General features: G+C 58.8%; 107 protein-coding genes and 1 pseudogene (1 of these 108 cut by a window edge). 50 read left to right on the top strand and 58 right to left on the bottom strand.

Annotated elements, in window-relative coordinates; genetic code table 11:
- The 4 genes from HU767_RS05340 to HU767_RS28735 all read right to left on the bottom strand — a co-directional run.
- Positions 1–357, bottom strand: the start of a protein-coding gene (locus tag HU767_RS05340) for a macro domain-containing protein (protein WP_186728691.1). The gene continues 825 nt to the left of window position 1, outside the view; the window shows 357 of its 1,182 coding nt (coding positions 1–357); the start codon lies at positions 355–357; its stop codon lies off the left edge, out of view.
- The gene (locus HU767_RS05335) at positions 357–1,700 is read right to left on the bottom strand and encodes a DarT ssDNA thymidine ADP-ribosyltransferase family protein (RefSeq protein WP_186728692.1); all 1,344 of its coding nucleotides are present in this window, start codon (positions 1,698–1,700) and stop codon (positions 357–359) included. The genes HU767_RS05340 and HU767_RS05335 overlap by 1 nt, the downstream gene beginning before the upstream one ends.
- 41 nt (positions 1,701–1,741) lie before the next feature.
- Positions 1,742–1,921 carry a hypothetical protein gene (locus HU767_RS05330; RefSeq protein WP_186728693.1) on the bottom strand — a complete coding sequence of 60 codons (180 nt, stop codon included), beginning with the start codon at positions 1,919–1,921 and terminating at the stop codon, positions 1,742–1,744.
- A 430-nt stretch (positions 1,922–2,351) separates the two neighbouring features.
- The gene (locus HU767_RS28735; protein WP_250961510.1) at positions 2,352–2,642 is read right to left on the bottom strand and encodes a hypothetical protein; all 291 of its coding nucleotides are present in this window, start codon (positions 2,640–2,642) and stop codon (positions 2,352–2,354) included.
- Between the two features lie 102 nt (positions 2,643–2,744).
- Between HU767_RS28735 and HU767_RS05325 the strand changes: the two genes are divergently transcribed.
- Complete coding sequence (locus tag HU767_RS05325) at positions 2,745–2,987, top strand: hypothetical protein (RefSeq protein WP_010457973.1); 243 nt, start codon at positions 2,745–2,747, stop codon at positions 2,985–2,987.
- Complete coding sequence (yidD, locus tag HU767_RS05320; RefSeq protein ID WP_338130170.1) at positions 2,912–3,190, top strand: membrane protein insertion efficiency factor YidD; 279 nt, start codon at positions 2,912–2,914, stop codon at positions 3,188–3,190. The genes HU767_RS05325 and yidD (HU767_RS05320) overlap by 76 nt, the downstream gene beginning before the upstream one ends.
- A 154-nt stretch (positions 3,191–3,344) precedes the next feature.
- Here yidD (HU767_RS05320) and HU767_RS05315 read toward each other — a convergent pair whose 3' ends face one another.
- A complete protein-coding gene (locus tag HU767_RS05315) occupies positions 3,345–3,815 on the bottom strand; it encodes a hypothetical protein (protein ID WP_077508731.1) in 471 nt (156 codons plus the stop codon).
- A 131-nt stretch (positions 3,816–3,946) separates the two neighbouring features.
- Between HU767_RS05315 and HU767_RS05310 the strand changes: the two genes are divergently transcribed.
- Positions 3,947–4,333 carry an Imm41 family immunity protein gene (locus HU767_RS05310; protein ID WP_186728695.1) on the top strand — a complete coding sequence of 129 codons (387 nt, stop codon included), beginning with the start codon at positions 3,947–3,949 and terminating at the stop codon, positions 4,331–4,333.
- 543 nt (positions 4,334–4,876) lie between these two features.
- On the opposite strand, the gene HU767_RS05305 is transcribed toward HU767_RS05310, so the two are convergent.
- The 6 genes from HU767_RS05305 to HU767_RS05280 form a co-directional block, all read right to left on the bottom strand.
- Positions 4,877–5,218, bottom strand: coding sequence for a DUF6124 family protein (locus tag HU767_RS05305; protein ID WP_186728696.1), 342 nt, complete (start codon positions 5,216–5,218; stop codon positions 4,877–4,879).
- A gap of 450 nt (positions 5,219–5,668) precedes the next feature.
- Complete coding sequence (locus HU767_RS05300; protein ID WP_186728697.1) at positions 5,669–6,187, bottom strand: hypothetical protein; 519 nt, start codon at positions 6,185–6,187, stop codon at positions 5,669–5,671.
- 384 nt (positions 6,188–6,571) lie between these two features.
- The gene (locus HU767_RS05295; protein WP_186728699.1) at positions 6,572–7,015 is read right to left on the bottom strand and encodes an HIT family protein; all 444 of its coding nucleotides are present in this window, start codon (positions 7,013–7,015) and stop codon (positions 6,572–6,574) included.
- A 393-nt stretch (positions 7,016–7,408) separates the two neighbouring features.
- Entirely contained in the window at positions 7,409–7,810 is a 402-nt protein-coding gene (locus tag HU767_RS05290; protein WP_186728701.1) for a response regulator, read from the bottom strand.
- Positions 7,807–9,990: a PAS domain S-box protein gene (locus tag HU767_RS05285; protein WP_186728703.1), complete on the bottom strand. Its 2,184-nt coding sequence runs from the start codon at positions 9,988–9,990 to the stop codon at positions 7,807–7,809. The genes HU767_RS05290 and HU767_RS05285 overlap by 4 nt, the downstream gene beginning before the upstream one ends.
- Before the next feature lie 150 nt (positions 9,991–10,140).
- Positions 10,141–10,815: a phosphoribosyltransferase gene (locus tag HU767_RS05280; RefSeq protein WP_186728705.1), complete on the bottom strand. Its 675-nt coding sequence runs from the start codon at positions 10,813–10,815 to the stop codon at positions 10,141–10,143.
- Positions 10,816–11,201: 386 nt separating this feature from the next.
- Between HU767_RS05280 and HU767_RS05275 the strand changes: the two genes are divergently transcribed.
- Entirely contained in the window at positions 11,202–12,908 is a 1,707-nt protein-coding gene (locus HU767_RS05275) for an amidase (RefSeq protein ID WP_186704766.1), read from the top strand.
- Between the two features lie 147 nt (positions 12,909–13,055).
- On the opposite strand, the gene HU767_RS05270 is transcribed toward HU767_RS05275, so the two are convergent.
- The gene (locus HU767_RS05270) at positions 13,056–13,910 is read right to left on the bottom strand and encodes a LysR family transcriptional regulator (protein ID WP_186728708.1); all 855 of its coding nucleotides are present in this window, start codon (positions 13,908–13,910) and stop codon (positions 13,056–13,058) included.
- A gap of 74 nt (positions 13,911–13,984) precedes the next feature.
- Between HU767_RS05270 and HU767_RS05265 the strand changes: the two genes are divergently transcribed.
- The 3 genes from HU767_RS05265 to HU767_RS05255 all read left to right on the top strand — a co-directional run bounded on the left by HU767_RS05265 (position 13,985) and on the right by HU767_RS05255 (position 16,386).
- A complete protein-coding gene (locus HU767_RS05265; protein ID WP_186728710.1) occupies positions 13,985–14,929 on the top strand; it encodes a DMT family transporter in 945 nt (314 codons plus the stop codon).
- 63 nt (positions 14,930–14,992) lie between these two features.
- Positions 14,993–15,874, top strand: coding sequence for an AraC family transcriptional regulator (locus tag HU767_RS05260; protein ID WP_186728712.1), 882 nt, complete (start codon positions 14,993–14,995; stop codon positions 15,872–15,874).
- A gap of 278 nt (positions 15,875–16,152) precedes the next feature.
- Complete coding sequence (locus tag HU767_RS05255; RefSeq protein WP_186728714.1) at positions 16,153–16,386, top strand: hypothetical protein; 234 nt, start codon at positions 16,153–16,155, stop codon at positions 16,384–16,386.
- A 24-nt stretch (positions 16,387–16,410) separates the two neighbouring features.
- Here HU767_RS05255 and HU767_RS05250 read toward each other — a convergent pair whose 3' ends face one another.
- Together HU767_RS05250 and HU767_RS05245 are read right to left on the bottom strand one after the other, a co-directional pair.
- Entirely contained in the window at positions 16,411–17,463 is a 1,053-nt protein-coding gene (locus HU767_RS05250; RefSeq protein WP_186704762.1) for a M28 family peptidase, read from the bottom strand.
- Between the two features lie 97 nt (positions 17,464–17,560).
- Positions 17,561–19,561, bottom strand: coding sequence for a sigma 54-interacting transcriptional regulator (locus HU767_RS05245; protein WP_186728716.1), 2,001 nt, complete (start codon positions 19,559–19,561; stop codon positions 17,561–17,563).
- A 184-nt stretch (positions 19,562–19,745) separates the two neighbouring features.
- Between HU767_RS05245 and HU767_RS05240 the strand changes: the two genes are divergently transcribed.
- From HU767_RS05240 to HU767_RS05225, 4 genes are all read left to right on the top strand, one after another.
- Positions 19,746–20,768 (top strand): Gfo/Idh/MocA family oxidoreductase, encoded by a 1,023-nt coding sequence (locus HU767_RS05240; RefSeq protein ID WP_186728718.1) that lies wholly within the window; start codon positions 19,746–19,748, stop codon positions 20,766–20,768.
- Positions 20,765–21,556 (top strand): TIM barrel protein, encoded by a 792-nt coding sequence (locus HU767_RS05235; RefSeq protein ID WP_186728719.1) that lies wholly within the window; start codon positions 20,765–20,767, stop codon positions 21,554–21,556. Before HU767_RS05240 ends, HU767_RS05235 begins: the two co-directional genes overlap by 4 nt.
- Positions 21,557–21,637: 81 nt before the next feature.
- Positions 21,638–22,564, top strand: a complete 927-nt coding sequence (locus tag HU767_RS05230) for a sugar ABC transporter substrate-binding protein (RefSeq protein WP_186704758.1) — start codon at positions 21,638–21,640, stop codon at positions 22,562–22,564.
- Between the two features lie 398 nt (positions 22,565–22,962).
- Complete coding sequence (locus HU767_RS05225; protein WP_186728721.1) at positions 22,963–24,180, top strand: multidrug effflux MFS transporter; 1,218 nt, start codon at positions 22,963–22,965, stop codon at positions 24,178–24,180.
- 28 nt (positions 24,181–24,208) lie between these two features.
- On the opposite strand, the gene HU767_RS05220 is transcribed toward HU767_RS05225, so the two are convergent.
- A complete protein-coding gene (locus HU767_RS05220; protein ID WP_186728731.1) occupies positions 24,209–25,414 on the bottom strand; it encodes a DSD1 family PLP-dependent enzyme in 1,206 nt (401 codons plus the stop codon).
- Positions 25,415–25,813: 399 nt separating this feature from the next.
- On the opposite strand from HU767_RS05220, the gene HU767_RS05215 reads away from it, so the two are divergent.
- Positions 25,814–26,302, top strand: coding sequence for a hypothetical protein (locus tag HU767_RS05215; protein ID WP_186704756.1), 489 nt, complete (start codon positions 25,814–25,816; stop codon positions 26,300–26,302).
- A 317-nt stretch (positions 26,303–26,619) separates the two neighbouring features.
- Here the strand turns inward: HU767_RS05215 and HU767_RS05210 are convergent, their stop codons facing one another.
- Entirely contained in the window at positions 26,620–27,108 is a 489-nt protein-coding gene (locus tag HU767_RS05210) for a hypothetical protein (RefSeq protein ID WP_186704756.1), read from the bottom strand.
- A gap of 330 nt (positions 27,109–27,438) precedes the next feature.
- On the opposite strand from HU767_RS05210, the gene HU767_RS05205 reads away from it, so the two are divergent.
- Entirely contained in the window at positions 27,439–28,713 is a 1,275-nt protein-coding gene (locus HU767_RS05205; protein ID WP_186728723.1) for a DSD1 family PLP-dependent enzyme, read from the top strand.
- Positions 28,714–28,741: 28 nt separating this feature from the next.
- Here HU767_RS05205 and HU767_RS05200 read toward each other — a convergent pair whose 3' ends face one another.
- From HU767_RS05200 to HU767_RS05185, 4 genes are all read right to left on the bottom strand, one after another.
- On the bottom strand, positions 28,742–29,959 hold the full coding sequence (locus HU767_RS05200; protein WP_186728721.1) for a multidrug effflux MFS transporter: 1,218 nt from the start codon (positions 29,957–29,959) through the stop codon (positions 28,742–28,744).
- Between the two features lie 398 nt (positions 29,960–30,357).
- The gene (locus tag HU767_RS05195) at positions 30,358–31,284 is read right to left on the bottom strand and encodes a sugar ABC transporter substrate-binding protein (protein ID WP_186704758.1); all 927 of its coding nucleotides are present in this window, start codon (positions 31,282–31,284) and stop codon (positions 30,358–30,360) included.
- An 81-nt stretch (positions 31,285–31,365) separates the two neighbouring features.
- Positions 31,366–32,157, bottom strand: a complete 792-nt coding sequence (locus tag HU767_RS05190; RefSeq protein WP_186728719.1) for a TIM barrel protein — start codon at positions 32,155–32,157, stop codon at positions 31,366–31,368.
- Entirely contained in the window at positions 32,154–33,176 is a 1,023-nt protein-coding gene (locus tag HU767_RS05185; RefSeq protein ID WP_186728718.1) for a Gfo/Idh/MocA family oxidoreductase, read from the bottom strand. The genes HU767_RS05190 and HU767_RS05185 overlap by 4 nt, the downstream gene beginning before the upstream one ends.
- A gap of 184 nt (positions 33,177–33,360) precedes the next feature.
- On the opposite strand from HU767_RS05185, the gene HU767_RS05180 reads away from it, so the two are divergent.
- Entirely contained in the window at positions 33,361–35,361 is a 2,001-nt protein-coding gene (locus HU767_RS05180) for a sigma 54-interacting transcriptional regulator (protein ID WP_186728716.1), read from the top strand.
- Between the two features lie 97 nt (positions 35,362–35,458).
- Positions 35,459–36,511 (top strand): M28 family peptidase, encoded by a 1,053-nt coding sequence (locus HU767_RS05175; protein ID WP_186704762.1) that lies wholly within the window; start codon positions 35,459–35,461, stop codon positions 36,509–36,511.
- Positions 36,512–36,535: 24 nt separating this feature from the next.
- Here the strand turns inward: HU767_RS05175 and HU767_RS05170 are convergent, their stop codons facing one another.
- The 3 genes from HU767_RS05170 to HU767_RS05160 all read right to left on the bottom strand — a co-directional run bounded on the left by HU767_RS05170 (position 36,536) and on the right by HU767_RS05160 (position 38,937).
- On the bottom strand, positions 36,536–36,769 hold the full coding sequence (locus tag HU767_RS05170) for a hypothetical protein (RefSeq protein ID WP_186728714.1): 234 nt from the start codon (positions 36,767–36,769) through the stop codon (positions 36,536–36,538).
- Positions 36,770–37,047: 278 nt separating this feature from the next.
- Positions 37,048–37,929, bottom strand: a complete 882-nt coding sequence (locus HU767_RS05165) for an AraC family transcriptional regulator (RefSeq protein ID WP_186728712.1) — start codon at positions 37,927–37,929, stop codon at positions 37,048–37,050.
- 63 nt (positions 37,930–37,992) lie between these two features.
- Positions 37,993–38,937 (bottom strand): DMT family transporter, encoded by a 945-nt coding sequence (locus tag HU767_RS05160; RefSeq protein WP_186728710.1) that lies wholly within the window; start codon positions 38,935–38,937, stop codon positions 37,993–37,995.
- A gap of 74 nt (positions 38,938–39,011) precedes the next feature.
- On the opposite strand from HU767_RS05160, the gene HU767_RS05155 reads away from it, so the two are divergent.
- A complete protein-coding gene (locus HU767_RS05155) occupies positions 39,012–39,866 on the top strand; it encodes a LysR family transcriptional regulator (RefSeq protein ID WP_186728708.1) in 855 nt (284 codons plus the stop codon).
- Between the two features lie 147 nt (positions 39,867–40,013).
- Here the strand turns inward: HU767_RS05155 and HU767_RS05150 are convergent, their stop codons facing one another.
- On the bottom strand, positions 40,014–41,720 hold the full coding sequence (locus tag HU767_RS05150) for an amidase (RefSeq protein WP_186704766.1): 1,707 nt from the start codon (positions 41,718–41,720) through the stop codon (positions 40,014–40,016).
- 386 nt (positions 41,721–42,106) lie between these two features.
- On the opposite strand from HU767_RS05150, the gene HU767_RS05145 reads away from it, so the two are divergent.
- The 6 genes from HU767_RS05145 to HU767_RS05120 all read left to right on the top strand — a co-directional run bounded on the left by HU767_RS05145 (position 42,107) and on the right by HU767_RS05120 (position 48,045).
- Positions 42,107–42,781, top strand: coding sequence for a phosphoribosyltransferase (locus tag HU767_RS05145; RefSeq protein WP_186728705.1), 675 nt, complete (start codon positions 42,107–42,109; stop codon positions 42,779–42,781).
- A 150-nt stretch (positions 42,782–42,931) separates the two neighbouring features.
- A complete protein-coding gene (locus HU767_RS05140; protein WP_186728703.1) occupies positions 42,932–45,115 on the top strand; it encodes a PAS domain S-box protein in 2,184 nt (727 codons plus the stop codon).
- Positions 45,112–45,513 carry a response regulator gene (locus HU767_RS05135; protein WP_186728701.1) on the top strand — a complete coding sequence of 134 codons (402 nt, stop codon included), beginning with the start codon at positions 45,112–45,114 and terminating at the stop codon, positions 45,511–45,513. Before HU767_RS05140 ends, HU767_RS05135 begins: the two co-directional genes overlap by 4 nt.
- Before the next feature lie 393 nt (positions 45,514–45,906).
- Entirely contained in the window at positions 45,907–46,350 is a 444-nt protein-coding gene (locus HU767_RS05130) for an HIT family protein (RefSeq protein WP_186728699.1), read from the top strand.
- 384 nt (positions 46,351–46,734) lie between these two features.
- The gene (locus tag HU767_RS05125; protein ID WP_186728697.1) at positions 46,735–47,253 is read left to right on the top strand and encodes a hypothetical protein; all 519 of its coding nucleotides are present in this window, start codon (positions 46,735–46,737) and stop codon (positions 47,251–47,253) included.
- Positions 47,254–47,703: 450 nt separating this feature from the next.
- Positions 47,704–48,045 carry a DUF6124 family protein gene (locus HU767_RS05120; protein WP_186728696.1) on the top strand — a complete coding sequence of 114 codons (342 nt, stop codon included), beginning with the start codon at positions 47,704–47,706 and terminating at the stop codon, positions 48,043–48,045.
- Between the two features lie 543 nt (positions 48,046–48,588).
- Here the strand turns inward: HU767_RS05120 and HU767_RS05115 are convergent.
- Positions 48,589–48,975 (bottom strand): Imm41 family immunity protein, encoded by a 387-nt coding sequence (locus HU767_RS05115; protein WP_186728695.1) that lies wholly within the window; start codon positions 48,973–48,975, stop codon positions 48,589–48,591.
- Positions 48,976–49,106: 131 nt separating this feature from the next.
- Here HU767_RS05115 and HU767_RS05110 point away from each other — a divergent pair, with 131 nt between their 5' ends.
- Positions 49,107–49,577 carry a hypothetical protein gene (locus HU767_RS05110; RefSeq protein ID WP_077508731.1) on the top strand — a complete coding sequence of 157 codons (471 nt, stop codon included), beginning with the start codon at positions 49,107–49,109 and terminating at the stop codon, positions 49,575–49,577.
- Between the two features lie 154 nt (positions 49,578–49,731).
- Here the strand turns inward: HU767_RS05110 and yidD (HU767_RS05105) are convergent, their stop codons facing one another.
- Entirely contained in the window at positions 49,732–49,938 is a 207-nt protein-coding gene (yidD, locus tag HU767_RS05105) for a membrane protein insertion efficiency factor YidD (protein ID WP_186728694.1), read from the bottom strand.
- The gene (locus tag HU767_RS05100) at positions 49,935–50,177 is read right to left on the bottom strand and encodes a hypothetical protein (RefSeq protein ID WP_010457973.1); all 243 of its coding nucleotides are present in this window, start codon (positions 50,175–50,177) and stop codon (positions 49,935–49,937) included. Before HU767_RS05100 ends, yidD (HU767_RS05105) begins: the two co-directional genes overlap by 4 nt.
- A 102-nt stretch (positions 50,178–50,279) precedes the next feature.
- Here HU767_RS05100 and HU767_RS28730 point away from each other — a divergent pair, with 102 nt between their 5' ends.
- The 4 genes from HU767_RS28730 to HU767_RS05085 all read left to right on the top strand — a co-directional run bounded on the left by HU767_RS28730 (position 50,280) and on the right by HU767_RS05085 (position 53,746).
- The gene (locus tag HU767_RS28730) at positions 50,280–50,570 is read left to right on the top strand and encodes a hypothetical protein (RefSeq protein WP_250961510.1); all 291 of its coding nucleotides are present in this window, start codon (positions 50,280–50,282) and stop codon (positions 50,568–50,570) included.
- 430 nt (positions 50,571–51,000) lie between these two features.
- On the top strand, positions 51,001–51,180 hold the full coding sequence (locus HU767_RS05095) for a hypothetical protein (protein WP_186728693.1): 180 nt from the start codon (positions 51,001–51,003) through the stop codon (positions 51,178–51,180).
- A gap of 41 nt (positions 51,181–51,221) precedes the next feature.
- Positions 51,222–52,565 carry a DarT ssDNA thymidine ADP-ribosyltransferase family protein gene (locus tag HU767_RS05090; protein ID WP_186728692.1) on the top strand — a complete coding sequence of 448 codons (1,344 nt, stop codon included), beginning with the start codon at positions 51,222–51,224 and terminating at the stop codon, positions 52,563–52,565.
- Positions 52,565–53,746 (top strand): macro domain-containing protein, encoded by a 1,182-nt coding sequence (locus HU767_RS05085; RefSeq protein WP_186728691.1) that lies wholly within the window; start codon positions 52,565–52,567, stop codon positions 53,744–53,746. Before HU767_RS05090 ends, HU767_RS05085 begins: the two co-directional genes overlap by 1 nt.
- A 535-nt stretch (positions 53,747–54,281) precedes the next feature.
- On the opposite strand, the gene HU767_RS05080 is transcribed toward HU767_RS05085, so the two are convergent.
- The 6 genes from HU767_RS05080 to HU767_RS05055 all read right to left on the bottom strand — a co-directional run bounded on the left by HU767_RS05080 (position 54,282) and on the right by HU767_RS05055 (position 60,354).
- Positions 54,282–55,181 (bottom strand): hypothetical protein, encoded by a 900-nt coding sequence (locus tag HU767_RS05080; RefSeq protein WP_186728690.1) that lies wholly within the window; start codon positions 55,179–55,181, stop codon positions 54,282–54,284.
- Positions 55,178–56,674: an AAA family ATPase gene (locus tag HU767_RS05075; RefSeq protein WP_186728689.1), complete on the bottom strand. Its 1,497-nt coding sequence runs from the start codon at positions 56,672–56,674 to the stop codon at positions 55,178–55,180. Before HU767_RS05075 ends, HU767_RS05080 begins: the two co-directional genes overlap by 4 nt.
- 368 nt (positions 56,675–57,042) lie before the next feature.
- Entirely contained in the window at positions 57,043–57,609 is a 567-nt protein-coding gene (locus tag HU767_RS05070; RefSeq protein WP_186728688.1) for a hypothetical protein, read from the bottom strand.
- A gap of 24 nt (positions 57,610–57,633) precedes the next feature.
- Complete coding sequence (locus HU767_RS05065; RefSeq protein WP_186728687.1) at positions 57,634–58,014, bottom strand: hypothetical protein; 381 nt, start codon at positions 58,012–58,014, stop codon at positions 57,634–57,636.
- A 221-nt stretch (positions 58,015–58,235) separates the two neighbouring features.
- Entirely contained in the window at positions 58,236–59,234 is a 999-nt protein-coding gene (locus HU767_RS05060; RefSeq protein WP_186728686.1) for a DUF4238 domain-containing protein, read from the bottom strand.
- 211 nt (positions 59,235–59,445) lie between these two features.
- Positions 59,446–60,354, bottom strand: coding sequence for a hypothetical protein (locus tag HU767_RS05055; protein WP_186728685.1), 909 nt, complete (start codon positions 60,352–60,354; stop codon positions 59,446–59,448).
- Positions 60,355–60,772: 418 nt separating this feature from the next.
- Here HU767_RS05055 and HU767_RS05050 point away from each other — a divergent pair, with 418 nt between their 5' ends.
- Positions 60,773–61,693: a hypothetical protein gene (locus tag HU767_RS05050; protein WP_186728684.1), complete on the top strand. Its 921-nt coding sequence runs from the start codon at positions 60,773–60,775 to the stop codon at positions 61,691–61,693.
- A 241-nt stretch (positions 61,694–61,934) separates the two neighbouring features.
- Here HU767_RS05050 and HU767_RS05045 read toward each other — a convergent pair whose 3' ends face one another.
- Positions 61,935–62,519, bottom strand: a complete 585-nt coding sequence (locus HU767_RS05045) for a DUF805 domain-containing protein (protein ID WP_186728683.1) — start codon at positions 62,517–62,519, stop codon at positions 61,935–61,937.
- A 304-nt stretch (positions 62,520–62,823) separates the two neighbouring features.
- Positions 62,824–64,683, bottom strand: coding sequence for an ABC transporter ATP-binding protein (locus HU767_RS05040; RefSeq protein WP_186728682.1), 1,860 nt, complete (start codon positions 64,681–64,683; stop codon positions 62,824–62,826).
- 169 nt (positions 64,684–64,852) lie between these two features.
- Here HU767_RS05040 and HU767_RS05035 point away from each other — a divergent pair, with 169 nt between their 5' ends.
- The 3 genes from HU767_RS05035 (at position 64,853) to HU767_RS05025 (ending at position 66,561) form a co-directional block, all read left to right on the top strand.
- Positions 64,853–65,155: a metalloregulator ArsR/SmtB family transcription factor gene (locus tag HU767_RS05035; protein ID WP_122565734.1), complete on the top strand. Its 303-nt coding sequence runs from the start codon at positions 64,853–64,855 to the stop codon at positions 65,153–65,155.
- Positions 65,156–65,218: 63 nt separating this feature from the next.
- The gene (locus tag HU767_RS05030; protein WP_186728681.1) at positions 65,219–66,193 is read left to right on the top strand and encodes a zinc-dependent alcohol dehydrogenase family protein; all 975 of its coding nucleotides are present in this window, start codon (positions 65,219–65,221) and stop codon (positions 66,191–66,193) included.
- Positions 66,194–66,234: 41 nt separating this feature from the next.
- Positions 66,235–66,561: an antibiotic biosynthesis monooxygenase gene (locus HU767_RS05025; RefSeq protein ID WP_186728680.1), complete on the top strand. Its 327-nt coding sequence runs from the start codon at positions 66,235–66,237 to the stop codon at positions 66,559–66,561.
- Positions 66,562–66,567: 6 nt separating this feature from the next.
- On the opposite strand, the gene HU767_RS05020 is transcribed toward HU767_RS05025, so the two are convergent.
- The gene (locus HU767_RS05020; RefSeq protein ID WP_186728679.1) at positions 66,568–67,527 is read right to left on the bottom strand and encodes a hypothetical protein; all 960 of its coding nucleotides are present in this window, start codon (positions 67,525–67,527) and stop codon (positions 66,568–66,570) included.
- A gap of 124 nt (positions 67,528–67,651) precedes the next feature.
- Positions 67,652–68,443, bottom strand: coding sequence for a helix-turn-helix transcriptional regulator (locus tag HU767_RS05015; protein WP_186728678.1), 792 nt, complete (start codon positions 68,441–68,443; stop codon positions 67,652–67,654).
- Between the two features lie 137 nt (positions 68,444–68,580).
- Between HU767_RS05015 and HU767_RS05010 the strand changes: the two genes are divergently transcribed.
- Positions 68,581–69,684: a polyamine ABC transporter substrate-binding protein gene (locus HU767_RS05010; protein ID WP_186704787.1), complete on the top strand. Its 1,104-nt coding sequence runs from the start codon at positions 68,581–68,583 to the stop codon at positions 69,682–69,684.
- An 88-nt stretch (positions 69,685–69,772) separates the two neighbouring features.
- On the top strand, positions 69,773–71,083 hold the full coding sequence (gene tssI, locus HU767_RS05005) for a type VI secretion system tip protein TssI/VgrG (protein WP_186728677.1): 1,311 nt from the start codon (positions 69,773–69,775) through the stop codon (positions 71,081–71,083).
- Positions 71,084–71,176: 93 nt separating this feature from the next.
- Here tssI and HU767_RS05000 read toward each other — a convergent pair whose 3' ends face one another.
- Positions 71,177–71,974 (bottom strand): alpha/beta hydrolase, encoded by a 798-nt coding sequence (locus HU767_RS05000; RefSeq protein ID WP_186728676.1) that lies wholly within the window; start codon positions 71,972–71,974, stop codon positions 71,177–71,179.
- Positions 71,975–72,200: 226 nt separating this feature from the next.
- On the opposite strand from HU767_RS05000, the gene HU767_RS04995 reads away from it, so the two are divergent.
- The 7 genes and pseudogenes from HU767_RS04995 (at position 72,201) to HU767_RS04965 (ending at position 80,028) form a co-directional block, all read left to right on the top strand.
- Positions 72,201–73,235, top strand: a complete 1,035-nt coding sequence (locus tag HU767_RS04995) for an aldo/keto reductase (protein ID WP_186704790.1) — start codon at positions 72,201–72,203, stop codon at positions 73,233–73,235.
- A 35-nt stretch (positions 73,236–73,270) separates the two neighbouring features.
- Positions 73,271–73,600, top strand: a pseudogene (locus HU767_RS04990) (2,4-dienoyl-CoA reductase); the annotation flags it as partial.
- Positions 73,601–73,677: 77 nt separating this feature from the next.
- Entirely contained in the window at positions 73,678–74,193 is a 516-nt protein-coding gene (locus HU767_RS04985; RefSeq protein ID WP_186728729.1) for a sigma-70 family RNA polymerase sigma factor, read from the top strand.
- Positions 74,180–75,160: a FecR domain-containing protein gene (locus HU767_RS04980; protein ID WP_186728675.1), complete on the top strand. Its 981-nt coding sequence runs from the start codon at positions 74,180–74,182 to the stop codon at positions 75,158–75,160. The genes HU767_RS04985 and HU767_RS04980 overlap by 14 nt, the downstream gene beginning before the upstream one ends.
- 118 nt (positions 75,161–75,278) lie before the next feature.
- Positions 75,279–77,669, top strand: coding sequence for a TonB-dependent siderophore receptor (locus tag HU767_RS04975; protein ID WP_186728674.1), 2,391 nt, complete (start codon positions 75,279–75,281; stop codon positions 77,667–77,669).
- Between the two features lie 524 nt (positions 77,670–78,193).
- A complete protein-coding gene (locus tag HU767_RS04970) occupies positions 78,194–79,435 on the top strand; it encodes a DUF1835 domain-containing protein (protein ID WP_186728673.1) in 1,242 nt (413 codons plus the stop codon).
- A gap of 56 nt (positions 79,436–79,491) precedes the next feature.
- A complete protein-coding gene (locus HU767_RS04965; protein ID WP_186728672.1) occupies positions 79,492–80,028 on the top strand; it encodes a dihydrofolate reductase family protein in 537 nt (178 codons plus the stop codon).
- A 9-nt stretch (positions 80,029–80,037) separates the two neighbouring features.
- Here the strand turns inward: HU767_RS04965 and HU767_RS04960 are convergent, their stop codons facing one another.
- The 3 genes from HU767_RS04960 to HU767_RS04950 all read right to left on the bottom strand — a co-directional run bounded on the left by HU767_RS04960 (position 80,038) and on the right by HU767_RS04950 (position 82,805).
- The gene (locus HU767_RS04960) at positions 80,038–81,804 is read right to left on the bottom strand and encodes a S8/S53 family peptidase (RefSeq protein ID WP_186728671.1); all 1,767 of its coding nucleotides are present in this window, start codon (positions 81,802–81,804) and stop codon (positions 80,038–80,040) included.
- Positions 81,805–81,901: 97 nt separating this feature from the next.
- Complete coding sequence (locus HU767_RS04955; protein ID WP_186728670.1) at positions 81,902–82,468, bottom strand: hypothetical protein; 567 nt, start codon at positions 82,466–82,468, stop codon at positions 81,902–81,904.
- 43 nt (positions 82,469–82,511) lie between these two features.
- Entirely contained in the window at positions 82,512–82,805 is a 294-nt protein-coding gene (locus HU767_RS04950; protein ID WP_186704797.1) for a hypothetical protein, read from the bottom strand.
- 230 nt (positions 82,806–83,035) lie between these two features.
- Here HU767_RS04950 and HU767_RS04945 point away from each other — a divergent pair, with 230 nt between their 5' ends.
- Complete coding sequence (locus tag HU767_RS04945; RefSeq protein WP_186728669.1) at positions 83,036–83,683, top strand: DUF998 domain-containing protein; 648 nt, start codon at positions 83,036–83,038, stop codon at positions 83,681–83,683.
- Positions 83,684–83,701: 18 nt separating this feature from the next.
- On the opposite strand, the gene HU767_RS04940 is transcribed toward HU767_RS04945, so the two are convergent.
- The 6 genes from HU767_RS04940 to HU767_RS04915 all read right to left on the bottom strand — a co-directional run bounded on the left by HU767_RS04940 (position 83,702) and on the right by HU767_RS04915 (position 87,479).
- Complete coding sequence (locus HU767_RS04940; RefSeq protein WP_186704799.1) at positions 83,702–84,517, bottom strand: hypothetical protein; 816 nt, start codon at positions 84,515–84,517, stop codon at positions 83,702–83,704.
- 75 nt (positions 84,518–84,592) lie between these two features.
- Complete coding sequence (locus tag HU767_RS04935; protein WP_186704800.1) at positions 84,593–84,754, bottom strand: DUF2986 domain-containing protein; 162 nt, start codon at positions 84,752–84,754, stop codon at positions 84,593–84,595.
- A gap of 170 nt (positions 84,755–84,924) precedes the next feature.
- The gene (locus HU767_RS04930; RefSeq protein ID WP_186704801.1) at positions 84,925–85,560 is read right to left on the bottom strand and encodes a YopT-type cysteine protease domain-containing protein; all 636 of its coding nucleotides are present in this window, start codon (positions 85,558–85,560) and stop codon (positions 84,925–84,927) included.
- Between the two features lie 226 nt (positions 85,561–85,786).
- On the bottom strand, positions 85,787–85,954 hold the full coding sequence (locus HU767_RS04925) for a hypothetical protein (protein ID WP_225917589.1): 168 nt from the start codon (positions 85,952–85,954) through the stop codon (positions 85,787–85,789).
- 24 nt (positions 85,955–85,978) lie between these two features.
- On the bottom strand, positions 85,979–87,007 hold the full coding sequence (locus HU767_RS04920) for an alpha/beta hydrolase (protein WP_186728668.1): 1,029 nt from the start codon (positions 87,005–87,007) through the stop codon (positions 85,979–85,981).
- Positions 87,008–87,032: 25 nt separating this feature from the next.
- The gene (locus tag HU767_RS04915) at positions 87,033–87,479 is read right to left on the bottom strand and encodes a cyclophilin-like fold protein (protein ID WP_186728667.1); all 447 of its coding nucleotides are present in this window, start codon (positions 87,477–87,479) and stop codon (positions 87,033–87,035) included.
- Positions 87,480–87,604: 125 nt separating this feature from the next.
- On the opposite strand from HU767_RS04915, the gene HU767_RS04910 reads away from it, so the two are divergent.
- The 5 genes from HU767_RS04910 to HU767_RS04890 all read left to right on the top strand — a co-directional run bounded on the left by HU767_RS04910 (position 87,605) and on the right by HU767_RS04890 (position 93,933).
- Positions 87,605–88,498, top strand: a complete 894-nt coding sequence (locus HU767_RS04910; protein WP_186728666.1) for a LysR family transcriptional regulator — start codon at positions 87,605–87,607, stop codon at positions 88,496–88,498.
- A gap of 308 nt (positions 88,499–88,806) precedes the next feature.
- Positions 88,807–89,289, top strand: coding sequence for a formate dehydrogenase subunit gamma (locus tag HU767_RS04905; protein WP_186704805.1), 483 nt, complete (start codon positions 88,807–88,809; stop codon positions 89,287–89,289).
- The gene (locus tag HU767_RS04900) at positions 89,283–90,842 is read left to right on the top strand and encodes an NADH-quinone oxidoreductase subunit NuoF (protein WP_186728665.1); all 1,560 of its coding nucleotides are present in this window, start codon (positions 89,283–89,285) and stop codon (positions 90,840–90,842) included. Before HU767_RS04905 ends, HU767_RS04900 begins: the two co-directional genes overlap by 7 nt.
- Positions 90,839–93,715, top strand: coding sequence for a formate dehydrogenase subunit alpha (fdhF, locus tag HU767_RS04895; protein WP_186704807.1), 2,877 nt, complete (start codon positions 90,839–90,841; stop codon positions 93,713–93,715). The genes HU767_RS04900 and fdhF overlap by 4 nt, the downstream gene beginning before the upstream one ends.
- Positions 93,712–93,933, top strand: coding sequence for a formate dehydrogenase subunit delta (locus HU767_RS04890; protein ID WP_186704808.1), 222 nt, complete (start codon positions 93,712–93,714; stop codon positions 93,931–93,933). The genes fdhF and HU767_RS04890 overlap by 4 nt, the downstream gene beginning before the upstream one ends.
- Positions 93,934–94,031: 98 nt before the next feature.
- Here HU767_RS04890 and HU767_RS04885 read toward each other — a convergent pair whose 3' ends face one another.
- The 5 genes from HU767_RS04885 to HU767_RS04865 all read right to left on the bottom strand — a co-directional run bounded on the left by HU767_RS04885 (position 94,032) and on the right by HU767_RS04865 (position 99,292).
- On the bottom strand, positions 94,032–94,352 hold the full coding sequence (locus HU767_RS04885; RefSeq protein ID WP_186728664.1) for an isochorismate lyase: 321 nt from the start codon (positions 94,350–94,352) through the stop codon (positions 94,032–94,034).
- Positions 94,353–94,414: 62 nt separating this feature from the next.
- Complete coding sequence (locus HU767_RS04880) at positions 94,415–94,933, bottom strand: cysteine hydrolase family protein (RefSeq protein WP_186704810.1); 519 nt, start codon at positions 94,931–94,933, stop codon at positions 94,415–94,417.
- Positions 94,934–95,860: 927 nt separating this feature from the next.
- A complete protein-coding gene (locus HU767_RS04875; protein ID WP_186728727.1) occupies positions 95,861–96,574 on the bottom strand; it encodes a FadR/GntR family transcriptional regulator in 714 nt (237 codons plus the stop codon).
- Between the two features lie 163 nt (positions 96,575–96,737).
- A complete protein-coding gene (locus HU767_RS04870; RefSeq protein WP_186728663.1) occupies positions 96,738–98,264 on the bottom strand; it encodes an altronate dehydratase family protein in 1,527 nt (508 codons plus the stop codon).
- Between the two features lie 17 nt (positions 98,265–98,281).
- On the bottom strand, positions 98,282–99,292 hold the full coding sequence (locus HU767_RS04865) for a zinc-binding alcohol dehydrogenase family protein (RefSeq protein ID WP_186728662.1): 1,011 nt from the start codon (positions 99,290–99,292) through the stop codon (positions 98,282–98,284).
- Between the two features lie 300 nt (positions 99,293–99,592).
- Between HU767_RS04865 and treA the strand changes: the two genes are divergently transcribed.
- Together treA and HU767_RS04855 are read left to right on the top strand one after the other, a co-directional pair.
- Positions 99,593–101,221 (top strand): alpha,alpha-trehalase TreA, encoded by a 1,629-nt coding sequence (treA, locus tag HU767_RS04860; RefSeq protein WP_186728661.1) that lies wholly within the window; start codon positions 99,593–99,595, stop codon positions 101,219–101,221.
- A 344-nt stretch (positions 101,222–101,565) separates the two neighbouring features.
- On the top strand, positions 101,566–101,712 hold the full coding sequence (locus HU767_RS04855) for a trehalase family glycosidase (protein ID WP_186728660.1): 147 nt from the start codon (positions 101,566–101,568) through the stop codon (positions 101,710–101,712).
- Positions 101,713–102,097: 385 nt separating this feature from the next.
- On the opposite strand, the gene HU767_RS04850 is transcribed toward HU767_RS04855, so the two are convergent.
- Positions 102,098–103,051, bottom strand: coding sequence for a sensor domain-containing diguanylate cyclase (locus HU767_RS04850; RefSeq protein ID WP_186704814.1), 954 nt, complete (start codon positions 103,049–103,051; stop codon positions 102,098–102,100).
- Positions 103,052–103,054: 3 nt separating this feature from the next.
- The gene (locus HU767_RS04845; protein WP_186704815.1) at positions 103,055–104,065 is read right to left on the bottom strand and encodes a response regulator; all 1,011 of its coding nucleotides are present in this window, start codon (positions 104,063–104,065) and stop codon (positions 103,055–103,057) included.
- Between the two features lie 299 nt (positions 104,066–104,364).
- Between HU767_RS04845 and HU767_RS04840 the strand changes: the two genes are divergently transcribed.
- Complete coding sequence (locus HU767_RS04840; RefSeq protein WP_202894651.1) at positions 104,365–106,737, top strand: EAL domain-containing protein; 2,373 nt, start codon at positions 104,365–104,367, stop codon at positions 106,735–106,737.
- A gap of 182 nt (positions 106,738–106,919) precedes the next feature.
- Here HU767_RS04840 and HU767_RS04835 read toward each other — a convergent pair whose 3' ends face one another.
- The 4 genes from HU767_RS04835 to HU767_RS04820 all read right to left on the bottom strand — a co-directional run bounded on the left by HU767_RS04835 (position 106,920) and on the right by HU767_RS04820 (position 112,683).
- Complete coding sequence (locus HU767_RS04835) at positions 106,920–107,357, bottom strand: phosphate ABC transporter substrate-binding protein (RefSeq protein WP_186728659.1); 438 nt, start codon at positions 107,355–107,357, stop codon at positions 106,920–106,922.
- An 11-nt stretch (positions 107,358–107,368) separates the two neighbouring features.
- Positions 107,369–108,601 carry a porin gene (locus HU767_RS04830; protein ID WP_186728658.1) on the bottom strand — a complete coding sequence of 411 codons (1,233 nt, stop codon included), beginning with the start codon at positions 108,599–108,601 and terminating at the stop codon, positions 107,369–107,371.
- 91 nt (positions 108,602–108,692) lie between these two features.
- Positions 108,693–110,555, bottom strand: a complete 1,863-nt coding sequence (locus HU767_RS04825) for an ATP-binding protein (RefSeq protein ID WP_186704818.1) — start codon at positions 110,553–110,555, stop codon at positions 108,693–108,695.
- Between the two features lie 424 nt (positions 110,556–110,979).
- The gene (locus tag HU767_RS04820; RefSeq protein WP_186728657.1) at positions 110,980–112,683 is read right to left on the bottom strand and encodes an ABC transporter ATP-binding protein/permease; all 1,704 of its coding nucleotides are present in this window, start codon (positions 112,681–112,683) and stop codon (positions 110,980–110,982) included.
- A gap of 199 nt (positions 112,684–112,882) precedes the next feature.
- On the opposite strand from HU767_RS04820, the gene fhuF reads away from it, so the two are divergent.
- Positions 112,883–113,566, top strand: coding sequence for a siderophore-iron reductase FhuF (fhuF, locus tag HU767_RS04815; RefSeq protein WP_186728656.1), 684 nt, complete (start codon positions 112,883–112,885; stop codon positions 113,564–113,566).
- Positions 113,567–113,902: the final 336 nt, after the last annotated feature.

The raw sequence follows: 113,902 nt of genomic DNA, 5'->3' as shown, positions 1-113,902 counted from the left end.
ACAGCCTAGGGCCGGAAGAGTTACTACTTTTCCACTCTTATCTTCAAGATACTTAGAAAGCCATTCCAACCCATCATCAATATAATGATACTCAGATGGATTCTTCCAATGATTTTTAGTCGGAAAATTTATGATCTCGATGTCTTTCGAGATCATATCCTTTTGCAACCAAACGGAAGGCAGGCCGGGGCGAATAATGCCCGAACGACACTTCTCAGCATAGTCATCAAACATTTCAGGAAATCTTTTCTTAAATGCGAGCGCCACACCTGCCCCCATCACACCAACACAGTTAACTGTATTGATCATGATATCCGCATCAAAATCAAAAAAATCTCCGGAAACAAACTTTATCATTAAATATTACCTTGCAATTTTTTAAGAGCCTCAACTCTGAGGGCATCGATTCCAGCAGAGACCTGTATCAACCAAATTTGACTTAACGCACCAATATCAGCCTTACTCAAAGCCACCAACATAGTGATATCTTCAGAACAAGTAATTATATCGAACAACTGACTTTTGTCCCGACCTTTAGCAACGATCTCACCCAGTAGGTCATCATAAGTCACCAGCATTATAATTTTTCGGACTATATCTGGTGGCAGAATAGGCAAATCCTCAGTCAAAATTCTTTTCAACATAGGCAGGGATTTTTTGGGATGTTCACCATCAGCTTTATTCATAAAGCTATTGGGCCAGCGTGTTTTGGGCCCTTTGCCTATATCGTGGAGATAAGCTGCAAGCTCCAAGACTTCACGATGGATAGGGTCCAACTGAATATATTCGGGTGAGTTCAGCACCAGACCCGCAACACGTCGAGAATGAGCGCCAACATCTTCGCGATGTGGCCCGTAGTTCGCGCCGAGACCATCGATATCTTCTAGCTCTCTGATGGCCGCGAAGTTAGCGCGAATAGCACGCAAGGCATCACTTAAGGTCTGGAATTTCGGCATCACCTGACGCTGAAATGAGGCCACATGAGAAACAGCCTCATCTACAAAACGCTTGAGGAAAAAAGGCCCTGTAACCAAAGAAGCATTCCAATTACCAGGCTCTAGATAATAATGCTCCCCTCCCGCCTCAACAATGCTCGGCGGAACAACCCCTTTGTTCTGAAAAATTTGCCTAACGCAGTCAGATACGCTGCGATTAAATGTAACTATCTGATTAATTTCAGACAATGGGACATGATCTGGTAACAAAAGCTCCGCCATTTTGCGGTGCTTCTGAGCATCGTCGTCATATCCCCACCGACCGTTATCGATAGTTTGCCAATCTAGTTGGTCGAGCTGATCAGACTGATGATTTCCAGAAAAGAAAGCTGGGGGAACGTCCGTATTTGCAGACGCGCTTGTGTAATAGGCCCCAGCTCGTGTCTCCATCAGCAAAACCGAAACGGAAAGGTAAATGATGAACTGCTGATCTACGTTCTTCTTATAGAGCACCGCCTGCTGCATAGGCGTTTTCTTTGCGAAATAGAACGGTACATAATCATGAACACACCGCCCGTTGGCTCCAGGTACTTGCATAACAGCCCGACGCCTCTGTATTCCTTCCTCAGCGACGTTAACGTGCAGAATGCCGCGAGCAATTTTCTGATTGGTCGAAAAAATACCGTGATCAATTATTGATTCGAGATTCTGTATCGATGTGAAATGATATGCGTTGCGACCCCTATGGTGCACAGAAACTGCCATGTTTCCCCCTTGAATAAACTATTGATAAAGCGATACTAGAATCATTGCTCTTGATATTTTTCTGGAATTATTGGAGTCTGCCGACGCAGAATTTCAATCTCTCCTTGTTCGCCATCACGCAAAACGTCCTCAGCAAGTTTGATAGCGTATTCTGGATCAGAGTCAAACGCCTCCGCCATAACTTCATCGTGGCCTCGATCTTTCCTATGTTGTTTTTTCATTTAAGCCTCGACAATGCTTACCGATTCGCATTTTGGATCGTGCAATCCAGTCTATACCAAATCACATGATTTGCTTCTCGACCTCCATCACCAAGCGGTACAAGGCAACCATTCGTGCGCGCCTCCCGTGCTGGGGCTTCAACCACCACAAATCTTGCCCTGAAAGCCTCACGACTCACCTTAACCACAGCCGTCACCCGCCTCATCAGTTCCATCGCCGATGAATCGAGGTCGCAGCACTGCGTGCCTCGACATAGGGCGTGCTGCCAACCAATGCTTCCGTCGATGCATGCAACATGCTGCAGAACGAGCCTTCGATGCGTTGGCTAGCCACCTATCAATCTAACATCAGGCGCTCGATTGGCCGCATCGATACGGCATGACTGTGCGAAGATGAACTTTGCTTTGTGTCAGACGACACGTTCAGCAGTCATCTTACGACGCGTGACATGATGGAAAGCACCTCGCTCTGCAATTTACGAAAGTCATTCATCATCGCTTCCACATCCATTGGACTTGCGCCTTGTCCGCGCTTCTCCGCGAGCCAAAGTTTCAGTAGTCCGGCTACCCGGCCAAGGTCGCCATTGACCTTGGCCAAGTCAGCAACTGCTAGCAGGTCAACCACGGATCGAATAGGGCTGTTACGACCGCAAGCTGCCTTCCACGATTGGCAGCCGATGGCCGGAAGGCGCCCTGGTGAGAGCTTGCTTTTCTGGCCGATCTGGGAGCGTGCGATTCGGGTTGTTCATCCGGCTCGGAACCAGATATAAAGCGAATGCGCTTTGTATTCAGGGGAATACGAGCATTCATAAGGTGATCACGGATGTACATCTACAAAATGGTTCAAGTGCCGCCAAACATTGAAGTTCGTGCGAAGGAGCACCGGGGTAACGAGGCCGCTGTTTATCTACAAAATGTGGTCAACACTCATGCTGAGGATGGGTGGGAGTTCTATCGGATTGACACGATTGGCGTTTCAGTCAAACCGGGATGCTTCGACGCGTTAATGGGGAAGAAAAACGTGCTGAACCACTATTACGTGATTTCTTTGCGCAAGCCCCGATGATCAAGCTTTGCGCCGTCTCAGCAATTCGCTGCTATCAGCGAGTTGCTCCCTCTCGATTGCGAGATGCCTGCCGATTTGAGCCTTCCTGTTCAAACTATGCGATACAAGCCATCGAAAAGTATGGTGTTCTAAACGGCTGCCGCATGGCTGTGGGCCGCATCTGCAGGTGTCGGTACCCGAACGGCGGGAAAGATTTTCCCTGAATAAGTCGGACAGTGAGCCCCGACGCCTTAACTGTTCAGCAGTGCTTGCCATGATCCTGACGGGCTGCTTTTGGCCGAAAGCTGTCGTTCCCAACGGGTCGCGTTTTGCTCGAAGATGGCCCTGTAAACCATCTCTCATTCAATCGGGATCCATTCACATGCCTGTCTTGATGGCGCGAATGGCCGCCATGTAAGCGCTGGTTCCGATGCCGACTTGACCCCAGACTTCACGGCTTTCTCCTCCTTGGCGGTCATATTGCTCATCCGCATCCCATAGCGTCAGGATTTGGTTTGGAAACAGGTATTCATAGGATGAGAATTCGTGCTGGCCGGAATTGTCCGAAGCAGCCATCACTGAAAACACATGTGTGGCAGAGTGCGCAAAGACATCGACTCCCTTGAACATGAACGTGACGTTCGGGTTTCCGCAGACACCAATGAAGCTGACTTCATCGTTCGGCCCGTGGGAAACCTGCACGCAGGACTCGCAAAAATAATCGACGCGGTCATGGGAATGCTCGAGCGGGAATCCGATGGCAGCCATCTTTTGCCTCGCTGTAGCGCGTGCTGCGCCAAGACGAACAGGACCAATAGCCTCAAGCGGTAAAATTTCAAAAACCTGCATTTCCTGGGCTCCATGGGTGACAGGCTAGCCAACCGCTCCGCTATGTAGGGCGCGGAAGCTGTGCTGAAGATTGTCCGAGAGCGGGCACCTCGGTACGCTGTCGACCTTATCCGATATGGAAAATACTTAACATGGATCCGCACGCTCTGATCGCAAGAAATTTCGTTGGGGGCGAAGCATACGAAGACGCCTCGTTCATCGGACGATTACACGAAGCGGGACTCTGGGATCGTGAAGAATACTGGCTGCTGGAGTGGGCACTCTATCAAATCGCAACAGAGACAAGCTTCAGTCAGGCACTCTCACATAGGGTGTTCGAGATATTCAGCTACAGTTCTCTGCTATTCGGATGCCACTTTGATCGGAAGGATCGCTTCAAGATCCGAAACCTGAAAAGAAAGCAGATCTACGATTTCCGCGAGAGATTCCACATGGTGTTTGAGGGTTTCTTCGCTGGAAAAATGCCGACACCGGCTCGCTTTGACGAACCCAATCCGTGGCTCGTAGGTGGCCCGTAATCTGACCGGACGGGGTTAATGATCGCTGATGTCAATCAACCGCTCCTCGGCCAGCCTTGCGCATGCCGAGAAAGCAGGCAGGACCGACTAGCCCTTAGGGTTCTGCCTTCGGAGGTCGTGATGGTCGAGCGAATCGCGCCATTGCTGGATTGCTTTGGCTTATTCGAACTTAATCCTCGCGAAGGTTAGGCCACGGCAGCTGTCGGCCAAGACCGTACGTTTGGAAAGTGGGATTATGACGAACAGCAATAAGCCGGAATACTGCACGATCTGCAGACGCTTACTGGACAATCCAGCAGATCCGCTATCAGGCAATTGCGGCGAAGATTGCTGGGGATGCATAGGCGCTATCGAGGCGGAAATGGGATGCGCAGAGTCGCTCGCCTACGTACGCAAAGAATATGAGGCTGGACTTCGGCCTGGCTGGATCGACCCATTCAAGCCCTGATTTGGAGCTGCGTTACGACCGCTTCGGGTCGGAAGCAGCCCTTCGCTTCCGACCCGATCCATCTTGCTAAAAATGGAGTCTATTCCACCGGACGCTTACCTAGGGTCGATGACATCCAGTGCCCGGTTTGCCAATAGCTGACCTAGTTCAATCAACTGTTGCAGCCCTAGTGCAACATGCCGTCGAGAATCCTTCAGGTCAAACGCCAAATCGTTGGCCATGGCATTGGCGGAGGCTAACGTTTCGCTGAGGTTAGCCAACAGGCTTTCAACATCGACGCCCTCCACGACGGTGAATAACTGGTCCGGAGGTGGCTTCTTGTCAGGCTGGGCGGGTTTGGGGTTCAGATAGGAATCGATGACACGTTCGGCGTTGGCGTCGGCCGCGATGTCCAGGTGCAGCGGTGGAACGGGTGGGTCTGGGATGAGTTTGTCCATATGGACCTCCTAACGTCAGTCGGGTCCGCCACTGTTCGCGACTAAACGAAGTGGGGTGGCGGCTGTGCGCAGGTTAGTCGACCGGGACGTTAGGAAACCGGCGCACCCGAAAGTGCCCTGCGCACAGCCACCATAAAATCAGCGAGAAAAACGTAGCCTGACTTCAAGGAGACCTTGCGCCTAACGAGATACCGAGCGACTAAACCCGACCGCTGAATTGGCAGCGGTGGACAGAGACTAGGCACCAAAATCAGCAGGCGCAAGGGACTGGAATTTTCTAGGAAATGTCCTGCAAGTCAATGGGCAATATTCGCTCCGTCGCTTCCTACAAACTCGTTTAACCGTTCCACCACCGAAACAGGTTGCAACGTTTGTCCAGCGCTAACGCTCTTTCCAGAGAGATCACAACGCCTATCGCTATCGCATAAAAATCCGATCCGGCGTACCGCTTTACTTGATCTCAACCAATCGCACGGCCTGTGACCCGTCCAGGGACAGGTGAATCACGGCGGCTCGGCTTGGGAAATTCGGCGCATCCTCGTCGGTATTCTCCATCACGGGAATGTCGATCAGGGTCTGTTCACCCGTCGGGTCGCTGACCAACTTGGCATCGAGGTTGTCGATGGCCCGCCAGCTGTCGCCACCGATGCGCATCACGTCCAACAGGCTGTAGTGCGGCACGCCCTCTTCGTTCTCTTCGGGCGTGAAGGCGGCCAGGTATTGGCTGTAGTTGTTGCCCATGCCGAAACCCTCGATGGTGAAAACCGCAAGAGTGACCTGGCTGTCCTCGCCGGTGTCCAGGGTCTGCACCAGCGTCGCTTCGGGATAGCCGGTGGCGTAGCTGTCCTTGATCAGCGCGACCAGGCGGCCGATCTGTTCTTCCAGGGCTTTGGGAACGGGTTTCGATTCAGCGGCGTGAACCAGGGTACAAGTGAAAAACAAGGCAGCGGTCAGCAGGCGCAATTTCATGGAGGTGGAGTCCGGGGGTGTCGGGAGGTCAGCGTGCAATGGTAGCGGTTGGCAAGGGATTGAGTGGCGAATTGTTGGTGGGGTTTGTGCTGGGGTGCACAACCTTGTTCGCGAAAGCGGTGGGTCTGTGTGCATTGTTGTTGAATGTATTGCCCCCATCGCGAGCAGGCTCGCTCCCACACTGGGTCCCGGGACAGCGGGAATTCCCCCCATCAACCCGACATCCCCTGTGGGAGCGAGCCTGCTCGCGAAAGCGGTGGGCCTGCGTGCATCGATGCTGGATGTACCGCCGCACGCCTGCCCGAACTGCCACCGATTAGCGCTGCGCAGCCCCTAGATCAATCCTCCAACTCGGCAGCGCGTGCGAAGTGGTTTTGCCCGCTGTCAGGCCTCTGAGCGGATCCGCGCAACCAAGCGAGCCTGGAGTTTTTCCAGTTCCTCGGGATCGGCCTTGCCCCGGCCATGCGCACCCGCTTCCTCACCTTCCCAGCGAGGGATGATGTGCATGTGAATGTGGTAGACCGTCTGCCCGGCCACCGCGCCGTTGAACTGGGCGATCTGGACGCCGTCCGGCTGCAGCTCGTCCACGATGATCCGCGTCAGGCGCTGCACGGCCGACATCATTGCGCCGAGGACTGTGGGCTCGACTTCGAGGATGTTGCGCGCTTGGGAATTCTTGGGGATGACCAGGACATGGCCGCGCGATTGCGGAAAGAGATCCAGGAAGGCCAGCACATCAGCGTCTTCGTAAATCTTGTAGCACGGCGCATCGCCGCGAAGGATCAGCGCAAAGATGTTCTTTGGATCGTAATGGCCGTGGAGACTCATGTTCACTCCTTGAATGGGGTTAAGGCGGTGGGTTGCCGGTAAGAGATTTAGCACAGTCCAGCGGCGACGTCTCGTAGAGGTCTGCTTGAAAGCCGAGGGCTGGGCTTGCTGGCGATGGCGGTGGGTCAGTCAGCGATGAATTGCCTGTGCCAACGTCATCGCGAGCAGGCTCGCTCCCACAGTTTTTCGAGCGATTCGTAAAGGTCGTGTCTGGCCCAAATCTCTGTGGGAGCGGGCTTGCTCGCGAAGGTGGCGTACTTGTCGATATCGTGGTTGGCTGAACTACCGCTTTCGCGAGCAAGCCCGCTCCCACAGGGGAGTTCTGGTTTGATTCAGATCGTGGGCACACCCTAAATCCATTGTGGGAGCGAGCCTGCTCGCGATTGCGGTGGGTCAGTCAACATCGATGCTGGATGCCAGGCCACTTTCGCGGGCTTGCTTCAGCGTTACGGCCATTTTCTGCTGCAACTCGCTTTGCGAAAACGGTTTGTGCAGCACCGGGCACCCGGCGTATTCGGCCGGCAGCCCGCTCGCGCCGTATCCGGTGCTGAACAGAAAGGGAATGTGGCGACCACGAAGAATCTCGGCCACCGGGAACACGCGCTCGCCAGCCAGGTTGACGTCCAGGATCGCCAGGTCAACTTGCACCGCGCGAGCGATTTCACAGGCCTTAGCGAGCCGGGCGACCGACGCCACGACCTCGCATCCGAATTCCTCCAGCATCTCTTCGATCAATAGGGCAATGGCGCCTTCGTCCTCGACGACCAGCACCCTGTTTCCAGCCAATGGGGTCATGCCCCAGCCACCCCAATCAGGAACGAAAAGCGACAGCAAACGCCCTGTGAAGCAAAGGTGAGCTCAAAGGTGCCACCCAAGTCGCGCTCGATGCAACGCTTCATCAGGCGCGAACCCAGCCCTTCCCGCTCCGGCGGGGCGACCGCTGGCCCTCCTCGCTCTTGCCAGTCAAGGGTCAACAGCGTTCCGTCCCCTTGGGCTTGCAGCTGCCAGGTGACGGCGAGCGTGCCCGTCTCGACCGACATGGCCCCATATTTAAGCGCGTTGATCGCCAGTTCATTGAGGGTCATCGTCAGGTTGAGCGCCACGCGGGTGCCGACGTCCACGGCAGCCCCCTCGATCGCCACACGGCCAGGCTCATGCCCGAAGACCGGCATCAGCACTTCATGGGCCAGGGTGTCGAGCGGCGTCTGGCCCCAATGCCGTTTGGTCAAGAGATCGTGTGCTCGCGACAAGGCCAACAGCCTTGCCTCGAAACGCCGGTAGCCGTCCTTCGCATCCTCGGCATTGCGCGCGGTCTGGGCCGCCAGGGATTGCACCGTGGCCAGGGTGTTCTTGACCCGGTGATTGAGCTCATCGATCAATGTCTTCTGCCGGTTTTCCGCCTGCTTTCGCTCGGAAATGTCCACCAGCATGTTGATGGCGCCCACCAGGTTTCCATCGGCGTCATGCAAAGGCGTGGGAAACGGCGTGAACGGTACACGGCTGCCATCGGGCCGCTCCGCAATCGCCTCGACGCCGCGTATCGGCCGATTTTCCTTCAGCGCCACCGCCATCGGGCATTGATCGTGGGGCAGCGCGGTTCCGTCGGTATTGAACAGTTTCCAGGTCACACACCACATCTCACCCAACTGCGGCGTGCGCCCCGACAACTCGATAGCGGCGCGGTTGAAGAACGTGATCCGCCCCTCGGCGTCGGTGGTGTACACCGCGGCCGGCAACGCTTCAAGGAGATTGCGCATGTGCCGTTCGCTTTCGCGGACCTGGTTTTCCATGCGCCGCGCCAGCGTGACGTCCTGCAGCACCCGCACGCCATACCGAAACGTACCGTTGGCGTCCCTCACCGATGAGCTGTGGATGTCGAGGTAAACCACCTCGCCATCGGGCTTCACCGCGCGCTTGCGCAGCACGTAATTATCCAATTCACCGGCCACTTGGCGGGCGTACAACCCGGCATCCTGCGCAATGCAGTCGGGGTGGGTGTAATCCAGGAAGGTCATCGCCAGGAGCTCTTCCCGCGAGCGGCCCAGCATGTTGCACAGGGCATCGTTCACCCGGAGCAAGCGGCCGTCGATGCCGGCCTCGGCAATGCCGATGGTCGCCGCTTCGTAGGTCGCCGAAAGCCGGTCATCGCTGTCCTGGCGCGCCGCCTCGGCCGCATGGACGCTGCTCCTGTCGATGGTGAAGCAGCGGGTATTGAAGAGTTTTCCGTTCTCGAACCGGCCGTTCGAGGTGATCGTGACATGCTTGATCGAGCCGTCCTTGGCCCTCAGGCGCGCCGGATAGCTCTCCAGGCGATCGCCACTGCCCAGCTTGGTGAGAATGTCGCCAATAACCGGCTCGTCGACATGAAATTCGGTGATGTGGCGACCGATGTATTCTTGCGCCGAATAACCCAGCAGCGCCAGCTCCGCCTTGTTGGCGCGCAGGATGGTGCCATCGCCACTGACGATATGCAGGCCCACCGCGCTGTTTTCAAAAAAGTCTTCCAGGTCGGCACTTTTGCGCCGAAGCTCTTCGGCCATGGCGTGGTGCGCCGAAACGTCCTGGAAGCAATTGATCACCCCTTGAATGACGCCCCGCCGATCCCTGAGGGCGCGGATGTTCATAAGCGCCACGAACCGCGAGCCATCCGGACGTTGGATGATCACTTCCTGATTGCGCGGCGCAATGCCGGTATCGAGCGCCGAGGCCGTCGGACTGTGCTCGAATGCCAGCGGCGTTCCGTCGGCCAGGAACAATCGATGGGCGCCGCAGAAGCGGTCGCCGTTCTCTCCAAGCGTCGGCGCCCTTCCCCACAGCTCGGCCGCCTCGCTGTTATACCGCACGAGCCACCCCTGGCGATCGCAGAGGTACACCGCACCGGGAATGGCATCCAGCGCATTCGTCCCCATAGCGATCAGGCTTTCGTATTCGCTTGGCGTACAGGCTTCCAAGGGGAGCTCTTCAATGTTCGACATCAGTCATCCTCAAACCCCCTGGCTGCAACGCTCAGGGTCTCAATGGACTCTAGATCGCTATTGAGCGCGCGAGTTCAGGAAACTCTTCAAGGACAACGGCGCCTGTGCCGTACGTCAGCCATGGCATAAATCGACAGGCTCGCGCAGCGGTTATGAACGAGGCCTGCTCCAGGCCCTGTCCAGTAGCGCGACCACTGTTTCGTCCGGGGTCTGGCTGAAGTCTTCGTACCAATCGCCGACCGAGCGCATCCACTCGGGCATCAACGGACACACAAACTCATCGACCTCACTGCGCAAGGCTTCGGCGGTTTCGACCGGCGCCACTGGAACGGCAACCACGATGGCAAGAGGGTTTTGCAGGCGTACCGCATGGACCGCCGCCATCATTGACGCACCGGTGGCCAGGCCATCATCCACAAGCAGGACCACCTGCTGTTTCAGGTCGACAGGTGGGCGGCTGCCGCGATAAAGCGCTTCACGGCGCGCCAGTTCCTGCCTTTCCCGCTGGAGCACCGCATCGAAGGCAGCCTGGTCGACGTGATGGGCACGCAACGCATCGTCGTTGCGAATCTGGATGGCGCCGCTGGCAATCGCGCCCATCGCCACTTCCGGATGAGACGGAACACCGAGCTTGCGCACCAGTATCAGGTCGAGGGGCAGCCCCAGGGCGTCGGCCACCTCCCAGGCGACGGGCACGCCACCCCGGGGCAACGCCAGGACGATCGCATTGCTCCGCCCACGATACTGGGTCAAGGGTTCTATCAAGCGCTGGCCGGCCGCGGCTCGATCGGCATAAGGAGGCGATGCAAAAGACAGGGGATTCATAGTCGGGTCTCCTTGCAAAAACAGACACGTCGTCCGCACAGTCACCCTGTCAGGATACCCGGCACGGGGTGTCCAGCAACGGCTGAGTGATCCAAACTGCCTGCGTCGTCACGCCAATCGGCGGGCGTGACCGCATCGTCGGCGCCAGCGACTTGGGAATCGCGAGTCATTACGCCTGCCGAAGCCGTTTCTTAACGAGGTCTGACGGAGGAGAAATTTTGGCACGCCCGAGAAAAATCCCGTCAAACCTGGGCTGCCCTTGTTCGATCTTCCGTAGTACAGTAGTCAAAACCCGATAAATATCCACCTTGAGATGACCTGAAGTGCCAGGCCCCAACGTCAATGGACCGCACACCCCGTCATCCTTCTGCCGCGGCGGTAACTGCATGATCGACATCACCGAAGTTTCCATTGCCCAACTGCGCGCCGCGCTGGAATCGGGCCAGACCACGGCGGTAGCGCTTGTCCAGGCCTACCTCGCCAGGATCGATGCCTACGACGGCCCCGACACGCCCACCGCCCTCAACGCGGTGGTGGTGCGCAACCCGGATGCGCTGAAGGAAGCGCAGGCCTCCGATGCCCGCCGGGCCAACGGCCAGACCCTCGGTCCACTCGACGGCATTCCCTATACGGCCAAGGACAGTTATCTAGTCAAGGGCCTCACCGCCGCGTCCGGCAGCCCGGCGTTCAAGGACCTGGTGGCCTATCGCGATGCGTTCACCATCGAACGGCTGCGCGCCGCCGGGGCCATCTGCCTGGGCAAGACCAACATGCCGCCCATGGCCAACGGCGGGATGCAGCGCGGGGTGTATGGCCGGGCGGAAAGCCCATACAACGGCGACTACCTCACTGCCCCCTTTGCCTCCGGCTCCTCGAACGGTGCGGGCACGGCGACCGCCGCCAGTTTCGCGGCATTCGGCCTGGCTGAAGAAACCTGGTCGAGCGGGCGCGGCCCGGCGTCGAACAACGGCCTGTGCGCCTACACGCCGTCCCGTGGGGTGATTTCGGTGCGGGGCAACTGGCCGTTGACGCCGACCATGGACGTCGTGGTGCCCTTCGCCAGGACCATGGCCGACCTGCTCGAAGTGCTGGACGTGGTGGTGGCCGAGGACCCGGACACCCGTGGCGACCTGTGGCGCCTGCAGCCCTGGGTGCCGATTCCGAGCGTCGATTCGGTTCGTCCCGCTTCGTATCCGAGCCTTGCCAGCAAACCCGGAGCGCTGGCCGGCGTTCGGTTCGGCGTGCCACGGATGTACATCAATGCCGACCCTGAAGCCGGCACGGCCGAGGCCCCCGGCATCGGCGGCCCGACGGGGCAGCGCATCATCACTCGCGCCTCGGTGATCGACCTTTGGGAGCAAGCCCGCAAGGCCCTGGAGGCCTGTGGCGCCGAAGTGGTCGAGGTGGATTTCCCACTGGTGTCCAATTGCGAGGGCGATCGTCCCGGCACGCCGACGGTGTTCACCCGTGGCCTGGTTTCCAAGGAATTCCTGCACCATGAATTGTGGGACCTGTCGGCCTGGGCATTCGATGATTTCCTGCGGGCCAACGGTGATCCGCAGTTGAATCGCCTGGCCGACGTCGATGGACCGAAGATCTTCCCCCACGACCCGGGCACCCTGCCCAACCGCGAGGACGACCTGGCCGCCGGCATGGATGAGTACGTGAAGATGGCCCAACGCGGCATCACGCCTTGGGACCAGATCCCGACATTGCCCGACGGGTTGCGGGGGCTCGAAGAAACACGCCGGATCGACCTGGAAGACTGGATGGAACGGCTGGGCCTGGACGCGGTGATCTTCCCGACCGTCGCCGACGTCGGGCCGGCGGACGCGGATATCAATCCGGCCTCTGCCGATATCGCCTGGAGCAACGGGGTCTGGGTCGCCAACGGCAACCTCGCCATTCGTCACCTGGGCGTGCCCACGGTCACCGTGCCGATGGGCGTCATGGCGGACATCGGCATGCCCGTCGGGCTGACATTTGCCGGGCGCGCCTATGATGATTCGAAACTGTTGCGACTGGCATCGGCGTTCGAGTCGATCGGCTCCAAGCGCCTGGTCCCGCCTCGGACCCCGCCGCTGTCGGCTTGAGCCGGTCATTGGGGTTGCTGCGCAACCCAGCGGGAGCAAGCTCCCTCGCCACAAAAGCAGCGTACGACTTCACTTTTGAGTACGGGCGCAACCCCGTGGCGAGGGAGCTTGCTCCCGCTGGACTGCGCAGCAGTCCCCAGACCGGTTCTACAGCCGGAAACACTGTTGCATGGCACGAGCAAGCAGGCCCACGGCCTCATCACCCTGTGCCGCCTGCGATCGCATAAACACCACCTCATGCTCCTCGATCACCGGCAGGCCTTCAAGGATCCGCATCGCATCCGTCACCCGCCCACGGTCGATCAGGCTGATCGCCAATCCGGCCTCCACGCAGGCCTTGACGGCCTGGTTGGAGGGGCTTTCCAGGACAATGCGCGTCCTGCGCCCGCTTTGCCTGAGGGCTTCGATCATCGCTTGCCGATAAGGGCATTGCGCCGCATGCACCGCCAGCGGCAACGGCTCCAGCGAGGCCACCGTCCCGTGGATTGGCCCGACCCAGACCGGCGTGGTGGACACCAGCACTTGCGTTTCTGTGTCCGCTTGGCCCTTCGGCTGGGTAACCACCGCTGCCTGAAGCTTGCCGCGCTGCACCTGGTCACGCAGCGCGTAACTTGGCGCGGTCTTGAGTTCCAGCACAACATTGGGCCACGCGGTGGCGAAGGTCGGGAGGATGTCGCGGATGACATGGTCGGCATATTCATCCGGCACCCCCAGGGTGATACGTCCCGCCAGGCGGGTGCCGTGCAGGTCGGCCAGCACCCGGTCGTGGGTATTGAGCAGCTCCGTCGTCGCCACGAGCAAACGCTTGCCCAACGCGGTAAGGGATACCGATTGATTGTCCCGGTTGAGCAACCGCCCGCCCGCCACTGCTTCCAACCGCTGGATATGCACGCTGACCGCCGCCGGGCTTTTGTGCAGTTGTTCCGCCGCCCCACTGAATTTCCCGATCCGCGCCACCGCATGAAAAGTACGTATCAAATCGATATCAAGTATGGCCGTCATGATTCAATCTTCGTAAATGACTGATGCAATTCATTTTGATTTATTAGATTAGCCGGGTTCCGTAGCCTGTGGCCATGAACCCGAATAAAGCGTTGACCTGCACGTCCCGGTCCCGGCCCGCCTGGCATTGGCTGATCCCACTGCCCTTGCTCGAAGCGGCTTTGCTGGTGTCGTGGAGCTCCGGCTTTATTGGCGCGCGCTTTTCCATCGACTACGCGCCGGCATTGCTGGTGGTGTTCTGGCGGTGCGTCGTGGTCACGCTCGTCCTGCTGCCCTTCGTCGCCGGGCAACTACGCCGAACCTCGCCCGTCGCGCTGTTGAAAAACGCCGGCATCGGCCTCTTGGCGATGGCGGGCTACCTGGGCGGTATCACCCAAGGCATTGCCCTGGGTGTACCGGCGGGCCTGGCCGCGCTGGTCGCCGACCTGCTGCCGCTGGGCCTGGCGCTGCTGGCCGCCGGCGTACTCCGGCAACGGCTGGCCTGGCAGGTCTGGGCGGGGCTATTGATCGGCCTGGTCGGCGTCATGCTGGTGACCCAGGGCGCATTGGCGTGGGGCAACGCACCCTTGTGGGCCTATGGCCTGCCGCTGCTTGGCATGCTCTCGCTCGCCGTCGCGACCCTGTGGCAGAAATACCTGCCCGCCGAACAATCGCTGGGCCTGCTGCCCAACCTATGGCTGCAGTGTTGCGTGTCGGGCCTGGCCTTCGCCCTGGTGGAAGGCGTCCATGGCAGCCTGGCCCCGCTACCCAGCACCGGCTTTGCACTGAGCGTCTTGTGGACAGCGGGCATTTCGACAATGGGCGGCTACGGGCTCTACTGGCTGTGCCTGCGCCGCACGACCGCCACCCGCGTCGCCAGCGTCCTGTACCTCAGCCCGCCCATTACCATGCTCTGGGCCTGGGCGATGTTCAACGAACCACTTTCCTGGCAGATGGCGGTGGGGATGGCCGTGTCCGGGGTCGGCATCTGGCTGGTCGTGGGTACCGAAGCGCGGCAGGCGGTTGCAAATTCAAGATAGCAAGATCGGTCGAGCGCATCGGGCTGGCTGGCCTCATGCTGGTGTCCTCTATAGGAAAAGACCATGACCGACACACAAAAGCGCTACCAATCCCGGATGCAGAAGGTACTCGATTACATCGACCGGCATCTGGATGACTGCTTGGACCTGGATACATTGAGCGGCGTCGCGGTTTTTTCGAAATACCATTTCCACCGGCAGTTCATGGCGACGTTCAACCTGCCCTTGCACCGCTATGTCCAACTCGCTCGAATGAAACGCGCCTCCTACAAACTGGCGTTTCGCGAACATGAGACGATTACCGAAATTGCCATGGGTGCCGGTTACGGTGCGCCTGACGCCTTTGCCCGTGCCTTTCGACAGCGCGTGGGCCAACAACCCTCGAATTTCCGCAAATCGCCCGACTGGCAGCATTGGGGCATTACTTTCACGCCACTGCACAACGCGAGGAACCGTTTCATGCCCACGACTTATCAACCCAGCGATGTACGGATCCGGAGTGTTCTCGCGACACCCGTCGCCATCATGGAACACCGAGGCGATCCCGCGACGATCGGTGCGACGATCCAACGCTTCATTACCTGGCGACGCAGTGTCGGCCTGGTCCCGCCGATCAGCCCGACGTTCAATGTCTTCCACACCGACCCGCGCGCGACTGCACCGCAACACTATCGATTGGATCTATGCGCAGGGACGGACCAACCCATCACGCCAAACGGCGAAGCGATCAAGGCCGGCAGTATCCCTGCCGGGCGTTGTGCCGTGCTGCGGGTCGAAGGTGGCGCCGATAACCTTGAGCCTGCCGCGCTGTACCTCTACAGGGATTGGCTGCCGGCCAGCGGTGAGGAACCGGGAGATTTCCCGCTCTATTGCCAGCGCATTACGTTCTTTCCGGACGTTGCCGAGAACGAAGCCGTAACCGAACTCTTTCTGCCGCTCAGGTGATCATAGTCCCACGTCTACAACGAGACGAGCCTGGTGGTCATTCGCCAGCCCCACCCTTGATGTCGACACCCCCCCTTACTGAATACATCTGTGGCGAGGGAGCTTGCTCCCGCTGGGGTGCGAAGCGCCCCCCCCGCGCCAGTTGGCCCGAGTAATCTGGCACCCTCGATGGCCGCATCGGGGCTGCTACGCAGCCCAGCGGGAGCAAGCTCCCTCGCCACAATGACTCATCCACAATGGCTCGTACCTTAAGGCTCATGACTCATGACTCATGACTCATGACTCAAGCCTCAAGCCTCAAGCCTCAAGCCTCAAGCCTCAAGCCTCAAGCGAACAGCATTGCCTCCGCCGCCGAACATGGACCTTCACCCGCCCAAACCAGTGCCTTGTCCATCGGCCAACGCAGCGCCGTTGAGGTAATGATCGCCAAGCAGCCGACGCTGGGTCAGCAGGCCGGTTCGGGGCTGTCCGGCAAGGGCCGCGGCAGGCTGCGACCGGCCAGTTCGAAGTAGGCATGGCCGGCCAGGCGCGCGTCTTCACGCCATGGGATGGATCAGGTATTCGGTGAGTGTCGCCGCACACGCAACGATGCCTTCATGAAGCACCATTTCAAAGCCATGGGTATTTTCCGTTGGAATGGCGATGCACCCCGCTCGCGCGGCCACTCCCGCACTCATGATCGCACTCGCATCGGAGGCAAAATCGACCAGGAGCGCAACTTGTGGGTGATAGCCCGAGCGCTGTGCAGCCTTGACCAGGGCATCCACGACAGAGCGGGTGTAATAACCCTTCTGATCCCCCGTGTTGATAATCGGGTCTGCCGATAACACCGTTCCGTACTCCTCCAGGACCGGGCCTACCTCGACCGCGATGGTGGTGTCACCCGGCACGCGGGCAGCGGCATAAAGCGCACCGGCGTTGGACTCTTCCTCAAGTGTCGTGCAGACGAACCAGACGTCTTGCTTGAGCGCGTGCCTTTTGTTTTTCAGCTGCTGCGCGGTGGTGATCACTGCCGCCAAGGGCGCCCGGTCATCAAGGAAGTGGGCGGCGACCGTGTCTTTCACCTGGAACGGCCGGCGCCAGTGCCGACTGAGCACCACGCGCACGCCGGGCCGGATACCGGCGGCGGTCAGCTCCTCCTGGGAACAGCGGGTGATGACATGGACGTCGCTCCACTGCACCGCCCCTGACAGCACATCCCGCCCTTGGGCGGAGCCACCAGTGTTGTGCATGGAACCATAAGACAGTACGCCGGGCAGGCATTGGTTATCGCCGAGTATGTCGACCGGACAAACGCCAAAACAAATGGGCTGGGCACCGCCCAGCGCCACGACTTCCAAGTTACCGTCGGGCCTTGTCTTCTTCACGATCATGGCAATTTCATCGAGGTGCGCCATGACCCTGATGGGCTGTGCTTGCGAAGACTCATCCGACGCCTTGATCAGTCCCCGGATGTTGCCGGCCTCGTCGACAACGACCTCATCACAGTGCTTGCCCAGTTCCCTGAGACATATTTCCCGGACTTCATCTTCCTGCCCGCCGGGGCCGCGGGCCAGAAGCAATTCTTCGAGCAAAGGCTGAATACTCATTGAAGGCATCAGATAGGTTCCCGTCACGACCCTTGAACAGCGTAGACCCCACCTGTTTCCCGTCCGTTCAAATCGGTATTCGCTCGGTCATGACCGGTCAATCCAGCCCCGAACGGAACGTTTCGATCTTGAGTCCGAATCGATTCATCTTGTTGTACAAGCCACCGCGCGACACGTTCAACCGTTGGGCAGCCAGGCGGATGTTTCCGCGCGTCTCCTTGAGGGCGGCAATGATCGCGTTCATTTCATAGGTGCCCAGGTCCGGCGCCGTCCGCGGTTCTGGCACATTTGCCCAGATCGAGGGTCGCCCGCGCTGCCTGATTTCCAGCGCAAGGTCACTCGGCTGGATCAGTTCGGTCATTGCCAGGTTCGTCGCCCGTTCAATGACGTTTTCCAGCTCACGGACATTGCCCGGCCAGTGATAGGCGCCCAGCAAATCCAGCGCCGCTGGCGAAACGTCCTGCATCGTCTTGCGCAGCGACCGGGCACAACGGGCGAGAAAATGCCGCGCCAGCAACGGCACATCCTCGCGACGCATCCGCAATGGCGGCACCGTCAGGTTCAGCACGTTGAGCCGGTAGTAAAGGTCCTCGCGAAAAGCCCCCTCGGCCACCGCCTGGCTCAGGTTGCGGTGGGTGGCAGCGATGATGCGCACGTTGACCCGCAGCGATTTTTTCGCACCCACCCGTGTCACCTCACCTTCCTGCAAGACACGCAGCAGGCTGACCTGCGCATCGAAGGACATGTCACCGATTTCGTCGAGGAAGATTGTCCCACCATCGGCCAGTTCGAACTTGCCGGCCGACCCACCGCGAGCCGACCCGGTGAAAGCGCCTTCGACATGACCGAACAGCTCGCTTTGCACCAGGTCTCGCGGAATCGCGCCGCAATTGACCGCCACGAAAGGCCCGCCACGACGATCGCTGGCGTTATGGATAGCCTGGGCGAACAGCTCCTTGCCCGTGCCACTCTCGCCGAGGATCAGCGTGGTCGAATCACTGCGACTGGCAATCCGCGCCAAGTGCATTGCATCCTGGATCGCCTGCGAGCGGCCCAGGATGGTTTCAAAGGTGTAGCTGGCCTGGGTGCCGATGATCCGCCGGGTGATTTCCCGGATGCGTCGGTTCTCGCGCAACGAAACGATCCGCCCGCCTTGCGCCAGCGGACAGACCGACACCAGGCAAGCCAGATGGCTGCGATCGTGCAGTTCAAAGGTGCAGTCCAAGTCACGCACCCCGTCGCCGCCCCCGAGCAGGACCGCATCGGTCAATTCGCTCTGCCCCAGGCTCTGGAACGGACTCCCGAGCAGGTCATGGCCGACGCGAAACAACTGTCGGGCGTAATGGTTGAGGGCCTTGATGCAGCCGCGCTCATCCAATACCACCAAGCCCTCGTTGAGCACCTCAAGCACGGTCTGTTGTTCTTCCAGCAAGGCCTGCAGAGTCATCTGCCTGGAGACAGCCTCGGCCGCGGCCTGGACGGTGCCCAGCGTATGAAAGTGAAACCAGCCTGGCTCGGCCGTCAAGGTCAACATGCCCAGGGTCCGGCCCTGGGCATCGCGGATGGGCGCGGCGGCGCAATGCATGCGGCGCTGGCGCAGGCCAAGCCCGAAATTCTCCTCGGCCAACACATACACCAAGCGGTCTTCGACGATTGCCAACCCGGTGCAATTGGTGCCCTGCACCGACTCCAGCAGTCGACTGCCAATGGGAGTGAGGTCCAGGCCGCAGAAGTACAACGTGGTGCCTTCGGCATCGGTCAGGTTGATATGGCCCCTGGGGTTATAGGCGAGCAAACCGCGCATGACTTGCGCCGCCGCAGCGATCAGTTCCCGGTTGGCAGCCAGTGTCGCGGTCAGGTCGGCGGGCGCGACAAAACGGTACGCGCCGTCTTCCGGATCGAGGCCGGCACTGACGCTGCGCAACCAGGATTCCCAGATCACCCGGCGGATCCCGACTGGGCGCTCGGTCCGCCCTTGCCAGCACGCTCGCCAGGCATCCTCCAGCGCCGTGCCCGGCCCGTCGTTCAACGACGCTGGGCCAAGCGTGGTGAGGTAATCGCGGTCTTCGTCGCTCAACGCTATGGGTTGCTGATCCATGGTTCGGCCATATGTTCATATTTTCGACATGTCAGTATAGACATGTCATCGACATGAACATTGATTCAAATAAAAACCATTAAATATCAATAAGTTAACTATTGGCACAGCCCTTGCTCCCTGCATGAACAGACGAGGACATTCTTGCCGCCGAGTCGTAAAAACAATAAAGGGAGTCATATTCATGAGCACATCCAAGACCCTCCGCCTGGGCCTCATCGGTGCCGGCCGCATGGGCAGTTTTCACGGCCTGACCGCCGCCCGGCACATCCCTGGCGCGTGCCTCGCCGCCATCGCCGACCCTACCCCCGGCCAAGCCGCACGCCTGGCGGCAGAACTGGACGTGCAGAAGATCTATACCGCCCCACAGCAGTTGCTGGATGACCCGGACATCGACGCCGTGCTGATTGCCGCGCCGGCGCGCAGCCATGCCGAGCTGGTGATCAGTGCGGCCCGGGCCGGCAAAAGCGTGTTCTGTGAAAAACCGATGGCCATCACCCTGGATGAAGCGGACCGCGCCATCGCCGCCGCTGCCGATGCACGAGTGACGCTACAAGTCGGCTTCAACCGACGTTTTGCCAAAAGCTTTCGCACCGCTCATCTGGATGTGATGGCCGGCCGGATCGGTACGCCACAACTGCTACGCTCACTGACCCGGGATCCGGCGCTGAACAACCCGGCCGCGTCGCCGCAATGGGTGATCTTCCTGGAAACCCTGATCCATGATTTCGACACCCTGCGCTACCTGAACCCGGGCGCCGAGGCGGTTGAGGTCTTTGTGATGGCCGATGCCCTGATCGCCCCCGCCTACAAGGACAAAGGTTTTCTCGACACCGCGGTGGTCACGATCCGCTTCGACAATGGCGCCATCGCCACGGCCGAGGCCAATTTCCAGGCCGTGTATGGCTACGATGTCCGCGGCGAAGTGTTCGGCAGCGCCGGCATGCTGACCATGGGCAACGTCAACGATTCCGACTTGCTGCGGTACCTGGCCAATGGGGTCCAGGCCGACACCCAGCGCATGGACACCGACTTGCTGCGTGATGCCTACGTGGCCGAACTCAATCACTTCGCCAGTTGTGTGCGCAGCGGCGAAAAACCGCTGGCCAGCGGTGAAGATGCCCGGGCAGCACTGGCCATTGCCCGCGCCTGTATCGAGTCCTTCCAACAGGGCAAGACGGTGCGCGTGCAAGGAGCGCTGTCATGAGTTTCATCCCATTCAAACTGGCGATCAGCGCCGAGATGGTCTTCCTCGACCTGCCTTTTACCGAACGGGTCAGACGCATCCACGCGCTGGGCTTCAGCGTCGAGATATGGAACTGGGCGACCAAGGACATCCAGGCCCTCGTGGCGACGGGCGCGGACTTCACCTCCATGACCGGCTACCTGTCGGGCAACCTGACCGACCCCGACGATATCCGACAGTTGCTCGACAGCGCCCAGGAATCCTTGGCCGTCGCCGCTCAATTGGGTTGCCCAAGCCTGAACCTGCACGGCACCGGCCTGGGTGATCAGGGCTTGCCGGTCAAACCCGTGGCCCAGACCACCGGCCGCATGTGGTTGAGCGCCTGCAAGACGCTGGAAAAAATCGCTCGCCTGGGGGAAGACGCGGGCCGGGTGTTCCTGCTGGAAAACCTCAACACCGAGGTCGACCACCCGAGCACGCCTTTCGCCCGCGCTGACGATACCCTGGCGCTGATCGAGGCCGTGGGCAGCCCGCACTTGAAGATGAACCTGGACCTCTATCATGCCCAGATCGGCGAAGGAAACCTGATCGAACTGATCCAGCGCGCCGGCAGCGCCATCGGCGAAATCCAAGTGGCCGACGTCCCGGGGCGCAGGGAGCCCGGCACCGGCGAGATCCACTACCCCGCGATTGCCAAGGCCTTGTTCGGCATGGGATACAGCGGTGTCGTCGGCCTGGAAGGCTGGGCCAGCGGTGACAGCGAGGTCGCGCTCGAGCGTTTCAGGCAAGCCTTCACGCTTGATGGATAAAGCCCCGACGCACTCAACATGTGCGGCAGATTTTCAGTTCTTGGTGACGTTTCAACCCATAACAACAAAAGGATAATCATCATGCGTCGTTGCACACTGCTTTTCGCCACCCTGCTGTTGCTGTTCAGCCAATGGGCCGCCGCCGACTATCGCATCGGCGTCAGCATCGCCAGGGTCGACGACAACTTCATGACCTACGTACGTAACGGCCTGGACGAGGCCGCGAAAAAGGAAAACGTGCAGATCCAGTTCGAAGACGCCCAGGGCGATGTGGTGCGCCAACTCAACCAGGTCCAGGGTTTCATCAACCAGCAAGTGGACGCGGTCATTGTCCTGCCGGTGGACACCTCCGCCACCGCCAACATCACCCGCGCCGCGGTCGACGCGAAGATGCCGCTGGTCTACGTCAACCGTCACCCGGACGAGCGCACCTTGCCCAAAGGCGTCGTCACCGTGGCCTCCAATGACATCGAGGCCGGACAGCTGCAAATGCGCTACCTGGCCGAAAAACTCGGCGGCAAGGGCAACCTGGCGATAATCATGGGCGACCTGGCGCAAAACGCTACCCACGACCGCACCGAAGGCGTCAAGCAGGTGCTCAAGGATTATCCCGGGATCAAGATCGTCGAGCAGCAAAGTGCCGAGTGGCAGCGCAACAAAGGGATGGACCTGACCAGCAACTGGTTACTGGCCGGGAGTCGTTTCGATGCCATCGTCGCCAACAACGACGAGATGGCCATCGGTGCCGCCATGGCCTTGCAGCAGGCCGGCAAAGCCAAGGGCGAGGTTGCGATTGTCGGCATCGACGGGTTGCCGGACGGCCTGGCGGCGATCAAGCGCGGGATGTTGGTCGCCTCGGTATTCCAGGACCCCAAGGCCCAGGCGACCAGCGCGGTCCAGGCGGCGCTCAAGATGATCAAGGGCGAGCCAGTGGAAACGGACGTCTGGGTGCCCTTCCAGTTGATCAAGCCTGAGCAGTTGGCAGTGTTCGAGCAACATTACAAATAACCTGCGACTAGTGGCCTGTACGGTTAATTCGAGTACTCAAATTCGAGTGCCAGGGCTTGCCAGGCAAGGCGCCATGACGAGTCGTAGCCCGCTACGGCGAGGAATGGCAACGCAGACTGGCAAGTTCTGGCGCCGAAGTTGAGTGCACGAATTAGCCACACAGGCCACTAGATACATCGCCATGAAGCTGGCAAAGGGGGGCAACACACTGCCCCTCATCAGCCCCACCTGCGCATTCCCGATATTTAGCTTGACGATTGAGATGACGATCATCATATTTAGGCAAAATATTACGATCATCATGTGGATATCAACTCGACGGCGGCTTCGCGAACTGAAGTCGGCGCGTTGGGCATCAACGTTTTGTCCACGTCAATCACACGCGCAGGAAATGACGTATGCAAGCCCGAACTTCATTGGCGATTGCCGGCACGCAACACACCTCCAGCCAACCGTTGACCGGCAGAATCGTCGCGCTGCTCGCCGGCCTGGCGGCGATCAGCATGCTCTCCACCAACATCATCCTTCCGGCGTTCGCGGCGATCGGTGAAGACCTGGGCGTGACCGCTCGCGAACTCGGCCTGACGCTGTCCAGCTTCTTCATCACCTTCGCCTTGGGCCAACTGGTGGTCGGGCCACTGGCCGACCGCTACGGGCGCCAGAAGCTGGTGCTGGGCGGGCTGTCGGTGTTCGTTGTCGGCACCGTCATCGCCGGCTTTGCCAGCACGCTCGACGTCCTGATCGCCGGACGCGTCGTGCAAGCACTGGGCGTGTGCGCAGCCTCGGTACTGTCGCGGGCCATTGCCCGGGATCTGTTCGAAGGCGAGACGCTCGCCCGCGCCCTGTCGCTGACAATGATCGCCACGGCCGCGGCACCGGGCTTTTCGCCGCTGGCCGGCAGTGTCCTGGCCGTCACGCTCGGCTGGCGTGCCATCTTCCTTCTGGTGGGACTGGCCGCTGTTGCACTGGCGTTTTTCTACGTGCGCGACCTGGGGGAAACCCATCCCGCCGATCGCCGCGCCCCCCACTCAGCCAGGAGCGTGGTACTCGCCTATTGCCGACTGGCAGCGGATAAGCGCTTCATCCTCCCGGCCGTGTCCATGGGCCTGCTGCTGAGTGGCCTGTTCGCCTCGTTCGCGGCGGCGCCCGCCATCCTGATGCAAGGCTTCGGCCTGACATCGGTGCAGACCGGCTTGTACTTCGCCTCGACGGTCTTTGTGGTGTTCGCCGCCGGCATGGCGGCGCCGCGCCTGGCCCATCGTCTTGGCGGCCGGATTGTCACGTTGCTGGGCATTGCCTGCGCCATGATGGGAGGCGGCCTGCTTCTGGTCGGTCCGACTGAGCCCGGGCTGTGGTGGTATGCCCTTTCGATGGTCACGTTCCTTTGGGGCATGGGCCTGGCCAATCCACTGGGCACGGCCATTGCCATGGGCCCTTTCGGCAAGGAAGCCGGGATGGCCTCCGCCCTGCTGGGGTTTCTTTCCATGGGGGCGGCTGCGCTGGCCACCTGGCTGGCCTCGGCCTTGAGCTTCGCGCCGATGACCACGTTGGGTGGGATCCAGGCGACGGCCTGCCTGGTCGCGCTGGTGTTGTTCCTGCTGCGAGGCAAGATTTGATCACGGCCAAACACGTCACAGGCAACGATCAATACACGGGCCAGGTTTCGACAATCTTCCCCCCGCGCACGGCCAGCAAATCGCCAAATTGCAGCAGTACGGATTCGGTCTGGGTTGGCCTTAAAAATACCTGGTCTTCGACATTCAGCCCCACCGTCGGCGAGCCGTTGACCATTTCCTGATTGGAACTGCGACCGTAGAGCTCGTTACTTTGCAGCCCCGAGGGAGACTCGAACTCGGCCATCCAGTTGCCGCCGTAGATGAAGAATGTCCCGCGCTGATTCGGGTCCCACCAGGAGAACAATCGGGACTTGCCATTCAGGGCGGGGAAATTCACCGGGCCGGTGCTCTTCAACACGGGCGTTGCGATAAAGGCCGCCGGCACATGCTCGGCCAGGGATGGCAGGTCGTAGTGAGTCGGCTTGAGGAACGCCGTCCCCACCGAGACTTCGCTGCTCAAGCGTTCCTGTTCATGCATGCGGTAGCTGGGGCTGCCGGCGGTATTGAGCGTGAGCCCATCATGCCAAAGCGCCGGGAAGTGTTCCCGCACGTACTTCACATGACCGTTGTAAATGACCATCACCTGGTCGAACAAGGCCTGGGACGAACCGAGCACCCGAGGCACGCCCATGCCGACAAACGGGTCGTACCCCATGAAGCCTGCAAATTCGAGATGCTGCGCATGGGCACTGATCAGCGTCAGCATCTCGCCGAGCACTGCTTGATCAGACACTCCGCCGCGGTGCAGGCCGACATCCAGCTCGATATTGACCCGCAACCGAATGCCCAGGCCCTGGGCCAATGCCCGGTAATCCATCAGCCGCTGCGGCGTGTCGAGCAGCCATTGCAGTTGCCTGGCAGGGTCGAAGGTGCCTTTGTGGGTTTGATAGAACAACTCGGCCGAGCGTACCGGCAGGGGTTTGCCGAGCAAGATGTCAGATTCCGGGAAAGTCAGCGCATCGTGGTTGAGGAACGGCTGGTGAAACGACATCAGCCGCCGGGTATCGGTGCGTTTGGCGATATACGCCAGCAACCCCGGTGACGGCAGGGATTTTTCCACCAGGCGCAACTGCTTGCCGGCACGTTTGACCGATTGCATGACCACATTGATGTTGTGATCGAGCAGGTCGAGGTCAATCAGCATCACAGGCCGCATCGGCCCATGGGTCTTCAGTTCCTGATTCAACGCGCGGAAGTAATCGTTGTAGGGACCGCCCCGGTCGCCCGGCCGCAACAGCGCCCCCGCCCCTGCCATCAAGGCCCCCACTCCCGCGGTACCGAGCATAAAGGTTCTACGGTTCATCAGGACGCCCCTCCACATGCGCAATCAGGTGCACGTTACGGCAGCGCTGCGCCATCGTTGAGGTTATGCGGGGCCAGAAAGGGGGCTTTAGCGGCCACGCTTTGCCGATGCCCAAAAGCGGTGCCCTCCTTGGAGAGCGGCTACGACTGGCGCGACGCGTTCATGAGCCCCCCTGAGTTTTTCCAAAGACACCCCGATGGCTTATTCACCTGCGCAATGGCAAGCTTGCGACCGCAGCCCAGCCGCCCATGCCGCCGTTCATGGCTGATGCCCGTTGCCATTCACCTCGGGTACCCATCGACTTTTATTCAACTGAGCAAGGATGTCCTCATGAAAATTTCTCTTGGTCTCGTCGCCCTGGCCGGGTGCCTGTCCACCGCCCCTGTCTTGGCTGCCACCGCGAGCCACAGCGACCTGTTCAAGGCCTTGGCGCAGTGCCAGGCCAGTGTGCAGCAGGTCAGCGAATTCAACGGCCTCGTGGACGCCGAGCAAGTGTCACTCGCCAAGGATGAAGCCCACACCCCGTGGGGCGGTGGCGCCTGGCAGGCCACTGCGGCGCTGTCAGTGCACGGCGTGTCGTCGACCACCCTGGTGATGACCGACCGCTTCAGCTTCTTCCTCCAGGCCAAGAGCAGCAACCCGAAGGCCGATGCGGAAAAACTCGCCAGCGCCCTGAAACTGGAAAAGACCCTGGATACCGACGGCTACGTGGACTACCAGCGCAACCTCGACAACGGCGCGACCCTGCGGGTGGTCTCCACCGAAAACAAAGACAGCGACCTTTATGTGGGCTGCACCTATCAGCAGGACGCTTCCTGAGACCAAGCGGCCTCGGCAAAGCCTTCCCTGTCGTAACCCGGATCTAATGTGGGAGCGAGCCTGCTCGCGAGGTGTCAGCACATCAAACATCGCTGCAAACTGCCCCACCGCTTTCGCGAGCAAGCCCGCTCCCACAATGGTCCTGAGCTGCATGCAAAGCTCAGGAACACTCAATATCCCCTGTGGGAGCGGGCTTGCTCGCGAAAGCGGTGGGGCAGTTTGCAGCGATGTTTGATGTGCTGACACCTCGCGAGCAGGCTCGCTCCCACATTAGATCCGGGTTACGACAGGGAAGGCTTTGCCGAGGCCGCTTGGTCTCAGGAAGCGTCCTGCTGATAGGTGCAGCCCACATAAAGGTCGCTGTCTTTGTTTTCGGTGGAGACCACCCGCAGGGTCGCGCCGTTGTCGAGGTTGCGCTGGTAGTCCACGTAGCCGTCGGTATCCAGGGTCTTTTCCAGTTTCAGGGCGCTGGCGAGTTTTTCCGCATCGGCCTTCGGGTTGCTGCTCTTGGCCTGGAGGAAGAAGCTGAAGCGGTCGGTCATCACCAGGGTGGTCGACGACACGCCGTGCACTGACAGCGCCGCAGTGGCCTGCCAGGCGCCACCGCCCCACGGGGTGTGGGCTTCATCCTTGGCGAGTGACACTTGCTCGGCGTCCACGAGGCCGTTGAATTCGCTGACCTGCTGCACACTGGCCTGGCACTGCGCCAAGGCCTTGAACAGGTCGCTGTGGCTCGCGGTGGCAGCCAAGACAGGGGCGGTGGACAGGCACCCGGCCAGGGCGACGAGACCAAGAGAAATTTTCATGAGGACATCCTTGCTCAGTTGAATAAAAGTCGATGGGTACCCGAGGTGAATGGCAACGGGCATCAGCCATGAACGGCGGCATGGGCGGCTGGGCTGCGGTCGCAAGCTTGCCATTGCGCAGGTGAATAAGCCATCGGGGTGTCTTTGGAAAAACTCAGGGGGGCTCATGAACGCGTCGCGCCAGTCGTAGCCGCTCTCCAAGGAGGGCACCGCTTTTGGGCATCGGCAAAGCGTGGCCGCTAAAGCCCCCTTTCTGGCCCCGCATAACCTCAACGATGGCGCAGCGCTGCCGTAACGTGCACCTGATTGCGCATGTGGAGGGGCGTCCTGATGAACCGTAGAACCTTTATGCTCGGTACCGCGGGAGTGGGGGCCTTGATGGCAGGGGCGGGGGCGCTGTTGCGGCCGGGCGACCGGGGCGGTCCCTACAACGATTACTTCCGCGCGTTGAATCAGGAACTGAAGACCCATGGGCCGATGCGGCCTGTGATGCTGATTGACCTCGACCTGCTCGATCACAACATCAATGTGGTCATGCAATCGGTCAAACGTGCCGGCAAGCAGTTGCGCCTGGTGGAAAAATCCCTGCCGTCACCGGGGTTGCTGGCGTATATCGCCAAACGCACCGATACCCGGCGGCTGATGTCGTTTCACCAGCCGTTCCTCAACCACGATGCGCTGACTTTCCCGGAATCTGACATCTTGCTCGGCAAACCCCTGCCGGTACGCTCGGCCGAGTTGTTCTATCAAACCCACAAAGGCACCTTCGACCCTGCCAGGCAACTGCAATGGCTGCTCGACACGCCGCAGCGGCTGATGGATTACCGGGCATTGGCCCAGGGCCTGGGCATTCGGTTGCGGGTCAATATCGAGCTGGATGTCGGCCTGCACCGCGGCGGAGTGTCTGATCAAGCAGTGCTCGGCGAGATGCTGACGCTGATCAGTGCCCATGCGCAGCATCTCGAATTTGCAGGCTTCATGGGGTACGACCCGTTTGTCGGCATGGGCGTGCCTCGGGTGCTCGGTTCGTCCCAGGCCTTGTTCGACCAGGTGATGGTCATTTACAACGGTCATGTGAAGTACGTGCGGGAACACTTCCCGGCGCTTTGGCATGATGGGCTCACGCTCAATACCGCCGGCAGCCCCAGCTACCGCATGCATGAACAGGAACGCTTGAGCAGCGAAGTCTCGGTGGGGACGGCGTTCCTCAAGCCGACTCACTACGACCTGCCATCCCTGGCCGAGCATGTGCCGGCGGCCTTTATCGCAACGCCCGTGTTGAAGAGCACCGGCCCGGTGAATTTCCCCGCCCTGAATGGCAAGTCCCGATTGTTCTCCTGGTGGGACCCGAATCAGCGCGGGACATTCTTCATCTACGGCGGCAACTGGATGGCCGAGTTCGAGTCTCCCTCGGGGCTGCAAAGTAACGAGCTCTACGGTCGCAGTTCCAATCAGGAAATGGTCAACGGCTCGCCGACGGTGGGGCTGAATGTCGAAGACCAGGTATTTTTAAGGCCAACCCAGACCGAATCCGTACTGCTGCAATTTGGCGATTTGCTGGCCGTGCGCGGGGGGAAGATTGTCGAAACCTGGCCCGTGTATTGATCGTTGCCTGTGACGTGTTTGGCCGTGATCAAATCTTGCCTCGCAGCAGGAACAACACCAGCGCGACCAGGCAGGCCGTCGCCTGGATCCCACCCAACGTGGTCATCGGCGCGAAGCTCAAGGCCGAGGCCAGCCAGGTGGCCAGCGCAGCCGCCCCCATGGAAAGAAACCCCAGCAGGGCGGAGGCCATCCCGGCTTCCTTGCCGAAAGGGCCCATGGCAATGGCCGTGCCCAGTGGATTGGCCAGGCCCATGCCCCAAAGGAACGTGACCATCGAAAGGGCATACCACCACAGCCCGGGCTCAGTCGGACCGACCAGAAGCAGGCCGCCTCCCATCATGGCGCAGGCAATGCCCAGCAACGTGACAATCCGGCCGCCAAGACGATGGGCCAGGCGCGGCGCCGCCATGCCGGCGGCGAACACCACAAAGACCGTCGAGGCGAAGTACAAGCCGGTCTGCACCGATGTCAGGCCGAAGCCTTGCATCAGGATGGCGGGCGCCGCCGCGAACGAGGCGAACAGGCCACTCAGCAGCAGGCCCATGGACACGGCCGGGAGGATGAAGCGCTTATCCGCTGCCAGTCGGCAATAGGCGAGTACCACGCTCCTGGCTGAGTGGGGGGCGCGGCGATCGGCGGGATGGGTTTCCCCCAGGTCGCGCACGTAGAAAAACGCCAGTGCAACAGCGGCCAGTCCCACCAGAAGGAAGATGGCACGCCAGCCGAGCGTGACGGCCAGGACACTGCCGGCCAGCGGCGAAAAGCCCGGTGCCGCGGCCGTGGCGATCATTGTCAGCGACAGGGCGCGGGCGAGCGTCTCGCCTTCGAACAGATCCCGGGCAATGGCCCGCGACAGTACCGAGGCTGCGCACACGCCCAGTGCTTGCACGACGCGTCCGGCGATCAGGACGTCGAGCGTGCTGGCAAAGCCGGCGATGACGGTGCCGACAACGAACACCGACAGCCCGCCCAGCACCAGCTTCTGGCGCCCGTAGCGGTCGGCCAGTGGCCCGACCACCAGTTGGCCCAAGGCGAAGGTGATGAAGAAGCTGGACAGCGTCAGGCCGAGTTCGCGAGCGGTCACGCCCAGGTCTTCACCGATCGCCGCGAACGCCGGAAGGATGATGTTGGTGGAGAGCATGCTGATCGCCGCCAGGCCGGCGAGCAGCGCGACGATTCTGCCGGTCAACGGTTGGCTGGAGGTGTGTTGCGTGCCGGCAATCGCCAATGAAGTTCGGGCTTGCATACGTCATTTCCTGCGCGTGTGATTGACGTGGACAAAACGTTGATGCCCAACGCGCCGACTTCAGTTCGCGAAGCCGCCGTCGAGTTGATATCCACATGATGATCGTAATATTTTGCCTAAATATGATGATCGTCATCTCAATCGTCAAGCTAAATATCGGGAATGCGCAGGTGGGGCTGATGAGGGGCAGTGTGTTGCCCCCCTTTGCCAGCTTCATGGCGATGTATCTAGTGGCCTGTGTGGCTAATTCGTGCACTCAACTTCGGCGCCAGAACTTGCCAGTCTGCGTTGCCATTCCTCGCCGTAGCGGGCTACGACTCGTCATGGCGCCTTGCCTGGCAAGCCCTGGCACTCGAATTTGAGTACTCGAATTAACCGTACAGGCCACTAGTCGCAGGTTATTTGTAATGTTGCTCGAACACTGCCAACTGCTCAGGCTTGATCAACTGGAAGGGCACCCAGACGTCCGTTTCCACTGGCTCGCCCTTGATCATCTTGAGCGCCGCCTGGACCGCGCTGGTCGCCTGGGCCTTGGGGTCCTGGAATACCGAGGCGACCAACATCCCGCGCTTGATCGCCGCCAGGCCGTCCGGCAACCCGTCGATGCCGACAATCGCAACCTCGCCCTTGGCTTTGCCGGCCTGCTGCAAGGCCATGGCGGCACCGATGGCCATCTCGTCGTTGTTGGCGACGATGGCATCGAAACGACTCCCGGCCAGTAACCAGTTGCTGGTCAGGTCCATCCCTTTGTTGCGCTGCCACTCGGCACTTTGCTGCTCGACGATCTTGATCCCGGGATAATCCTTGAGCACCTGCTTGACGCCTTCGGTGCGGTCGTGGGTAGCGTTTTGCGCCAGGTCGCCCATGATTATCGCCAGGTTGCCCTTGCCGCCGAGTTTTTCGGCCAGGTAGCGCATTTGCAGCTGTCCGGCCTCGATGTCATTGGAGGCCACGGTGACGACGCCTTTGGGCAAGGTGCGCTCGTCCGGGTGACGGTTGACGTAGACCAGCGGCATCTTCGCGTCGACCGCGGCGCGGGTGATGTTGGCGGTGGCGGAGGTGTCCACCGGCAGGACAATGACCGCGTCCACTTGCTGGTTGATGAAACCCTGGACCTGGTTGAGTTGGCGCACCACATCGCCCTGGGCGTCTTCGAACTGGATCTGCACGTTTTCCTTTTTCGCGGCCTCGTCCAGGCCGTTACGTACGTAGGTCATGAAGTTGTCGTCGACCCTGGCGATGCTGACGCCGATGCGATAGTCGGCGGCGGCCCATTGGCTGAACAGCAACAGCAGGGTGGCGAAAAGCAGTGTGCAACGACGCATGATGATTATCCTTTTGTTGTTATGGGTTGAAACGTCACCAAGAACTGAAAATCTGCCGCACATGTTGAGTGCGTCGGGGCTTTATCCATCAAGCGTGAAGGCTTGCCTGAAACGCTCGAGCGCGACCTCGCTGTCACCGCTGGCCCAGCCTTCCAGGCCGACGACACCGCTGTATCCCATGCCGAACAAGGCCTTGGCAATCGCGGGGTAGTGGATCTCGCCGGTGCCGGGCTCCCTGCGCCCCGGGACGTCGGCCACTTGGATTTCGCCGATGGCGCTGCCGGCGCGCTGGATCAGTTCGATCAGGTTTCCTTCGCCGATCTGGGCATGATAGAGGTCCAGGTTCATCTTCAAGTGCGGGCTGCCCACGGCCTCGATCAGCGCCAGGGTATCGTCAGCGCGGGCGAAAGGCGTGCTCGGGTGGTCGACCTCGGTGTTGAGGTTTTCCAGCAGGAACACCCGGCCCGCGTCTTCCCCCAGGCGAGCGATTTTTTCCAGCGTCTTGCAGGCGCTCAACCACATGCGGCCGGTGGTCTGGGCCACGGGTTTGACCGGCAAGCCCTGATCACCCAGGCCGGTGCCGTGCAGGTTCAGGCTTGGGCAACCCAATTGAGCGGCGACGGCCAAGGATTCCTGGGCGCTGTCGAGCAACTGTCGGATATCGTCGGGGTCGGTCAGGTTGCCCGACAGGTAGCCGGTCATGGAGGTGAAGTCCGCGCCCGTCGCCACGAGGGCCTGGATGTCCTTGGTCGCCCAGTTCCATATCTCGACGCTGAAGCCCAGCGCGTGGATGCGTCTGACCCGTTCGGTAAAAGGCAGGTCGAGGAAGACCATCTCGGCGCTGATCGCCAGTTTGAATGGGATGAAACTCATGACAGCGCTCCTTGCACGCGCACCGTCTTGCCCTGTTGGAAGGACTCGATACAGGCGCGGGCAATGGCCAGTGCTGCCCGGGCATCTTCACCGCTGGCCAGCGGTTTTTCGCCGCTGCGCACACAACTGGCGAAGTGATTGAGTTCGGCCACGTAGGCATCACGCAGCAAGTCGGTGTCCATGCGCTGGGTGTCGGCCTGGACCCCATTGGCCAGGTACCGCAGCAAGTCGGAATCGTTGACGTTGCCCATGGTCAGCATGCCGGCGCTGCCGAACACTTCGCCGCGGACATCGTAGCCATACACGGCCTGGAAATTGGCCTCGGCCGTGGCGATGGCGCCATTGTCGAAGCGGATCGTGACCACCGCGGTGTCGAGAAAACCTTTGTCCTTGTAGGCGGGGGCGATCAGGGCATCGGCCATCACAAAGACCTCAACCGCCTCGGCGCCCGGGTTCAGGTAGCGCAGGGTGTCGAAATCATGGATCAGGGTTTCCAGGAAGATCACCCATTGCGGCGACGCGGCCGGGTTGTTCAGCGCCGGATCCCGGGTCAGTGAGCGTAGCAGTTGTGGCGTACCGATCCGGCCGGCCATCACATCCAGATGAGCGGTGCGAAAGCTTTTGGCAAAACGTCGGTTGAAGCCGACTTGTAGCGTCACTCGTGCATCGGCAGCGGCGGCGATGGCGCGGTCCGCTTCATCCAGGGTGATGGCCATCGGTTTTTCACAGAACACGCTTTTGCCGGCCCGGGCCGCACTGATCACCAGCTCGGCATGGCTGCGCGCCGGCGCGGCAATCAGCACGGCGTCGATGTCCGGGTCATCCAGCAACTGCTGTGGGGCGGTATAGATCTTCTGCACGTCCAGTTCTGCCGCCAGGCGTGCGGCTTGGCCGGGGGTAGGGTCGGCGATGGCGGCGAGGCACGCGCCAGGGATGTGCCGGGCGGCGGTCAGGCCGTGAAAACTGCCCATGCGGCCGGCACCGATGAGGCCCAGGCGGAGGGTCTTGGATGTGCTCATGAATATGACTCCCTTTATTGTTTTTACGACTCGGCGGCAAGAATGTCCTCGTCTGTTCATGCAGGGAGCAAGGGCTGTGCCAATAGTTAACTTATTGATATTTAATGGTTTTTATTTGAATCAATGTTCATGTCGATGACATGTCTATACTGACATGTCGAAAATATGAACATATGGCCGAACCATGGATCAGCAACCCATAGCGTTGAGCGACGAAGACCGCGATTACCTCACCACGCTTGGCCCAGCGTCGTTGAACGACGGGCCGGGCACGGCGCTGGAGGATGCCTGGCGAGCGTGCTGGCAAGGGCGGACCGAGCGCCCAGTCGGGATCCGCCGGGTGATCTGGGAATCCTGGTTGCGCAGCGTCAGTGCCGGCCTCGATCCGGAAGACGGCGCGTACCGTTTTGTCGCGCCCGCCGACCTGACCGCGACACTGGCTGCCAACCGGGAACTGATCGCTGCGGCGGCGCAAGTCATGCGCGGTTTGCTCGCCTATAACCCCAGGGGCCATATCAACCTGACCGATGCCGAAGGCACCACGTTGTACTTCTGCGGCCTGGACCTCACTCCCATTGGCAGTCGACTGCTGGAGTCGGTGCAGGGCACCAATTGCACCGGGTTGGCAATCGTCGAAGACCGCTTGGTGTATGTGTTGGCCGAGGAGAATTTCGGGCTTGGCCTGCGCCAGCGCCGCATGCATTGCGCCGCCGCGCCCATCCGCGATGCCCAGGGCCGGACCCTGGGCATGTTGACCTTGACGGCCGAGCCAGGCTGGTTTCACTTTCATACGCTGGGCACCGTCCAGGCCGCGGCCGAGGCTGTCTCCAGGCAGATGACTCTGCAGGCCTTGCTGGAAGAACAACAGACCGTGCTTGAGGTGCTCAACGAGGGCTTGGTGGTATTGGATGAGCGCGGCTGCATCAAGGCCCTCAACCATTACGCCCGACAGTTGTTTCGCGTCGGCCATGACCTGCTCGGGAGTCCGTTCCAGAGCCTGGGGCAGAGCGAATTGACCGATGCGGTCCTGCTCGGGGGCGGCGACGGGGTGCGTGACTTGGACTGCACCTTTGAACTGCACGATCGCAGCCATCTGGCTTGCCTGGTGTCGGTCTGTCCGCTGGCGCAAGGCGGGCGGATCGTTTCGTTGCGCGAGAACCGACGCATCCGGGAAATCACCCGGCGGATCATCGGCACCCAGGCCAGCTACACCTTTGAAACCATCCTGGGCCGCTCGCAGGCGATCCAGGATGCAATGCACTTGGCGCGGATTGCCAGTCGCAGTGATTCGACCACGCTGATCCTCGGCGAGAGTGGCACGGGCAAGGAGCTGTTCGCCCAGGCTATCCATAACGCCAGCGATCGTCGTGGCGGGCCTTTCGTGGCGGTCAATTGCGGCGCGATTCCGCGAGACCTGGTGCAAAGCGAGCTGTTCGGTCATGTCGAAGGCGCTTTCACCGGGTCGGCTCGCGGTGGGTCGGCCGGCAAGTTCGAACTGGCCGATGGTGGGACAATCTTCCTCGACGAAATCGGTGACATGTCCTTCGATGCGCAGGTCAGCCTGCTGCGTGTCTTGCAGGAAGGTGAGGTGACACGGGTGGGTGCGAAAAAATCGCTGCGGGTCAACGTGCGCATCATCGCTGCCACCCACCGCAACCTGAGCCAGGCGGTGGCCGAGGGGGCTTTTCGCGAGGACCTTTACTACCGGCTCAACGTGCTGAACCTGACGGTGCCGCCATTGCGGATGCGTCGCGAGGATGTGCCGTTGCTGGCGCGGCATTTTCTCGCCCGTTGTGCCCGGTCGCTGCGCAAGACGATGCAGGACGTTTCGCCAGCGGCGCTGGATTTGCTGGGCGCCTATCACTGGCCGGGCAATGTCCGTGAGCTGGAAAACGTCATTGAACGGGCGACGAACCTGGCAATGACCGAACTGATCCAGCCGAGTGACCTTGCGCTGGAAATCAGGCAGCGCGGGCGACCCTCGATCTGGGCAAATGTGCCAGAACCGCGGACGGCGCCGGACCTGGGCACCTATGAAATGAACGCGATCATTGCCGCCCTCAAGGAGACGCGCGGAAACATCCGCCTGGCTGCCCAACGGTTGAACGTGTCGCGCGGTGGCTTGTACAACAAGATGAATCGATTCGGACTCAAGATCGAAACGTTCCGTTCGGGGCTGGATTGACCGGTCATGACCGAGCGAATACCGATTTGAACGGACGGGAAACAGGTGGGGTCTACGCTGTTCAAGGGTCGTGACGGGAACCTATCTGATGCCTTCAATGAGTATTCAGCCTTTGCTCGAAGAATTGCTTCTGGCCCGCGGCCCCGGCGGGCAGGAAGATGAAGTCCGGGAAATATGTCTCAGGGAACTGGGCAAGCACTGTGATGAGGTCGTTGTCGACGAGGCCGGCAACATCCGGGGACTGATCAAGGCGTCGGATGAGTCTTCGCAAGCACAGCCCATCAGGGTCATGGCGCACCTCGATGAAATTGCCATGATCGTGAAGAAGACAAGGCCCGACGGTAACTTGGAAGTCGTGGCGCTGGGCGGTGCCCAGCCCATTTGTTTTGGCGTTTGTCCGGTCGACATACTCGGCGATAACCAATGCCTGCCCGGCGTACTGTCTTATGGTTCCATGCACAACACTGGTGGCTCCGCCCAAGGGCGGGATGTGCTGTCAGGGGCGGTGCAGTGGAGCGACGTCCATGTCATCACCCGCTGTTCCCAGGAGGAGCTGACCGCCGCCGGTATCCGGCCCGGCGTGCGCGTGGTGCTCAGTCGGCACTGGCGCCGGCCGTTCCAGGTGAAAGACACGGTCGCCGCCCACTTCCTTGATGACCGGGCGCCCTTGGCGGCAGTGATCACCACCGCGCAGCAGCTGAAAAACAAAAGGCACGCGCTCAAGCAAGACGTCTGGTTCGTCTGCACGACACTTGAGGAAGAGTCCAACGCCGGTGCGCTTTATGCCGCTGCCCGCGTGCCGGGTGACACCACCATCGCGGTCGAGGTAGGCCCGGTCCTGGAGGAGTACGGAACGGTGTTATCGGCAGACCCGATTATCAACACGGGGGATCAGAAGGGTTATTACACCCGCTCTGTCGTGGATGCCCTGGTCAAGGCTGCACAGCGCTCGGGCTATCACCCACAAGTTGCGCTCCTGGTCGATTTTGCCTCCGATGCGAGTGCGATCATGAGTGCGGGAGTGGCCGCGCGAGCGGGGTGCATCGCCATTCCAACGGAAAATACCCATGGCTTTGAAATGGTGCTTCATGAAGGCATCGTTGCGTGTGCGGCGACACTCACCGAATACCTGATCCATCCCATGGCGTGAAGACGCGCGCCTGGCCGGCCATGCCTACTTCGAACTGGCCGGTCGCAGCCTGCCGCGGCCCTTGCCGGACAGCCCCGAACCGGCCTGCTGACCCAGCGTCGGCTGCTTGGCGATCATTACCTCAACGGCGCTGCGTTGGCCGATGGACAAGGCACTGGTTTGGGCGGGTGAAGGTCCATGTTCGGCGGCGGAGGCAATGCTGTTCGCTTGAGGCTTGAGGCTTGAGGCTTGAGGCTTGAGGCTTGAGGCTTGAGTCATGAGTCATGAGTCATGAGTCATGAGCCTTAAGGTACGAGCCATTGTGGATGAGTCATTGTGGCGAGGGAGCTTGCTCCCGCTGGGCTGCGTAGCAGCCCCGATGCGGCCATCGAGGGTGCCAGATTACTCGGGCCAACTGGCGCGGGGGGGGCGCTTCGCACCCCAGCGGGAGCAAGCTCCCTCGCCACAGATGTATTCAGTAAGGGGGGGTGTCGACATCAAGGGTGGGGCTGGCGAATGACCACCAGGCTCGTCTCGTTGTAGACGTGGGACTATGATCACCTGAGCGGCAGAAAGAGTTCGGTTACGGCTTCGTTCTCGGCAACGTCCGGAAAGAACGTAATGCGCTGGCAATAGAGCGGGAAATCTCCCGGTTCCTCACCGCTGGCCGGCAGCCAATCCCTGTAGAGGTACAGCGCGGCAGGCTCAAGGTTATCGGCGCCACCTTCGACCCGCAGCACGGCACAACGCCCGGCAGGGATACTGCCGGCCTTGATCGCTTCGCCGTTTGGCGTGATGGGTTGGTCCGTCCCTGCGCATAGATCCAATCGATAGTGTTGCGGTGCAGTCGCGCGCGGGTCGGTGTGGAAGACATTGAACGTCGGGCTGATCGGCGGGACCAGGCCGACACTGCGTCGCCAGGTAATGAAGCGTTGGATCGTCGCACCGATCGTCGCGGGATCGCCTCGGTGTTCCATGATGGCGACGGGTGTCGCGAGAACACTCCGGATCCGTACATCGCTGGGTTGATAAGTCGTGGGCATGAAACGGTTCCTCGCGTTGTGCAGTGGCGTGAAAGTAATGCCCCAATGCTGCCAGTCGGGCGATTTGCGGAAATTCGAGGGTTGTTGGCCCACGCGCTGTCGAAAGGCACGGGCAAAGGCGTCAGGCGCACCGTAACCGGCACCCATGGCAATTTCGGTAATCGTCTCATGTTCGCGAAACGCCAGTTTGTAGGAGGCGCGTTTCATTCGAGCGAGTTGGACATAGCGGTGCAAGGGCAGGTTGAACGTCGCCATGAACTGCCGGTGGAAATGGTATTTCGAAAAAACCGCGACGCCGCTCAATGTATCCAGGTCCAAGCAGTCATCCAGATGCCGGTCGATGTAATCGAGTACCTTCTGCATCCGGGATTGGTAGCGCTTTTGTGTGTCGGTCATGGTCTTTTCCTATAGAGGACACCAGCATGAGGCCAGCCAGCCCGATGCGCTCGACCGATCTTGCTATCTTGAATTTGCAACCGCCTGCCGCGCTTCGGTACCCACGACCAGCCAGATGCCGACCCCGGACACGGCCATCCCCACCGCCATCTGCCAGGAAAGTGGTTCGTTGAACATCGCCCAGGCCCAGAGCATGGTAATGGGCGGGCTGAGGTACAGGACGCTGGCGACGCGGGTGGCGGTCGTGCGGCGCAGGCACAGCCAGTAGAGCCCGTAGCCGCCCATTGTCGAAATGCCCGCTGTCCACAAGACGCTCAGTGCAAAGCCGGTGCTGGGTAGCGGGGCCAGGCTGCCATGGACGCCTTCCACCAGGGCGAAGGCCAGGCCCGACACGCAACACTGCAGCCATAGGTTGGGCAGCAGGCCCAGCGATTGTTCGGCGGGCAGGTATTTCTGCCACAGGGTCGCGACGGCGAGCGAGAGCATGCCAAGCAGCGGCAGGCCATAGGCCCACAAGGGTGCGTTGCCCCACGCCAATGCGCCCTGGGTCACCAGCATGACGCCGACCAGGCCGATCAATAGCCCCGCCCAGACCTGCCAGGCCAGCCGTTGCCGGAGTACGCCGGCGGCCAGCAGCGCCAGGCCCAGCGGCAGCAGGTCGGCGACCAGCGCGGCCAGGCCCGCCGGTACACCCAGGGCAATGCCTTGGGTGATACCGCCCAGGTAGCCCGCCATCGCCAAGAGGCCGATGCCGGCGTTTTTCAACAGCGCGACGGGCGAGGTTCGGCGTAGTTGCCCGGCGACGAAGGGCAGCAGGACGAGCGTGACCACGACGCACCGCCAGAACACCACCAGCAATGCCGGCGCGTAGTCGATGGAAAAGCGCGCGCCAATAAAGCCGGAGCTCCACGACACCAGCAAAGCCGCTTCGAGCAAGGGCAGTGGGATCAGCCAATGCCAGGCGGGCCGGGACCGGGACGTGCAGGTCAACGCTTTATTCGGGTTCATGGCCACAGGCTACGGAACCCGGCTAATCTAATAAATCAAAATGAATTGCATCAGTCATTTACGAAGATTGAATCATGACGGCCATACTTGATATCGATTTGATACGTACTTTTCATGCGGTGGCGCGGATCGGGAAATTCAGTGGGGCGGCGGAACAACTGCACAAAAGCCCGGCGGCGGTCAGCGTGCATATCCAGCGGTTGGAAGCAGTGGCGGGCGGGCGGTTGCTCAACCGGGACAATCAATCGGTATCCCTTACCGCGTTGGGCAAGCGTTTGCTCGTGGCGACGACGGAGCTGCTCAATACCCACGACCGGGTGCTGGCCGACCTGCACGGCACCCGCCTGGCGGGACGTATCACCCTGGGGGTGCCGGATGAATATGCCGACCATGTCATCCGCGACATCCTCCCGACCTTCGCCACCGCGTGGCCCAATGTTGTGCTGGAACTCAAGACCGCGCCAAGTTACGCGCTGCGTGACCAGGTGCAGCGCGGCAAGCTTCAGGCAGCGGTGGTTACCCAGCCGAAGGGCCAAGCGGACACAGAAACGCAAGTGCTGGTGTCCACCACGCCGGTCTGGGTCGGGCCAATCCACGGGACGGTGGCCTCGCTGGAGCCGTTGCCGCTGGCGGTGCATGCGGCGCAATGCCCTTATCGGCAAGCGATGATCGAAGCCCTCAGGCAAAGCGGGCGCAGGACGCGCATTGTCCTGGAAAGCCCCTCCAACCAGGCCGTCAAGGCCTGCGTGGAGGCCGGATTGGCGATCAGCCTGATCGACCGTGGGCGGGTGACGGATGCGATGCGGATCCTTGAAGGCCTGCCGGTGATCGAGGAGCATGAGGTGGTGTTTATGCGATCGCAGGCGGCACAGGGTGATGAGGCCGTGGGCCTGCTTGCTCGTGCCATGCAACAGTGTTTCCGGCTGTAGAACCGGTCTGGGGACTGCTGCGCAGTCCAGCGGGAGCAAGCTCCCTCGCCACGGGGTTGCGCCCGTACTCAAAAGTGAAGTCGTACGCTGCTTTTGTGGCGAGGGAGCTTGCTCCCGCTGGGTTGCGCAGCAACCCCAATGACCGGCTCAAGCCGACAGCGGCGGGGTCCGAGGCGGGACCAGGCGCTTGGAGCCGATCGACTCGAACGCCGATGCCAGTCGCAACAGTTTCGAATCATCATAGGCGCGCCCGGCAAATGTCAGCCCGACGGGCATGCCGATGTCCGCCATGACGCCCATCGGCACGGTGACCGTGGGCACGCCCAGGTGACGAATGGCGAGGTTGCCGTTGGCGACCCAGACCCCGTTGCTCCAGGCGATATCGGCAGAGGCCGGATTGATATCCGCGTCCGCCGGCCCGACGTCGGCGACGGTCGGGAAGATCACCGCGTCCAGGCCCAGCCGTTCCATCCAGTCTTCCAGGTCGATCCGGCGTGTTTCTTCGAGCCCCCGCAACCCGTCGGGCAATGTCGGGATCTGGTCCCAAGGCGTGATGCCGCGTTGGGCCATCTTCACGTACTCATCCATGCCGGCGGCCAGGTCGTCCTCGCGGTTGGGCAGGGTGCCCGGGTCGTGGGGGAAGATCTTCGGTCCATCGACGTCGGCCAGGCGATTCAACTGCGGATCACCGTTGGCCCGCAGGAAATCATCGAATGCCCAGGCCGACAGGTCCCACAATTCATGGTGCAGGAATTCCTTGGAAACCAGGCCACGGGTGAACACCGTCGGCGTGCCGGGACGATCGCCCTCGCAATTGGACACCAGTGGGAAATCCACCTCGACCACTTCGGCGCCACAGGCCTCCAGGGCCTTGCGGGCTTGCTCCCAAAGGTCGATCACCGAGGCGCGAGTGATGATGCGCTGCCCCGTCGGGCCGCCGATGCCGGGGGCCTCGGCCGTGCCGGCTTCAGGGTCGGCATTGATGTACATCCGTGGCACGCCGAACCGAACGCCGGCCAGCGCTCCGGGTTTGCTGGCAAGGCTCGGATACGAAGCGGGACGAACCGAATCGACGCTCGGAATCGGCACCCAGGGCTGCAGGCGCCACAGGTCGCCACGGGTGTCCGGGTCCTCGGCCACCACCACGTCCAGCACTTCGAGCAGGTCGGCCATGGTCCTGGCGAAGGGCACCACGACGTCCATGGTCGGCGTCAACGGCCAGTTGCCCCGCACCGAAATCACCCCACGGGACGGCGTGTAGGCGCACAGGCCGTTGTTCGACGCCGGGCCGCGCCCGCTCGACCAGGTTTCTTCAGCCAGGCCGAATGCCGCGAAACTGGCGGCGGTCGCCGTGCCCGCACCGTTCGAGGAGCCGGAGGCAAAGGGGGCAGTGAGGTAGTCGCCGTTGTATGGGCTTTCCGCCCGGCCATACACCCCGCGCTGCATCCCGCCGTTGGCCATGGGCGGCATGTTGGTCTTGCCCAGGCAGATGGCCCCGGCGGCGCGCAGCCGTTCGATGGTGAACGCATCGCGATAGGCCACCAGGTCCTTGAACGCCGGGCTGCCGGACGCGGCGGTGAGGCCCTTGACTAGATAACTGTCCTTGGCCGTATAGGGAATGCCGTCGAGTGGACCGAGGGTCTGGCCGTTGGCCCGGCGGGCATCGGAGGCCTGCGCTTCCTTCAGCGCATCCGGGTTGCGCACCACCACCGCGTTGAGGGCGGTGGGCGTGTCGGGGCCGTCGTAGGCATCGATCCTGGCGAGGTAGGCCTGGACAAGCGCTACCGCCGTGGTCTGGCCCGATTCCAGCGCGGCGCGCAGTTGGGCAATGGAAACTTCGGTGATGTCGATCATGCAGTTACCGCCGCGGCAGAAGGATGACGGGGTGTGCGGTCCATTGACGTTGGGGCCTGGCACTTCAGGTCATCTCAAGGTGGATATTTATCGGGTTTTGACTACTGTACTACGGAAGATCGAACAAGGGCAGCCCAGGTTTGACGGGATTTTTCTCGGGCGTGCCAAAATTTCTCCTCCGTCAGACCTCGTTAAGAAACGGCTTCGGCAGGCGTAATGACTCGCGATTCCCAAGTCGCTGGCGCCGACGATGCGGTCACGCCCGCCGATTGGCGTGACGACGCAGGCAGTTTGGATCACTCAGCCGTTGCTGGACACCCCGTGCCGGGTATCCTGACAGGGTGACTGTGCGGACGACGTGTCTGTTTTTGCAAGGAGACCCGACTATGAATCCCCTGTCTTTTGCATCGCCTCCTTATGCCGATCGAGCCGCGGCCGGCCAGCGCTTGATAGAACCCTTGACCCAGTATCGTGGGCGGAGCAATGCGATCGTCCTGGCGTTGCCCCGGGGTGGCGTGCCCGTCGCCTGGGAGGTGGCCGACGCCCTGGGGCTGCCCCTCGACCTGATACTGGTGCGCAAGCTCGGTGTTCCGTCTCATCCGGAAGTGGCGATGGGCGCGATTGCCAGCGGCGCCATCCAGATTCGCAACGACGATGCGTTGCGTGCCCATCACGTCGACCAGGCTGCCTTCGATGCGGTGCTCCAGCGGGAAAGGCAGGAACTGGCGCGCCGTGAAGCGCTTTATCGCGGCAGCCGCCCACCTGTCGACCTGAAACAGCAGGTGGTCCTGCTTGTGGATGATGGCCTGGCCACCGGTGCGTCAATGATGGCGGCGGTCCATGCGGTACGCCTGCAAAACCCTCTTGCCATCGTGGTTGCCGTTCCAGTGGCGCCGGTCGAAACCGCCGAAGCCTTGCGCAGTGAGGTCGATGAGTTTGTGTGTCCGTTGATGCCCGAGTGGATGCGCTCGGTCGGCGATTGGTACGAAGACTTCAGCCAGACCCCGGACGAAACAGTGGTCGCGCTACTGGACAGGGCCTGGAGCAGGCCTCGTTCATAACCGCTGCGCGAGCCTGTCGATTTATGCCATGGCTGACGTACGGCACAGGCGCCGTTGTCCTTGAAGAGTTTCCTGAACTCGCGCGCTCAATAGCGATCTAGAGTCCATTGAGACCCTGAGCGTTGCAGCCAGGGGGTTTGAGGATGACTGATGTCGAACATTGAAGAGCTCCCCTTGGAAGCCTGTACGCCAAGCGAATACGAAAGCCTGATCGCTATGGGGACGAATGCGCTGGATGCCATTCCCGGTGCGGTGTACCTCTGCGATCGCCAGGGGTGGCTCGTGCGGTATAACAGCGAGGCGGCCGAGCTGTGGGGAAGGGCGCCGACGCTTGGAGAGAACGGCGACCGCTTCTGCGGCGCCCATCGATTGTTCCTGGCCGACGGAACGCCGCTGGCATTCGAGCACAGTCCGACGGCCTCGGCGCTCGATACCGGCATTGCGCCGCGCAATCAGGAAGTGATCATCCAACGTCCGGATGGCTCGCGGTTCGTGGCGCTTATGAACATCCGCGCCCTCAGGGATCGGCGGGGCGTCATTCAAGGGGTGATCAATTGCTTCCAGGACGTTTCGGCGCACCACGCCATGGCCGAAGAGCTTCGGCGCAAAAGTGCCGACCTGGAAGACTTTTTTGAAAACAGCGCGGTGGGCCTGCATATCGTCAGTGGCGATGGCACCATCCTGCGCGCCAACAAGGCGGAGCTGGCGCTGCTGGGTTATTCGGCGCAAGAATACATCGGTCGCCACATCACCGAATTTCATGTCGACGAGCCGGTTATTGGCGACATTCTCACCAAGCTGGGCAGTGGCGATCGCCTGGAGAGCTATCCGGCGCGCCTGAGGGCCAAGGACGGCTCGATCAAGCATGTCACGATCACCTCGAACGGCCGGTTCGAGAACGGAAAACTCTTCAATACCCGCTGCTTCACCATCGACAGGAGCAGCGTCCATGCGGCCGAGGCGGCGCGCCAGGACAGCGATGACCGGCTTTCGGCGACCTACGAAGCGGCGACCATCGGCATTGCCGAGGCCGGCATCGACGGCCGCTTGCTCCGGGTGAACGATGCCCTGTGCAACATGCTGGGCCGCTCGCGGGAAGAGCTCCTGGCGATGACCTTCCTGGATTACACCCACCCCGACTGCATTGCGCAGGATGCCGGGTTGTACGCCCGCCAAGTGGCCGGTGAATTGGATAATTACGTGCTGCGCAAGCGCGCGGTGAAGCCCGATGGCGAGGTGGTTTACCTCGACATCCACAGCTCATCGGTGAGGGACGCCAACGGTACGTTTCGGTATGGCGTGCGGGTGCTGCAGGACGTCACGCTGGCGCGGCGCATGGAAAACCAGGTCCGCGAAAGCGAACGGCACATGCGCAATCTCCTTGAAGCGTTGCCGGCCGCGGTGTACACCACCGACGCCGAGGGGCGGATCACGTTCTTCAACCGCGCCGCTATCGAGTTGTCGGGGCGCACGCCGCAGTTGGGTGAGATGTGGTGTGTGACCTGGAAACTGTTCAATACCGACGGAACCGCGCTGCCCCACGATCAATGCCCGATGGCGGTGGCGCTGAAGGAAAATCGGCCGATACGCGGCGTCGAGGCGATTGCGGAGCGGCCCGATGGCAGCCGTGTACCGTTCACGCCGTTTCCCACGCCTTTGCATGACGCCGATGGAAACCTGGTGGGCGCCATCAACATGCTGGTGGACATTTCCGAGCGAAAGCAGGCGGAAAACCGGCAGAAGACATTGATCGATGAGCTCAATCACCGGGTCAAGAACACCCTGGCCACGGTGCAATCCCTGGCGGCCCAGACCGCGCGCAATGCCGAGGATGCGAAGGACGGCTACCGGCGTTTCGAGGCAAGGCTGTTGGCCTTGTCGCGAGCACACGATCTCTTGACCAAACGGCATTGGGGCCAGACGCCGCTCGACACCCTGGCCCATGAAGTGCTGATGCCGGTCTTCGGGCATGAGCCTGGCCGTGTGGCGATCGAGGGGGCTGCCGTGGACGTCGGCACCCGCGTGGCGCTCAACCTGACGATGACCCTCAATGAACTGGCGATCAACGCGCTTAAATATGGGGCCATGTCGGTCGAGACGGGCACGCTCGCCGTCACCTGGCAGCTGCAAGCCCAAGGGGACGGAACGCTGTTGACCCTTGACTGGCAAGAGCGAGGAGGGCCAGCGGTCGCCCCGCCGGAGCGGGAAGGGCTGGGTTCGCGCCTGATGAAGCGTTGCATCGAGCGCGACTTGGGTGGCACCTTTGAGCTCACCTTTGCTTCACAGGGCGTTTGCTGTCGCTTTTCGTTCCTGATTGGGGTGGCTGGGGCATGACCCCATTGGCTGGAAACAGGGTGCTGGTCGTCGAGGACGAAGGCGCCATTGCCCTATTGATCGAAGAGATGCTGGAGGAATTCGGATGCGAGGTCGTGGCGTCGGTCGCCCGGCTCGCTAAGGCCTGTGAAATCGCTCGCGCGGTGCAAGTTGACCTGGCGATCCTGGACGTCAACCTGGCTGGCGAGCGCGTGTTCCCGGTGGCCGAGATTCTTCGTGGTCGCCACATTCCCTTTCTGTTCAGCACCGGATACGGCGCGAGCGGGCTGCCGGCCGAATACGCCGGGTGCCCGGTGCTGCACAAACCGTTTTCGCAAAGCGAGTTGCAGCAGAAAATGGCCGTAACGCTGAAGCAAGCCCGCGAAAGTGGCCTGGCATCCAGCATCGATGTTGACTGACCCACCGCAATCGCGAGCAGGCTCGCTCCCACAATGGATTTAGGGTGTGCCCACGATCTGAATCAAACCAGAACTCCCCTGTGGGAGCGGGCTTGCTCGCGAAAGCGGTAGTTCAGCCAACCACGATATCGACAAGTACGCCACCTTCGCGAGCAAGCCCGCTCCCACAGAGATTTGGGCCAGACACGACCTTTACGAATCGCTCGAAAAACTGTGGGAGCGAGCCTGCTCGCGATGACGTTGGCACAGGCAATTCATCGCTGACTGACCCACCGCCATCGCCAGCAAGCCCAGCCCTCGGCTTTCAAGCAGACCTCTACGAGACGTCGCCGCTGGACTGTGCTAAATCTCTTACCGGCAACCCACCGCCTTAACCCCATTCAAGGAGTGAACATGAGTCTCCACGGCCATTACGATCCAAAGAACATCTTTGCGCTGATCCTTCGCGGCGATGCGCCGTGCTACAAGATTTACGAAGACGCTGATGTGCTGGCCTTCCTGGATCTCTTTCCGCAATCGCGCGGCCATGTCCTGGTCATCCCCAAGAATTCCCAAGCGCGCAACATCCTCGAAGTCGAGCCCACAGTCCTCGGCGCAATGATGTCGGCCGTGCAGCGCCTGACGCGGATCATCGTGGACGAGCTGCAGCCGGACGGCGTCCAGATCGCCCAGTTCAACGGCGCGGTGGCCGGGCAGACGGTCTACCACATTCACATGCACATCATCCCTCGCTGGGAAGGTGAGGAAGCGGGTGCGCATGGCCGGGGCAAGGCCGATCCCGAGGAACTGGAAAAACTCCAGGCTCGCTTGGTTGCGCGGATCCGCTCAGAGGCCTGACAGCGGGCAAAACCACTTCGCACGCGCTGCCGAGTTGGAGGATTGATCTAGGGGCTGCGCAGCGCTAATCGGTGGCAGTTCGGGCAGGCGTGCGGCGGTACATCCAGCATCGATGCACGCAGGCCCACCGCTTTCGCGAGCAGGCTCGCTCCCACAGGGGATGTCGGGTTGATGGGGGGAATTCCCGCTGTCCCGGGACCCAGTGTGGGAGCGAGCCTGCTCGCGATGGGGGCAATACATTCAACAACAATGCACACAGACCCACCGCTTTCGCGAACAAGGTTGTGCACCCCAGCACAAACCCCACCAACAATTCGCCACTCAATCCCTTGCCAACCGCTACCATTGCACGCTGACCTCCCGACACCCCCGGACTCCACCTCCATGAAATTGCGCCTGCTGACCGCTGCCTTGTTTTTCACTTGTACCCTGGTTCACGCCGCTGAATCGAAACCCGTTCCCAAAGCCCTGGAAGAACAGATCGGCCGCCTGGTCGCGCTGATCAAGGACAGCTACGCCACCGGCTATCCCGAAGCGACGCTGGTGCAGACCCTGGACACCGGCGAGGACAGCCAGGTCACTCTTGCGGTTTTCACCATCGAGGGTTTCGGCATGGGCAACAACTACAGCCAATACCTGGCCGCCTTCACGCCCGAAGAGAACGAAGAGGGCGTGCCGCACTACAGCCTGTTGGACGTGATGCGCATCGGTGGCGACAGCTGGCGGGCCATCGACAACCTCGATGCCAAGTTGGTCAGCGACCCGACGGGTGAACAGACCCTGATCGACATTCCCGTGATGGAGAATACCGACGAGGATGCGCCGAATTTCCCAAGCCGAGCCGCCGTGATTCACCTGTCCCTGGACGGGTCACAGGCCGTGCGATTGGTTGAGATCAAGTAAAGCGGTACGCCGGATCGGATTTTTATGCGATAGCGATAGGCGTTGTGATCTCTCTGGAAAGAGCGTTAGCGCTGGACAAACGTTGCAACCTGTTTCGGTGGTGGAACGGTTAAACGAGTTTGTAGGAAGCGACGGAGCGAATATTGCCCATTGACTTGCAGGACATTTCCTAGAAAATTCCAGTCCCTTGCGCCTGCTGATTTTGGTGCCTAGTCTCTGTCCACCGCTGCCAATTCAGCGGTCGGGTTTAGTCGCTCGGTATCTCGTTAGGCGCAAGGTCTCCTTGAAGTCAGGCTACGTTTTTCTCGCTGATTTTATGGTGGCTGTGCGCAGGGCACTTTCGGGTGCGCCGGTTTCCTAACGTCCCGGTCGACTAACCTGCGCACAGCCGCCACCCCACTTCGTTTAGTCGCGAACAGTGGCGGACCCGACTGACGTTAGGAGGTCCATATGGACAAACTCATCCCAGACCCACCCGTTCCACCGCTGCACCTGGACATCGCGGCCGACGCCAACGCCGAACGTGTCATCGATTCCTATCTGAACCCCAAACCCGCCCAGCCTGACAAGAAGCCACCTCCGGACCAGTTATTCACCGTCGTGGAGGGCGTCGATGTTGAAAGCCTGTTGGCTAACCTCAGCGAAACGTTAGCCTCCGCCAATGCCATGGCCAACGATTTGGCGTTTGACCTGAAGGATTCTCGACGGCATGTTGCACTAGGGCTGCAACAGTTGATTGAACTAGGTCAGCTATTGGCAAACCGGGCACTGGATGTCATCGACCCTAGGTAAGCGTCCGGTGGAATAGACTCCATTTTTAGCAAGATGGATCGGGTCGGAAGCGAAGGGCTGCTTCCGACCCGAAGCGGTCGTAACGCAGCTCCAAATCAGGGCTTGAATGGGTCGATCCAGCCAGGCCGAAGTCCAGCCTCATATTCTTTGCGTACGTAGGCGAGCGACTCTGCGCATCCCATTTCCGCCTCGATAGCGCCTATGCATCCCCAGCAATCTTCGCCGCAATTGCCTGATAGCGGATCTGCTGGATTGTCCAGTAAGCGTCTGCAGATCGTGCAGTATTCCGGCTTATTGCTGTTCGTCATAATCCCACTTTCCAAACGTACGGTCTTGGCCGACAGCTGCCGTGGCCTAACCTTCGCGAGGATTAAGTTCGAATAAGCCAAAGCAATCCAGCAATGGCGCGATTCGCTCGACCATCACGACCTCCGAAGGCAGAACCCTAAGGGCTAGTCGGTCCTGCCTGCTTTCTCGGCATGCGCAAGGCTGGCCGAGGAGCGGTTGATTGACATCAGCGATCATTAACCCCGTCCGGTCAGATTACGGGCCACCTACGAGCCACGGATTGGGTTCGTCAAAGCGAGCCGGTGTCGGCATTTTTCCAGCGAAGAAACCCTCAAACACCATGTGGAATCTCTCGCGGAAATCGTAGATCTGCTTTCTTTTCAGGTTTCGGATCTTGAAGCGATCCTTCCGATCAAAGTGGCATCCGAATAGCAGAGAACTGTAGCTGAATATCTCGAACACCCTATGTGAGAGTGCCTGACTGAAGCTTGTCTCTGTTGCGATTTGATAGAGTGCCCACTCCAGCAGCCAGTATTCTTCACGATCCCAGAGTCCCGCTTCGTGTAATCGTCCGATGAACGAGGCGTCTTCGTATGCTTCGCCCCCAACGAAATTTCTTGCGATCAGAGCGTGCGGATCCATGTTAAGTATTTTCCATATCGGATAAGGTCGACAGCGTACCGAGGTGCCCGCTCTCGGACAATCTTCAGCACAGCTTCCGCGCCCTACATAGCGGAGCGGTTGGCTAGCCTGTCACCCATGGAGCCCAGGAAATGCAGGTTTTTGAAATTTTACCGCTTGAGGCTATTGGTCCTGTTCGTCTTGGCGCAGCACGCGCTACAGCGAGGCAAAAGATGGCTGCCATCGGATTCCCGCTCGAGCATTCCCATGACCGCGTCGATTATTTTTGCGAGTCCTGCGTGCAGGTTTCCCACGGGCCGAACGATGAAGTCAGCTTCATTGGTGTCTGCGGAAACCCGAACGTCACGTTCATGTTCAAGGGAGTCGATGTCTTTGCGCACTCTGCCACACATGTGTTTTCAGTGATGGCTGCTTCGGACAATTCCGGCCAGCACGAATTCTCATCCTATGAATACCTGTTTCCAAACCAAATCCTGACGCTATGGGATGCGGATGAGCAATATGACCGCCAAGGAGGAGAAAGCCGTGAAGTCTGGGGTCAAGTCGGCATCGGAACCAGCGCTTACATGGCGGCCATTCGCGCCATCAAGACAGGCATGTGAATGGATCCCGATTGAATGAGAGATGGTTTACAGGGCCATCTTCGAGCAAAACGCGACCCGTTGGGAACGACAGCTTTCGGCCAAAAGCAGCCCGTCAGGATCATGGCAAGCACTGCTGAACAGTTAAGGCGTCGGGGCTCACTGTCCGACTTATTCAGGGAAAATCTTTCCCGCCGTTCGGGTACCGACACCTGCAGATGCGGCCCACAGCCATGCGGCAGCCGTTTAGAACACCATACTTTTCGATGGCTTGTATCGCATAGTTTGAACAGGAAGGCTCAAATCGGCAGGCATCTCGCAATCGAGAGGGAGCAACTCGCTGATAGCAGCGAATTGCTGAGACGGCGCAAAGCTTGATCATCGGGGCTTGCGCAAAGAAATCACGTAATAGTGGTTCAGCACGTTTTTCTTCCCCATTAACGCGTCGAAGCATCCCGGTTTGACTGAAACGCCAATCGTGTCAATCCGATAGAACTCCCACCCATCCTCAGCATGAGTGTTGACCACATTTTGTAGATAAACAGCGGCCTCGTTACCCCGGTGCTCCTTCGCACGAACTTCAATGTTTGGCGGCACTTGAACCATTTTGTAGATGTACATCCGTGATCACCTTATGAATGCTCGTATTCCCCTGAATACAAAGCGCATTCGCTTTATATCTGGTTCCGAGCCGGATGAACAACCCGAATCGCACGCTCCCAGATCGGCCAGAAAAGCAAGCTCTCACCAGGGCGCCTTCCGGCCATCGGCTGCCAATCGTGGAAGGCAGCTTGCGGTCGTAACAGCCCTATTCGATCCGTGGTTGACCTGCTAGCAGTTGCTGACTTGGCCAAGGTCAATGGCGACCTTGGCCGGGTAGCCGGACTACTGAAACTTTGGCTCGCGGAGAAGCGCGGACAAGGCGCAAGTCCAATGGATGTGGAAGCGATGATGAATGACTTTCGTAAATTGCAGAGCGAGGTGCTTTCCATCATGTCACGCGTCGTAAGATGACTGCTGAACGTGTCGTCTGACACAAAGCAAAGTTCATCTTCGCACAGTCATGCCGTATCGATGCGGCCAATCGAGCGCCTGATGTTAGATTGATAGGTGGCTAGCCAACGCATCGAAGGCTCGTTCTGCAGCATGTTGCATGCATCGACGGAAGCATTGGTTGGCAGCACGCCCTATGTCGAGGCACGCAGTGCTGCGACCTCGATTCATCGGCGATGGAACTGATGAGGCGGGTGACGGCTGTGGTTAAGGTGAGTCGTGAGGCTTTCAGGGCAAGATTTGTGGTGGTTGAAGCCCCAGCACGGGAGGCGCGCACGAATGGTTGCCTTGTACCGCTTGGTGATGGAGGTCGAGAAGCAAATCATGTGATTTGGTATAGACTGGATTGCACGATCCAAAATGCGAATCGGTAAGCATTGTCGAGGCTTAAATGAAAAAACAACATAGGAAAGATCGAGGCCACGATGAAGTTATGGCGGAGGCGTTTGACTCTGATCCAGAATACGCTATCAAACTTGCTGAGGACGTTTTGCGTGATGGCGAACAAGGAGAGATTGAAATTCTGCGTCGGCAGACTCCAATAATTCCAGAAAAATATCAAGAGCAATGATTCTAGTATCGCTTTATCAATAGTTTATTCAAGGGGGAAACATGGCAGTTTCTGTGCACCATAGGGGTCGCAACGCATATCATTTCACATCGATACAGAATCTCGAATCAATAATTGATCACGGTATTTTTTCGACCAATCAGAAAATTGCTCGCGGCATTCTGCACGTTAACGTCGCTGAGGAAGGAATACAGAGGCGTCGGGCTGTTATGCAAGTACCTGGAGCCAACGGGCGGTGTGTTCATGATTATGTACCGTTCTATTTCGCAAAGAAAACGCCTATGCAGCAGGCGGTGCTCTATAAGAAGAACGTAGATCAGCAGTTCATCATTTACCTTTCCGTTTCGGTTTTGCTGATGGAGACACGAGCTGGGGCCTATTACACAAGCGCGTCTGCAAATACGGACGTTCCCCCAGCTTTCTTTTCTGGAAATCATCAGTCTGATCAGCTCGACCAACTAGATTGGCAAACTATCGATAACGGTCGGTGGGGATATGACGACGATGCTCAGAAGCACCGCAAAATGGCGGAGCTTTTGTTACCAGATCATGTCCCATTGTCTGAAATTAATCAGATAGTTACATTTAATCGCAGCGTATCTGACTGCGTTAGGCAAATTTTTCAGAACAAAGGGGTTGTTCCGCCGAGCATTGTTGAGGCGGGAGGGGAGCATTATTATCTAGAGCCTGGTAATTGGAATGCTTCTTTGGTTACAGGGCCTTTTTTCCTCAAGCGTTTTGTAGATGAGGCTGTTTCTCATGTGGCCTCATTTCAGCGTCAGGTGATGCCGAAATTCCAGACCTTAAGTGATGCCTTGCGTGCTATTCGCGCTAACTTCGCGGCCATCAGAGAGCTAGAAGATATCGATGGTCTCGGCGCGAACTACGGGCCACATCGCGAAGATGTTGGCGCTCATTCTCGACGTGTTGCGGGTCTGGTGCTGAACTCACCCGAATATATTCAGTTGGACCCTATCCATCGTGAAGTCTTGGAGCTTGCAGCTTATCTCCACGATATAGGCAAAGGGCCCAAAACACGCTGGCCCAATAGCTTTATGAATAAAGCTGATGGTGAACATCCCAAAAAATCCCTGCCTATGTTGAAAAGAATTTTGACTGAGGATTTGCCTATTCTGCCACCAGATATAGTCCGAAAAATTATAATGCTGGTGACTTATGATGACCTACTGGGTGAGATCGTTGCTAAAGGTCGGGACAAAAGTCAGTTGTTCGATATAATTACTTGTTCTGAAGATATCACTATGTTGGTGGCTTTGAGTAAGGCTGATATTGGTGCGTTAAGTCAAATTTGGTTGATACAGGTCTCTGCTGGAATCGATGCCCTCAGAGTTGAGGCTCTTAAAAAATTGCAAGGTAATATTTAATGATAAAGTTTGTTTCCGGAGATTTTTTTGATTTTGATGCGGATATCATGATCAATACAGTTAACTGTGTTGGTGTGATGGGGGCAGGTGTGGCGCTCGCATTTAAGAAAAGATTTCCTGAAATGTTTGATGACTATGCTGAGAAGTGTCGTTCGGGCATTATTCGCCCCGGCCTGCCTTCCGTTTGGTTGCAAAAGGATATGATCTCGAAAGACATCGAGATCATAAATTTTCCGACTAAAAATCATTGGAAGAATCCATCTGAGTATCATTATATTGATGATGGGTTGGAATGGCTTTCTAAGTATCTTGAAGATAAGAGTGGAAAAGTAGTAACTCTTCCGGCCCTAGGCTGTGGTCATGGTGGTTTGGACTGGGACAGGGTCCGATCCATGATTGCTGAGAAGCTAAAAAACTCTCCTGCGCATATATATGTTTTTGAGCCTTTCGATTCAGTGAAAGCGGGAAATGTCAAAGCTTCGGAGCCAGACTATGAGCAACTGCTTGGTTCGGTTGGGGCTGGGGTTGTTAAATATGCGTCGGACGCATACCCGGAAAAGTTGCGCATCTACACCAAGAAGGATGTGTATTACTATCCAAAACAGCAAAACAAATTTAGATACGATTTTTCAGTTGTGTGCAGCAGCAAGCCTGACTTAAGCGAGATAAATGCTATACGAAAGTTTGTTGATTTCTGCGTTCTCGAGAAGTGCAGTATTTTGTTGGGGGGGACAGCCTTTGAAAAAAAACTCGCGCTTGAACTTTCGACCCAAGGTCTAATTTGCGGCTGTGTTCTCCCATCCGGAATCTACGAGTCCATAAAAAAAGTATCGTCATCAACGCGAAAAGAAAAGCCTAATCTTCTCTCGATAGGTAATCCAGTAGTTGCCTTCGATAAGAAAGAATTTATGCCTTCTGTTTTTGCGAGGATGTATCTTTCTGAGAAGGTGGTGTTTTTCGCTAGCAAGCTTGCTTGGTTGGAAAAATATAAGAGTCAACTCAAACGGATATCTGTAGATGCGTATTACTGCGTTTCTGAAATCAGCTCACCAGAGGATATAAAGGCGGTATTAGACATTCGGGCAAAAGGATTTGACTTGGATATGCCCCTAACAAGCGTTTTCGCGGATGATATTCACAACTCTGATGCGGCTAAGGGGGGAGGGGCGAACTCTGCTTGATCTCAGCTTAGCCAAAGTCGAACATGGTTTCGGTCATGGTGCTTTATGGTCTCGCATCCATAAGGTTTTGATTTTTATCGGTTTTCTATAGATTAAAATAATTGAGTGAGAGTAAGATTTTTTCTTAATGTTTTGATTTTTAAAGATAAAATCTGATTCTAGGCTGATGTGCTCTGCATTGTTAATGGTCTTTCGCATGGCTCGAAAAAGCTAAGTCATAAGATGTATCTCGGTACCATGCTTGGTGGAGCGTTCTAGGCATGGTATTGGAGCAAGCTAAGTTCCAGGCAGGAGTTTGTGCCGGAGTTAGTGGCCGACTACTGCCTTTGGTATCCGGCAGCTAACGGCCATAAACGGACGTTCGCAAGCGGCCACATCCGACCAATTGCGGTCACTTACCGCCACTATCGTATGCAGTCCGCTATCGACATAAAAACGAACTACGGGTATATGCTCTCCAGCTACTTTTTTTAAAAAATGAATACGCTCATACGCCTACGATATCTGATTGCAAAACTCTATACTCCGACACGATTTAAGGAGGTGGAGGCGAGGACTGGCGAAAGCCATTAATACTGGGACCGCCTGCCTGTTTAATTTTGTCGTTAGCATACACAATGAATTCTGGACAGGCCGCTAAGCCGTGCCAAAGGCGGCTATCCCATGCGTTGCAGCCAAGCTTTCCTCTGGCGTCTGCGTACCGTCGCTCCAAAACAATGTCCAGCGCCCGCTGCGAAACCCCTCTAGGATAATATTGACGTAGTTCACCAATAAGCCCGCTTACTGTGCTGGATGCCTCGCCTTTAAACCTGTCAATTAGCCCAAGCCGCTCAAGATGTTGATGAGCAATTGCACCTGCTAGGCTTAGCTTGCCCTCACCTCCACCGTAATATTGGATAGAAAGCTTCCCATTGATGACAGTGACCTTGCAATGCAGCAAGGCGTCCTCATTATCTAAGGTGAAATAAGGGTGGCAGTAAATGAGCTTAGTCTTGTTGAAGTAATTTGACTTTCTCTGGTTGCAGCCATAGCAAATATATACTAAGTTTTCGTGATAAATTGAATACTCTGGAAAGTAATCTTTTGGCATGTAGTGATCCCATGTTTTGGGGTCGTTCAACATGCAATATGCACAACGCTGTACGTTAATTTCAGATTGTGATATTAGAGACTTCAGAATTCTATCCTTGTGAGCGGATAGAGCAGTAGTGCCGACCGAATAACAGGACTTAAGTACCTCCTTCGCTTCGATAGTCCAGACTTGTTCAGTGGGGGGCTTGAAGGCTTTTAAAGTTTTTGAGTAATTCTTGCACAAAGCAAGAACGCCAGCTTGCACCGCTTTCAGTTCTGCTCTTGTTTTCAAATGCTTATTGGCAATTATTGTCGGAAAATAATTTTCGACATCGAGACCATTTGCTGCCATCTGATATCTCATTCCGGCGCCGTCCTTACTTCCTGTAGCGATTCCAAGTAAATGTCTGCGCTCAAACTCAATTGATTACTGAAGATCGCGCGAACTGCTTCAATATCATGATTCGCCTCGGCATACATACGATCTAAAATCGACCTATAGTCGCGATCTGCCTCCGTGGAGGAGAAGACAAATTTGGTGAGTTCGGACAAGCTTTCTCCGAAAGTCTGAAAAGTCGGCTTCAGAACCATGGGTGTCATCCGATCCCGACGGAGTACATGAACACACTCCATAGGCAGCTGTTGAATCACCAAGGGAGAGTGCGTTGCAATAATTGCAAATGAATCTTGGCTTTCCAAAATTTCGCTGAGCGTATTGAGTAGGCCTGTTAATAATTGAGGGTGCAAATGCAACTCGGGCTCATCAAACAAGATCAATGTCCGACGATCGATTTTGGAAAGAATATGAAATACGCAGTTTAGAGCTAGACGCTGACCCGCGCTCAATCGCTCGTACATGCTTTCATTGTTTTCCGGTTCGTCAATGAAAGTCTCCAAATCATCAACCCGGACGAGATTTCCTAGAACCTTTTTAAGTAACTCTCTTTTTTCAATGGATAGACTGGCCAGGGTTGCCTTAATTTCCTCTAAGAGATCCTCTTTGTTTTTGAGCCGCCCTCTTGTACTTTGTAGGCCACAGTAACTATACTTAAATTTCTCTCCTTGCAACTGCGTAGGGCGTTCGAACTCATCAAATGCACTAAATGATACAGCTACCACGCTGTATATTGAGGGCACTGGATTAAGAATGTCATCACCTTGAAGCGCAGACCGCTTTTCTTTTATGGCTTGCTTTGAAAAACGACTCATCAACATAGCAAGCCTTGCCATTACTTGGGTTTTTCCGACACCATTCAGCCCAACAATAGACTGAATTCGTCTAGGGGCACCCAGCTTAGAGTAGAAGTCAAAGTAAAATTCATGAGGGGCGCTCGCTCCCTCCAGCAATATCTTGGCGGTAAATGCGCTTATTAGCTGCTGTTCCGCACCGAAGACAATGCCGGCCTCGTCGAGCAACTCGCGCGCCGTAAAGTCTCTAAGTAGGGATATCTGAAAACATGGTTGTTCTTGAAATCGAAGTTTTATATCAAGAAGAAATGACGCATCATTAAGCGTCTTTAATACATCATGCGCCAATTCCATGCCGAGTGTTGCGAGAGTATCGTAGTATTTTTTTTTGGAGCTAAGTGAACATATAGAATCCAAATGAATCTTGGAAATTAATGCACCGGGCGACAAATCTTGAAACGGCCTATTTTCAATACCTTCAGGCTGGCCATCCTTCATTATTTTCAGTTCATCAAGATGAACTTTATAGTCTTCGCTTACTCTTAACTCAACGTCAAACAACGTATAATAGGAATAATCATTCCAGCTGTCCCTTGCGAGTAATAAATGCGGATACGGAACGTCAGATGGCGCTCCAACAAAAAATCGACTGCAAATATAAATGTCCATCCTAAAGAAGCTAGCAGGATGAACGCATTAAGTCTAGATAGGATTCAGCTTGGCCGTCGATGCTTGGAAGCCACTTTCAATAGTCGCAGATGACCAGCTCAGTTCATAGCTCAATCCCCTTAAGCTGGTCTAGGCTGACAGTCACTACTCCCCGATTGCTGTCGCTCACGAAATGGCAGCTTCTAGCCGATTTCGGCCCTTCGCGACAGGCTGCGATCAGCCAAGAGCAGGCATTCAAGTGAGCATCGAAAATCAGTGGGTGGCTACACCAACACTGGTGCAGCGTGGCGAAATACCCCGCAGCGAAGCTGGGGCTTCAGATTGCCCTACCGATTAGGCTTGGCATTCTTACCAAGAGGGATGAGTTTCTAGGCCAGAGGCTTTTTCTTTCTGATAGAACTGTCGCCGTATTTAGTGATGGCTGACGCCAAGAAATTCAGGCCGGCATCGAGGCGCTCCTCTCGCGCGAGCTTATCCATACCAGGAAACGCTGAGCGCGATTTTTTGACCAGGACAGTTTCAGCGCCGATCTTGTCCGGATAGCTTGCCAGATACCATACCTGGAAAGCCTGCATAGCTGTGGTTAACGGACCACCCAGTTCACCGCATTCCAGCGTGGCGATGAAAATTATGTGATCGTTCTCTTCCTCGTCAAAGTTGAGATGCGCATTTGGATCACGGTCGGCGTGTTTCAGAAAATTCTGAACACTGTTTATTGCCGCCAAGGCTTCCTTCCTTGACAGGCCGGAGCTCTCAACCAAATGTGATCGCCAAGATCCATCTGGCTGCTTATGTTCAACAAGGTCTGCGAGCAAGCCATGAGAGGCAGCCACTAGTGTTCGCACTGCCAATGGATCATGGTCGGCAAAAAATAAGCTAATTGCTTCATTTAACTGCCGAGAAGCTGCTTCGAATTTAGTGCAGGTGACTTGCATAGAAACTAACCTGTGGATGAGTATTCAGCCTGCACCGATGGGTGCGTTGCAAACAGGGCAGTGGCGAAACCGGGTGTTTACTCGGGTGGTTGATGATTTCTTACGCTTCGAGTCCCAACATGCTGGACAGTAGAGGATGTTGTCTCCCTCAAATTGATAGCACCCCCATTTTCTTCCTACAGGCTTTTCGTCAGAGGGCTGGGACGTCTTCTTTAACAGAGCATTCTCTTCCTGTAGCGCTGCGATACGCTCCTTAAGAGCAGCGGCCTCTAGTTTGAGTTCGGCAAGCTCACCGGATAGGTCTGCAAGTAAATTTTTGAACTCGGCGTCGTCGATGTTCTTGGAGATCTCACGTAGCCGTTTTGCTAACGTTATTGATGTGCTTATGGTCGTAATGATATCCATGAGCTTCCCTGATGCAATATCGTTTGGAGTAAACGCGCCGGAGCGCGGAAATACTTTAAGAAGCATAGCTCTTGGGCATCTGGTTCGCTATTTTTTTTGCAAGGTAGCGTACGTCGTACGTTGACGGGAAATATTTCGTTTATTACCAGACTTATCTAGATCAACCAAAAACAAACCATCAAAACGATGACGCGGCAGCACACTATAGTAATTCGGCTTAGTCAATCAGTCCCTCGATCGCCAGTTCTTTTATGGTATCGCCGCCCGATCTGCGCTTTGAAGGGACGAATCGCGCTCTCGGTATCTCCGATGATATGCACCATGGCTTGGGCAGCAACTTTGAAATTGAGCTCCAAGACAGTATCCTCATCAACCTTATTCTTGCCTGGAGTGAACCGATTAGAATCGCAGATGACGTAGGCTATCCGTGGAGAGATCGGGTAGTAGAAGTCGGCATGCTTAGGCGCGGCGAATACAGTTTCTGATACACATGAGTGCACATTGACAACAGGATGGTCTGACGTGATGAATCGCGATTTGGTGTCATTTATCAACAATGCGTGTGTAGCGTTATTGCGATCTGCGTACAGGCTTAACCCAAGATTCATCCCGAACATGTAACTTAGAAACCACCATGCATGCGCCATCGCGTCAGCCACTTCAATCTCAAGTTCGGTGCGCCGAGGTAGAATTTGAATCGCACCATCTCGGAAGGTTTTGGTGCGGGATATCTGGTGTCCGAAAAACGCCATGAACTCCACCATATTTTGTTGATTCTGCAATACATCGAGCTGCTCATCGGCCAGCGCAGCCAACACTGGGAGCGCCGCTTTTTCGTGGGACGCGTGTAGATTTTCGAGCAAATTACACTTAATTGCATGGAGATGACGCTCGACTTCCGGTTTCTCGGAGCCAGACCTACGGTAGATCGTTTCAGCGTGTTGCATCATCAGGAAGTCATTTAGGTACGACATGTGCTGTTGTTGAAGACGTTTGGGGCTTTGTTTGGAAAAGCCTTTGATCACTTCGACATGTTTGTTGGTAAGCGTTGTAGCCTTGTAAAAGTAGTCGTCAGCAGCTACGGCTCGTACGCTGTCGAGAGCAATCTTCCCTGTCTTCGTGGTGTAGAAAACATTCTTCGTCCCGTTACCCCAGCGTGTAAGATATTTCGCCCAGATGTAATGGTGCCGCTTCTTGGCTTCAAGGTCTTTAAGCGACATGGCATTCGATCCATTGTTTGTTAGCTCGCAAGCTCTCAATCTACGAGGCTCTAGTCAAGTCGGAGTCTTTACCTGCTTGTTGGTGAATGCTCGTCAGTGAACTTCAGATCAAAGGCCGCTTCGAGTCGGAAGCGGTCAGTTATGACCGGCTGCGGTCGACCCATTGCAGACGGTCGCAAATACCTATTTTCAAAACAGCTTATGGAAGGCTTTACGCACCACACTCCGTATCAAGTCGAATTATCAGTTGTTCATAGACGCTATGAATTAATACTGGCAGATCATTCTCAAAATAATAACCCATAAAGCCTCGCGCGATGGTGTGAGACAAGCCAATTTTCTTTTGAGTCGGTGACAAATTTGGTGTTCCCGGACGATATTTGAATGAGTCGAGATTGTCAGGATCGGAATTTTCGGCCTGAGTTTCTTGTTTTACATCCAACAAATCCCAGCCTGTATTTATCTCTTCAAGTAGGGTTCTGCTATAGGAAATGAAGGTCAGCATATTCCTAGCAAGAAACGGATCATCCAGATTGGCGAAATCAATTGTCGACAACTGTTCAATATTTTTTTCAAACAATGACATACTTCTTCGTATGTCTGAAGCTTTCCAACTATAATCAGACCAATTGCTCTTGTTGCTTCCAAATCTAGGCGGAAATAATACCGCTGAATCATATTTGTCAAGTCCACCCTTGGCGTGGTCACGAACATAAACTAGGTAGGAGTACGTTTCCTCAATCAAACTTTTCAGGTTAGAGCGCGCGCGCACATGCTCTTCCACCTGTCTAGCGCGTTGAGCTTTGATGCTCATACGATGAGTACCGACCGCAATGAGTGCGGCAGCAATGATAGCCTCCACACTCCCAATTGCCTGAATCCAAGCTGTCCAGTCTTTCTTTTCTGCCCAAACAAAAATCGCAATTACTGGCGCTATAAATGAGCAAGCGATGATAAAGCGAAGCGCAAAGGCATCAACTATTGCTACGTCATTCGCTATTTTATTGGCAGCTAATTTTGCTATATTTTTAGAGGACATTATTTCCCAGGCCCAGCAACCATTGTTTATTTTCCTAAAATCAGACTGGCACGCTACCGTAGCTTCGGAATTTTGATCCACTTCTCGATGCTCAGCGTGCAGAATTTCATATGAGATCGAAAGGTATCATTTTGACACCATCCATGAAAGAAATCTCGTCTTTTGGTGGCACAGATGCTCCTGAATTGCCCAAGCCTATAGGGGAAGTTGATTAGGGGCATAAGCCATCGCACGAGAGTGACCGGTTTTGGTCTAGCCCTGCCTGTCACGCCCGGCGCCACTCGCCCCCCCTTACACCAGGTTAGCACCTGAAAAAGTCGGCTAGGAGTGGGCACTAGACAAGCCAATGACACAATAGTAGCTTCCTAATCATAACTATCCAGCGATATGTTGCAAGCTACATGTTACTATAATAATTTTTTTGCACTCTGTGACTTGTTGTATACTTACAATCTGGATAGATTCAGAATCATTTAGCTCACGGCTATAAGGTCTATTGATGGAAAATAGTAAAATTAAAGGGCTGCTTTCTGTTGAAGTAAAAGCGCCTCCAATAGTGGCAGGCACTATTGCAACAGTGAGTTTGATTGTCAGAAATCCTTTCTCTGAAAAGGTCATAATTGAGTCTATTCAAGCACCTTCGTCAGCGCCATTACTACCTTCTAAATCAGTGCGGGTGGAGAGTTCGGCTGGGGAAGGCAATGCAGAGCGGGGTTGGATTCATCGCTTGCTTACTGGGTTTTCAAACTTCCGCGTAACAGAAATTAGTTTCGGATCGCTTACCGCTGAGTTTCCTGCTCCAAGAGGAAGTAATTTCCATATAAATATGGAGCCAAAATCAAAGCTAACTGTAAAGACCCCGTTTAAGCCTAACGACAACGTTCATATCAATCATGCAGAAGGCGCGGAGGTCGTGTTCGACAACCCCGTTGTAGAGAAGGGGGCCAGTATTGGTGCGGACAGAGAAATTCCGCCCTACCAAGAGGATTTGGCCTCGTTCGAGCTTCAGACAGCTCACTGGCTATTTGTAAAGCCAAAGGTGCTTGATCTATATGCGCTGATAAAGTTTCGGGTCGGTGATGAGCCCCGAAGCCAAGTTGTCCCCGTGACGGTATCCGTCCAGCCGCCAGTTAAATCAATTGTTCTTGGCGCAGTATCGGGCGGCATACTAGGATGGCTTGCACGGCAATTGAATAATGGTATTCTTTCACCGGAATTTTCGATCGCAGCTTCTATTGTGAGCGCATTGGGAATAATTGTGATGGCCATGATTCTTGCCATTGTGTTATCTCGTCAAGAGTCGTCAAAAGGTTTTGTGACTCTTGAAGATTTTTACGGTGCGTTTGTGGTAGGGGCGATCCTCGGGTATGCGGGCACCCAATACTTTGAGACATCCCTAAAAGCCGTGGCCGGAAATTGATGCAGTGACTGATCAAGTGCCTTTGTGACTGCTTTTGGCCGATTGCTGCCTATCGTGAGGGGCTGCAATCGGCCAAGAACGGGCGTTTAGAGCAGAGAAATAAATCTGTTCTCTTTTCCCAATGGACATCACCGCGGCGTACGCAGGGCTATCGCGTGGTGCGCGCAACGCTCTCTACAAAGGCACCTGAGCACTTGGCGCCGCGCAATGAGGTGAAGCATGGACTTCGCGTACGCTAACGTTATGCCTGAACCAATGCATTAAAGAACCACTCGTAGGGTGCCCGTGGGTTGTATTGGGGAAAATACACAACTATCACGGTTAAAGTTACAAGCAGCAGCACCACCAACAGCGCGGTAAGTAGCTTTACCGACGTCGAAAGAGGTGGATTGGGCGGGCCGTATTTATTAATCGCTTTACGCCCCGGAAGCATGAAGAGCGGAAGCGTTATCACAAAGCCGATAACAGGGACTACGCTGAGAATTCCCCATATCGGACTCCAGCCTAGATCACGTGCCCTGCGTACCAGTAGAGACACGTTGAGCAGCATGGCAGGAACGACAACGGTGACACCGACTATCAGCAAAACCACCAGTTGATGGCGCAACCCCACCATAAAGAACGTCAGCAAAATGCACGGAAGAACCAGCACCAAGGGCACATGAATCAGCCAGAACCGCGCTAGAGAAATACGCCCGGAAAAATCCAAAATCTTGGGGTTTGAAAACGTGACAACCTCGTCGTCAATCAGTTGGGCGTCGCCCGGTCGGTATGGGTTTTCGATTTCGCTGCTGATGCTGCCGAAAACGGGTTCTATCCGGGCCATTTAGTGCTATTCCCTTATGTTTGATGGTGCTATTCACGTCACAACGTTTACGCCTCATATCTAATCGAAGGCCGGCATCAAACTCAAGAGAAAAGACGCTATCGTGTGAGGGGGGGGCTGTGTGCACCACAGCATGTGTGGGTCTGTCGCAGGGTGCGCGCAGTGCACCTTACTGAAGCCGCTAGTAAAAAGGCGGGTCATGTCCCTACTCTGAACGACGGCTTCTGGGCCGAAAGCTGCCCGTTGTAAAGGACAGCTGACGACCCAAAACACCCACCTGCAGATCCCCCCAGGCCCTTCACGCTTAGACCTGATCCATCGCCTCCGTCACCCACCGATCCTCCCCCAGGAACCCGCCACTCTGATGGTGCCACAGCCGCGCATAGATGCCGTTCTTGGCGAGCAATTGTGCGTGGGTACCCTGTTCAATGATCCGCCCGTCATCCATGACAATCAGTCGATCCATCGCCGCAATCGTCGACAGCCGATGAGCAATGGCGATGACCGTTTTCCCCTGCATCATTTCATCGAGGCTTTCCTGGATGGCCACTTCGACTTCCGAGTCCAGCGCGCTGGTCGCCTCGTCAAGGAGCAGGATTGGCGCGTTCTTGAGCATCACTCGGGCAATCGCGATGCGCTGGCGCTGGCCGCCCGACAGCTTGATGCCGCGCTCGCCCACCAAGGTGTCGTAGCCGGAGTGACCTTGGCGGTCGCTCAGTTGGCTGATGAACTCATCGGCCTGGGCATTGGCCGCCGCGCGGCGGATTTGTGCGTCAGTTGCATCGGGTCGGCCGTAGGCGATGTTGTCACGAATGGAGCGGTGCAGCAGGGACGTATCCTGGGTGACCATGCCGATGGCGCTGCGCAGGCTGTCTTGTGTCACGCGGGATATGTCTTGCCCGTCGATGCGGATCTGCCCGCTGTCGACATCATAAAAGCGCAGCAGCAAGTTGATGAGCGTGGATTTGCCGGCGCCGGAGCGGCCCACCAGGCCGATTTTCTCGCCCGGGCGGATGTCCAGGCTCAGGCCATCGAGCACCTGGCGTTCACCGTTGTAGTTGAAGCTCACGTTGTCGAAGGTGACCGCGCCGCCGGAGGTCACCAGTACCCCCGCGTCCGGCGCGTCCTGCACCTTGGGGCCGCGGGTCAGGGTTGCCATGCCATCCTGCACGGTGCCGATGCTCTCGAACAGCGAGGTCATTTGCCACATGATCCAGTGCGACATGCCATTGATGCGCAACGCCATGGCGGTGATGGCCGCCACCGCGCCGGCGCCGACGTCGCCCTGGTGCCACAACCAAAGCGCATAGCCGCCAGCGGCCATGATCAGCCCCACCACCAACGCTTGGTTGACGATCTCGAACTGGCTGACCAGGCGCATCTGGCGAAAGCCGGTCTGCTTGAAATCCTCCATGGCCGCGCGCGCGAAGTGCGCTTCACGGTTGGAATGGGAGAACAGTTTCACGGTGGTGATGTTGGTGTAGGCGTCCGAGATCCGTCCGGTCATCGACGAGCGGGCATTGGCCTGTTCCTGTCCGACTTTGCCCAGGCGGGGCACGAAGTAGAGCATGGCCAGCCCGAACAGCACGATCCAGGCCACGAAGGGCAGCATCAGTTTCAGGGCGAAGCCGCCGGCCAAGGCGATAATCGCGATGAAATATACGCCGATTCCCGGGGCGATCTCGATCAGGGTGAACAGCACGTCGCGCACGGCCAGGGCCGTCTGCATCACCTTGGTGGTGACCCGGCCGGAAAACTCATCGGAAAAAAACGAAAGGCTTTGCCGCAGCATCAGGCGGTGGAAGTCCCAACGCAGCCGCAACGGCAAGTTGATCGCCAATATCTGGTGCTGCACCATCGTACGCAGCGCCACCAGCCCGACGCTGGCCACCATGACGATACCCATGCCCCACAGCACGCGACTTTCCTGCGCTGCCGCGTCACCCCCGGCTTGCCAGGTCGAGAGCAGGTCCACGACTTGGCCGAGGAACGAAAACAGCCAGGCTTCGTAGATCGACACGCCGGCGCTGAGCAGCGCAAACGCCAGGATGTAACCGCGGGCGCCCCGGGTGCAGGCCCAAAGGAACCGAGCCAGGCCGTTGGGCGGCGGGGGGACTTCGTCGGGTGGGAAGGGGTTGAGTCTTTGTTCAAATACGCGAAGCATGGTGGTCTCCGAAACGATCAATGACGGAGATTCTGCCATTTAAAGACTGCTTTGAGGGTTATGTGAAGTGGTGGGTATGGCTCTCTTGGCATGTCGCCCAGGATGTTGGGGCCAGGGAAGGGGCTAATCAGCGTATTGACATATCGAAAAATCTCGATATTCTCGGGGCATGGAATTGATCGAAATATTCAAAGCGCTCTCGAACCCTACACGCCTGGAAATCTTGAAAGGCTTGAAGGATCCCGCAAAGAACTTCCCTCCGCAGGATGAAGGTGACGTTCTCACGGTGGGCGTCTGCGTCAGCAGTATTCAAGAAGGTATCGGACTGTCGCAGTCAACGGTGTCCGGTTACCTTGCAACGCTGCAACGAGTGGGCTTGGTCGAAGTCCGGCGTATCGGTCAGTGGACCTACTACAAGCGCAATGAAGCAACCATCAGCGCGCTTGCCGAGGTCATAGGGAAAGAATTGTAGTTTTTTTTACCGTAACATATCGAGATATCTCGATATTCCTTTTTATAGATGTGAGGAATTACGATGAAAGCAATGGTACTTAAATCATTCGGCGGCTCGGGATCGTTCGAACTGCGCGACGTGCCCAAGCCTGTACCGCGCACCGGACAAGTCTTGGTCCGAGTGCACGCAACCTCTATCAATCCGTTGGATTACCAGGTTCGTCGCGGCGACTATCCCGACTTGGTGCAGCTGCCGGCCATAACCGGACACGATGTATCGGGCGTTGTCGAAGAGGTTGGGCCGGGAGTGACCGCCTTCGCTCCAGGGGACGAAGTCTGGTACACCCCGCAAATATTTGACGGGCCAGGCAGTTATGCCGAGTACCACGTTGCCGCCGAAAGCATCATCGGGAAGAAGCCAGCCTCGCTGAGCCATCTCGAGGCGGCAAGCCTGAGCCTGGTTGGCGGGACGGTGTGGGAAGCATTGATCGTGCGTGCGGCGCTCAGGGTGGGGGAAAGCATTCTGATCCACGGCGGCGCGGGGGGCGTCGGGCATGTGGCGATCCAGGTGGCCAAAGCCATGGGCGCAAGGGTGTTCACGACCGTGCGTGAGGCAAACGCCGGGTTCGTGCGAAGCCTGGGAGCCGATGTGGTCATCGACTATGAAAAGGAGGACTACGTCGACGCCATCATGGGGGAAACGGGTGGTCGCGGAGTGGATGTGGTGTTCGACACCATCGGCGGCAATACCTTGTCGCGCAGCCCCGACGCGCTGGCACAGCTTGGCCGCGTTGTCTCGATCGTGGACATTGCGCAGCCACAAAATCTTGTCCAGGCCTGGGGCAAGAATGCGAGTTACCACTTCGTTTTCACCAGGCAGAACCGCGGCAAGCTCGATGACTTGAGCGCATTGGTCGCGCGAGGTCAGCTGCGGCCACACGTTGGCGCCGTCTATTCGCTTGCCGACATTGGGCTGGCCCATGCCCGGCTGGAGAGCCCCAACAACGGTGTTCAAGGAAAAATCGCGATAGCGGTCGAGCCTTCGCTGATCCCGTAATTGCGTACGTTTAACCGTTCAAGCCATTTTCGAGGAATACCATGATTTATGAGATCGCTCTGCTCCCCGTTCACAAAGAACGCATTGAAACGTTCAGGCGTGCATTTGCCGAGGTCGCTCCTTTGCTCACCCGGGCAAAGGGTTACGGCGGTCACTTGCTGGCGCAAGGGATCGAGACCCCCGAGCAATTCAACCTGATCGTGCGATGGCAGTCACTTGAGGATCACACGCCGGGTTTCGAAGCGAGTGAAGACCATCGGGTGTTCATGATGGGCCTAGAGGAATATTTTTCGGAGGAACCGAGGGTCTACCACATCGAGGGGGCCGCCTCCTGTTCACCGTTTCTGACCGAGCAGTGGCCGAATTGACCACCCTCAGGGATTGGAACTCATCCGGCCCTGGATCGCCGTGCGCAGACAACCCCAGGCGATGAATCCGAGGATCAACACCTCCGCCATGCCCACCAGCATGTGGAATGAAAAGGTCAGCGGTTGTTCGGCCCAGTAGAACGTTGTCATGCCGGTTCGACCGCCGCCGACGCGCAGCCGCCCGCTAAATAGCGCAGGGACCAAGGTGATGACGTGACTCAGCTCCAGGACGGCCAGGAAAACACCCAGTAGAAAGAGCAGGGCGCGTGCGGGCGTGCCGAGTTTTTCAGTGGGCTCGTGGGCAGGCGTGAGTTCCTGGGTTCTGCGCTGCCTGGCTTCCCTCACCGCCTTGCCGCTGGTTGGGGCTGGAGCAGGTCTGTAGGCTGGCTTCACAGCCGCCGTCGAACCCGCGACCACTTCAGTAGGCACTGCCACGTTCAAATAGTCGGCCAGCTCACGCAGCCACACATCGGTGGGTTTACTGCCCGGCACTACCGGAACGTTATCGGTGGTCAGGCGGTGCTCGGTGCCATCGCGCATCACCAGCCACAGCTGGGTGTAGGCGGGCTCGGCCTCTTGGCGGCGGCGAAGTTCGAGGCATTTGGGGGTGTCGATTCTAAAGACCGAATGCACACGCTCGCGGCGTCCAAAAAAGTTTCGGGTGCGGCGCTTGCCTTCACCCTCGCGTCGCGATAACAGCAAGGTCTCGCGGACGCCGGTGTACACCATCAAGAGGAGGCCGAGGGCAGGGATCAGCAGCAGTCCCAGCACAATCAGCAATGCGAACAATGGATCGACGTCAGTCTGAGGGAGGCCTCCGTCAGCGATCACAAACACGGCGAACGCCACCGGTGCAATGAAGGCAAGCGCGCCTGTCAGCAGCACGAATGCGCTTTGTACGAGGTTACGGGAGTGGATGTGCAGGTCATCCTGCGCGGTGCGCTCGAACCGATGTCCAATCAACATGCAGAACTCCTGGTGCGTCGCCTTCAGAACGATCAAAGGGTCGTGACAAGCAGTGGCACGCCGCAGGCCTGGATCGTGTTTAACACCGCGCAGAATACCTCATGCCCAGACGTACCCACTGACTTCAATGCGTAGCGGGAACGTTCTGTCTTGGCATGAAAAATCGTGCAAACAGCTCGGATTGGGACTTGATATTCAGTTTTGCGTAAATATTGCGGCGGTGCACCTTTATGGTTTCCGCCGAGAGGGAAAGCTTTCCGGCTATTTCTTTGTTGGAGAAGCCGCTGAGTAATAAACGCAGGACATCACTTTCACGTGCTGTTATCTGCGTGCCCAGCTGGTTGACCGTTTCTGGCCATAGAGGCGGCTCAGCCAGCGTTTTCTCCACGTCAATTTCAAACCCCATGCGCTGATGCATCAATGCAGTCACCCACGGTTTGATAATGTCGAGCAAGGTTATTTGTTCTTGGCTGAAACGGGCTTTGCTGCCAATAGATAGGCACAACGTTCTGTCGGGGTCGAGCTGGACATTGTATTGTGCTTCGTCCATGGAAATGTATTGGGCGAAATACTTGTGGTAATACTCGGTTTCAAGGAAGTATTCCGGTGCAATATCCAGTAAGTGGAAGAAACCGCTCTGTGGGTTTTCCCGATTGGCTATATAAAATGGATCCAGTAAATAAAGACCTTTCACGTAGCGATGAATGAAAGCGTCAACTTCTTCCGCATCGGCCACTTCGGGAAGACTGACGACCTGTACCTGTTGGTTGCTGAAAATCAATACCACCCAATTATCGATCTGCACGTATTCATTTAATGTGCGAACCAGTGAACTCCAGAACTCTGGACGGTTCAGTTGCATGATCAGCTTCCCGATCGATCGATGCCAGGCCAGGCTGTGAAGGTCAAACGGCATTTTCTACCCCTTTAGGGTTAGGGCGTCGCAGGTCAAAGGTAAGTATTCGTAGGTATTTACTATTCGGTGGCAGCCGGTATATTCGCTGCCAGGTTTACGATAGCCATGAGGGCATGTCGTCTTGACAAGGATGTTGCATGAGAAAGTCACATTTGCGAACCCTTTTTTCGGCCTCGCTTCTCTGTGTCGGGATAAGCACATCCGTGGCGGCTGTAGAGCCTGGGATGTATCTCTATAACTGGTTCGGGTTGCTGGCGCCTGAGACGCCAAAGGAGTTTGAACAGGAAACTGGCACGCGCGTGCACATGGATGCGTTCGACAGCGCTGAGATCATGCAGAGCAAGGTCATGGCCGGGCGCACCGGGTATGACGTGGTGGTGGCGACCTCCAATGTGTTGCCAGGCCTGATCCAGGCGGGCGTCCTTCAGCCTTTGGATCGTGATCAGCTGAGTAACTTTTCACATATTGACCCTGACATCCTCGCTCAGCTCGCAGTCAATGATCCAGGTAACCGCTACGCCGTGCCTTATTTGTGGGGCACCACTGGCATTGGTTATGACGTGGACAAAGTCAAAGCGGCATTGGGCAATGATGCGCCGGTCAATAGCTGGGATCTGATCTTCAAAGAAGAAAACATCAGCAAACTCCAATCGTGTGGAGTGGCAATGCTCGACTCTCCCAGTGAGATCATCTCGATTGCCTTGAATTACCTTGGACTCCCTAGCAACAGCAAGAACCCGGATGATTACCAGAAAGCCCAAGCCTTGCTGTTGAAAATCCGCCCCTACGTCCTTTATTTCGATTCGTCCAGAATCGACGCCGACCTGGCAGACGGCAATATCTGTGCTGTTGTGGGGTGGGCCAATGGTGCCCTGGCGGCACAGGCCATCAACGAAAAGGCTAACACCGGACGCAAGATTTCCTACAGTCTTCCTCGCGAAGGCGCGCTGTCCTGGTCGGAGAATCTGGTGCTGCTGAAAGATGCGCCCCATCCCAAGGAAGGCATGGCGTTCATCAATTATATGTTGCGACCAGAAATTATCGCCAAGACCTCAAATCACACGCTGTACCCTAACGCAAACAAAGATGCCGCTGAGTTTGTCGAGCAGAAGTTGCGAGACAACCCTTGGATCTATCCCGACAAAAAGACGGTCGCGACACTTATTCCCCTTGAGCCACTGCCATTGAAACTGGAGCGAATCCGCACGCGGATATGGACCAAAGTGAAGAGTGGTGTGTGACCTGACTTGATTGTCGCCTGTTGCTCGTTGCGTGCCTTGGTTATAGGCGGGCGTCGGACGAGCAGCAGGTTTAAAAAGAGAACAGCGGATGTTCAACCCAGCCAATCAAACGCACTTCAGTTTGACCATCGACGGTTTTTCCCAGGACTTTCAAGTGCTCGCCTTCACGGGAGAAGAGGCGCTCAGCAGGCCTTACCTGTTCAGCGTGGATTTTGTTAGCGAACGGTCTGACCTGGCGCTTGAAGGCCTCTTCGACCGAGAGGCTTTCCTGACCTTGGACGCGAAGGGCAACGGCATTCATGGACGGGTCTATCACATCGTTCATAGCGCTCATGGTCAGCACTTGATGCGCTACAGCCTGGCCCTCGTCCCGCAGTTGTCCTACTTGCGTCACCGCATCAACCGAAGGATCTATCAACAGTTCTCGGTACCGAAAATCGTGGCCTTGATATTGGAAGAACACGGTGTTGTGGGCGACGCTTATCGGTTTCATCTGGGGGCGACCTACCCAGACCGTGAATACTGTACTCAGTACAACGAAACGGACTTGCACTTTGTTCAGCGCTTGTGTGAAGAGGAGGGTATTCACTTTCACTTCCAACACAGTGCTCAAGGCCATGTGCTGGTCTTTGGTGACGATCAGGCGGTTTTCCCCAGGATTGGACAGCCCACTGCTTATGGGCAAGCGCGCGACAGGGTGGCCAACGAGCCACTGATCAAGCGCATCAACCTGCGTCTGGGACAGCTCCCCCGTCGTATCTCGCACCAACCGCTGGACATTGAAACGGATGACAGGCTGGAGCGTTTCACCGGTCATGAGCACGGAAAACAGATACGTCTTCGGACCATGGAACGCCGCCACGCGGCTTATCGACAAGCCGAAGGGCAGAGCGACCAGACTCGGTTGGTCAGCGGTCAAGTACTGGACATCTCAGGCCATCCGCGCCAGGAGTGGAATGCCCCATGGCTACTGACCCAGGTCGTCCACGAAGGCCGGCAACCACAGGTAATGAGTGAGCACGTCGCCAGTGGCAACACGGGGAACGAAGATGACTTCCGCCAAGGGTACCGCAACCGCTTTATCGTGCTGCCATGGAATGTGTCCTATCGTCCGCCGTTGGCTCACAAGAAACCGCAGGTACTACGCAAGCAGACCGCTGTAGTCATCGCCCTGGAGGACGAAGAAATCCAGGGTGATCGGCGCTTCGCAAGGATCAAGGTCGAGTTTCCCTGGGACCGTGAAGATCGATTTGACGACAAGAGTCGTTGTTGGCTGAAGAGGGCGTCCGATTGGAGTTGTGAGATGGGGCCGCCCCGGACGGGCATGGAAGTCGTGGTTACATTTCTTGAGAACGATCCTGATCAGCCGGTGATCAGTGGTTGTTTGTGTTGTCGTTAAGGACATCCAAACAACTATGCCTTGAGCCGTTGCGGACAATCCAGGCCAGGGGCCCGATGATGTCCGCACGCAGCCTGATTTACGCCATTCAGGTCAACCGGTATTGCGTTTCAGGAAACCCTCGATAACAGTTGCGAAATAAGGCGGGCACTCCTGCATCGGGTAATGACCGCAGTTCGGGATAACGTGCAGTTCTGCGTTCGGATGCCACGCCAGAAAGGTTCGGGCCATAGCCGCGGTATCAAGTCCGGGGTCCTTGTCGCCGACAATAATCAAATACGGTGTTTCAAGGCCTTGAATGTCATCGACGAAATTTGCTGTGACCATCATTTCGAGGTACCTCGCCCGGCAGGCAGGTGAGACTGTGTCGCGGCTTTGTTGGACCTTGAGATCAACCCATCCATCGCAAAGACCTCCGGTCACGAATTTGAACAGCCGCCGAAGGGCCTCGTCGTCTTCTGCCGTGCTGGCAAAGAACGTCAGCGCTTCTGGGCTCAACCGATTGCCAGCGGCAGAAACGGGGCACACCGCTATCGCGCTTGCGACGCGAGACGGGGCATCCGCAGCGATACGTTGCGTGATCATCCCGGTCATCGAGTGGCCGACTACGTGGAAGCGCGTCCAACCGAACTGGTCGGCGAGCATAAGGCAATCGGAGGAAATCTCCTCCACTGTAAATTCGCCAGCCAATTCAATGGATTGTCCGTAGCCACGCAAATCAACGAAAACATAGGTAAACGCGCGACCGTCAAGACAGGGCATGACGGCATCGTAGCTGGAGTGGTCGCCCAGCCAGTCATGCATGACCAGTACGTGAATGGGGCCATTGCCGTACCGCACATACCCTAAGGTGGTGTCAGCTCCGAAGCTGATTTCAACGGATGCTTTCATTTCATGGTTCCTTTGTGGTTGGGGGAACCAAAACGAAAACGCCCTCCCGGCGAACCGGGAGGGCGTTTTGAAAGAGAGGCAACCCTATCAATCTCTTGAGTCAGGTTCAATAGGCGAGCCAACCCATCGCAGCAAGCCCGCAATAACCCGTCTAGACTCCATGCGCACTCATTCACTCTCAACCCAGCGCAGGTCGCCGAAGCCTCTTGCCCTGAAGGAGTCCGTCATGCGCTATCGCATTTTCGGCAATACCGGCCTGCGGGTCTCTTCCCTCGCGCTGGGCACTGGCAACTTTGGTAAAGGCTGGGGCTACGGGGCCGACTTGGACGAGGCCCGTAGAATCTACGACGGTTACCGGGAAGCAGGGGGCAATTTCATCGATACGGCCGATCAATATCAATTTGGCCAATCGGAATCCATGCTCGGCGATTTCATGGCGACCGAGCGCGATGAAGTCGTGTTGGCGACCAAATTTTCGCTGGGTGATTCACCTGGTGCCGGCGTCCTGCGCTCCGGCAACAGCCGCAAAGCCATGCGCAGCTCGGTGGAGGCCAGCCTCAAGCGCCTCAAGACGGATCACATTGATCTTTTGTGGGTGCACATGCCCGATGGCGTAACGCCTATCGACGAAATTGTGCGGGGGCTGGATGACCTGATCCGCGCTGGCAAAGTGCTCTATAGCGGACTGTCGAACTTCCCGGCTTGGCGTGTCGCAACGGCCGCCACCCTGGCGGAGCTTCGGGGTTGGTCGGCGATATCGGCGGTGCAATTGGAGCACAGCCTGGTGGAGCGCTCGGCCGAACGCGAACTCCTGCCGATGGCCGCTGCCTTCAATCTGGGAACCGTCGGATGGTCACCGCTCGGCGGTGGTTTGCTGACCGGTAAATACCGCAAAGGGGAAACCGGTCGTGCGCAGGGTTTGGGGGCGGTGATCCACGATGAGGACAGCGAGCGCAAGACCTCGACGGTGGACGCGGTGTTAGCGATCGCCGAAGAGACCGGCCACACGCCGGGCCAGATCGCAATCGCCTGGGTGCTGGCCAAGGGAACACTCCCGATCATCGGTCCACGCACGCCGGAGCAGATGGCCGATAACCTGGCGTCAGTCGAAGTTCAGCTGACGGCGGATCAACTGGCACAGCTGGACGCTGCCAGCGCCATGCCCCTTGGATTCCCACACGATAAGGTGGCTGCTTCAGCACCTTCGCTTGCCGGCGGCAAGGCAGACCTCATTGATGCAATGAACCGGGCCGTTCGATGAATCGAGTTTCCAGGCAGTCCGCCCATTGAATCAATCCGATGGCCGAAAGCGTCGTGCAAAGCGGTGTGGACATGGTGGGCATCGGAACGGCGTTGGCCATCGATCCTTATCTGCCGCATGACTGGCTGCTGGGCAAAGACAACGCCACGCAACTGCCGCCCATTACTTGGAAAAACAAGACCCTTGCGGCCTTGGCGAACATGGCGGTCGTGAAGTTTCAATTGCACAAACTGAGTCGGGCCAAAAAGCCCGATCCGAGGGTGTCGCCGTTGCGCGCGCTGATCCTGCAACAGCTCACCCTGGCATTTCGCACCCGCCAGTATCGGCTTTGGGTGGAGAAGCGTTCGCCCAGAAGCGGACACTAAGCGCCACGTATTTGCCTAAGGCCTATCGCCTGAGTAGAATGCGATTAATTATCAATCATGTACTTGCCGGGATTCCGATGCGCAGCGATGAAACACTAGGTACTGCAGATCTAGGGCTGCTCTATCGAACCCACCACTCGTGGTTATACGGCTGGCTAATCCGACGCATTGGATGTCGCGATAACGCAGCAGATTTGGCGCAGGACACCTTCGTACGCCTGCTCAAGTCCCGTCAGTCCAGCCCCTTGCGTGAACCACGCGCCTATTTGAGCAGTATCGCCCGCGGACTGATGATTGATCAGTATCGTCGTCGCGAACTCGAACGTGCCTACTTGGAAAGCATCATGTTGCTGCCTCAACACGAGGTGCCCTCGGAAGAAAGCCGACTGATGATTCTTGATGCGCTCGAGCGCATAGATCGCATGCTCGGTATGCTTAAACCGAGAGTTCGCCAGGCATTTTTATTTGCCCGACTCGACGGCCTGACGTGCGCGCAAATAGCCGAAAAGCTGGGCGTTTCCCGCGCGACGGTGGAACGCGACCTGGCCACGGCCCTGCAACACTGCTATCGCTTGCGTTATGTCGAGTCGTGAGCCGCAGACGCTGGATCCGGCCATTGTCGAGCAGGCGATCCAATGGCTGGTGCGCCTTCGCTTCAATCAAGCCGATGAACAGACACAGCGCACTTTTGAGCATTGGCTCCAGCAGCGCCCGGAGCATGTGTTGGCGTGGCAGCGTGTGGAAACGCTTGGGGATGAATTCGTCGGCGTGCCCGCTCAACTGGCGCGACAAACCCTTAATGGCACCCATCATGGAATGCGGCGGCGCGAAAGCCTGAAGCTACTGGGCCTATTGGCGACTGTCAGCACGGCAGCCTGGCTCGGCCGGGACTACACACCCGTACCCGCGATGCTTGCGCAGCAACGCAGCAGCACCGGCGAGCAACGACGCTTCCAACTCGATGATGGCAGCCTTATCCAGCTCAATAGTGATAGTGCCGTCGACAGCGATTTCGACGCCCAGCGACGCCTGATCATCCTGCGACGGGGTGAAATCATCGTGAATGTCGGTGCGGATCAACACTCGCCTCGAGCGCGACCGTTCTGGGTGCAATCCCGTGACGGGATCATGCGCGCCCAGAGCTCCCGCTTTCTGGCACGCGAGCTGGACGATGGCACTCTGGTCGCGGCTCAGGAAGGATCAGTCACGGTTTTCCCCGGCTCCAGTCAAACGCCTGCGAGCCGCAGCGTCCAGGCAGGCAATCAGCTGCTGTTCACATCAAGTGGCGCCCGAACGTTCAAAGGCAATGGCCTTGATCTATGGAGCTGGGGTGACGGGGTGATCAGTGCACGCAATATGCGCCTCAATGATTTCATCGTGGAGCTGTCGCGTTATCGCCCCGGGGTACTGCGCTGCGCCGAAGAGGTCGCTGATCGTCGCGTTTCCGGCACCTTCCAGCTCGCCGACAACGATCAGGTCCTGGCATTGATCGCGCAATCACTGCGCTTGCACATTGATTATCGGACCCGCTATTGGGTGACCGTGACCGCTGCCACCTGAGCCCATCGGAACTTTGCGCCACCTGAAAAAGAATGAGGTGCTTTCTCATTCTCGTTCGACCTCTAAGGAAGGCCGGAATACAGGCCAGTCTGCCGATGTCCTTTCTTGGAGCGAGAAAATGAGTTCGTCCCCGGTTTCACAGCGCCATCCATTAAATCGTGCCTTGCACGGTGCGATTTTGGGTTTGATCGTGAGCAGCTACGCATTGCCATCGCTGGCGCAAACCTCGAGCGCTGACCACAGCAACCAAGTCAAGCAGTGGAACATCGCTGCCGGCCCACTGGCGCCGGCGCTTGATCGTTTTGCGCGGGAGGCTGGCATCAGTCTTTCCTTCGACGCGTCGAGTGTAGTGAACCGCACCACGGCTGGCGTGAATGGCACGCTCGATACATCGGCAGCGCTGTCATCGTTGCTGCAGGGGAGCGAATTGCAAATCGAACAGCAAGGCCCGAATGCCTATCTACTGTCCCCTCGACCAAAGCCCGCCGGCCCGCTGGAGCTCGGCGCAACGGACGTCGAGGACTACCGCCTTGCCCCCCTCATCATCAATGCCAAGGTCAGGGTCAGTGCCGACGACGACGCCAACTCGGTGGTCGCCCAGGAGCTCTGGGTTGGCGGCAAGGTGGCAACCAGCATTCTCAATACACCGGCATCGGTGTCGGTGGTTACCAACAAGGAAATGGAGCAACGCAGCGTCAGCACCACGGAAGAGGCGCTGCAATACACGCCGGGCGTGGTCAGTGACTTCTATGGTACGGATGACCGCAACGACTATTTCCAGATCCGGGGCTTCCAGGCCACTACCTACCGTGACGGCTTGACCCTGAGTTCGATGCGCGGCGTACGCGAAGATCCATTCGCCTATGAACGCATCGAGATTTTGCGTGGCGCCAACTCCACGCTGTTTGGCCCCGCGGACCCGGGTGGTTCGGTGAACTTCGTGACCAAACAACCGCGCTTCGAGCAGTTTGGCCAAGGCTATGTGACCTACGGGTCGTTTGACCATGTCGAGACAGGCATCGATGTGGGGGATGCGCTGAACGACGAGAAAACCTTGGCTGGCCGCTTTACTGCCAAAGGCCAAAACAGCGACCGCGAGTACGATCACTCACAGGACGACAACCGGTTGGTGATGGGTGGCCTCACCTGGGCACCCACGGATTACACGTCAGCCACCGTGATTCTGGACTATCTGAAAACTGAAAGTTCGCCCAACAGTGGCGGCTATCCGCTGGACAAGGAATACGACCGCAGCAAGTTCTATGGTGAGCCCAGTTACAACTTCCACGATGTCGAGCGCACCAGCCTCAGCGGTAACGTCACCCATGACTTCGACAACGGCTTTGTATTGCGCAGCAATCTGCGTTACAGCAAGTTGACCGATGATTTTGGCTACGTTTATCTCAGCGACAGCGCCGCACGTGTCGGTACTACCGTTGACCGGTATCTGTTTGGAACGGACAGTGAGGCCGACCAGTTCAACGGCAATCTGATGCTGCAATACGATGCCCGCTTCGAGAACATCGACAGCAGCAGCCTGGTGGGCGTGGAGTACCTCGATTCGACCACCAAGGAAAGCTCGGTCTACGCCCTGACCACCCCGATTGACATTGCAAATCCCGTGTTTACTGGCGTTCCACGTTCAATCACGCCGTATGCCGTCAACAAGCGAGACGCGACCACCAAGGCCGTGTTCCTTCAGCAGAACCTATCGTTCTACGAGCGTTTCATCGTCACCGCGGGTATGCGCAACGACTCGATGGACCTTACCAGCAAAGGCTTGATATCCACGGAAAAAGACAACTTCTCCGAAACCTCCTACCGAGGTGCGTTGACCTATATCGTCAACGATGAGGTGTCCACCTATGTGAGCATGGTGGAATCCGTCTCGCCGCCTCAGGTTGGCGTAACACCGCAGACGGGCACGCAGTACGAAGTGGGCGTGAAGTATGCGCCGATGGGGATGGACGCACTGTTCTCCGCAGCCGTTTATGACCTGACCCAGGAAAACGTCACCATCGCCGTGGTGCTGCCGAGCGGCATCATTGAGCAACAGACGGTGGGTGAATCGCGGGCCCGTGGCCTCGACCTGGAGGCCAAGGCGCAGGTGACGCAGAACCTCAGCCTGATTGGTGGCTACTCCTATATGGAGTCCGAGGTACTGCGCGGTTCGTTGTACGACGGCAGCTCCCTGAAGGGTAATGAGTTCTCCACGGCGCCCCAGCATTCCGCTTCGCTCTGGAGTTATTACGACGTGCCCGGCACGGATGTCAGCGTTGGCTTGGGGGCACGCTATGTCGGCTCTTATTACTTCGATGCAGCCAACTCCGGCAAAAGCGATGGCACCACGCTGTTCGACGCCGCCTTCAACTACGAGATCGCCAAGGGCACCGACCTTGCGGTGAACGTCAGCAACCTGCTGGATGAGCAGCACGTGGTCGGTTCCGGCACAGCGAACTTCTACAACCCGGGTCGCGAGATTACCGCCAAAGTGAGTTACAACTGGTAAGCAGGCGTGTAAGCCCAATGCTGTTCACTTAAGGCAATCGACAAACCCGTGGCGAGGGAGCTTGCTCCCGCTGGGCCGCGAAGCGGCCCCAAAACCTGCCAAGTGCGGCGTATCAGACACACACCGCATCGCCGGTTTACGACTGCTTCGCAGCCGAGCGGGAGCAAGCTCCCTCGCCACAGGGCCATCATTTTTCTTAAGTGAACGGCATGGGGTATAAGCCTTTTTTCCATAGTCGTGCGCTGTCCAGCGTCCGTTTCTGGGCCGAAAGTCGCCTGTTGCGGCACAGTCCATGGCCAGATTTCTAGATGTTCACAGCAACCCAGAGGGGATGCACCTCCCCAGCACTCCGAAATCTGCCCACCGCCAAGCTTTGCTTTCATCAGTACTTCCCGCTAAAGTCGGTCCCCGGGCGTTTGCTGCGCCTGCGGTCCGCGCGAAGGGGTCATCCCCAAGGCAGGTTTTTCGAATTTTTCATTCCAACTCCCGGCTTGTCGGCGGACCGAGCCCTGTAAGGAGTTGGCATGCCCGCCACCAACGCTTCCCGTCATCACGGTCTCCTCGATTTACCCTTCCTGCGTAAGCGCGCCAAGCGTCTTTTGAAGGCACTGAAAAACCATGAAGCCGACAATGTGCGTGAGCAGCTGCGCGCAATGGGCTTGTCTGGCCCGGACTATCGACTGGCCGACACACAATGGCTGGTTGCCCGTGAGGCTGGTTTCGCCAGTTGGCCCAAGCTGATTACCCACACCGATGGCGTGACGTTCGCCGCACGTCATCCGGGGTTCGTTGCGACTAACGAAGCGGCGGTCCAGCATTGGCGATGCGGTAACGACATCGAGCACAGCCTGCGGGTGGCTGGTTTTTCAGGTTCGTTTCATATGTTTGATGATCCGATGGTGATGGGTCCGGTCCCCGCATTACCTGACGATGATTACTGGTCAGTGCGAGCCAATTTCCTGGTACAGGCATTTGGGCTCTCTCACCGTGATATTCAACAGCGCCAGGCCATGCAGCGTGACGCGCTGGCAAAACTGGACGCGGACGGTGAACTGGTACTGTGGTGCGAGGGCGATGCCTACGATCAATTGTTTCTGATCCGGTTACTGGCGAGTTTACCGGCCTTGCCGCGCAGGCTCGAATTGATTGAAATCAGCCGGGTACCCGGCGTGGAGCGCTTTATTGGCATTGGTCAGCTTGCCCCGGATTTGCTCCCCTGGCTCTGGTCGCAACGGCGCTCGCTCGGTGAGGACGCGTTGGCACTGGCGCGCGAAGCATGGGCCGCCTACACCGCAGCAGACCCAGGCGACTGGGCAGGCCTTGCAGCACACTTGCATCCCGCGCTGCCGCTGCTCGGGCCTGCTTTGGCGAGACAACTGCAGGAGCTTCCCGGGGCAGGCGACGGCTTGAGTCTGACTCAGCGGCTGGTGCTGCGTGTGCTCGCCGATCATGGCGAGCTGCCTGCTGGTAAGGTGTTCAGCCATCTAATGATGAGCTACGAGCCTCTGCCTTATCTGGGCGACCTGATGTTCCATGCGCTGCTGCGACCGTTGATCGATGCACCACACCCCTTGGTGCATGAACAGCCGGGACGTGAATGGCAGAGGCGCCTTGTTCGTGTGACGGCCTTGGGCGAGCAAATGTTGCTCGGGCATATCAACTGGCTCGATTACGCGCCAGCAGAGCGTTGGGCCGGCGGGGTGCGTATCGTTGCTGATCGGTCACCTTGGGTAGTGAATAGCGACGGGCGGGTGTGGCGTCGCTGAACAAGTCTTCAACTCACGGCCACACTTCAATATCCACCACAACAAAGGAGCCTCAAATGCCTACCGCTCACGTCTTCATCGCCACCAGCCTGGATGGTTTCATTTCTCGGCCCGACGGTGACATCGACTGGCTCTTGCAACGCGACGACCCATCCGAGGACCACGGCTATCAAGACTTCATCACCGACAAGGACGTCATCGTGATGGGGCGCGGGAGCTATGAAAAGGTACGGACCTTCGACACCTGGTTCTACGACCGGCCCGTGGTGGTGCTGTCCAGACAGTTGGCCGATTCGCCGGTGCCCGAGGCGTTGAAGAATAAGCTGCGTTTCTCCAACCTGGCACCGAAGGCGTTGATGACGGAGCTGGCAAGCCAAGGCGTGCAGCGCGTCTATGTGGATGGCGGGCGGGTGGTGCAGTCGTTCCTGCGCGAGGGCTTGGTGACCGATATGGTGATTACCACCGTTCCGGTGTTGATTGGCTCGGGGCGGCCGTTGTTTGGCGGGCTTGAGCAGGATGTGGATTTGAAACTCGTATCCAGCCGCAGCTTTGCGTCGGGCTTGGTGCAATCCACTTACCGATTGCTCCCATGACCCGCCGGTTCAACGCACACGATCACGGCTTTGCGCCGCCAAATCCAGGGCCTTTTGCATGTCCAGCCGTGCCGAGCGGCCGACGTCCTTGTCGTTGAGTTGGTAGCGGCGTTCCGACGGCAGGATGGGCGCGGTGAGGTCTTCGCCGTCCATCTGTTCGAAGTCGTGGTTTTCGCCGATGGTCATGGCGCTACGGCGTAACAGCATGCGCAATTGCTCGGGTTGCAGTTGCGGGTTGATGGACAGCATCGCCGCCAGCAGGCCCGCGACCATGGGCGTGGCGTAGGACGTGCCGCAATGCACGGCGCTGTCCTGGCCGGCGCTGCTCGTCGAGGCGTGGGCGCAAGCGGCGGCGGTGATGTCGACGCGCATGTCGATGTTCGAGGAGCTGCGCTTGACCGCATAGGCCGGGTCGTCGACGGCAACGCCAGTATGCTCGCTGCGCTGGTGCCCGCCGACCACGAGCAATTGCTCTGTGATGAAGGATGAGGGCAGGCGATATTCGTCGCTGCCCGAGAAGGAAGAACCATTGCCGGCGGAGTTCACCACGATCACGTCGGGATGCGCCTTGCGCAGCCAAAGGAAAAACTCTTCCAGCAGTTCTTCGTAGCCACCCATGGCGAGGCCCGAGCGCAGCAGCGAGTCGACGTCATCGCCCTTGATGTCTTTGGCGCCGACGCGGTGGATGCCCCAGCTCCAATTGAGCACACGCACGCCGTCTTCCACGAGGTTGACCGAGGCGGCGATGTTGGCGGTGATGCCAGCATCGGAGTTACGTTCGACGATGACCTCGAAGCCACCGCTGGCCTTGTCCAGGCCACGGAGGAAACCGGTGTTGCCGCTGTCATCCCAACGTGCGGCGAGGATGCCGGCGACGGTCGTGCCGTGATTGTCCGGTTTGTCTGCATCGCGGGCGTAGACGCAAGTGCGCGGCGGCGAGCAGGCGCCGACGTCGTCCGCGAAATCCGTCGTGTCGAAGTCCACATCGCGCTCGATCAGGCCAATGCGCACCGGTTGCGGCTGGATGGGTGGCTGACGGCCGGGGATGCGCCGTTGGTAATAGTTCACCGCGTCGAGAAAGCGATTCGCGGCCCATTCGTCGGAGTCCAGGGCGGGTTTTTTCGGTTCTTCAGGATGGGCAGCGGCCTGCTCGGTTTCTTCGGCAGAGGACTCCTCGATCACCACGGCATCCACGCTGGTCTCGCTGCCCAGGCGCAGCACCAGTGCATCGCGCTGCACCAGGTCCTTGGCGGGCAAGCGAAGTTGGTACAGGTTCAGCGGCGCGATGCTGCCGACCACCTTCGCGCCGTACTTGTGGGCCAGGCGCTCGGCTTCCTGGCGGCCATCACGGTCTTCCTCGATCAGCACGCTGACCAGGTCGACATAAGTGGTCAGGCCGTCCATGTTCTTCGCCACTGCGTCCGGCCCGGCGGCCAGCACGTGACTGTTGCGCAAGGTCAGCCAGGCGGCGTTGCTGGTGCGTAGGCCGTCTTCCAGCCAGAGCGGGCCGCTTTGGTAATCGGCGGCGTCCAGGCGCACGCGCAGGTTGTTCCCTTCGCGTTGGACCATGTCTGCGGGTATTGCCTTTGCTCCCAACTTCAGTTGCGGCGTTGCATCACCCAGCCCGCGCGCTGTCAGGCACCAATCCTGGTGCTGGCTTTGCAACAGGTCGCCGCAGCGTTTCAAGCTTTCCAGGCGCAGCGGTTCCGGTGCCGCGGCCGCTGTGCCGGCAGCCAAGGTGAACAGCGTAGCGAGGGCAGCAAGTCGTAGGAGCATGGGCCAGGTTTCTTTGTCGAGGGTCTTGTTGCTCCGACTGTGATGCGGCGTGCTTCGTTCAGCGGGATAACGAGATTCAGCGAATACCCATTCCGGTTCAAAAGCTCTCGAGGCGCACTGCAACACCTGCTTGCCGTGCGAGTTCGATCATGGCTTCGACCTGGTCGGTATCGGCAATGAACCCGACATATTCGTCGCTACCAGCGTCCAGGTGCAGGTAGCGTTTGTCGAACGCCATGAGCCATCGGTCGAAATTGGCCAGCGTCTCCGACATCGGCAGCGTACCCTCATAGCGGTAGGGGTAAGTTTCTTTTACCCCGCTGGCGCTGACCAGATAGGGCACCAGATACTCGAAACCATCAAAGCCTCTCCAGTCGACGCCTAGCAACGCCAAGTGTTCGAGCTTCTGGCCTTTGTCTGCATCCAGCAAGCCTTCCACCAGCGCGGTGGCCGGCTCCTGGCCCGAGCCGTAAATGCGCAGCACGCGCCTGACCAGCCTGGCACGTTCGGCGTCTGGTATACGGGCCAGTAGGGCTTGGGTAAACGCCTTCAGTTCGGCGCGATAAGGATGCAGCTCCCGCATGATCGCCGCGTCGCTGAGCGTCGTTTCCTCCGGTGGCGGCAGGGTAAAGCGGCCGCCGAACAAGCGATCAAGAATGCCCATTTTTTTTCCGTTCCTTGGGTTGTCGATCTTTTCCAGTCTACTGTTATACGCATCCCACATGAACGCGATACCGGATATCCCGATCAAAAGGGTCGTCCGGGTTTTCGTAGGCTTCTAGTATTTCCAAGAAGCCCATTCGCTCAAGGCTCGCCAGATCTTCGAGGGTCCAATCAAAAGGGAAGTCGCTGGAAAAGCTTTCGCCCTGGTGTTCAATCCAATGAAAAACCGGGAAGGGCAGGTAACCGAGCCATTCCGATCGATAGGTGATCTCGTCAGATTCGCCACCGATCACCATGGCGCGGATCTGGTTCTTGATGATTGTTTGGCGTTCATCCATGGTGTTTCGATCCCGATTAATGATTGACTGCGTATTCTGTGTAGAATCCGTTTTCTCCAGAATTCAAAGGATTGAGCCTGTTAATCACTTGCCATGTCCGGTACGTTATTGACCCCTCGCAGTTTCCTGCACCCGGTTCTTGATTGAGCGGTTGGACGCTTGAATCAATGCAATATTTCACATCACATCACCTCACAAACAGACATCACAACGACAAGGAATGTCACCTCATGAAAACCATCGATCGTGCTTTGCTAGGCTTCGGAATATTGATTCCATTCTGGCTGCTTTTGGGTGTCGCACTGACTGCCCGGGCCTACCCAGGCTATAGCCATCTGGATCAAGCCATGAGCCAACTAGGCGCCGTTGGATCGCCAACCCACAGCTTCTCTGCCTGGGTGAACAACTTTCCCCTGGGTGTGATGTTCGTGCTTTTCGCTCTAGGCGTGGCGAGACGGTTCAAGGCATCGCGGATGGCCTTGCTTAGCGCCGCACTGATTTTCGTCCACGGTTTGGCAAGTTTCGTGGCCGGCTATTTTTCCTGTGACCAAGGTTGTGCGCCGGTTCAGCCGTCGGTTTCGCAACAGAACCACAACCTTGCGGGATTGGTGATGTTTATCTCGCTTACCCTGGCGGGGGCGTTGTGGGCGTTCCTTGGCAAGTCGCTGCTTTCGTCGTCCAGGTTCGCCATGTTCTCGGCGATCTGCGTAGTCCTGGCCATTGTGACCGTTGTGCTGATGGCGACGGCGTTGGCCGACGGGCACTTGTTTGGCCTGTACCAGCGGCTCAACTATGGGGTTTCGGTGGTCTGGGTTGCGTCGTTGGCCGCTGTTGCCCTAAAGGGTGATGCCGATATGAAGGTTGCGTACGCCCGTTAAAGGCAGCAAAGAAATCTCCTAGTGCTGGCCTACGTGATTTTTCCACGGCAGATAATCCACCCGGACCACGCGCTTCGCAGTGCCGTCAGCTTTCACTTGAAAGTCAGGCATCTTTGCGACGTTCAACTCTAGGCATTGCTGGGTGAGTGTCTGCCGTAACTCAGGATTGGGTTGAAAGTATTCCGGGCGCAGGCTGTGTTTTTCAAGTTCTACGTCGCACCGAATGACCTCACCCTTCGCGTTCGCCGTGAAGTCGAAGCGGGCGGTGCCGAAAGCGCTCAGGGACTGCTTTGCAACGACGTTGTCCCAAAAGAAACGACTTTCAACGGCATCCCGTTGGCGTAGACGTTCGTGATCAGCCATTGACGGCGTCTCCCCTGATGCGATCAAGGGCGCGATGATTTCGAGGCCGCCATCCTTTGGACTCTGGAGATTTTCCGGGAGGGGGCCCCACGCTCTACTCCAGCAAACGTCGGCCATGAGGTTCACCAAACGGGAGGGGGTGCCGGCTTCAGCAGACTTAGCCTCGCAAAGCCGCACATCTCCCTGGCGATCCAGCTTCATCGTTAACTTGACACTTCCCCGCAGACCTTCGGGATTGGCGTAGAGCGCGTCGCGAACCAAGGTGGCACGCAGAACCCTGATGTAACGTCTTTCTTCCAGCCGTTTGATTTCTTCCGAAGTAAGGAATGTCGGCATGGACTTCCCGCCGCTGTCGACCCAGGCGTCCATTTTCTGTTCATAGGTCGCCTGATGGCAGCCAGGAAGAACGGCCAAGGCTGCCGCCCCTATCAGGATGGGGATTGTGCGACGGCGGTAGGTAAGGGGGCTCATTCATGCGCTCCTTGCGGTTAAGGGGCGTATCTTGCCTTGAATGAGCAGCGCTTCAAAGAAGGGGCGCGACGTGGCTCAGCTTTCCGGGGACGTAATGGGCGCGTCATTGGCTTCAGCTGCCAATTTCAGGCGGTCGGCTTTGCTGATGTATTGATTCTTGTTTTTGGGCGCCAGCTTGGCACTGGCTTTCTTGGCGTTAGCCTTCAATAACTGGTTTATTTTCTTGCGGCGATTCATGTTGTTCTGCTCAGCGTGTCAATGTCCGGATGGTATCAGTTTTCCGTTTTCTCAGGATTGTTCCTGACGTTGGCGACAGGCCTTGTGGGAAATGACCGTTGCTCAATAAATAACTGACGATGCACGTGCCGCCAATCAGTCATCCGATTCGACGTCGACATGAAGCTGCCTCAGGTCACGCTGACCGCGATCCAATTCGTTATAAAGCCGTAGCTGTCGCAGCCTTTCTTGACATCGGCGTAGTACTGCATCAGCTCCCATGGCGCGTAATTATCGACTGAATACTGGCCATAAATGGGATCAAAAAATACCAGCTCCCTACCTTTATTCGACGCCGCTACAGCGTGCGCTCCTCCACCGGAGAAGATAAAGGCTATTACATAGTGCCCTTCTGACTTGGTGACCAAGTCGAGCCAGCCGTTGTGGTCGCTCAAAATAGATCCAACATCTTTGCCAACCTCCGCTGCGCTAACGCAGAATGCAGCCGCCATCGCTTGGTAATAGGCCTCGCCCAGCATGCCCTCCGCTCCGTAGGCGCCCTTTTTGTTCTGCCGCACCTGCTGCGACTGCATCGCTTGCGCTGCGACCATGAGTGGCATGTGCGTGATTAACTCATTCTTGCTCTGAAGCTTGCGGTTCAACTTTATGCTTTGACGGCACCAGAGCATCGAGTAAGCGAAGCAGTTGCCGTTTTTCTTTTGATCCTTCAGTGCTTTTTGAAGAAAAGGATTGGCGCTGGCGCCAAACTTGGTTCCAAAAGAGTGTTCTACGTTATTCAAGCCCAACGCTGGCCAGTCTAGGTTCATGCTTACTCTCCTTGTAACGCTATGAATTTTTGAAGGTTAACGTTGAAACATACCTTTCCTGCCTATCGACAGGGATGCTCTGACTGGCTGTTGGTTTACGCCAGAAACGATTCCAACCTCGAAGAGGGTATGCGTTGAGAAATGGTAGCCAAGCAAGCAGCATTCTGCCATCAACGCCAGGCGAACATTTTCCATCTGCCATGAGCGCTGGCGAGGCACGATCACGCTACCCGTATTCTTGCAACGCGTAGGTGCTGTTTCGGGTAGCAATCGGTCCGAGGGAGGCGACGTCCCTGCTGGCCTCGTAATTGCGGCGTACCACCGGGTGGCCGAGGTAGCGCAATGGATCGACCACATCCTTGCGAATCAACGGGCCGCCGGGGAGTCTGGCCACGCCCCACATCGACTGGGCCAGATATTACTTCAGATTGCTCTGGAAGAACGTCGTCAGCTTATCGAACGGAATGAGGTCGACCCGATCATAAAGATCGACATGGCCAGCCCCAGGAATGATGACAAGCTCCTTGGGCTGACCGGCGAGCTTATAAGCCTCCTCGCTGAATTCCCGGGAGTGCGCATCGGCCCCAGCAATGAACAACATCGGATGCGGTGAAATGGTCTCGATGTCATTGAGCGGGTAGAAGTTCATGAACTTGATGTTGCTGGTCAGCGTCGGGTGCGTGGTCAGGTCTTTCGACGAGCCGGATGGCGTGAACTCGCCGCGCGGGGTGCGGTAAAAATCAAAGAATTCACGTTGGATAGGATGAGTGTTGGCGTCCAACTGGTGCACCGTACCGCTGGTATAAAGCGTTTCACCGCCAGCGAACTCGACGTTACGCTGCTGGGTGGCTTGGGCAATGATCGACCGGCGCTGTTCGAGCGTTTGGGAATGCTTCAACCCGTTGCGATTGACGCCGCCCATGTCGTACATGCTCACCGTAGCAATGGCTTTCATGCGTGGGTCGATCTTGGCTGCGCTGATCACGAAGCTGCCACTGCCACAGATGCCGATCGCGCCAATCCGCTCCTTGTCGACGAAAGGCTGGGCGCTGAGAAAGTCCACCGCGGCGCTGAAGTCCTCGGCATAGATATCCGGCGAGACGGCATTACGCGGCCGCCCCTCGCTTTCGCCCCAGAACGACAAATCCAGGGAAAGGGTCACGAAGCCTTTTTCCGCCATTTTCGTGGCATAGAGGTTGGCGCTCTGCTCCTTGACCGCGCCCATCGGGTGGCCGACGACAATCGCCGGACTCCGGGTCTTGCCATTGAGTTTTTTCGGAATGAACAGGTTACCTGCCACGTTCATTTGATATTGGTTCTTGAAATTGACCTTCTGTACGGTTACGTCATCGCTGGTATAAAAGTTATCTGCGCCGTTGGACATATCGGCTCCTATGGCTGTGAGCGAAGTGACAAGAAGGGTGAGTAAAACGATGATCTTTTTCATTGGGGATCCTGTCGATGGGGTGTCATCAGTGTTGGGAAAAGCTCACTTGCACATCTCGCCGGCCCAGCGCTTGAGCCAACTTCGCGGTGTCGTCCACTTGCCCAAGGCGGGTGTAGGCGTAGGTCGAGTTGAAGTTCGAATAAAAGATGACCAGGGTGTCCGTGCCATACAGCATCAAATCGCCGTTGCGGATCGTTCCCGGCTTGCTGGCTTCGGCTGGTAGCACCTGGGGAAGGGTGGCGTATTTCTCGTTACGGTTGAGATCGCTCATCGCCACCGTCAGCGGCAACAACGTGACAAACGCGCGGGTGGCCGCGTTGTCGGCCAAGGTGATGGCGAAGCGGTGTTCGCCGACGGTCATCCACATCACCCTGTTCTCCGTTTTCGAGGGCGCCGACGCGGCACCACTCATCGTTGCGTAGCCGCCAAACACGAGCATTACCGCCAGCAAACCACGCCGGGCCGATCGCATCGCAGTTGTGCATGGGTGTCTGTTCATAGGGTTCATGGTGACTTGCGAACAGTGGTGCGACTAGCTAATGAATGCTTAACAAGGCTATAAGCATGGCTAATCAATTTGCTTGAAGTGCTGCTGCCATGGTCAAAAGAAACCTCAACGATCTGCTGTCTTTCGTCACGGTGGCGCGCGAAGGCAGCTTCACGCGAGCTGCCGGGGCGCTGGGCGTCACCCAATCGGCGCTGAGCCAGGCAATCAGCGGGTTGGAAGCACGCTTGCAGATCCGCTTGCTGACGCGGACCACCCGCAGCGTTTCGCCGACCCTTGCGGGCGAACGGCTGTTGCACGCCATCGGTAATCGCTTCGATGAAATAGAAGCCGAGCTGGATAGGCTCACGGAAATGCGCGACAAGCCCGCGGGCACTGTGCGCATCACCTGCGGCGATCATGTCCTGCGCACGACCTTGCTGCCCAAACTGACCGGGCTGCTGCACGATTACCCGGATATCAATGTCGAGTTCGACGTCTGCTACGGATTTCGGGACATCGTGGCGGATCGTTTTGATGCGGGCGTGCGGCTGGGCGACACCATCGACAAGGACATGATCGCGGTCCCGATCGGCCCTGCGTTGCGGATGGCTGCCGTGGCTTCGCCAGCGTACTTTGCCAATCGTGCCGTTCCCGGGCACCCGCGTGATCTGGTGAACCATCGTTGTATCAACCAGCGTATGCCAACATCGGGCGGGCTCTATGTGTGGGATTTCGAGCGGCGGGGCAAGCAGGTGAACGTACGAGTGGACGGCCAACTCATTTTCAACACGTCGACTCATATCGTGCAGGCGGCGGTCGCTGGGCTGGGCGTCGCCTACCTGCCAGAAGAGGAGTTTGAACCCCATCTTCAAGAGGGGCGGCTGATGCGCGTGCTGGAAGATTGGTGTCCGCCATTTTCAGGCTACTATCTGTACTACCCCAGCCGGCGGCAGCCTTCGCCTGCGTTTACATTGGTTGCCAATGCGTTGCGCCAAGCCGATTAAGGGCGAGCGATGGTTCACATAACCACAGTGGGCGCATGTCGATTTCGTTCAGGCGGCGCGGATTAACGGGCAGGGCTTTCAAGAAGTCGCTTTCAGAACACGTTTCGTCGTCCATGTGCAATCGCCAACCCCCGGGAGTGGCAAGCTGTGAGAATGCCTCGGACCAGGTGCGCCAAAGACACCTGGCCGGAGAGCGAGAATGGCGATCGGATGTGCCACGCTACCGTGACGTGGGCCGGACGCCGCAGCCAAGACTCCGGACGGCTGCCGCTATGCGGCGGTGTCGTTCGAGATGCCGAGGTACGTTTATGCCCGATGAGACGCTTCACCTGCCCATGATCCACAGCGTGCTTGCGCGCGAAAAGGACACCCCCGGTGCCTTGCTGCCCATTCTCCATGCCATCCAGGCAGGCTGCGGGTATGTCCCCGACAGCGCCGTCCCGGAGATCGCCCACGCCCTGAACCTCAGCCTGGCTGAAGTGCGCGGGGTCATCAGTTTCTACCACGATTTCCGTACCACGCCGCCGGCGCGCCATACCCTGCGCCTGTGCCGGGCCGAGTCCTGCAAGAGCATGGGCGCCGAAGCCCTGGCTGCGCAGTTGCGCGAGCAACTGGCGCTGGACGATCACGGCACCAGCGCCGACGGCAGTATCAGCCTGCGGCCGGTCTATTGCCTGGGCGCCTGCGTCTGCTCGCCGGCCCTGGAACTGGACGGGGAGTTGCATGCGCGGATCACGCCCGAGCGCCTGCGTCAGTTGGTGAATGACTGCAGGGAGGAGGGCGCATGCTGACGCTCTGTATCCCCCGCGATTCGGTGGCCCGTGCCGTGGGCGCGGACAAAGTCGCGGCTGCGTTGGCCGTTGAGGCTGAACGTCGACAGTTGCCGTTGCAGGTGTTGCGGACCAGTTCCCGTGGCCTCTATTGGCTGGAGCCACTGGTTGAGTTGGAGACGCCTGAAGGGCGCTTGGGTTTTGGCCCGGTCACGGCCCAAGACGTGCCGGCCCTGCTCGATGCGCTGGCCCATGATCCGGGCAGCCATCCTGCTGCCCTGGGGCTGGTGGAGAACATTCCTTATCTGAAAAGCCAGCAGCGCCTGTTGTTTGCCCGTGCTGGCATCACCCGGCCCTTGTCCCTTGATGACTATCGTGCCCAAGGCGGGTTTCTCGGCCTGGCCCGGGCGATCCAGATGGATGGCGCCGAGGTGGTCGCCAGCGTGCTGGACTCCGGCCTGCGCGGCCGCGGCGGCGCGGCGTTCCCGGCGGGCATCAAGTGGCGCACTGTGCGTGACGCGCAGGGGCCGCAGAAGTACGTGGTCTGTAATGCCGACGAAGGCGACTCCGGCACGTTTGCCGACCGCATGCTGATGGAAGGCGACCCCTTCCTGCTGATCGAAGGCATGATCATCGCCGGCATCGCCGTGGGCGCGACCATGGGCTACATCTACGTGCGTTCGGAATACCCGGACGCCGTCAGTACGCTGAACGACGCGCTGCACATCGCTCGCGAGGCCGGTTACCTGGGCACGAACGTGAGCGGCAGCGGTCGCGCCTTCGAGCTGGAAGTGCGAGTCGGCGCCGGCGCCTATATCTGTGGCGAGGAAACCGCGCTGCTGGAATCCCTCGAGGGCAAGCGCGGCACGGTGCGCGCCAAGCCGCCGCTGCCGGCGCTGCAAGGCCTGTTCGGCTTGCCGACGCTGGTGCATAACGTACTGACCCTGACCTCGGTGCCGATCATCCTGGAGAAAGGCGCGCAGTTCTATCGCGACTTCGGCATGGGCCGCTCCCTGGGCACGATGCCGTTCCAACTGGCCGGCAACGTCCGTCATGGCGGCTTGGTGGAGCGCGCTTTCGGCCTGAGCCTGCGGGAGTTGGTGGAAGGTTATGGCGGCGGTACCGCCAGCGGTCGTCCGCTGAAGGCCGCGCAAGTGGGCGGGCCGTTGGGCGCCTGGGTGCCGCCTTCGCAATTCGATACGCCGCTGGACTACGAAGCGTTCGCCGCCATGGGCGCGATGCTCGGCCACGGTGGTGTGGTGGTCGCCGACGACAGCCTGGACATGGCCCAGATGGCCCGGTTCGCCTTGCAGTTCTGCGCCGAGGAATCCTGCGGCAAGTGCACGCCGTGCCGGATCGGCTCCACCCGTGGGGTGGAAGTGGTGGACCGCTTGATCGCCAGCACCGAAGCCGGTGACCGCCAGGAACAGGCCCTGCTGTTGCAGGACCTGTGCGACACCCTGCAATACGGTTCGCTCTGTGCCCTCGGTGGGATGACGTCCTACCCTGTCGCCAGCGCCCTCAAGCATTTCCCCGCCGACTTCGGTCTGGCGACCACGGAGGCTGACCAATGATCACCATCTTCGATCCCAGCACCGATATCGACCTGGGCACCCCGGCGCGTGACAGCGACGTGCAGGTCAGCCTGACCATCGACGGGCGCGAAATCAGCGTCGCCGCCGGCACCTCGGTCATGCGCGCCGCTGCCATGCTCGGCACCACCATTCCCAAGCTCTGCGCCACCGACAGCCTGGAAGCCTTCGGCTCCTGCCGCATGTGCCTGGTAGAAATCGACGGCATGCGCGGCTATCCCGCGTCCTGCACCACGCCGGTAACGGAGGGCATGGTGGTGCGCACGCAAACCTCCAAGCTCGCCACGCTGCGGCGCAACGTGATGGAGCTGTACATTTCCGACCACCCGCTGGATTGCCTGACCTGTTCGGCCAATGGCAACTGCGAGTTGCAGACCGTGGCGGGGCAGGTGGGCCTGCGCGAAGTGCGCTACGGCTACGAGGGCGCCAACCACTTGGCCGAGGCCAAGGACGTTTCCAACCCGTATTTCGACTACGACCCGAGCAAGTGCATCGTCTGCAGCCGCTGCGTACGCGCCTGTGAGGAAATCCAGGGCACCTTCGCCCTGACGATCACTGGGCGCGGTTTCGATTCCCGGGTGGAAGCGGCCGGCGGTGACAACTTCCTCGATTCCGAATGCGTGTCCTGCGGCGCCTGCGTGCAGGCGTGTCCGACGGCGACCCTGATCGACAAGAGCGTCGTGGAGATCGGCCAGCCGGAGCGCAGCGTCATCACCACCTGCGCCTATTGCGGCGTGGGCTGTTCGTTCCGCGCCGAGATGAAAGGCGAACAACTGGTGCGCATGGTCCCGGACAAGAACGGCCAGGCCAACCACGGCCATTCCTGCGTCAAGGGCCGCTTCGCCTGGGGCTACGCCACGCACCCGGATCGCATCACCAAACCGATGATCCGCAAGCACATCAACGACCCGTGGCAGGAAGTCAGCTGGGACGAGGCGGTCACCTATGCCGCCAGCGAACTGCGCCGGATCCAGCTCAAGTACGGGCGCGATTCCATCGGCGGCATCACCTCCAGCCGCTGCACCAACGAAGAAACCTACCTGGTGCAGAAACTGGTGCGTACCGCGTTCGGCAATAACAACGTCGACACCTGCGCCCGTGTCTGCCACTCGCCTACCGGTTACGGTCTCAAGCAGACCCTGGGCGAGTCCGCCGGCACGCAGAATTTCGATTCGGTGATGAAGGCCGACGTGATCATGGTGATGGGCGCCAACCCCACCGACGCGCACCCGGTGTTCGGCTCCCAGCTCAAGCGCCGCTTGCGCCAGGGCGCACGACTGATCGTCATCGACCCACGGCGCATCGACCTGGTGGATTCGCCCCACGCCCGCGCCGAGCTGCATTTGCAACTGCGTCCGGGTACCAACGTGGCGATGCTCAACGCGCTGGCCCATGTGATTGCCACCGAAGGCTTGATAGACCAGCCTTTTGTCGAGGCTCGCTGCGAGGCGGCGGACTTTGCCCGCTGGCGCGATTTCGTCAGCCAGCCGGAAAACTCGCCCGAAGTCCTCGGCCCGGTGTGTGGCGTGCCTGCCGAGCAGATCCGCGCCGCCGCACGGCTCTACGCCACTGGCGGCAACGCGGCCATCTACTACGGCCTCGGCGTTACCGAGCACAGCCAGGGCAGTACCTCGGTCATGGGGATTGCCAACCTGGCCATGGCCACCGGCAACATCGGTCGCGAAGGTGTCGGGGTGAACCCGCTGCGTGGGCAGAACAACGTCCAGGGCTCCTGCGACATGGGCTCGTTCCCCCACGAACTGCCCGGCTATCGGCACATCTCCAACGAAGCGGTGCGCGCCGAGTTCGAGCAAGCCTGGAACGTGACCTTGCAACCCGACCCGGGCCTGCGTATCCCGAACATGTTCGAGGCGGCGCTGGACGGCACCTTCAAGGCGCTTTATTGCCAAGGTGAAGACATCGCCCAGAGCGACCCCAACACCCAGCATGTGACGGCCGCGCTGTCCGCGCTGGAATGCGTGATCGTCCAGGACATCTTCCTCAACGAGACGGCCAAGTTCGCCCACGTGTTCCTGCCGGGCAGCTCGTTCCTCGAGAAGGATGGCACCTTTACCAACGCCGAACGCCGCATCTCCCGCGTTCGCAAGGTGATGGACCCGTTGGCCGGCAAGGCCGATTGGGAAGCCACCATCGCCCTGGCCGACGCCCTGGGCTACAAGATGCATTACAACCATCCTTCGGAAATCATGGATGAAATCGCCCGCCTGACGCCGACGTTCTCCCGCGTCAGCTACGCCGAACTGGAGCGCCACGGCAGCCTGCAATGGCCGTGCAACGATGCCGCGCCGGACGGCACGCCGACCATGCACATCGAGCAGTTCGTGCGCGGCAAGGGCCGCTTCATGCTCACCGGCTACGTGCCCACCGAGGAGAAGGTCAACAACCGTTATCCGCTGCTGCTGACCACCGGCCGTATCCTCAGCCAATACAACGTCGGCGCCCAGACCCGGCGCACCGAAAACGTCGCCTGGCACGAGGAGGACCGTCTGGAAATCCATCCGACCGATGCCGAGAACCGCGGGATCGTCGACGAAGACTGGGTCGGCATCGGCAGCCGTGCCGGGCAAACGGTACTGCGCGCGAGGGTGACCGAGCGAGTGGCACCGGGCGTGGTCTACACCACGTTCCACTTCCCGGAATCGGGCGCCAACGTGATCACCACCGACAACTCCGACTGGGCCACCAACTGCCCGGAATACAAAGTCACGGCGGTGGAGATCGTGCGGGTCAGCCAGCCTTCGGAATGGCAGAAGCGTTACCAGGCGTTCAGTGATGAACAAGGGCGCCTGCTGAGGGAGCGTCGCCATGCCGAGAAAGCGGAGGTGCGTCGATGAGCTCTGAAAGCCTGATCAAGATGGCCAACCAGATCGGTCAGTATTTTGCCAGTGAGCCGGACCACGCGGTGGCGGTGCGTGGTGTATACCAGCACATCAAGAGCTTCTGGACGCCGACCATGTGCCGCGACTTGATGGCCTGGCAAACGAAACATCCCGACGCTGTCCTGCACCCGTTGGTATTGGCGGCGTTGATGGAGTTTGCAGAAGCGGCTTAGGAAGGAATGCTGTAGAACCTGCACACAGCCCCGGCCGGCGCCCTCGTCAACGACGAAGGGAACCGACCGGGGCTGTGTGCATTTCAGTTATTGAAGAATCAGTTCCGGGATGGATGAGCCGCCCAGTGTTTCATTTCTTCGGCAATGAAGTGGCTCACCAGGTCGCTGTACATTTTTTCGATGGCATCCGGGCTCAGGCCCTCGGCCTCGGCCCATTCCCGCCGTGTCGCCAGCATCGCCTTGAAACGCTCCGGCGCCCGTACCGATGTCGCCAACGTCTTGAACTTCGAGGCCGCGAGTACGTATTGAAAACGTTTGCCCAGCAGTTTGATGACGGCCTGATCGAGAGCATCGATTTCGCCTCGGATGTCCTCCATGTTGATGCATTCCGAGGGTTGTAGCCGACTGCAGACTTCCATGTGGATCACTCCTTTGGTTTGAGCAGGATCGGCCCAGCCTGGGCCGATGTTCTGATGTGGGGTTAAAAATCCCAGTCCTCGGCGCTGATGACCCGGCAAAAGGGCCCGGCCAGCGTTGTGTTGTGATGGGCAATGATCACGGGCGCCTTCACGTCCAGCGTGTCGGCACACGTGTGACCATTGGCGATCAGCACGGCATCGAAGCCCAGGTCCCGGGCGGCACGGCACGTGCTGTCGACACAATACTGGGTTTTCATGCCTGCAATCACCACACCTTCGGCGCCACAGGCCCTTAACTGCTCGGCCAAACCGGTCATGGCAAAGGCATTGGGGCGGGTTTTTTCGAAGATCACCTCGTTGCCTGCCAACCGCAATTGCGGCAGCAGTTGCGTCAGTGGACTTCCCGGTTCGATGGGCGAGCCAGGCGGACCGACATGGCGAGCCAGGAAGACAGGGGCACCGGCGCTGTGAGCCTTGGTCAACAGGGCATTTAACGTATCCAGCAGCGCTTCACCTGCCCAAGGTTTATCCGGGCCGTGAAACAACCCAACTTGCATATCGAGAATCAACAGTGCGTGCATCGTGCTTTCCTTGCGTTTGGGCCAGCGACGCAAGGGCAAAAGAAAAGGCCCTTACCATCGACTGGCGGGCCTTTGAGATACGTGTGTTATTCGCTCACGACACCTCACGACCCGCCTGGGCGGTCGTGGTCGTGGTGGTCGAGGTGATCTTTGGGAGATTCATGGTGCTGACAATATCGGCACGCCGTTGGGTTTGGCAAGCGGGGGTGTGAACTTGCTTGTGAAAGCGGTGGCGACTGTGCCGCCGCCATCGCGAGCAGGCTCGCTCCCACAGGTGGCTTGGACTGGTCGCAACATTGAGGTACCACCGATCAACTGTGGGAGCAAACCTTCGAGAATGCGTTGCTTGATGACGCCGAACACACCTGTGGCGAGGGAGCTTGCTCCCGCTCGGCTGCGCAGCAGTCGTAAAAAACCGGGCGCTGCGCTGTGCCTGACGAAACACTGTGGCTGGGTTGGGGCCGCTGCGCAGCCCAGCGGGAGCAAGCTCCCTCGCCACGGGAAGTAAATTCCCAGGAGATTTTCAGACCGCCGTTGGTCCCGCTACAAAGCATCAAAAAGGCGCTCAGCCTCTCAGGCAGATTGCCAAAGCTGAATGTCCCAGGCCAATGCGATTCCCCTGTGGGAGCAACTGTCTTGGATGGTTTATTTAGCCACCGCCTTCGCGAGCAGGCTCGCTCCCACACTGGATTTTCAGCTCAGACACAAACTTCATGTGAACCAGTTCCTTGTGGGAGCGAGCCTGCTCGCGAAGGCGGTGGTTCAGCTTGCAGAGAGGGGCGACTGAGCCACCGCCATCGCGAGCAGGCTCGCTCCCACAGGTGACTTGGGGGGGCGCCACATCGAGGTACGCCACCGATCAACTGTGGGAGCGAGCTTGCTCGCGATGGCATTTGACCCGTCAACCACGATCCCAAAACCGCCGGACTAGTCGCCCGAGTCTTCTGGTTCCAGCGCTTTCAGCCAGCGGTTCTCCGAACGGCTCAGATGCTGGCGCATCGAGGTTTGGGCACCGAGTACATCCTTGTGGGCCACGGCGCGCAGGATCGCTTCATGCTCGATGACCGCAGCTTCCCATGTCAGGGCATTCTCCGCATGCTTGCTCAGGTGCGCCGAAATCGGATTGTGTCGTTCATCGAACAGGGCCGTGATGATCCGCACCAGGGCAGAGTTGCCGCTCATCTTGGCCAGGCGCTGATGGAATTTACGGTCATCCTCCAACGGCGGCAGGCCGCTGGCGATGCTTGCGCGCATGGCGTCGATGCAGTCCTGCAGATAGCGGTAGTCACTTTTCTTGCCATGCAGACACGCCAGGATCACTGACTCACCTTCGATCAACGCCCGCGCCTGCATCAGTTCCGAAGGGCTCTCGCCCAAGGTCATGCTCGGGTGCCTTGCATCCTTGGAGATGGCGCGCACGTACACGCCGGAGCCCATCTTGATTTCGATGTCGCCGTCTATTTCCAGGGCGATCAGGGCCTCGCGAAGCGACGGCCTGGAGACTCCCAACAGTTGGGTCAAATCACGCTCGGGAGGAAGCCGAGCACCTGGTTTGAAATCCCCCTGGGCGATGTAGCTGCGCAGTTGATCGGCGATTTTCTGATAAGGCTTGCGTTCGGCGGCGTTGATCGGCGAGACCATGGGGTGAGCGTCCATCGGAGAGTCGGCAAAGGCTACCATAGCGGCTGAGGTGGGAGCGGGCTTGCTCGCGAAAGCGGCGGTACATTCAGCATTGATGCAAGCTGACCCGCTGCCTTCGCGAGCAAGCCCGCTCCCACAGAGAAGGGTGCAGCGACGGCCTCAATCACATCACCGCACCGATCTGCCAGGGCAGGAACTCGTTATCGCCCAAGCCATTTTCCTCGCTGCAGGTGCGGTGCCCGGACGCGGTCGCCAGCATCAGTCGGAACAACCGCTCGCCCGCTTGTGCAACCGATTCCAGGCCATCGACGATGCCGCCGGCGTTGAAGTCCATGTCCAGCTCCATGCGCTGGAACAGCGGGGTGTTGGTGGCGATTTTCAAGGAGGGCGTGGGCTTGCACCCATAGGTCGAGCCGCGGCCCGTGGTGAAGCAGATCAGGTTCGCGCCGCCCGCCACCTGGCCGGTCGCCGACACCGGGTCGTAGCCGGGTGTATCCATGAACACCAGGCCACGGGCATCGATCGTTTCAGCGTATGGGTAGACGCCCATCAGCCCGCTCGCACCGGCTTTCGCCACGGCGCCCAGGGATTTCTCCAGGATGGTGGTGATGCCCCCGGCCTTGTTGCCCGGCGAAGGATTGTTGTTCATGTCACCGTCGTTGTGGCGGACGTAGGCTTCCCACCAATGGATCCGCGCCATCAATTTTTCGGCGATGTCGGCCGACGCGGCGCGGGCCGTCAGCAAGTGTTCGGCCCCATAGATTTCCGGTGTTTCCGAAAGGATCGCCGTGCCGCCCTGTTGCACCAGCAAGTCCACGGCCGCGCCGAGTGCCGGATTGGCCGTGATGCCGGAGTAGCCGTCCGAGCCGCCGCATTGCAAGCCGACGCATAAGTGGCTGGCGGCAACGGTCGTTCGCTGGCATTGGTTGATGAGGGGCAGCATCGCTTCAATGTGGGCGATGCCACGTCGCACGGCGTCGCGAGTGCCGCCTTCGTCCTGGATGACCAGGCTGGCCTTGAGCGCCGCGGGGCGATCCCCCAGTTCATTCATCAACGGGGTGAGTTGATTGACCTCGCAACCCAGGCCGATCAACAGCACACCGGCGAAATTGGCGTGATCGGCATAGCCGCGCAAGGTTCGCTTGAGAATATCGATGCCTTCGCCCTTGGCACCCATGCCACAGCCGCTGCCATGGGTGATCGCAACGACGCCGTCGACGTTGGCGAAGTCTCTCAAGCGCTCGGCAGAAAAGGCGTTGGCAATCTGCTTGCAGACGGTTGCCGAGCAGTTGACGCTGGAAATGACCCCGATGTAATTGCGCGTGCCGACGCGTCCATCCTCGCGGACGTAACCTTCGAAGGTCGCGGGGTTGTCGCTCAACGACGTGGGGACATAAACATTCCGTACGCTGTGTTCGGCAGTGGCAATGGGCATGTCCAGATTGTGCACATGGACGTGATCGCCGGGCTCGATGGCCTGGGTGGCCTGGCCGATGGTTTGCCCGTACTTGAGCACCCGCTGGCCGACCTGCACCCTACGCAGGGCGATCTTGTGGCCGGACGGAATCGTCTGCCGGGCGATCAGGGTGAGGCCGTCGGCACTCACCGGCTGGCCCTCGAGGATATCGCCTCGGGCCACCGCGACATCATCACCCGGTGTCAAAACAAGCAAAGCATTAGGCGGGTTCATGGGGCGTCCTCCGATTCCTAGCACTCGATGATTGCCTTGACGACACCTTGCTTGGGGTCGAGCAAGGTAGCGAACGATTGGGGCACGTCGTCCAGCGTCAATCGGTGGGTGTTCAGGGCCGCATCCGGAATCAAGCCGTCGCGCAGGCACTGCTCGACGTACCGGAAGTCTTCCTGGGTGGCGTTGCGGCTGCCCATCAGCGTGGCTTCGCGCTTGTGGAATTCAGGGTCGGAGAAAGTGATCGAGTCCCGAACCACCGAGATCATCACGTAGGTGCCGCCGTGGGCGATGAACTCGAACCCGCGCTCCATGGCCCGTGCATTGCCGGTAGCGTCGAAGACCACGTCAAAAAAATCCCCCCCGGTCAGATCGGCCAGGGCCAGCTTGTCGCCGTCTCCGATGTGCACGGCGGCGTGGATATTCAGGTGTTGCCTGCAGAACGACAGGCGATCCTCACGCGTATCCAGGACGGTGACTTTCGCACCGCGCAGGCTGGCGAAGATCGCCGCCGCCATGCCGATCGGGCCGGTACCGACCACCAGGGCGTGTTTCTGCGCCTGGATGTTCGAGCGACGCACGGCGTGGGCGCCGATCGAGAGGAATTCGATCATCGCGGCCTGGTCCAGGGAAATCCCCGCCGCCTTGTGAACGAACGCGTGGGGAACGCTCAGGTATTGGGTGAACGCGCCGTCGCAGTGGACCCCCAGCACCTGGATCTGGGTGCAGCAGTTGGTCTTGCCCTGGCGGCAGGCGATGCAAGTCCCGCAGGACAGGTACGGCATCACATAGACGACGTCACCCACAGCCAGGCCGCTGGCCTCGTCGGTACCTTCCACGACCCCGGAGAACTCGTGGCCCATGACCCGCGGATATTCGAGGTACGGTTGGTTACCGGTGAAGATGTGCAGGTCCGTGCCGCAGACCCCGACGCGCTTGACCCGGATGAGGACCTCCCCGGGTTTCCTGAGGGGGCGCTCACGCTCGATGGCGGTGAGCGAGCCGGGTTCGTTACAGATGATCGTCAGCATGTCGATGCTCCTTGGCTGGCACACAGGCAATGGGTTGCCTGCAGGCGGGAGGAGGGTTGTGAGCGCGCGGCTGCCGGGACCGGGGTGCTCTTTTTTGTTGTAGGCGAGCGGTGACCTGCACCAATGACCTTGGCCCGAAACTACAGGCCAAAAAAAATATTGGCAATACCAATTAATAAAAAAACAAATTGGACTGACCAGTGGGGCGGGGCTTGTCTGACATTGCATCATTGACTGAACCCAGGTCCATTTCGACAGGTCACTGGTTTGTCAGGAATGAAAAACAGGATGGACCCTCTGATGCGACCTATTGCCCTCACCAGCCTCTCCTTCGTCGCGCTGATGTGCGTGGCCTGTTCAAGCCAACCGCCTGCCACCTGGAGCTACGCCGACGCCCAGGGACGAGCCAATCTCCCCCCCGACCAGGCCTACCCCGAGCTTTTTGAAGCGGTGCAGCGTGGGCAGGTATTCACCGACCAGAAGCATTTCGTGGACGCATTGCCCAACCGTGATCCGGCCCGGATCCGCGCCGATTACCTGGCCCAACGGGGCCGCGACGGCTTCGATATCAAGGCCTTCGTGAAAGACAACTTCATCGAGTCCGGCGCAGCCGAAAGCCCGGCCCCCAGGCCCGGCGCTCCGATCAAGGAACACATCGACAACCTCTGGCCGGTGCTGAGCCGCTCCTACAGCCAGGTGCCGGCCTATAGCAGTTTGTTGCCATTGCCGCAGCCGTATGTGGTGCCCGGCGGACGCTTTCGCGAGATGTACTACTGGGATTCGTATTTCACCATGCTCGGGCTTGAGCAAAGCGGCGATAAGGCCCTGGTCCGCCAGATGACCGATAACTTCGCCTACATGATCGACACCTACGGTCACATCCCCAACGGCAATCGCACCTACTACCTGAGCCGGTCGCAGCCGCCATTCTTTGCCTACATGGTGGAGTTGCAGGCGCGTATCGAAGGTGACCAGGCCTATGGGCGATACCTGCCGCAGTTGCAGAAGGAGTATGCCTATTGGATGGAGGGCGCCCAGGCGCTCAAGCCCGGTGACGCTGCCCGACACGTGGTCAAGCTCGCCGATGGCAGTGTGCTCAACCGCTACTGGGATGCCAGCCCGACACCTCGACAGGAGTCCTGGTTGCAAGATGTCAGCACCGCCGAACAGGTGCCGGAGCGGCCCAAGGAGGAGGTTTGGCGTGATCTGCGCGCCGGCGCCGAAAGCGGCTGGGACTTCAGTTCGCGCTGGTTGGACGACGGCCAGAACCTGGCGAGCATTCGCACCACGGCCATCGTGCCCGTGGACCTCAATAGCCTGATCTATCATCTGGAGCACACCATCGCCAAAGCCTGCGAGACGGTGCAAAACATGGCCTGTGTCCAGGCTTATGGCCGGCGCGCCGAACTGCGCCAGCGGGCCATCGAGAAGCATTTGTGGAATGCCGACAAAGGCTTCTACGTGGACTATGACTGGCAACGCAACCAGCAACGCCAAGGCCTCACGGCCGCGACGCTGTTCCCGCTGTACACGGGCCTGGCCGCTGTCGAGCATGCCAATCGCACCGCCGATGCGGTGCGTGACGGCCTGTTGCGCCCCGGGGGTATCGCCACTACCCAGGCCAGCAATGGCCAGCAATGGGACGAACCCAATGGCTGGGCACCGCTGCAATGGGTCGCGGTGGAAGGACTGGAGCGCTACCAGCACACCGCGCTGGCGCAACAGATCGGCAGTCGTTTCTTGCAGCAAGTCGAGAACCTCTACGGCAAGGAAAACAAGCTGGTGGAAAAATACGACCTGTCCGGTCGCGGCGATGGCGGGGGAGGCGGCGAGTATGAATTGCAGGATGGTTTCGGCTGGACCAACGGTGTGACGCTCAAGTTGCTGGGCAAGTATGGCGAGACGTCTCAAAGCCTGGTGGGTAAGTAAATGCCACACACACATCCCCTGTGGGAGCGGGCTTGCTCGCGAAAGGGGGGGGGCAGCCACATTGAAGGTTGCTGACACGCCGTCTTCGCGAGCAAGCTCGCTCCCACAGGGGATGTGGGGTGTGTCTCAAGCCTCACCATCGCGCGGAAAAAAACTGTGGGGAGGCACAAATCTCCCTCACCCGAATCGAGACGTACTTGTGGCGAGGGAGCTTGCTCCCGCTCGGCTGCGCAGCAGTCGCAAAAGCGGTGTGCGCGGTGTGCCTGGCGAAACGGTGTGGCTGATTTGGGGTTGCTTCGCAACCCAGCGGGAGCAAGCTCCCTCGCCACAAGTGCCGGTGGCTGGTGGAAAAATACGACCTGTCCGGTCGCGGCGATGGCGGGGGAGGCGGCGAGTATGAATTGCAGGATGGATTCGGCTGGACCAACGGTGTGACGCTCAAGTTGCTGGGCAAGTATGGCGAGACGTCTCAAAGCCTGGTGGGTAAGTAAATGCCACACACACATCCCCTGTGGGAGCGGGCTTGCTCGCGAAAGGGGGGGGGCAGCCACATTGAAGGTTGCTGACACGCCGTCTTCGCGAGCAAGCTCGCTCCCACAGGGGATGTGGGGTGTGTCTCAAGCCTCACCATCGCGCGGAAAAAAACTGTGGGGAGGCACAAATCTCCCTCACCCGAATCGAGACGTACTTGTGGCGAGGGAGCTTGCTCCCGCTCGGCTGCGCAGCAGTCGCAAAAGCGGTGTGCGCGGTGTGCCTGGCGAAACGGTGTGGCTGATTTGGGGTTGCTTCGCAACCCAGCGGGAGCAAGCTCCCTCGCCACAAGTGCCGGTGTTGGATGGACTGGGTGTGATCGGGTACTGAGCCGTTGCGGGCTCGCTACTCATGCGCCGTCACCCGGTTGCGCCCGGTCTTCTTCGAGGTATACAGCGCCTGGTCCGCCCTGGCGATCAGGTCGGCGTGGTCGTTCGCGGGCTGGCTCAGGTCGGCCACGCCCAGGCTGATGGTGAAACGGATGGCCTGGTCGTTGTACTGCACCTCCAGCGCTTCGACGGCCTGGCGCATACGCTCGGCAAAGATCTGTGCGCCGGCCTTGTCGGTGTCTGAAAGCACCACGCCGAACTCTTCACCACCATAACGTCCCGCCACGTCGGATTCGCGTACATGCTCGCGCAGCAGCCTGGCGACATGCTCGATGACCTTGTCGCCCGCCTGGTGGCCGTAGGTGTCGTTGACCCGCTTGAAGTGATCGATATCGAGCATCACCAGGCTCAACGCATTGCCGTAGCGCTGGTGCCGGGCGTAGGCGGCTTTGAGGTTGCTTTCCCAATGACCGCGGTTGTACAACCCCGTCAGCCGATCGGTGCTGGACAGGAGTTGCAGCTGTGCGTTGGCGGCTTGGAGCTGATGCCGGTTGGTGGCGACGTCGGTGACGTCATAGATCACCAGGCAGATGTGCTTGATGGTGTTGTCCGGCGAGCGCAACGGCAACAGGGTGGTGTTCTGGTACATGAACGCTTCCTGGCCGGTGATCGGCTGGTAGCTCTTGAAGCGCATCAGGTACGGACGCTGCTCCCAGACCGTGAACGCCGGCGTGCCCAGGGTCGCGACGCTTTCCACCTTGCGGCTGAACCATTGGCGATCGATTTCAGGGAACAGGCTGAAAAAATGCTGGTTGTGGGCGTCCTTGGGCTGCACCCCGGAGCGGTTCTCCATGAAGGTGTTCCAGACTTGCACGCGGTACTCGCGGTCGAGCACCACCACCCCGACGTCGATGCTCTGAACGATCGCCAGCAACCAGTGGAACTCGTTCAGATCGATGGATTCGCTCATGGCTCAGTTCATCAGGTAGGCAAGTTTATGGGTCAACCGTTCGATGGAGTCCTCCGTGAACAGCAGCAACAGGTCGAAACGAATATCGTGCCCCTCCAGGCTGTAGCTGATTTCCACCGCCAGGGTCTTTTTCCAGTGCTTGCTGTTGTCCCGGATCAATTCCTCGATGGCGGCGTGCTGGCCGAGAATCTGCGGGTGGCCCTGGGAAAACACCACGTCGATCTGTTCGGCAATGCTGCTCAGGCACGCGCCGATCAGGACGCTGGAAAGGTCCAGGAGCATTTCCAGGTCCGAATAGTCGGCGCTCTGGCGCTGCATCAATTGCGCGATATCGGCGATTTCCGAATCGTGGAAGATCAGCAAGGCTTCGCCGGCGATGCCGCTGCCGATAAACCCCTGGCAAATGGCGGTGAGTTGCTGGGAGCTGCCGACGTCGTTCAAGGCCATGTGCAGTTCCCCGACCTCAAGGAGGTTGACGTTCGGCACCGGCAATTGCACGAAGACCCCCAACACTTTGGCGATCAGCGCCGCCGCCCGGCCGATGGCCACGTTGACGGTCTCGCGGAACGCATCGTGGAAACCGATGGCCACGTTCGTGGCCGAACGATTCTGCGGCGGCACCTGCCCGGGTTGGGCCAGTAGCCCCAGCCGCGCCAGCGTCTGGCGCAGGTCGTTTTCGTCGAACGGTTTTTTCAGGAACGCCAGGGCGCCCAACTCCAGCACGCGGCGCACCGCCTCATCCTGGACGTCACCGGAAATCACGATCACCTGCGCCTTCAAGCCCTCGTCGCGCAAGGCGCTCAACACTTGGTAGCCATCCATCTCCGGCATGGTCAGGTCGAGCAACACCACGTGGCCCAGGCCTTGGCGTATGGCGTCCATGGCCTGGCGCCCGTTGACCGCCTCGGTGACCGAAACCGGCCAGTCCGCCGGCAGGGCACGCAACACCTGTTTGCGCGCCATGTTGGAGTCGTCACACACCACCAGAGGGATCAACGACACAAGGACATCCATCGAATTTCAATGGCTGGAGAGGAGGTGTTGCGTACTTCATTCATAGGCTTGCAAAGACCCTTTTGATTAACGAATCGGGTTTATCAAGCGTGGTGTCCAGGACCAGACACCGCTGGACACGGTTGTATTGAAACTGGACCAATAAGTCAGGGACGTCAACTGCACTTCGTCATCGAATCCTGGGCAAAGCCACGGTCGGCGCGCGATTGGGCGTGGCAGGCGCGGTTTGTGGTCTATAGTTTTCAGCAGGCGGTCGGTGACCCGCAGTCCGTCAGTGGGAACAATGCAGGGAGCACACCATGGCGATCCAACGGGCGAGTGTCATGACGTCGGCCCCGAGTGTCGTCCATCGAGAAAACGCCCAGGCCGATGTGACGAACAATCTGTTTCGGCGCGGTTTCGACCAGGCCAGGGAAGCCTATATCCTGTTCCCGTTGCTGGCGGTCCTGCTGCTGTTGCTCATCTGGGCCGGCACCCTGTACCTCATCAAGGTCGAACACGCTCGTGCGCAGCAGGGAATTGCCGAAGCGAGCCTGGAAATCGGCGCCACCTACGAAGCGCAGATCCTGCGGGCGGTGCGTGAAATCGACCAGACCCTCAAGCTGGTCAAGTACACCTACGAGTCCGAGCGGGAGCCCAACCCGTTGCCCAAGCTCAAGGCACGCGGCTTGCTGCCTTCTCCCTACTTGTTTGACGTCAGCGTTGTCGATGCCAGTGGCCGGGTCGTGGCCAGTACCCAGCCGAGCGAGGCCGGAAGCAGGATGGCCAAGGACGCGCTGCAAACACCAGGGCCGGACACGGCGCTGTCGATTGGCCGCCCGCGGAAAAGCCCGGCGACGGGGGAGTGGACATTGCGTTTCAGTCGGCGGCTCGATGAAGGGAACGGCGGGTTCGCCGGGATCGCCATGATCGAGGTCGACGCGGCCTATTTCGTCAGCAGTTATGACCCCTCGAAACTGGGCGACCACGGCTTGCTCGGCCTGCTGGGCATCGACGGTATCTTCCGGGCACGGCGCAGCGGGGAAACGATCTCGGCCGGTGACCCGATCGATTACGCCAGCGTGGTGCCGGATACGGAAAACACCGAGGCCATACGCGCGATCAACCCATGGGACGGTGTGCGGCGCTATACCAGTGCCCGCCAGCTCTACGACTTTCCGCTGGCGGTGATCGTCGGTTTGTCCGAGGAAGAACAACTGGCTGCGGTGACCCGGCAGGCGCAGCGCTATCTCTGGCGCGCGGCGGGCGCCAGCCTGCTACTGGTGTTGTTGGCGGGACTTCTCGCGCGGATGAGCTGGCAACTGGCGCAAAGCCGCTTGCGTGCGGGCGAAGCGAAAATTGCCTACGCGGAAAGTGTCGAGTACCTGGCCTATCACGACGGCCTCACGGCTTTGCCCAATCGCAGCCTGTTCAGCAAGTTGTTGAGCCAGAGCATCCGTGAGGCCGACCGTTACGATCGGCAATTGGCCGTGTTGTTCCTTGACCTCGACCGTTTCAAGCAAGTCAATGACACGCTGGGGCACGATGCCGGCGATCAACTGCTCATGGAGGTGGCGCAGCGCCTCGAGGCGTGTCTGCGCGGCAGCGATACGGTGGCCCGGTTGGGCGGCGACGAATTCGTGATCCTGCTGCCGGAGCTGTCGCAGGACAACGACGTGGCAAGCGCCGCGCAGAAAGTCCTTGGTGCGATTGCCCGGCCTTTCAACCTTCAGGGCCAGGAGTTTCGGGTGACTGCCAGCGTCGGGATCAGCGTGTTTCCACAGGATGGCCTGGACGAGCAGACCCTCACGAAAAACGCCGATATCGCGATGTACCAGGCCAAGCAACGTGGCAAGAACAACTTCCAGTTCTACTCCGCGAAACTGAACGCCGATTCCCTGGAACGGCTGACCCTGGAGCTGAGCCTGCGCCACGCGCTGGAGCGCCAGGAGTTCCAGCTGCATTACCAGGCCAAGCGGGACATTCGCAGTGGCCAGATCACCGGCATGGAAGCGCTGCTGCGCTGGAATCATCCCGACCTGGGGATCGTGGCGCCCATGCAGTTCATCCCCATTGCGGAAGAGACCGGTTTGATCGTGCCGATCGGCAAGTGGGTGCTCAAGACCGCCTGCCAGCAAAACGTCGCCTGGCAACGACAAGGCCTGCCGCACCTGGGCGTCGCCGTGAACCTCACGGCACGGCAGTTTGCCGATGAGGACCTGCTGGCGGATTTGGCCGAGATATTGGCCGAAACCGGTATGGATGCGCGCCTGCTGGAACTGGAAATCGCCGAGCGCCTGCTCATGCAGGACGTCAAGAGGGCGCTGAGTGTGTTGACCGGGCTCAAGCGCCTGCAGGTCCGTATCGCCATCGATGATTTCGGTATCGGCTATTCGTCGCTCTCTGCCCTCGAACAGTTTCCGTTGGATGTCATCAAGATCGACCGCTCGTGTATCTGCGACACCAGCAGCGTGTCGGAAGACAAAGCCCTGACCGAGGCCATCATCGCGATGGGCCGCACCCTCAGCCTGACCGTGGTGGCCCAGGGCGTGGAAACCAAGGAACAGGCCGATTTCCTGCGGGACAATGCGTGCGATGAGTTCCAGGGTTTCTACTTCAACAGGCCGATTCCCGCCGATCAGTTCAAGTTATTGCTGCAGGCCCAGGCAACTGATCCAAACCTCGATCCGTAAGGGCTCATACTCATTGTGGCGAGGGGATTTATCCCCGCTGGGCTGCGAAGCAGCCCCAACACTGACGACTCAATCCACCAAGTAAACTGGAGCTTCAGATTTTAGGGCCGCTGCGCAGCCCAGCGGGGATAAATCCCCTCGCCACAGATTCATCTGCTGCCTTAAGTGAGTGGGTTACCTAGTCATTGCGCGTCGAGCGGCAGTGCCCTGACGCTGTCATCCAGCTCCCGCGCGTCGATATAGCCGATGGTGTCGGGGTTCTCGGCAATACGTTTCTTGACTTCCGTGGCGCTTGAAACCGCCAGTGGCGGCTGGCCCCTGCCGGTGAAGATGATTTTTGACCAGTGCGCCTTGAGCTGGGCTGCGGACTTGCTGGTGATCGTTGTGTAGAACTCATCGCGGGTCGGGGAGTCTTCTGTCTGGTCAATGGGAATCGCCTGGCCACCACCGGGAAAACGACTGGCCTTGCCCAGGAAAATATCCGCCACCTGATTGCGCGCGAGTGTCTTCACCGGGCTGGACGTGGCGACGACCACCACCACGTCGGCCTTGACGGCAGCGCTGGCGGCGCCCAGGGCGAGTCCCGCCACAGCGAATCCGATGAATCTCACAACCCACATGGCCTGCTCCATCAGAAGACAAAATCCACAGCCAGGCTGATGACGTTGAGCGAGCCCCCCGATGTGAAGTCCGGTTGGGGATTGATCAACGGACCGACCGAGTTGCCCTTGAAACGCGTGTGATCGAATTGCACTTTGGCATCCATGTTCCTGGTGAAATCCCAGCGCACGCCCAGGGAAAGGGTCTGCTGGCCTTCGTTCGAGCCCAGGACGCTGTTGAGCGCACCGTTGAGCTCGGCGGCCGTGCCCGCCAAGGCGGGTGGCAACGCCGCTATCGTCAGGCCCGGGCTGGAAACTTCGGTTTCGGTCCGGGAGCGTGCGTAGGTGACGTAAGGCGTGAACGCTTCGATGCGGTACCCGCCGCTGATGTACCAGGCACTGGTGCGGCCCAGGCCGGAGCGGCTGTCGAGACGCCCCCATTCACTCATGACGAACCAGTCGCCCGGATCGTAGCTGGCGCCCACGCCGAGAAATTCGACGGGGGTGTCATCGGAGTCGTAGCGATCGGCGATGGCGATGCCTTCTGGACCGAACGCCCTGAACGTATCGAAGAGTGAATTGAACTGCTCCAGGGTCAGGTCGGCTTTCATGTAGGTGATGCGCGTGGTGAGCACGTCGAACTCGGTGGTATTGGTGATTCCCCAGAAGTTTCTCGTCAGTGCCTTGCCGGCCCCGTCGGGCTGCCGGCTGTCGGTCTGGCCGTAGTGAGCCTGCACGGTATTGATGATCGCATCGACATGAAACCGGTAGCTGCCATCGATGCCGTCGCTGCTGGAGATCGGCATCAGGCTGTAGACCTCCATGGGCGCGCGTACCCAGGGCAGGGTATAGCCCACTTTACGGGTGTCGGACACCAGGAAGGTCGGCAACACAGTACGGCCAATGCGTGCGTTGAAATCCGGCGTGAATTGGTACTTGATGTTGGCCCACTCGACGAAGGGCCGGTAGCTGTTGTCGTAGCGCTGCTCGGAAATGACCTGCACCACGGCCGAAAGCTGCGGGGTGAAGGTGGCGGTCAGTTGGGCGCCTATCAGGCTGTCGACATCGGCGCTCCAGTTGCGCGAATGCCCGGCGCCGTTGGGCTTGAAGATGCTGGACGTGAAGTCGGCTTTTTTCTCGCTGGAATGGACGATCCCCACCGTGCCGAAACTGCTCAGCGAGAACATCTCGGTAGCGTCGGCACTGGCGCCGCCGGCATACAGCGTCACGACGACCAAGGCCAAGGTATTGGGTCTTTTCACCATGGGCTCAAGGTGACCTCGTTGCGTGGATCGCCATTCGTCTGTTCCTTGTACGTCGGCTGAAACTGCGCGCCATTACCCACCGAAGCCTAGTCTAGATGGCCAATTTGAGCGTAAAGGTCGCCCCTGTTCCCGGCCCATCGCTATGGGCCTCCAGCGAACCGCCCATCTCCATGGCCGCCAGGACGCAACTGTGCAGGCCAAAGCCATGGCCATCCTTGCGTGTGGTAAAGCCGTGGGCAAAGATCCGCGTCAGATTCTCGGGCACGATGCCTTCGCCGTTGTCGATGACTTTGATGACCAGGGTGTCGTCTTGGGGAATCTCGCTCTGAAGGATGATTTGAGGGGCCGGCTCCAACCGGTCACCCATCGCCCTGCTGGCGTTTTTTATCAGGTTGATCAGGATCAGCAGCACCCGGTGCTTGTCCAGTTGCAGCAAGGGCGTATCGGCCAGGTTTCTCACCACGGTGATCCGATGCGCCGCGATGATGCCGGCGTTCATGCGCAGGGCATCCTCGATCAGTTCTTTGACCTGCACGGTTTCGGCGAGGCTGGATGGACCTGCATAGGATTGCTGGGCGGCGACGATTTCCTTGATGTGGTCGACGCTTTTGCTCAGTTGGCCGAGTTCTTCGGTCATGCTCTGTTGCTCGATCGCCAGTGCGTCCACCAACTGGTTCAGGTAGCCGGGCAACAGCTTGCCTTTGTCGTCGTGGGAGATGAAGTCGCCGAGGTCTTCAGCGTGCTCGTTCATCATTTGCACCGCCTTGCCAAGCCCCAAGGCCTTGCTGGTGCGCAGTTTGCGGGTGACCAGGTCGGCGGAGATATTCACGCTGTTAAGCACGTTGCCGACGTTATGCAGCACATTGGTGGCGATTTCGGCCATGCCGGCCTGGCGTGCGGCCGCGGCCAGTTGGACCTGGGCTTCGGCGGCGCGCAAGCGGCTTTGCGCCAGCTGCCAGCTCATCCGGGCGAGCAGGCCCACCAGCAATACCAGCACCAGGCTGCCGCCCGTGGCACGCCACAGATAGGTACGCGCTTGCTGGTTCACCGCGGCCAGCTGTTCTTCTTCGGACAACCCGACGATCACCGCCAGCGGAAAATCGTAGAGCTGGCGGGCACTGGTGTAGCGCCGCACGCCGTCCCAACCGTTGATCGAGAGCTTCGCCTCGGTGTTTTCAGCGTCCGGCACCACCGCCGTGTAATTGACCGCATCGCCGGCCGATAGCGTTTCCCCGGTGCGCCGTACGCGAAAGATGCCGTCCGTACCCAGCAGCCCGAGCGCACCCTGGTCGCCGAGTTTCGAGGCGTCGTAGCTGCTGACGAAATAGGCAGCATCCACTTCGACCCTGGCGATTCCGGAAAGCCTGCCATCCGCGGCATCGAGTCGCCGGCTGAAGCGCAAGCGCCATTCGCCAGTGATTGGGCTTTTCCATGGATGGCTGATGGACAACGAATCGCTGTGCCGCAGCGTTTGCTGTTCATCCGGGTCAGCGATGTTTTCCCGGTCGTTGACCCGCGTGCTCGCCACGAACCGGCCGTCCGGATTGACCACACTGACATCGAACACCAAGGCCGGCGGCAACAAGGCCCGTTCTTGGAGGCGGCGCAGGGGATTGGGCTCGTCCTCGGTCTCAAAGGTGTATTTGACCAGCTTGAGGGTCTGATCGATTTCATGGATGGCGCGCAACATTTGCGCTTCGTAGGTAGCACCCATCTCCAGGCTGGCCGTCGCGGCGCTCTGCTGCGCGCGAAGATGTTCAACCTTGATCAGGTAGAGGGTGGCGCTCCAGACAATCAGCAACAGCAGGGCGGCCAGCAGCGGGAACAGGATGTAGGCTTCCTTGGCCTGGTCGAAGAAACGCCGAAGCGTGCTGGCTTCGGTACCGCCATCGGCTTCTGCACAATGAGCGGTGCCAGGGGCCAACCTCAGTGTCTCGGGCCGCTGGATCGGCATGGCTTGCTCCCTGCATTGTCCGACCGAAGGCTGGTGAGCATCCGACACGGTTACGGCTCGAAGGGGTGTTGCTCCTGAAGGCCCGAGCGAAAGAGCCTGGATGTGTCTGACTATAGACCACAAACTCTGCATGCCAATTATGCGAAGAGGGATGGAGTGTCGGGCAGGTCATTTGCGCTTTTTCAGGGATCTGATTGCGCGGGAAGAGGGCACATTGTGAATTGAACCCTGTGGCCCAAGTGCATCCTGTGGCGAGGGAGCTTGCTCCCGCTGGGCCGCGCAGCGGCCCCAAATCAGCCACACCGTTTCGCCAGGCACACCGCAGACACCGCTTTTGCGACTGCTGCGCAGCCGAGCGGGAGCAAGCTCCCTCGCCACAGATCTATCTTTCCCATGCTCTATTTCATAGGCACAGGATGCGGGTTCACACCGCTTGCTTGACCTTGCGATGCACCCACTGCGCCTCGTCCTTCAGCTCCAGGACGTGCCAATGGAAGTGCTCCAGGGAAGCGCTGTGCCCGACGCTGATCAAGATCGTGTCCGGCAGTGTCTGCCTGAGCAGCTGATAGCAACGCGCTTCGTTTGCCGCGTCCAGCGCCGAACTGCTTTCGTCGAGGAACAGCACCGTGGGCCGGGCCAGCAGGGCCCTGACGAACGCGCAGCGTTGCTGTTCGCCGATGCTGAGGGTCTGTGCCCAGTCCCGCTCCTCTTCCAATTGATCGGCCAGGTCTTGCAGGCCGACTTGCTCCATGACCTGGCGTAGCGCGGCATCCTCGTCGCGACGGGGCGGGTTGGGGTACCAGAGCGCTTCGCGCAGGCTGCCCAGCGGCAAGTAGGGTTTTTGCGACAGGGTCAGGGCGCGCTCGCGGTCATAGCTACTCGAGCCGCGAGCGTGATGCCACAGCCCGGTGATCGTGCGGATCAGCGTCGATTTGCCGTAGCCGGACGGCGCGCTGATCATCAGGCTGTCGCCGGGTTTGAGTGACAGGTTGAAACCTTTGAACAACGGCCGGCCATTGGGCAGCCAGATGTCCAGGTCCTTGATATCAAGACCGCTGGCCTGCTGTTCGTGCCTGACCTGGGACTTGACCTCGACGTTATCCAGGCGCTCCTGGAAGCCGACCAAGCGGTCGATCACCGATTTCCATTCCGACAGTTCAGGGAACACGCTCACCAGGTAGGCGATGGCCGCGTGCACTTCGCCGAAGGCCGCGCTTATCTGCGTCAGGCGGCCGAGGGGAAAGGCGCCGGCGAAGAACTGTGGCGCCATGATGAACATCGGGATGACCGTCGCGCTGCGCAAATAGAAGGTCGAGTAGCCCATGATCAGCTTCTGTTTCTTCACCAGCGCCCAGAAGTTTTCCAGCGCCGCGTCCAGGCGACGGTTGAAGCGTTCGTTCTCCACGACTTCGCCGCGGTATTGCGCCACCGAGTCAGCGTTCTCCCGCAGGCGGATGAGCGAGAAACGAAAGTCCGCTTCACGCCGCTGTTGCATGAAATTGAGGCTGGGCAGGGCGCGGCCCAGCCAAAAGGCCAGGCCGGTGCCCAGGAACGCATACACCAGGGCGATCCACACCAGCAGCCCCGGAATGACGAACGACTGATCGTTGAATGGCACGCTGACGAGGCTGGAGGCTTGCCAGAGGATATGCAGGAAGGAAAACAGCGACACCACCGACGTCAACAGGCCCAGGCTCAACTTGAGTGACTTGACGATGAACAGGTCGATGTCTTCGGCGATCCGCTGGTCGGGGTTGTCGACATCGGTTTCGGTCAATTTCAGCTTCTGGTAGCGCTGGCTGCCCAGCCACTGATCGAGCATGTTGCGGGTCGCCCAGCGCCGCCAGCGGATGGTCAGCTTTTGCTGAAAGTGAAACGCGCCCACGGTAAAGGCCGCCGTGCCGATCTGCAGCAGGATGAATTGCAGGCTGCCGATCAGGAAGCCGTGGTAATCCAAGGCTTGCAAGGCGTTATAGAAATGCAGGTTCCAGAAGTTGGTGAGGATGTTGACACCGACCAGGCACAGGGTCATCAGCACGGTGGCCAACAGTAGCCACAGGGCCGGGTACTTTTCCTCGGAAGCCCAGAAAGGCCGCGCGAGACGCCAGAAGTTGCGGAGTGTGTGCATGGAGTCTTGATGAGCCTGGTCGCTAACGACGTTGAGTTTGCAGGGGAGGGAGGATAGGATCAGCCAATGCTAATCGTTTGCATTAATTAGGGAAAGCCACGGGAGCCCCGTTATCGAATTTCCAGAATGGCTTAACCAGGCCTGGCCGCCGATACAGCGGGTCATCCGGCAGGCACCTGGCGATCAGCCTTCCGTCGCGTTGAGCCAGCTTGCCGATCCTGCCGTGCTGCAACCCTTGCTGACCCGATTCGCCCTGCGTTACCCGGGGGTGAACCGTGCCGCCGTGGTGTCGCAGTGGTCGATGAACTACATGAGCATTGTCTTGCCCGCCACCCTGGCCTGTGTGCTGACGCGTCACTGCGCCATCGAGTTCTGGGGCGAGGACGCGCTGCTGTGGCACGACGACGGCCAACCGGCGGCGCTGGGCCTGGCTGCGGGGCTGTCGGACTTGGCCGCGGATGACCGGGCGGCTTACTGGTCGAGGTTGGTCCATGAGCACCTGGCGCCACTGTTCGGCACATTGGCCGCCGCCGGTGGCCTGGCCCCGAAGATATTGTGGGGTAACTTCGTCGCCATCTGGGACGGCGCCTTCGCCAGGATGGACCCGGAGCTGTCCAGGGATGGTTTCGCCGAGGCGCACCAGTGGCTGGAGCCCGTCACGGTGAACAATGGCCGCTTGAAGCTGCGGGGTCTGCAACGCATGGTCGAGTCACCGGCGCCGCAGATTTGCCCCAGCTTGCCCTTGCGCCGGCATTGCTGCCTGCATTACCAACTGCACGAGCCGGTCGAAGGCCAGCCGCCCGTGCTCTGCGAATCCTGCCCCAAGCTGCACCGCCTGCCGGTGGCGGAGCAGGTGAGCTACCTGCATTACATCTATGAGTAGGAATGAGCGCAGGTTTTGAACAGCCTTCGGGGTACTTGCCGGCATTCCATGTGGCTGAGCCACCGCTATCGCGAGCAGGCTCGCTCCCACACTGGATCTGTGGTGAACACAAAATTCATGTCCGACACAGGACCCCTGTGGGAGCGGGCTTGCTCGCGATGAGGCCGGCACATCCAACATCACCGCAAACTGAGCCACCGCTTTCGCGAGCAGGCTCGCTCCCACACTGGATCTGCGGTTGAACAACAAAATTCATGTCCGACACAGGACCCCTGTGGGAGCGGGCTTGCTCGCGATGAGGCCGGCACATCCAACATCACCGCAAACTGACCCACC

The sequence above is a fragment of the Pseudomonas sp. SWRI179 genome (assembly GCF_014268705.1).
In the GTDB taxonomy this organism is placed as follows: domain Bacteria; phylum Pseudomonadota; class Gammaproteobacteria; order Pseudomonadales; family Pseudomonadaceae; genus Aquipseudomonas; species Aquipseudomonas zanjanensis.
Note: the sequence above shows the minus strand (reverse complement) of the source record. Positions and strands in the feature narration are given on the sequence as shown.

Coding starts and splice junctions, on each gene's coding strand:
- HU767_RS04870 (WP_186728663.1), bottom strand. CDS start 98,264: ATGAACCCGCCTAATGCTTTGCTTGTTTTGACACCGGGTGATGATGTC.
- HU767_RS04945 (WP_186728669.1), top strand. CDS start 83,036: ATGAAAACCATCGATCGTGCTTTGCTAGGCTTCGGAATATTGATTCCA.
- HU767_RS04820 (WP_186728657.1), bottom strand. CDS start 112,683: ATGCACACACTCCGCAACTTCTGGCGTCTCGCGCGGCCTTTCTGGGCT.
- HU767_RS05300 (WP_186728697.1), bottom strand. CDS start 6,187: ATGAAATTGCGCCTGCTGACCGCTGCCTTGTTTTTCACTTGTACCCTG.
- HU767_RS05075 (WP_186728689.1), bottom strand. CDS start 56,674: ATGGACATTTATATTTGCAGTCGATTTTTTGTTGGAGCGCCATCTGAC.
- HU767_RS04840 (WP_202894651.1), top strand. CDS start 104,365: ATGGCGATCCAACGGGCGAGTGTCATGACGTCGGCCCCGAGTGTCGTC.
- HU767_RS04965 (WP_186728672.1), top strand. CDS start 79,492: ATGCCTACCGCTCACGTCTTCATCGCCACCAGCCTGGATGGTTTCATT.
- HU767_RS05210 (WP_186704756.1), bottom strand. CDS start 27,108: ATGAAAATTTCTCTTGGTCTCGTCGCCCTGGCCGGGTGCCTGTCCACC.
- HU767_RS05100 (WP_010457973.1), bottom strand. CDS start 50,177: ATGTACATCTACAAAATGGTTCAAGTGCCGCCAAACATTGAAGTTCGT.
- HU767_RS05310 (WP_186728695.1), top strand. CDS start 3,947: ATGGATCCGCACGCTCTGATCGCAAGAAATTTCGTTGGGGGCGAAGCA.
- HU767_RS05215 (WP_186704756.1), top strand. CDS start 25,814: ATGAAAATTTCTCTTGGTCTCGTCGCCCTGGCCGGGTGCCTGTCCACC.
- HU767_RS05235 (WP_186728719.1), top strand. CDS start 20,765: ATGAGTTTCATCCCATTCAAACTGGCGATCAGCGCCGAGATGGTCTTC.
- HU767_RS05270 (WP_186728708.1), bottom strand. CDS start 13,910: ATGACGGCCATACTTGATATCGATTTGATACGTACTTTTCATGCGGTG.
- HU767_RS05180 (WP_186728716.1), top strand. CDS start 33,361: ATGGATCAGCAACCCATAGCGTTGAGCGACGAAGACCGCGATTACCTC.
- yidD (WP_186728694.1), bottom strand. CDS start 49,938: ATGATCAAGCTTTGCGCCGTCTCAGCAATTCGCTGCTATCAGCGAGTT.
- HU767_RS05295 (WP_186728699.1), bottom strand. CDS start 7,015: ATGAGTCTCCACGGCCATTACGATCCAAAGAACATCTTTGCGCTGATC.
- HU767_RS05115 (WP_186728695.1), bottom strand. CDS start 48,975: ATGGATCCGCACGCTCTGATCGCAAGAAATTTCGTTGGGGGCGAAGCA.
- HU767_RS05125 (WP_186728697.1), top strand. CDS start 46,735: ATGAAATTGCGCCTGCTGACCGCTGCCTTGTTTTTCACTTGTACCCTG.
- HU767_RS05200 (WP_186728721.1), bottom strand. CDS start 29,959: ATGCAAGCCCGAACTTCATTGGCGATTGCCGGCACGCAACACACCTCC.
- HU767_RS05160 (WP_186728710.1), bottom strand. CDS start 38,937: ATGAACCCGAATAAAGCGTTGACCTGCACGTCCCGGTCCCGGCCCGCC.
- HU767_RS05280 (WP_186728705.1), bottom strand. CDS start 10,815: ATGAATCCCCTGTCTTTTGCATCGCCTCCTTATGCCGATCGAGCCGCG.
- HU767_RS05260 (WP_186728712.1), top strand. CDS start 14,993: ATGACCGACACACAAAAGCGCTACCAATCCCGGATGCAGAAGGTACTC.
- HU767_RS05195 (WP_186704758.1), bottom strand. CDS start 31,284: ATGCGTCGTTGCACACTGCTTTTCGCCACCCTGCTGTTGCTGTTCAGC.
- HU767_RS05305 (WP_186728696.1), bottom strand. CDS start 5,218: ATGGACAAACTCATCCCAGACCCACCCGTTCCACCGCTGCACCTGGAC.
- HU767_RS04825 (WP_186704818.1), bottom strand. CDS start 110,555: ATGCCGATCCAGCGGCCCGAGACACTGAGGTTGGCCCCTGGCACCGCT.
- HU767_RS05225 (WP_186728721.1), top strand. CDS start 22,963: ATGCAAGCCCGAACTTCATTGGCGATTGCCGGCACGCAACACACCTCC.
- HU767_RS05090 (WP_186728692.1), top strand. CDS start 51,222: ATGGCAGTTTCTGTGCACCATAGGGGTCGCAACGCATATCATTTCACA.
- HU767_RS04955 (WP_186728670.1), bottom strand. CDS start 82,468: ATGGGCATTCTTGATCGCTTGTTCGGCGGCCGCTTTACCCTGCCGCCA.
- HU767_RS05335 (WP_186728692.1), bottom strand. CDS start 1,700: ATGGCAGTTTCTGTGCACCATAGGGGTCGCAACGCATATCATTTCACA.
- HU767_RS04850 (WP_186704814.1), bottom strand. CDS start 103,051: ATGAGCGAATCCATCGATCTGAACGAGTTCCACTGGTTGCTGGCGATC.
- HU767_RS05155 (WP_186728708.1), top strand. CDS start 39,012: ATGACGGCCATACTTGATATCGATTTGATACGTACTTTTCATGCGGTG.
- HU767_RS05085 (WP_186728691.1), top strand. CDS start 52,565: ATGATAAAGTTTGTTTCCGGAGATTTTTTTGATTTTGATGCGGATATC.
- HU767_RS05170 (WP_186728714.1), bottom strand. CDS start 36,769: ATGACTCAAGCCTCAAGCCTCAAGCCTCAAGCCTCAAGCCTCAAGCCT.
- HU767_RS05330 (WP_186728693.1), bottom strand. CDS start 1,921: ATGAAAAAACAACATAGGAAAGATCGAGGCCACGATGAAGTTATGGCG.
- HU767_RS04885 (WP_186728664.1), bottom strand. CDS start 94,352: ATGGAAGTCTGCAGTCGGCTACAACCCTCGGAATGCATCAACATGGAG.
- HU767_RS04900 (WP_186728665.1), top strand. CDS start 89,283: ATGCTGACGCTCTGTATCCCCCGCGATTCGGTGGCCCGTGCCGTGGGC.
- tssI (WP_186728677.1), top strand. CDS start 69,773: ATGTTCAACCCAGCCAATCAAACGCACTTCAGTTTGACCATCGACGGT.
- HU767_RS05040 (WP_186728682.1), bottom strand. CDS start 64,683: ATGCTTCGCGTATTTGAACAAAGACTCAACCCCTTCCCACCCGACGAA.
- HU767_RS04865 (WP_186728662.1), bottom strand. CDS start 99,292: ATGCTGACGATCATCTGTAACGAACCCGGCTCGCTCACCGCCATCGAG.
- HU767_RS04890 (WP_186704808.1), top strand. CDS start 93,712: ATGAGCTCTGAAAGCCTGATCAAGATGGCCAACCAGATCGGTCAGTAT.
- HU767_RS05060 (WP_186728686.1), bottom strand. CDS start 59,234: ATGTCGCTTAAAGACCTTGAAGCCAAGAAGCGGCACCATTACATCTGG.
- HU767_RS05165 (WP_186728712.1), bottom strand. CDS start 37,929: ATGACCGACACACAAAAGCGCTACCAATCCCGGATGCAGAAGGTACTC.
- HU767_RS05245 (WP_186728716.1), bottom strand. CDS start 19,561: ATGGATCAGCAACCCATAGCGTTGAGCGACGAAGACCGCGATTACCTC.
- HU767_RS04830 (WP_186728658.1), bottom strand. CDS start 108,601: ATGGTGAAAAGACCCAATACCTTGGCCTTGGTCGTCGTGACGCTGTAT.
- HU767_RS05030 (WP_186728681.1), top strand. CDS start 65,219: ATGAAAGCAATGGTACTTAAATCATTCGGCGGCTCGGGATCGTTCGAA.
- HU767_RS05185 (WP_186728718.1), bottom strand. CDS start 33,176: ATGAGCACATCCAAGACCCTCCGCCTGGGCCTCATCGGTGCCGGCCGC.
- HU767_RS05070 (WP_186728688.1), bottom strand. CDS start 57,609: ATGCAAGTCACCTGCACTAAATTCGAAGCAGCTTCTCGGCAGTTAAAT.
- HU767_RS05050 (WP_186728684.1), top strand. CDS start 60,773: ATGGAAAATAGTAAAATTAAAGGGCTGCTTTCTGTTGAAGTAAAAGCG.
- HU767_RS05190 (WP_186728719.1), bottom strand. CDS start 32,157: ATGAGTTTCATCCCATTCAAACTGGCGATCAGCGCCGAGATGGTCTTC.
- HU767_RS04920 (WP_186728668.1), bottom strand. CDS start 87,007: ATGAAAAAGATCATCGTTTTACTCACCCTTCTTGTCACTTCGCTCACA.
- HU767_RS04935 (WP_186704800.1), bottom strand. CDS start 84,754: ATGAATCGCCGCAAGAAAATAAACCAGTTATTGAAGGCTAACGCCAAG.
- HU767_RS05285 (WP_186728703.1), bottom strand. CDS start 9,990: ATGTCGAACATTGAAGAGCTCCCCTTGGAAGCCTGTACGCCAAGCGAA.
- HU767_RS05080 (WP_186728690.1), bottom strand. CDS start 55,181: ATGAGATATCAGATGGCAGCAAATGGTCTCGATGTCGAAAATTATTTT.
- HU767_RS05150 (WP_186704766.1), bottom strand. CDS start 41,720: ATGATCGACATCACCGAAGTTTCCATTGCCCAACTGCGCGCCGCGCTG.
- yidD (WP_338130170.1), top strand. CDS start 2,912: ATGCTTCGACGCGTTAATGGGGAAGAAAAACGTGCTGAACCACTATTA.
- HU767_RS04880 (WP_186704810.1), bottom strand. CDS start 94,933: ATGCACGCACTGTTGATTCTCGATATGCAAGTTGGGTTGTTTCACGGC.
- HU767_RS05025 (WP_186728680.1), top strand. CDS start 66,235: ATGATTTATGAGATCGCTCTGCTCCCCGTTCACAAAGAACGCATTGAA.
- HU767_RS05275 (WP_186704766.1), top strand. CDS start 11,202: ATGATCGACATCACCGAAGTTTCCATTGCCCAACTGCGCGCCGCGCTG.
- HU767_RS05010 (WP_186704787.1), top strand. CDS start 68,581: ATGAGAAAGTCACATTTGCGAACCCTTTTTTCGGCCTCGCTTCTCTGT.
- HU767_RS05130 (WP_186728699.1), top strand. CDS start 45,907: ATGAGTCTCCACGGCCATTACGATCCAAAGAACATCTTTGCGCTGATC.
- HU767_RS04835 (WP_186728659.1), bottom strand. CDS start 107,357: ATGTGGGTTGTGAGATTCATCGGATTCGCTGTGGCGGGACTCGCCCTG.
- HU767_RS04930 (WP_186704801.1), bottom strand. CDS start 85,560: ATGAACCTAGACTGGCCAGCGTTGGGCTTGAATAACGTAGAACACTCT.
- HU767_RS05045 (WP_186728683.1), bottom strand. CDS start 62,519: ATGGCCCGGATAGAACCCGTTTTCGGCAGCATCAGCAGCGAAATCGAA.
- HU767_RS05250 (WP_186704762.1), bottom strand. CDS start 17,463: ATGAGTATTCAGCCTTTGCTCGAAGAATTGCTTCTGGCCCGCGGCCCC.
- HU767_RS05120 (WP_186728696.1), top strand. CDS start 47,704: ATGGACAAACTCATCCCAGACCCACCCGTTCCACCGCTGCACCTGGAC.
- HU767_RS05000 (WP_186728676.1), bottom strand. CDS start 71,974: ATGAAAGCATCCGTTGAAATCAGCTTCGGAGCTGACACCACCTTAGGG.
- HU767_RS05265 (WP_186728710.1), top strand. CDS start 13,985: ATGAACCCGAATAAAGCGTTGACCTGCACGTCCCGGTCCCGGCCCGCC.
- HU767_RS05145 (WP_186728705.1), top strand. CDS start 42,107: ATGAATCCCCTGTCTTTTGCATCGCCTCCTTATGCCGATCGAGCCGCG.
- HU767_RS04915 (WP_186728667.1), bottom strand. CDS start 87,479: ATGCGATCGGCCCGGCGTGGTTTGCTGGCGGTAATGCTCGTGTTTGGC.
- fdhF (WP_186704807.1), top strand. CDS start 90,839: ATGATCACCATCTTCGATCCCAGCACCGATATCGACCTGGGCACCCCG.
- HU767_RS05110 (WP_077508731.1), top strand. CDS start 49,107: ATGCAGGTTTTTGAAATTTTACCGCTTGAGGCTATTGGTCCTGTTCGT.
- HU767_RS04985 (WP_186728729.1), top strand. CDS start 73,678: ATGCGCAGCGATGAAACACTAGGTACTGCAGATCTAGGGCTGCTCTAT.
- HU767_RS05325 (WP_010457973.1), top strand. CDS start 2,745: ATGTACATCTACAAAATGGTTCAAGTGCCGCCAAACATTGAAGTTCGT.
- HU767_RS05175 (WP_186704762.1), top strand. CDS start 35,459: ATGAGTATTCAGCCTTTGCTCGAAGAATTGCTTCTGGCCCGCGGCCCC.
- HU767_RS05205 (WP_186728723.1), top strand. CDS start 27,439: ATGAACCGTAGAACCTTTATGCTCGGTACCGCGGGAGTGGGGGCCTTG.
- HU767_RS05020 (WP_186728679.1), bottom strand. CDS start 67,527: ATGTTGATTGGACATCGGTTCGAGCGCACCGCGCAGGATGACCTGCAC.
- HU767_RS04940 (WP_186704799.1), bottom strand. CDS start 84,517: ATGAGCCCCCTTACCTACCGCCGTCGCACAATCCCCATCCTGATAGGG.
- HU767_RS05255 (WP_186728714.1), top strand. CDS start 16,153: ATGACTCAAGCCTCAAGCCTCAAGCCTCAAGCCTCAAGCCTCAAGCCT.
- HU767_RS05015 (WP_186728678.1), bottom strand. CDS start 68,443: ATGCCGTTTGACCTTCACAGCCTGGCCTGGCATCGATCGATCGGGAAG.
- HU767_RS05140 (WP_186728703.1), top strand. CDS start 42,932: ATGTCGAACATTGAAGAGCTCCCCTTGGAAGCCTGTACGCCAAGCGAA.
- treA (WP_186728661.1), top strand. CDS start 99,593: ATGCGACCTATTGCCCTCACCAGCCTCTCCTTCGTCGCGCTGATGTGC.
- HU767_RS04910 (WP_186728666.1), top strand. CDS start 87,605: ATGGTCAAAAGAAACCTCAACGATCTGCTGTCTTTCGTCACGGTGGCG.
- HU767_RS05095 (WP_186728693.1), top strand. CDS start 51,001: ATGAAAAAACAACATAGGAAAGATCGAGGCCACGATGAAGTTATGGCG.
- HU767_RS04845 (WP_186704815.1), bottom strand. CDS start 104,065: ATGGATGTCCTTGTGTCGTTGATCCCTCTGGTGGTGTGTGACGACTCC.
- HU767_RS04875 (WP_186728727.1), bottom strand. CDS start 96,574: ATGGTCTCGCCGATCAACGCCGCCGAACGCAAGCCTTATCAGAAAATC.
- HU767_RS04975 (WP_186728674.1), top strand. CDS start 75,279: ATGAGTTCGTCCCCGGTTTCACAGCGCCATCCATTAAATCGTGCCTTG.
- HU767_RS05135 (WP_186728701.1), top strand. CDS start 45,112: ATGACCCCATTGGCTGGAAACAGGGTGCTGGTCGTCGAGGACGAAGGC.
- HU767_RS04980 (WP_186728675.1), top strand. CDS start 74,180: ATGTCGAGTCGTGAGCCGCAGACGCTGGATCCGGCCATTGTCGAGCAG.
- HU767_RS04995 (WP_186704790.1), top strand. CDS start 72,201: ATGCGCTATCGCATTTTCGGCAATACCGGCCTGCGGGTCTCTTCCCTC.
- HU767_RS05035 (WP_122565734.1), top strand. CDS start 64,853: ATGGAATTGATCGAAATATTCAAAGCGCTCTCGAACCCTACACGCCTG.
- HU767_RS05290 (WP_186728701.1), bottom strand. CDS start 7,810: ATGACCCCATTGGCTGGAAACAGGGTGCTGGTCGTCGAGGACGAAGGC.
- HU767_RS04960 (WP_186728671.1), bottom strand. CDS start 81,804: ATGCTCCTACGACTTGCTGCCCTCGCTACGCTGTTCACCTTGGCTGCC.
- HU767_RS04905 (WP_186704805.1), top strand. CDS start 88,807: ATGCCCGATGAGACGCTTCACCTGCCCATGATCCACAGCGTGCTTGCG.
- HU767_RS05065 (WP_186728687.1), bottom strand. CDS start 58,014: ATGGATATCATTACGACCATAAGCACATCAATAACGTTAGCAAAACGG.
- HU767_RS04950 (WP_186704797.1), bottom strand. CDS start 82,805: ATGGATGAACGCCAAACAATCATCAAGAACCAGATCCGCGCCATGGTG.
- HU767_RS05240 (WP_186728718.1), top strand. CDS start 19,746: ATGAGCACATCCAAGACCCTCCGCCTGGGCCTCATCGGTGCCGGCCGC.
- HU767_RS04970 (WP_186728673.1), top strand. CDS start 78,194: ATGCCCGCCACCAACGCTTCCCGTCATCACGGTCTCCTCGATTTACCC.
- HU767_RS05315 (WP_077508731.1), bottom strand. CDS start 3,815: ATGCAGGTTTTTGAAATTTTACCGCTTGAGGCTATTGGTCCTGTTCGT.
- HU767_RS05230 (WP_186704758.1), top strand. CDS start 21,638: ATGCGTCGTTGCACACTGCTTTTCGCCACCCTGCTGTTGCTGTTCAGC.